Annotated in this window: 115 protein-coding genes, 1 tRNA gene and 5 pseudogenes (2 of these 121 cut by a window edge); 55 read left to right on the forward strand and 66 right to left on the reverse strand. The window is 62.8% G+C overall.

The annotated features are described in order from the left end of the window. Positions 1-275, reverse strand: the 5' portion of a protein-coding gene (gene trmD / locus ACG873_RS23600; RefSeq protein ID WP_394888130.1) for a tRNA (guanosine(37)-N1)-methyltransferase TrmD. The gene continues 433 nt to the left of window position 1, outside the view; only the first 275 of its 708 coding nucleotides appear in the window; it begins with the start codon at positions 273-275; the stop codon falls past the left edge of the window. Further along, positions 272-868 (reverse strand): ribosome maturation factor RimM, encoded by a 597-nt coding sequence (gene rimM / locus ACG873_RS23605; RefSeq protein WP_394888132.1) that lies wholly within the window; start codon positions 866-868, stop codon positions 272-274. Before rimM ends, trmD begins: the two co-directional genes overlap by 4 nt. Positions 869-971: 103 nt before the next feature. Here rimM and ACG873_RS23610 point away from each other — a divergent pair, with 103 nt between their 5' ends. Together ACG873_RS23610 and ACG873_RS23615 are read left to right on the forward strand one after the other, a co-directional pair. Next, on the forward strand, positions 972-1,910 hold the full coding sequence (locus ACG873_RS23610; RefSeq protein WP_394893668.1) for a tyrosine recombinase XerC: 939 nt from the start codon (positions 972-974) through the stop codon (positions 1,908-1,910). Between the two features lie 73 nt (positions 1,911-1,983). Beyond that, the gene (locus tag ACG873_RS23615; RefSeq protein WP_394888134.1) at positions 1,984-3,051 is read left to right on the forward strand and encodes a TraB/GumN family protein; all 1,068 of its coding nucleotides are present in this window, start codon (positions 1,984-1,986) and stop codon (positions 3,049-3,051) included. Positions 3,052-3,097: 46 nt separating this feature from the next. Here the strand turns inward: ACG873_RS23615 and ACG873_RS23620 are convergent, their stop codons facing one another. Next, positions 3,098-3,565, reverse strand: coding sequence for a MarR family winged helix-turn-helix transcriptional regulator (locus ACG873_RS23620; protein WP_394888137.1), 468 nt, complete (start codon positions 3,563-3,565; stop codon positions 3,098-3,100). 71 nt (positions 3,566-3,636) lie between these two features. Between ACG873_RS23620 and hmgA the strand changes: the two genes are divergently transcribed. From hmgA to ACG873_RS23635, 3 genes are all read left to right on the forward strand, one after another. Continuing rightward, positions 3,637-4,953 carry a homogentisate 1,2-dioxygenase gene (hmgA, locus tag ACG873_RS23625; RefSeq protein WP_394888139.1) on the forward strand — a complete coding sequence of 439 codons (1,317 nt, stop codon included), beginning with the start codon at positions 3,637-3,639 and terminating at the stop codon, positions 4,951-4,953. A 155-nt stretch (positions 4,954-5,108) separates the two neighbouring features. Then, positions 5,109-5,306, forward strand: a complete 198-nt coding sequence (locus tag ACG873_RS23630) for a hypothetical protein (RefSeq protein WP_394888141.1) — start codon at positions 5,109-5,111, stop codon at positions 5,304-5,306. A 134-nt stretch (positions 5,307-5,440) separates the two neighbouring features. Continuing rightward, positions 5,441-5,911 (forward strand): hypothetical protein, encoded by a 471-nt coding sequence (locus tag ACG873_RS23635; protein WP_394888142.1) that lies wholly within the window; start codon positions 5,441-5,443, stop codon positions 5,909-5,911. A 68-nt stretch (positions 5,912-5,979) separates the two neighbouring features. On the opposite strand, the gene ACG873_RS23640 is transcribed toward ACG873_RS23635, so the two are convergent. The 14 genes from ACG873_RS23640 to ACG873_RS23705 form a co-directional block, all read right to left on the reverse strand. After that, positions 5,980-6,264 carry a hypothetical protein gene (locus tag ACG873_RS23640; protein ID WP_394888144.1) on the reverse strand — a complete coding sequence of 95 codons (285 nt, stop codon included), beginning with the start codon at positions 6,262-6,264 and terminating at the stop codon, positions 5,980-5,982. Then, positions 6,261-7,667 (reverse strand): dihydrolipoyl dehydrogenase, encoded by a 1,407-nt coding sequence (gene lpdA / locus ACG873_RS23645; protein WP_394888145.1) that lies wholly within the window; start codon positions 7,665-7,667, stop codon positions 6,261-6,263. Before lpdA ends, ACG873_RS23640 begins: the two co-directional genes overlap by 4 nt. Positions 7,668-7,749: 82 nt before the next feature. Beyond that, the gene (locus ACG873_RS23650) at positions 7,750-8,211 is read right to left on the reverse strand and encodes a hypothetical protein (protein WP_394893670.1); all 462 of its coding nucleotides are present in this window, start codon (positions 8,209-8,211) and stop codon (positions 7,750-7,752) included. Between the two features lie 89 nt (positions 8,212-8,300). Beyond that, complete coding sequence (locus ACG873_RS23655) at positions 8,301-8,705, reverse strand: MAPEG family protein (protein WP_394888147.1); 405 nt, start codon at positions 8,703-8,705, stop codon at positions 8,301-8,303. A gap of 92 nt (positions 8,706-8,797) precedes the next feature. Then, the gene (gene odhB, locus ACG873_RS23660) at positions 8,798-10,105 is read right to left on the reverse strand and encodes a 2-oxoglutarate dehydrogenase complex dihydrolipoyllysine-residue succinyltransferase (RefSeq protein ID WP_394888148.1); all 1,308 of its coding nucleotides are present in this window, start codon (positions 10,103-10,105) and stop codon (positions 8,798-8,800) included. A 57-nt stretch (positions 10,106-10,162) separates the two neighbouring features. Further along, positions 10,163-13,150: a 2-oxoglutarate dehydrogenase E1 component gene (locus ACG873_RS23665; protein WP_394888150.1), complete on the reverse strand. Its 2,988-nt coding sequence runs from the start codon at positions 13,148-13,150 to the stop codon at positions 10,163-10,165. Between the two features lie 14 nt (positions 13,151-13,164). Further along, positions 13,165-13,500 (reverse strand): DHCW motif cupin fold protein, encoded by a 336-nt coding sequence (locus tag ACG873_RS23670; protein WP_394888151.1) that lies wholly within the window; start codon positions 13,498-13,500, stop codon positions 13,165-13,167. 13 nt (positions 13,501-13,513) lie between these two features. Then, positions 13,514-14,419, reverse strand: coding sequence for a succinate--CoA ligase subunit alpha (sucD, locus tag ACG873_RS23675; protein ID WP_394888153.1), 906 nt, complete (start codon positions 14,417-14,419; stop codon positions 13,514-13,516). A gap of 8 nt (positions 14,420-14,427) precedes the next feature. Further along, a complete protein-coding gene (locus ACG873_RS23680) occupies positions 14,428-14,799 on the reverse strand; it encodes a cupin domain-containing protein (protein WP_394888156.1) in 372 nt (123 codons plus the stop codon). 324 nt (positions 14,800-15,123) lie between these two features. Beyond that, on the reverse strand, positions 15,124-16,317 hold the full coding sequence (sucC, locus tag ACG873_RS23685) for an ADP-forming succinate--CoA ligase subunit beta (protein WP_394888158.1): 1,194 nt from the start codon (positions 16,315-16,317) through the stop codon (positions 15,124-15,126). 10 nt (positions 16,318-16,327) lie between these two features. After that, positions 16,328-17,296, reverse strand: coding sequence for a malate dehydrogenase (mdh, locus tag ACG873_RS23690; protein WP_394888160.1), 969 nt, complete (start codon positions 17,294-17,296; stop codon positions 16,328-16,330). 208 nt (positions 17,297-17,504) lie between these two features. Beyond that, a complete protein-coding gene (zapE, locus tag ACG873_RS23695) occupies positions 17,505-18,704 on the reverse strand; it encodes a cell division protein ZapE (RefSeq protein ID WP_394888162.1) in 1,200 nt (399 codons plus the stop codon). Positions 18,705-18,725: 21 nt separating this feature from the next. After that, the gene (locus ACG873_RS23700; protein ID WP_394888164.1) at positions 18,726-19,259 is read right to left on the reverse strand and encodes an AprI/Inh family metalloprotease inhibitor; all 534 of its coding nucleotides are present in this window, start codon (positions 19,257-19,259) and stop codon (positions 18,726-18,728) included. Positions 19,260-19,430: 171 nt separating this feature from the next. Then, positions 19,431-19,874: a hypothetical protein gene (locus ACG873_RS23705; protein WP_394888166.1), complete on the reverse strand. Its 444-nt coding sequence runs from the start codon at positions 19,872-19,874 to the stop codon at positions 19,431-19,433. A 126-nt stretch (positions 19,875-20,000) separates the two neighbouring features. Here ACG873_RS23705 and ACG873_RS23710 point away from each other — a divergent pair, with 126 nt between their 5' ends. The 7 genes from ACG873_RS23710 to ACG873_RS23740 all read left to right on the forward strand — a co-directional run bounded on the left by ACG873_RS23710 (position 20,001) and on the right by ACG873_RS23740 (position 25,782). After that, positions 20,001-20,162, forward strand: coding sequence for a DUF1328 domain-containing protein (locus tag ACG873_RS23710; RefSeq protein WP_394888168.1), 162 nt, complete (start codon positions 20,001-20,003; stop codon positions 20,160-20,162). A gap of 96 nt (positions 20,163-20,258) precedes the next feature. Then, complete coding sequence (gene dapF / locus ACG873_RS23715; RefSeq protein ID WP_394888170.1) at positions 20,259-21,140, forward strand: diaminopimelate epimerase; 882 nt, start codon at positions 20,259-20,261, stop codon at positions 21,138-21,140. Continuing rightward, a complete protein-coding gene (gene mtaB / locus ACG873_RS23720) occupies positions 21,140-22,423 on the forward strand; it encodes a tRNA (N(6)-L-threonylcarbamoyladenosine(37)-C(2))-methylthiotransferase MtaB (RefSeq protein ID WP_394888172.1) in 1,284 nt (427 codons plus the stop codon). The genes dapF and mtaB overlap by 1 nt, the downstream gene beginning before the upstream one ends. A 12-nt stretch (positions 22,424-22,435) precedes the next feature. Further along, on the forward strand, positions 22,436-24,091 hold the full coding sequence (ftsY, locus tag ACG873_RS23725) for a signal recognition particle-docking protein FtsY (RefSeq protein WP_394888174.1): 1,656 nt from the start codon (positions 22,436-22,438) through the stop codon (positions 24,089-24,091). Between the two features lie 57 nt (positions 24,092-24,148). After that, a complete protein-coding gene (locus ACG873_RS23730) occupies positions 24,149-24,796 on the forward strand; it encodes a septation protein A (RefSeq protein WP_394893671.1) in 648 nt (215 codons plus the stop codon). A 21-nt stretch (positions 24,797-24,817) separates the two neighbouring features. Further along, positions 24,818-25,432 carry a pyridoxamine 5'-phosphate oxidase family protein gene (locus ACG873_RS23735; protein WP_394888176.1) on the forward strand — a complete coding sequence of 205 codons (615 nt, stop codon included), beginning with the start codon at positions 24,818-24,820 and terminating at the stop codon, positions 25,430-25,432. A gap of 182 nt (positions 25,433-25,614) precedes the next feature. Continuing rightward, complete coding sequence (locus ACG873_RS23740) at positions 25,615-25,782, forward strand: hypothetical protein (RefSeq protein WP_394888177.1); 168 nt, start codon at positions 25,615-25,617, stop codon at positions 25,780-25,782. Between the two features lie 13 nt (positions 25,783-25,795). On the opposite strand, the gene ACG873_RS23745 is transcribed toward ACG873_RS23740, so the two are convergent. The 5 genes from ACG873_RS23745 to ccmA form a co-directional block, all read right to left on the reverse strand. After that, positions 25,796-26,890 carry a DUF2332 domain-containing protein gene (locus tag ACG873_RS23745; RefSeq protein ID WP_394888180.1) on the reverse strand — a complete coding sequence of 365 codons (1,095 nt, stop codon included), beginning with the start codon at positions 26,888-26,890 and terminating at the stop codon, positions 25,796-25,798. Next, complete coding sequence (locus ACG873_RS23750) at positions 26,891-27,472, reverse strand: DsbE family thiol:disulfide interchange protein (protein WP_394888182.1); 582 nt, start codon at positions 27,470-27,472, stop codon at positions 26,891-26,893. Continuing rightward, positions 27,469-27,639: a heme exporter protein CcmD gene (gene ccmD / locus ACG873_RS23755; protein WP_394888184.1), complete on the reverse strand. Its 171-nt coding sequence runs from the start codon at positions 27,637-27,639 to the stop codon at positions 27,469-27,471. The genes ACG873_RS23750 and ccmD overlap by 4 nt, the downstream gene beginning before the upstream one ends. 136 nt (positions 27,640-27,775) lie before the next feature. Continuing rightward, positions 27,776-28,441 (reverse strand): heme exporter protein CcmB, encoded by a 666-nt coding sequence (gene ccmB / locus ACG873_RS23760; protein ID WP_394888187.1) that lies wholly within the window; start codon positions 28,439-28,441, stop codon positions 27,776-27,778. 28 nt (positions 28,442-28,469) lie between these two features. Further along, positions 28,470-29,078 carry a heme ABC exporter ATP-binding protein CcmA gene (ccmA, locus tag ACG873_RS23765; protein ID WP_394888189.1) on the reverse strand — a complete coding sequence of 203 codons (609 nt, stop codon included), beginning with the start codon at positions 29,076-29,078 and terminating at the stop codon, positions 28,470-28,472. A gap of 270 nt (positions 29,079-29,348) precedes the next feature. Between ccmA and acnA the strand changes: the two are divergent. Beyond that, positions 29,349-32,052 (forward strand): annotated as a pseudogene (gene acnA / locus ACG873_RS23770) (aconitate hydratase AcnA). Between the two features lie 16 nt (positions 32,053-32,068). Here the strand turns inward: acnA and ACG873_RS23775 are convergent. After that, positions 32,069-32,764, reverse strand: a complete 696-nt coding sequence (locus ACG873_RS23775) for a ceramidase domain-containing protein (RefSeq protein ID WP_394888191.1) — start codon at positions 32,762-32,764, stop codon at positions 32,069-32,071. A gap of 138 nt (positions 32,765-32,902) precedes the next feature. On the opposite strand from ACG873_RS23775, the gene ACG873_RS23780 reads away from it, so the two are divergent. From ACG873_RS23780 to ACG873_RS23795, 4 genes are all read left to right on the forward strand, one after another. Further along, entirely contained in the window at positions 32,903-33,655 is a 753-nt protein-coding gene (locus ACG873_RS23780; RefSeq protein WP_394888193.1) for a DUF1223 domain-containing protein, read from the forward strand. Positions 33,656-34,066: 411 nt separating this feature from the next. Continuing rightward, positions 34,067-34,453, forward strand: a complete 387-nt coding sequence (locus tag ACG873_RS23785) for a DUF2794 domain-containing protein (protein WP_394888196.1) — start codon at positions 34,067-34,069, stop codon at positions 34,451-34,453. Between the two features lie 124 nt (positions 34,454-34,577). Continuing rightward, positions 34,578-35,234: a TetR/AcrR family transcriptional regulator gene (locus tag ACG873_RS23790; protein ID WP_394888198.1), complete on the forward strand. Its 657-nt coding sequence runs from the start codon at positions 34,578-34,580 to the stop codon at positions 35,232-35,234. A gap of 152 nt (positions 35,235-35,386) precedes the next feature. Beyond that, positions 35,387-35,659: a hypothetical protein gene (locus ACG873_RS23795; RefSeq protein WP_394888201.1), complete on the forward strand. Its 273-nt coding sequence runs from the start codon at positions 35,387-35,389 to the stop codon at positions 35,657-35,659. 88 nt (positions 35,660-35,747) lie between these two features. On the opposite strand, the gene rpsP is transcribed toward ACG873_RS23795, so the two are convergent. From rpsP to ffh, 3 genes are read right to left on the reverse strand one after another with little or no spacing between them, the layout of a single operon-like run. After that, positions 35,748-36,140 carry a 30S ribosomal protein S16 gene (rpsP, locus tag ACG873_RS23800; protein WP_394888203.1) on the reverse strand — a complete coding sequence of 131 codons (393 nt, stop codon included), beginning with the start codon at positions 36,138-36,140 and terminating at the stop codon, positions 35,748-35,750. A 41-nt stretch (positions 36,141-36,181) separates the two neighbouring features. Then, entirely contained in the window at positions 36,182-36,526 is a 345-nt protein-coding gene (locus ACG873_RS23805) for a chorismate mutase (protein ID WP_394888205.1), read from the reverse strand. Further along, positions 36,523-38,112, reverse strand: coding sequence for a signal recognition particle protein (ffh, locus tag ACG873_RS23810; protein ID WP_394888208.1), 1,590 nt, complete (start codon positions 38,110-38,112; stop codon positions 36,523-36,525). Before ffh ends, ACG873_RS23805 begins: the two co-directional genes overlap by 4 nt. A gap of 377 nt (positions 38,113-38,489) precedes the next feature. Here ffh and ACG873_RS23815 point away from each other — a divergent pair, with 377 nt between their 5' ends. Beyond that, positions 38,490-39,260, forward strand: a complete 771-nt coding sequence (locus tag ACG873_RS23815) for a hypothetical protein (protein WP_394888210.1) — start codon at positions 38,490-38,492, stop codon at positions 39,258-39,260. After that, a complete protein-coding gene (locus ACG873_RS23820) occupies positions 39,257-39,727 on the forward strand; it encodes a DUF4329 domain-containing protein (RefSeq protein ID WP_394888212.1) in 471 nt (156 codons plus the stop codon). The genes ACG873_RS23815 and ACG873_RS23820 overlap by 4 nt, the downstream gene beginning before the upstream one ends. A gap of 510 nt (positions 39,728-40,237) precedes the next feature. Here ACG873_RS23820 and ACG873_RS23825 read toward each other — a convergent pair. Continuing rightward, positions 40,238-40,909, reverse strand: a complete 672-nt coding sequence (locus tag ACG873_RS23825; RefSeq protein WP_394888214.1) for a DUF1236 domain-containing protein — start codon at positions 40,907-40,909, stop codon at positions 40,238-40,240. A gap of 219 nt (positions 40,910-41,128) precedes the next feature. Beyond that, positions 41,129-42,367: a flavin monoamine oxidase family protein gene (locus ACG873_RS23830; RefSeq protein WP_394888216.1), complete on the reverse strand. Its 1,239-nt coding sequence runs from the start codon at positions 42,365-42,367 to the stop codon at positions 41,129-41,131. Between the two features lie 157 nt (positions 42,368-42,524). On the opposite strand from ACG873_RS23830, the gene ACG873_RS23835 reads away from it, so the two are divergent. Next, entirely contained in the window at positions 42,525-43,343 is an 819-nt protein-coding gene (locus tag ACG873_RS23835) for a lytic murein transglycosylase (protein WP_394888219.1), read from the forward strand. 3 nt (positions 43,344-43,346) lie between these two features. Here the strand turns inward: ACG873_RS23835 and ACG873_RS23840 are convergent, their stop codons facing one another. Together ACG873_RS23840 and ACG873_RS23845 are read right to left on the reverse strand one after the other, a co-directional pair. Then, positions 43,347-43,637 carry a hypothetical protein gene (locus ACG873_RS23840; protein ID WP_394888221.1) on the reverse strand — a complete coding sequence of 97 codons (291 nt, stop codon included), beginning with the start codon at positions 43,635-43,637 and terminating at the stop codon, positions 43,347-43,349. 271 nt (positions 43,638-43,908) lie between these two features. After that, a complete protein-coding gene (locus tag ACG873_RS23845; protein ID WP_394888223.1) occupies positions 43,909-45,132 on the reverse strand; it encodes an argininosuccinate synthase in 1,224 nt (407 codons plus the stop codon). Between the two features lie 145 nt (positions 45,133-45,277). Between ACG873_RS23845 and ACG873_RS23850 the strand changes: the two genes are divergently transcribed. Next, on the forward strand, positions 45,278-46,225 hold the full coding sequence (locus ACG873_RS23850; protein WP_394888225.1) for a hypothetical protein: 948 nt from the start codon (positions 45,278-45,280) through the stop codon (positions 46,223-46,225). Positions 46,226-46,252: 27 nt separating this feature from the next. Here ACG873_RS23850 and ACG873_RS23855 read toward each other — a convergent pair whose 3' ends face one another. From ACG873_RS23855 to ACG873_RS23870, 4 genes are all read right to left on the reverse strand, one after another. Continuing rightward, on the reverse strand, positions 46,253-46,420 hold the full coding sequence (locus ACG873_RS23855; protein WP_394888226.1) for a hypothetical protein: 168 nt from the start codon (positions 46,418-46,420) through the stop codon (positions 46,253-46,255). 31 nt (positions 46,421-46,451) lie between these two features. After that, positions 46,452-47,870, reverse strand: a complete 1,419-nt coding sequence (locus ACG873_RS23860; protein ID WP_394888228.1) for a TRAP transporter large permease — start codon at positions 47,868-47,870, stop codon at positions 46,452-46,454. Then, complete coding sequence (locus ACG873_RS23865; RefSeq protein WP_394888229.1) at positions 47,867-48,511, reverse strand: TRAP transporter small permease subunit; 645 nt, start codon at positions 48,509-48,511, stop codon at positions 47,867-47,869. The genes ACG873_RS23860 and ACG873_RS23865 overlap by 4 nt, the downstream gene beginning before the upstream one ends. 82 nt (positions 48,512-48,593) lie before the next feature. Beyond that, entirely contained in the window at positions 48,594-49,712 is a 1,119-nt protein-coding gene (locus tag ACG873_RS23870; protein ID WP_394893673.1) for a TRAP transporter substrate-binding protein, read from the reverse strand. A 222-nt stretch (positions 49,713-49,934) separates the two neighbouring features. On the opposite strand from ACG873_RS23870, the gene ACG873_RS23875 reads away from it, so the two are divergent. After that, positions 49,935-50,576: a LysE family translocator gene (locus ACG873_RS23875; protein ID WP_394888231.1), complete on the forward strand. Its 642-nt coding sequence runs from the start codon at positions 49,935-49,937 to the stop codon at positions 50,574-50,576. A gap of 13 nt (positions 50,577-50,589) precedes the next feature. Here ACG873_RS23875 and rlmN read toward each other — a convergent pair whose 3' ends face one another. The 3 genes from rlmN to ACG873_RS23890 all read right to left on the reverse strand — a co-directional run bounded on the left by rlmN (position 50,590) and on the right by ACG873_RS23890 (position 53,123). Then, on the reverse strand, positions 50,590-51,822 hold the full coding sequence (gene rlmN, locus ACG873_RS23880) for a 23S rRNA (adenine(2503)-C(2))-methyltransferase RlmN (RefSeq protein ID WP_394888233.1): 1,233 nt from the start codon (positions 51,820-51,822) through the stop codon (positions 50,590-50,592). 141 nt (positions 51,823-51,963) lie between these two features. Further along, positions 51,964-52,467 (reverse strand): invasion associated locus B family protein, encoded by a 504-nt coding sequence (locus tag ACG873_RS23885; protein ID WP_394888234.1) that lies wholly within the window; start codon positions 52,465-52,467, stop codon positions 51,964-51,966. Between the two features lie 290 nt (positions 52,468-52,757). Next, complete coding sequence (locus ACG873_RS23890) at positions 52,758-53,123, reverse strand: YkvA family protein (RefSeq protein ID WP_394888236.1); 366 nt, start codon at positions 53,121-53,123, stop codon at positions 52,758-52,760. A 183-nt stretch (positions 53,124-53,306) separates the two neighbouring features. Between ACG873_RS23890 and ACG873_RS23895 the strand changes: the two genes are divergently transcribed. Next, the gene (locus tag ACG873_RS23895; protein ID WP_394888238.1) at positions 53,307-53,822 is read left to right on the forward strand and encodes a low molecular weight protein-tyrosine-phosphatase; all 516 of its coding nucleotides are present in this window, start codon (positions 53,307-53,309) and stop codon (positions 53,820-53,822) included. Here ACG873_RS23895 and thpR read toward each other — a convergent pair. Beyond that, positions 53,729-54,323, reverse strand: a pseudogene (thpR, locus tag ACG873_RS23900) (RNA 2',3'-cyclic phosphodiesterase). The gene ACG873_RS23895 and the pseudogene thpR sit on opposite strands and share 94 nt — an antisense overlap. A gap of 127 nt (positions 54,324-54,450) precedes the next feature. Then, a complete protein-coding gene (locus ACG873_RS23905) occupies positions 54,451-55,095 on the reverse strand; it encodes an arylesterase (RefSeq protein ID WP_394888239.1) in 645 nt (214 codons plus the stop codon). A 64-nt stretch (positions 55,096-55,159) separates the two neighbouring features. Between ACG873_RS23905 and ACG873_RS23910 the strand changes: the two genes are divergently transcribed. The 4 genes from ACG873_RS23910 (at position 55,160) to ACG873_RS23925 (ending at position 60,073) form a co-directional block, all read left to right on the forward strand. Next, the gene (locus tag ACG873_RS23910) at positions 55,160-55,855 is read left to right on the forward strand and encodes an ABC transporter ATP-binding protein (protein ID WP_394888241.1); all 696 of its coding nucleotides are present in this window, start codon (positions 55,160-55,162) and stop codon (positions 55,853-55,855) included. Continuing rightward, complete coding sequence (locus ACG873_RS23915) at positions 55,855-58,404, forward strand: ABC transporter permease (protein ID WP_394888243.1); 2,550 nt, start codon at positions 55,855-55,857, stop codon at positions 58,402-58,404. Before ACG873_RS23910 ends, ACG873_RS23915 begins: the two co-directional genes overlap by 1 nt. A gap of 214 nt (positions 58,405-58,618) precedes the next feature. After that, positions 58,619-59,398, forward strand: a complete 780-nt coding sequence (locus ACG873_RS23920; protein WP_394888244.1) for a Bax inhibitor-1/YccA family protein — start codon at positions 58,619-58,621, stop codon at positions 59,396-59,398. A 102-nt stretch (positions 59,399-59,500) separates the two neighbouring features. Next, a complete protein-coding gene (locus ACG873_RS23925; RefSeq protein WP_394893674.1) occupies positions 59,501-60,073 on the forward strand; it encodes a GNAT family N-acetyltransferase in 573 nt (190 codons plus the stop codon). Between the two features lie 159 nt (positions 60,074-60,232). Here the strand turns inward: ACG873_RS23925 and ACG873_RS23930 are convergent, their stop codons facing one another. The 3 genes and pseudogenes from ACG873_RS23930 to ACG873_RS23940 form a co-directional block, all read right to left on the reverse strand. Next, positions 60,233-63,586 carry an error-prone DNA polymerase gene (locus ACG873_RS23930; RefSeq protein WP_394893675.1) on the reverse strand — a complete coding sequence of 1,118 codons (3,354 nt, stop codon included), beginning with the start codon at positions 63,584-63,586 and terminating at the stop codon, positions 60,233-60,235. Further along, positions 63,583-65,054: pseudogene (locus ACG873_RS23935) on the reverse strand (Y-family DNA polymerase). The gene ACG873_RS23930 and the pseudogene ACG873_RS23935 overlap by 4 nt, the downstream one beginning before the upstream one ends. Next, on the reverse strand, positions 64,996-66,012 hold the full coding sequence (locus tag ACG873_RS23940; RefSeq protein ID WP_394888245.1) for an ImuA family protein: 1,017 nt from the start codon (positions 66,010-66,012) through the stop codon (positions 64,996-64,998). The pseudogene ACG873_RS23935 and the gene ACG873_RS23940 overlap by 59 nt, the downstream one beginning before the upstream one ends. A 238-nt stretch (positions 66,013-66,250) precedes the next feature. Here ACG873_RS23940 and ACG873_RS23945 point away from each other — a divergent pair, with 238 nt between their 5' ends. After that, on the forward strand, positions 66,251-66,691 hold the full coding sequence (locus ACG873_RS23945; RefSeq protein ID WP_394888247.1) for a metallopeptidase family protein: 441 nt from the start codon (positions 66,251-66,253) through the stop codon (positions 66,689-66,691). A 35-nt stretch (positions 66,692-66,726) separates the two neighbouring features. Continuing rightward, positions 66,727-67,068 carry a YunG family protein gene (locus ACG873_RS23950; protein WP_394888249.1) on the forward strand — a complete coding sequence of 114 codons (342 nt, stop codon included), beginning with the start codon at positions 66,727-66,729 and terminating at the stop codon, positions 67,066-67,068. A gap of 21 nt (positions 67,069-67,089) precedes the next feature. Here the strand turns inward: ACG873_RS23950 and ACG873_RS23955 are convergent, their stop codons facing one another. Both ACG873_RS23955 and ACG873_RS23960 read right to left on the reverse strand, forming a co-directional pair. Further along, on the reverse strand, positions 67,090-67,296 hold the full coding sequence (locus ACG873_RS23955; protein WP_394888250.1) for a DUF1737 domain-containing protein: 207 nt from the start codon (positions 67,294-67,296) through the stop codon (positions 67,090-67,092). Beyond that, the gene (locus ACG873_RS23960) at positions 67,293-68,183 is read right to left on the reverse strand and encodes an HpcH/HpaI aldolase/citrate lyase family protein (RefSeq protein ID WP_394888252.1); all 891 of its coding nucleotides are present in this window, start codon (positions 68,181-68,183) and stop codon (positions 67,293-67,295) included. Before ACG873_RS23960 ends, ACG873_RS23955 begins: the two co-directional genes overlap by 4 nt. A 97-nt stretch (positions 68,184-68,280) precedes the next feature. On the opposite strand from ACG873_RS23960, the gene ACG873_RS23965 reads away from it, so the two are divergent. Continuing rightward, complete coding sequence (locus ACG873_RS23965; protein ID WP_394888254.1) at positions 68,281-69,450, forward strand: NAD(P)/FAD-dependent oxidoreductase; 1,170 nt, start codon at positions 68,281-68,283, stop codon at positions 69,448-69,450. A gap of 16 nt (positions 69,451-69,466) precedes the next feature. On the opposite strand, the gene ACG873_RS23970 is transcribed toward ACG873_RS23965, so the two are convergent. Then, on the reverse strand, positions 69,467-69,730 hold the full coding sequence (locus ACG873_RS23970) for a zf-TFIIB domain-containing protein (protein WP_394888257.1): 264 nt from the start codon (positions 69,728-69,730) through the stop codon (positions 69,467-69,469). Positions 69,731-69,889: 159 nt separating this feature from the next. Between ACG873_RS23970 and leuD the strand changes: the two genes are divergently transcribed. Both leuD and ACG873_RS23980 read left to right on the forward strand, forming a co-directional pair. Next, positions 69,890-70,495, forward strand: a complete 606-nt coding sequence (gene leuD / locus ACG873_RS23975; RefSeq protein ID WP_394888259.1) for a 3-isopropylmalate dehydratase small subunit — start codon at positions 69,890-69,892, stop codon at positions 70,493-70,495. Beyond that, positions 70,492-70,878 carry a RidA family protein gene (locus ACG873_RS23980; protein WP_394888260.1) on the forward strand — a complete coding sequence of 129 codons (387 nt, stop codon included), beginning with the start codon at positions 70,492-70,494 and terminating at the stop codon, positions 70,876-70,878. Before leuD ends, ACG873_RS23980 begins: the two co-directional genes overlap by 4 nt. 2 nt (positions 70,879-70,880) lie before the next feature. Here the strand turns inward: ACG873_RS23980 and ACG873_RS23985 are convergent, their stop codons facing one another. Next, entirely contained in the window at positions 70,881-71,267 is a 387-nt protein-coding gene (locus ACG873_RS23985; RefSeq protein ID WP_394888262.1) for a PIN domain nuclease, read from the reverse strand. After that, positions 71,264-71,476: a type II toxin-antitoxin system VapB family antitoxin gene (locus ACG873_RS23990; protein ID WP_394888265.1), complete on the reverse strand. Its 213-nt coding sequence runs from the start codon at positions 71,474-71,476 to the stop codon at positions 71,264-71,266. Before ACG873_RS23990 ends, ACG873_RS23985 begins: the two co-directional genes overlap by 4 nt. Positions 71,477-71,627: 151 nt before the next feature. On the opposite strand from ACG873_RS23990, the gene leuB reads away from it, so the two are divergent. Then, positions 71,628-72,740: a 3-isopropylmalate dehydrogenase gene (leuB, locus tag ACG873_RS23995; protein WP_394888267.1), complete on the forward strand. Its 1,113-nt coding sequence runs from the start codon at positions 71,628-71,630 to the stop codon at positions 72,738-72,740. Positions 72,741-72,756: 16 nt separating this feature from the next. Here leuB and ACG873_RS24000 read toward each other — a convergent pair whose 3' ends face one another. Together ACG873_RS24000 and ACG873_RS24005 are read right to left on the reverse strand one after the other, a co-directional pair. Beyond that, entirely contained in the window at positions 72,757-73,233 is a 477-nt protein-coding gene (locus tag ACG873_RS24000; RefSeq protein ID WP_394888270.1) for a DUF2214 domain-containing protein, read from the reverse strand. A gap of 5 nt (positions 73,234-73,238) precedes the next feature. Then, positions 73,239-73,634 carry a DUF6152 family protein gene (locus tag ACG873_RS24005; protein WP_394888272.1) on the reverse strand — a complete coding sequence of 132 codons (396 nt, stop codon included), beginning with the start codon at positions 73,632-73,634 and terminating at the stop codon, positions 73,239-73,241. A gap of 370 nt (positions 73,635-74,004) precedes the next feature. Between ACG873_RS24005 and ACG873_RS24010 the strand changes: the two genes are divergently transcribed. After that, on the forward strand, positions 74,005-75,039 hold the full coding sequence (locus tag ACG873_RS24010; RefSeq protein ID WP_394888273.1) for an aspartate-semialdehyde dehydrogenase: 1,035 nt from the start codon (positions 74,005-74,007) through the stop codon (positions 75,037-75,039). Then, entirely contained in the window at positions 75,040-75,489 is a 450-nt protein-coding gene (locus ACG873_RS24015) for a GNAT family N-acetyltransferase (protein WP_394888275.1), read from the forward strand. Positions 75,490-75,600: 111 nt separating this feature from the next. Here ACG873_RS24015 and ACG873_RS24020 read toward each other — a convergent pair whose 3' ends face one another. From ACG873_RS24020 to ACG873_RS24035, 4 genes are all read right to left on the reverse strand, one after another. Next, positions 75,601-75,834 carry a Trm112 family protein gene (locus ACG873_RS24020; RefSeq protein WP_394893677.1) on the reverse strand — a complete coding sequence of 78 codons (234 nt, stop codon included), beginning with the start codon at positions 75,832-75,834 and terminating at the stop codon, positions 75,601-75,603. A 24-nt stretch (positions 75,835-75,858) separates the two neighbouring features. After that, a complete protein-coding gene (locus ACG873_RS24025) occupies positions 75,859-76,530 on the reverse strand; it encodes an LON peptidase substrate-binding domain-containing protein (protein WP_394888278.1) in 672 nt (223 codons plus the stop codon). A gap of 115 nt (positions 76,531-76,645) precedes the next feature. Further along, positions 76,646-77,647, reverse strand: a complete 1,002-nt coding sequence (gene trxA / locus ACG873_RS24030; RefSeq protein ID WP_394888279.1) for a thioredoxin — start codon at positions 77,645-77,647, stop codon at positions 76,646-76,648. Between the two features lie 79 nt (positions 77,648-77,726). Then, the gene (locus ACG873_RS24035; protein WP_394888280.1) at positions 77,727-78,224 is read right to left on the reverse strand and encodes a prolyl-tRNA synthetase associated domain-containing protein; all 498 of its coding nucleotides are present in this window, start codon (positions 78,222-78,224) and stop codon (positions 77,727-77,729) included. A gap of 195 nt (positions 78,225-78,419) precedes the next feature. On the opposite strand from ACG873_RS24035, the gene ACG873_RS24040 reads away from it, so the two are divergent. Then, positions 78,420-78,494: transfer RNA gene (locus tag ACG873_RS24040), tRNA-Gly, on the forward strand. Between the two features lie 509 nt (positions 78,495-79,003). Here ACG873_RS24040 and ACG873_RS24045 read toward each other — a convergent pair. Continuing rightward, the gene (locus ACG873_RS24045) at positions 79,004-79,255 is read right to left on the reverse strand and encodes a hypothetical protein (RefSeq protein ID WP_394888282.1); all 252 of its coding nucleotides are present in this window, start codon (positions 79,253-79,255) and stop codon (positions 79,004-79,006) included. Positions 79,256-79,275: 20 nt separating this feature from the next. Between ACG873_RS24045 and ACG873_RS24050 the strand changes: the two genes are divergently transcribed. The 6 genes from ACG873_RS24050 (at position 79,276) to ACG873_RS24075 (ending at position 84,518) form a co-directional block, all read left to right on the forward strand. Further along, positions 79,276-79,812 (forward strand): hypothetical protein, encoded by a 537-nt coding sequence (locus ACG873_RS24050; RefSeq protein ID WP_394888284.1) that lies wholly within the window; start codon positions 79,276-79,278, stop codon positions 79,810-79,812. A 171-nt stretch (positions 79,813-79,983) separates the two neighbouring features. Next, positions 79,984-80,817, forward strand: a complete 834-nt coding sequence (locus tag ACG873_RS24055) for a cytochrome c oxidase subunit II (RefSeq protein WP_394888286.1) — start codon at positions 79,984-79,986, stop codon at positions 80,815-80,817. 84 nt (positions 80,818-80,901) lie between these two features. Next, positions 80,902-82,677, forward strand: coding sequence for a cytochrome c oxidase subunit I (gene ctaD, locus ACG873_RS24060; RefSeq protein WP_394888288.1), 1,776 nt, complete (start codon positions 80,902-80,904; stop codon positions 82,675-82,677). Next, positions 82,674-83,378 carry a cytochrome c oxidase subunit 3 gene (locus ACG873_RS24065; RefSeq protein WP_394888291.1) on the forward strand — a complete coding sequence of 235 codons (705 nt, stop codon included), beginning with the start codon at positions 82,674-82,676 and terminating at the stop codon, positions 83,376-83,378. The genes ctaD and ACG873_RS24065 overlap by 4 nt, the downstream gene beginning before the upstream one ends. Before the next feature lie 12 nt (positions 83,379-83,390). Then, positions 83,391-84,113: a heme-copper oxidase subunit III family protein gene (locus tag ACG873_RS24070; RefSeq protein ID WP_394888293.1), complete on the forward strand. Its 723-nt coding sequence runs from the start codon at positions 83,391-83,393 to the stop codon at positions 84,111-84,113. Between the two features lie 9 nt (positions 84,114-84,122). After that, on the forward strand, positions 84,123-84,518 hold the full coding sequence (locus tag ACG873_RS24075; protein WP_394888294.1) for a cytochrome C oxidase subunit IV family protein: 396 nt from the start codon (positions 84,123-84,125) through the stop codon (positions 84,516-84,518). Between the two features lie 58 nt (positions 84,519-84,576). Here ACG873_RS24075 and ACG873_RS24080 read toward each other — a convergent pair whose 3' ends face one another. From ACG873_RS24080 to ACG873_RS24090, 3 genes are all read right to left on the reverse strand, one after another. Beyond that, positions 84,577-85,404, reverse strand: a complete 828-nt coding sequence (locus tag ACG873_RS24080; RefSeq protein WP_394888296.1) for a DUF2189 domain-containing protein — start codon at positions 85,402-85,404, stop codon at positions 84,577-84,579. 305 nt (positions 85,405-85,709) lie between these two features. Next, complete coding sequence (locus tag ACG873_RS24085; protein WP_394888298.1) at positions 85,710-86,639, reverse strand: heme o synthase; 930 nt, start codon at positions 86,637-86,639, stop codon at positions 85,710-85,712. Between the two features lie 138 nt (positions 86,640-86,777). Continuing rightward, positions 86,778-87,665: a DMT family transporter gene (locus ACG873_RS24090; protein ID WP_394888300.1), complete on the reverse strand. Its 888-nt coding sequence runs from the start codon at positions 87,663-87,665 to the stop codon at positions 86,778-86,780. 93 nt (positions 87,666-87,758) lie between these two features. Between ACG873_RS24090 and ACG873_RS24095 the strand changes: the two genes are divergently transcribed. From ACG873_RS24095 to holA, 8 genes and pseudogenes are all read left to right on the forward strand, one after another. After that, positions 87,759-88,685, forward strand: coding sequence for a LysR substrate-binding domain-containing protein (locus ACG873_RS24095; protein ID WP_394888302.1), 927 nt, complete (start codon positions 87,759-87,761; stop codon positions 88,683-88,685). 211 nt (positions 88,686-88,896) lie between these two features. Continuing rightward, positions 88,897-90,507: an ABC transporter substrate-binding protein gene (locus ACG873_RS24100; RefSeq protein ID WP_394888305.1), complete on the forward strand. Its 1,611-nt coding sequence runs from the start codon at positions 88,897-88,899 to the stop codon at positions 90,505-90,507. A 28-nt stretch (positions 90,508-90,535) separates the two neighbouring features. Beyond that, positions 90,536-91,522 (forward strand): ABC transporter permease, encoded by a 987-nt coding sequence (locus ACG873_RS24105; RefSeq protein WP_394888307.1) that lies wholly within the window; start codon positions 90,536-90,538, stop codon positions 91,520-91,522. Further along, a complete protein-coding gene (locus ACG873_RS24110; protein ID WP_394888310.1) occupies positions 91,519-92,349 on the forward strand; it encodes an ABC transporter permease in 831 nt (276 codons plus the stop codon). The genes ACG873_RS24105 and ACG873_RS24110 overlap by 4 nt, the downstream gene beginning before the upstream one ends. After that, a complete protein-coding gene (locus ACG873_RS24115; protein WP_394888312.1) occupies positions 92,346-93,116 on the forward strand; it encodes an ABC transporter ATP-binding protein in 771 nt (256 codons plus the stop codon). The genes ACG873_RS24110 and ACG873_RS24115 overlap by 4 nt, the downstream gene beginning before the upstream one ends. Next, positions 93,113-93,907 carry an ATP-binding cassette domain-containing protein gene (locus ACG873_RS24120; RefSeq protein WP_394888315.1) on the forward strand — a complete coding sequence of 265 codons (795 nt, stop codon included), beginning with the start codon at positions 93,113-93,115 and terminating at the stop codon, positions 93,905-93,907. The genes ACG873_RS24115 and ACG873_RS24120 overlap by 4 nt, the downstream gene beginning before the upstream one ends. Beyond that, on the forward strand, positions 93,904-94,422 hold the full coding sequence (locus tag ACG873_RS24125) for an L-2-amino-thiazoline-4-carboxylic acid hydrolase (protein ID WP_394888317.1): 519 nt from the start codon (positions 93,904-93,906) through the stop codon (positions 94,420-94,422). Before ACG873_RS24120 ends, ACG873_RS24125 begins: the two co-directional genes overlap by 4 nt. A 68-nt stretch (positions 94,423-94,490) precedes the next feature. Beyond that, positions 94,491-95,541: pseudogene (holA, locus tag ACG873_RS24130) on the forward strand (DNA polymerase III subunit delta). Between the two features lie 22 nt (positions 95,542-95,563). Here holA and ACG873_RS24135 read toward each other — a convergent pair. The 8 genes and pseudogenes from ACG873_RS24135 to hemE all read right to left on the reverse strand — a co-directional run bounded on the left by ACG873_RS24135 (position 95,564) and on the right by hemE (position 104,320). Continuing rightward, positions 95,564-96,439 (reverse strand): ParB/RepB/Spo0J family partition protein, encoded by an 876-nt coding sequence (locus ACG873_RS24135; protein WP_394888320.1) that lies wholly within the window; start codon positions 96,437-96,439, stop codon positions 95,564-95,566. Between the two features lie 33 nt (positions 96,440-96,472). Then, on the reverse strand, positions 96,473-97,270 hold the full coding sequence (locus ACG873_RS24140) for a ParA family protein (RefSeq protein WP_394888323.1): 798 nt from the start codon (positions 97,268-97,270) through the stop codon (positions 96,473-96,475). A gap of 48 nt (positions 97,271-97,318) precedes the next feature. After that, the gene (gene rsmG, locus ACG873_RS24145) at positions 97,319-97,939 is read right to left on the reverse strand and encodes a 16S rRNA (guanine(527)-N(7))-methyltransferase RsmG (RefSeq protein ID WP_394888325.1); all 621 of its coding nucleotides are present in this window, start codon (positions 97,937-97,939) and stop codon (positions 97,319-97,321) included. Next, on the reverse strand, positions 97,936-99,810 hold the full coding sequence (mnmG, locus tag ACG873_RS24150; protein ID WP_394888328.1) for a tRNA uridine-5-carboxymethylaminomethyl(34) synthesis enzyme MnmG: 1,875 nt from the start codon (positions 99,808-99,810) through the stop codon (positions 97,936-97,938). The genes rsmG and mnmG overlap by 4 nt, the downstream gene beginning before the upstream one ends. A 143-nt stretch (positions 99,811-99,953) precedes the next feature. Continuing rightward, a complete protein-coding gene (gene mnmE, locus ACG873_RS24155) occupies positions 99,954-101,285 on the reverse strand; it encodes a tRNA uridine-5-carboxymethylaminomethyl(34) synthesis GTPase MnmE (protein WP_394888331.1) in 1,332 nt (443 codons plus the stop codon). 42 nt (positions 101,286-101,327) lie between these two features. Then, positions 101,328-102,594 (reverse strand): annotated as a pseudogene (rho, locus tag ACG873_RS24160) (transcription termination factor Rho). 158 nt (positions 102,595-102,752) lie between these two features. Further along, positions 102,753-103,289, reverse strand: a complete 537-nt coding sequence (gene hemJ, locus ACG873_RS24165) for a protoporphyrinogen oxidase HemJ (RefSeq protein WP_394888334.1) — start codon at positions 103,287-103,289, stop codon at positions 102,753-102,755. Next, positions 103,286-104,320 (reverse strand): uroporphyrinogen decarboxylase, encoded by a 1,035-nt coding sequence (hemE, locus tag ACG873_RS24170; RefSeq protein ID WP_394888336.1) that lies wholly within the window; start codon positions 104,318-104,320, stop codon positions 103,286-103,288. Before hemE ends, hemJ begins: the two co-directional genes overlap by 4 nt. 396 nt (positions 104,321-104,716) lie before the next feature. On the opposite strand from hemE, the gene ACG873_RS24175 reads away from it, so the two are divergent. The 5 genes from ACG873_RS24175 to dnaQ all read left to right on the forward strand — a co-directional run bounded on the left by ACG873_RS24175 (position 104,717) and on the right by dnaQ (position 108,523). Next, positions 104,717-105,538 (forward strand): pyruvate, water dikinase regulatory protein, encoded by an 822-nt coding sequence (locus ACG873_RS24175; protein ID WP_394888337.1) that lies wholly within the window; start codon positions 104,717-104,719, stop codon positions 105,536-105,538. 165 nt (positions 105,539-105,703) lie between these two features. Continuing rightward, entirely contained in the window at positions 105,704-106,303 is a 600-nt protein-coding gene (locus tag ACG873_RS24180) for a Maf-like protein (protein ID WP_394888339.1), read from the forward strand. Further along, the gene (locus ACG873_RS24185) at positions 106,296-107,138 is read left to right on the forward strand and encodes a shikimate dehydrogenase (protein WP_394888341.1); all 843 of its coding nucleotides are present in this window, start codon (positions 106,296-106,298) and stop codon (positions 107,136-107,138) included. The genes ACG873_RS24180 and ACG873_RS24185 overlap by 8 nt, the downstream gene beginning before the upstream one ends. Next, positions 107,135-107,731 carry a dephospho-CoA kinase gene (coaE, locus tag ACG873_RS24190; protein ID WP_394888343.1) on the forward strand — a complete coding sequence of 199 codons (597 nt, stop codon included), beginning with the start codon at positions 107,135-107,137 and terminating at the stop codon, positions 107,729-107,731. Before ACG873_RS24185 ends, coaE begins: the two co-directional genes overlap by 4 nt. A 63-nt stretch (positions 107,732-107,794) precedes the next feature. After that, the gene (gene dnaQ / locus ACG873_RS24195; RefSeq protein ID WP_394888345.1) at positions 107,795-108,523 is read left to right on the forward strand and encodes a DNA polymerase III subunit epsilon; all 729 of its coding nucleotides are present in this window, start codon (positions 107,795-107,797) and stop codon (positions 108,521-108,523) included. A gap of 64 nt (positions 108,524-108,587) precedes the next feature. Here the strand turns inward: dnaQ and secB are convergent, their stop codons facing one another. Next, positions 108,588-108,665, reverse strand: partial view of a protein-export chaperone SecB gene (gene secB / locus ACG873_RS24200; RefSeq protein WP_394888347.1) — the 3' portion only. 432 nt of this gene lie beyond the right edge of the window; 78 of the gene's 510 nt are visible here — the last part of the coding sequence; the start codon falls outside the window, past its right edge — the gene reads right to left on this strand; its stop codon occupies positions 108,588-108,590.

Here is a 108,665-nt window from a genome sequence, read left to right on the forward strand (position 1 = left end):
CCGCGCGGGCTCATCAAGAGTTTCGGCCGGGGATCACCTTCTGGCGCTGCGTGGTCGATGGCTCGCGCCAGCACGTCGGCGCGCATCACCATGCCCGCGCCTCCGCCCGCTGGCGTGTCGTCCACCGTCCGGTGCTTGTCGGTGGCAAAGTCACGTATCTGCACAGCCTCGAGCGCCCAGGTTCCGGCCTCCATCGCCCTGCCGGCAAGCGACAGGCCGAGCGCGCCCGGAAACATTTCGGGGTAGAGTGTCAGCACCGTCGCGCGGAATGTCACCGGTTGCCTCCCGCATCTTTCGGTCCGCGCGGGCGCCTGTCCGGATCGAAGCCGTCGCCGGCCTCCTCGTCGTCCTCGGTGTCGACCAGTCCGGCGGCAATGGTGTCGATGCCGATATAACCGCCTTCCAACTCGACCAGCGGCACGGCAGCGTGCGTGAACGGGATCAGCACACCCTTCCTGTCGCCAACCGCAAGCTCCAGAATGTCGCCGCCGCCGAAATTCTGCACCGCCGTGACTTTGCCGATTTCGGTTCCCGTTTCGTCCTTGACGGTCAGGCCCACCAGATCGGCATGGTAGAACTCGCCCTCGTCATCCTCGTTGGGCAGGGCGGAGCGGTCCACGAAAAGCTCCGTGCCGGTAAGCGCTTCGGCCGCATTCCGGTCTCTGACTTGCTTGAAGCGCACCACGACGACGGTGTTTGCAGGCCTGATATCGGTGATGTCGAAGGATCGTCCATCCTTGGTGAACAGCGGACCGTAGTCGCCCAGCGACAGCGGATCGGCGGTGAAGGTCTTGACGCGCAATTCGCCCTTGATGCCATGCGGAGCGCCGATGACGGCCACCTGGACCGGGTTCTTGAGCTTGGACATTTTCATTCCCTACTCGCCGCTTCAGTGCATTTCAATCGCGCCATTCTTCACCGCTTGCTAACCTTGGCGCTTCAGCATGCGGCGAATCGCCGGAAAGCTCGCCATGCAGGAATTTCTCATCTCGGCCAAACCCGACCTCCAGGCGGTCCGGGAAGCCTGGCTGAAGATGTTGGCCCGTGAGCGCCGGCTTTCGGCGCTGACGGTCGAGGCTTACGAACGGGACACGCGACAGTTTTTCCAGTTTTTGACCGGACATTGCGGCGGCGCGCCCGGCATTTCCGACATACGCGAACTCCGCCCTGCCGACCTGCGCGCCTTCATGGCTTTCCGGCGATCCGGCGGAGCCGGAGCACGCACTCTCGGCCGCGGTCTCGCGGCCATCCGCTCCTTCCTGCGCCATCTCGAAAGGCGCGGCCTGGTCAACGCCGCCGGCGCCGCCGCTCTTCGCGCGCCGAGACAACCGAAGTCGCTGCCCAAGCCACTGACGGCTTCGGATGCAAGGCGTGTCGTCTCGAGCGGCGAGCAACTCGCGGAAGAACCCTGGATTGCTGCCCGCAACGCGGCGGTGCTGACTTTGCTCTACGGGTCCGGCCTTCGCATCTCCGAGGCGCTTGGCCTTCATGGCAGCGATCTTTCAGGCGATGGCGACACGGTGCTTCGCATCACCGGCAAGGGCGGCAAGACCAGACTGGTTCCCGTGCTGCCAATAGCCATGCAGGCCGTCGCCGAATATCGCAGACTGTGCCCCTACGATCTCGATCGGAAAGCGCTGCTGTTTCGCGGTGCGCGCGGAGGGCCGCTCAATCCGGCCATTATCCAGCGCGAGATGCAGAAATTGCGCGGCGCGCTCAACCTGCCCGACACGGCTACGCCTCATGCCCTGCGTCATTCTTTCGCCACGCATCTGCTCGGCCGTGGCGGCGATCTCCGCACCATCCAGGAGTTGCTCGGGCACGCCAGCCTGTCGACCACGCAGGTATATACGGGCGTCGACACGGCGCGCCTGCTCGAGATCTACGAAGCCGCTCACCCTCGGGCCTGACCACGCCATTGATTCAACAATTTTCGCGCGCCGGTTAACTGTTTCGCCTCTTTTGGAGGCTAACGATGCGCCTATGAAAAGCGTGATTGCCCTCGCCGATCGAACGGCCCTGCCGGCCTTGAAGCTGCTTGCAGCGGTCAACGTGCTGTTCCTGATTTCCTTCGCTTTCATGCTCACGCTCGCAACCGGCAAGGCGCGCGGCGAAATTCCGGACTGCACGGGCGTCGACATGCTGGCCGCCATCGAACGGGACGATCCGGCGCTGCTGGCGAGGATAAGGACTGAAGCCGCCGCCACGCTGAATGGCGACGGGCTTCTGTGGAAACTTGAAAGGGCGGGACAGGCGCCGTCCTTCCTGTTCGGCACGATGCACATGACGGATCCGCGGGTCACCAGCCTGACGCCGGCGGCCGAGCAGGCCTTCGAATCCTCGCGAACGGTTGTCATCGAAACGACGGAAATCCTGGACCCGGCCAAGATGCTTGCCGGCATGATGAAAAACCCTGAACTGACGATGTTCACCGACGGTACGACGCTGATGTCGCTGATGTCGCCCGAGGATGCCAATGCGGTCGAGAAGGCGCTTGACGAGCGCGGCATTCCCCCGGCTACCGTTGCCAAGATGAAGCCCTGGATGCTGACTGCCATGCTTGCGCTGCCCGCCTGCGAACTGGCGCGCAAAGCGGCCGGCGCTTCGGTTCTCGACGTCAAGCTCGCGGAAGACGCGAAAGCGGCCGGCAAGAAGCTCGAAGGCCTCGAAACTGTGGCCGACCAGCTTGGGGCCATGGCCTCGCTGCCGATCGATTTCCACATACGCGGGCTGGTCGACACGCTGAAGCTTGGCGACCGTGCCGACGACATGGTCGAAACGATGGTCGTCCTCTACCAGAGCGGCCAGACGGGCATGTTCTGGCCTCTGTTCCGCGCCGTGCTGCCACCGGGCAACGAGGGCGAGGTGGGCTATGCAGCTTTCGAGGAAACCATGGTCACGGCCCGCAACAGGAACATGGTGGCGAAGGCCGCATCGATACTCGACGAAGGCGACGCCTTCATTGCGGTAGGCGCACTGCATCTTCCCGGCCCCAACGGACTGGTCGAATTGCTGCGCAAGGACGGCTATACCGTTTCCGCGGTTCGCTAATTATGCGGCGCCGACGGCGCATTGACGCCGCCGATACGTCTGCGCGTTAATCCAAGTTCCGGGGCGGGTTCGGCTGAAGCGCGGCCGCATTCTCCAGCAGCGCAAGCGCCCGGAGGATCGCCTCCCTTTCGCCTGCGTCCAGTGATCCGAGAAACCGCGCCTCGAAGCCACGAGCGAGCGGCACCAGATCCTGATAGATTCTCGCTCCAGCGGATGTGAGTCTCAGCCACTCGATGCGCCTGTCGTTCGGATCCGGCTTGCGCGTCAGCCATTTCCGTCTGTCCAGCTCCTGCACGGCCCGGCTCACCTTCGTCTTGTGCATTGCCGAATGCCGCCCGATCTCGGTGGCCGTCATCTCTCCAAACTGCCCGAGTGTTGCGAGCGTTCGCCATTCCGGACGGGTCAAGCCATGGCGATCTCTGTAGATCTTCGAGAACTCGCGGCTCACGGCATCGGCCAGGCGGTTCAGCCGGTAGGGCAGGAAATCTTCGAGCGGAAGAACGTCGTCGGTCACGGAGCTGCCGTTGATAGTTACAAAATCAACCATTACAAAAGCGACGAATAGTGTCAACGTTGGAGGACGCCATGACCCTGTCCTACATGCCCGGCTTCGGCAACGACTTCGAGACGGAGAGCCTGCCCGGCGCGCTGCCACAAGGTCGCAACTCGCCGCAGCAGCCGGCTTACGGCCTCTACGCCGAACAGTTTTCCGGTTCGCCCTTCACCGCCCCGCGCGGCGCCAACGAGCGCTCATGGCTCTATCGGATACGGCCGAGCGTCAGGCATCACGGCCGCTTCAAGGCGACGACCGCTTATCCCGAGTGGAAGTCAGCACCCAATATCGGGGACAACGAACTGGCGATCGGACAGCTTCGGTGGAATCCGACACCAATGCCGAACGTCGAGACCGATTTCATCTCGGGAATCCGGACGATGACGACCGCCGGCGACATTTATACCCAGGTCGGCATGGCCGCCCATGTGTACGCAGCCAATGTCTCGATGGTCGACGACCATTTTTTCAACGCCGACGGCGAATTGCTCGTGGTGCCGCAGGAAGGAGGCGTGCGCTTCGTCACGGAAATGGGCGTCATCGAGGTGCAGCCGGGCGAAATCGCCGTTCTGCCGCGCGGCCTCACTTTCAAGGTGGAGCTGATCGACGGCCCGGTGCGCGGCTATATATGCGAAAACTACGGCGCCAAGTTCACGCTGCCCGATCGCGGGCCAATCGGTGCCAATTGCCTCGCCAATCCTCGGGATTTCAAGACACCGGTCGCCTGGTTCGAGGAAAAGGAAAAGCCTTGCCGGCTGGTTGTGAAATGGTGCGGCTCGTTCCATGTCACCGAGATCGACCATTCGCCCTTGGACGTCGTCGCCTGGCACGGCAATTACGCGCCCTACAAATATGATCTGTCGACCTACTCACCGGTCGGCGCGATTCTGTTCGATCATCCCGATCCTTCGATCTTCACGGTGCTGACGGCGCCGTCGGGCGAGGAAGGCACGGCCAATATCGATTTCGTCATCTTCCCGCCGCGCTGGCTGGTGGCAGAGGACACCTTCCGTCCTCCTTGGTACCACCGCAACATCATGAGCGAGTTCATGGGCCTCATCCGCGGCCAGTACGACGCAAAGGAAGAGGGCTTCGTGCCGGGCGGCATAAGCCTTCACAACATGATGTTGGCGCACGGGCCTGATGCTTCCGGCTTCGAGAAGGCGTCGAAGGTGGATCTCAAGCCGGTGAAGCTCGAAAACACCATGGCCTTCATGTTCGAGACCAGGTTCCCGCAGATGCTGACCCGCTACGCGGCCGAAACAGACACGTTGCAGCACGATTACGTCGACTGCTGGGCAGGATTGAGGAAGCGCTTCGACGGTACGGTGCGGGGGGACTGGACCTGATTTCTGCCTTCGTGCCGCCCGACGTCCTTCTGGTTGGCCGGCATGAAAGAAATGCCGCACTTGTTGGGTTCGCACGCATTCACACAAAGCGTGATTTTGCGCGTTGCCGGGTCTCTGTTAATCTTGTTCCCATCCAATCTCCTGGAAGGATGACGATGATGAGAAAAGCGCTTTTGCTGGCTGCTGCACTTGGCCTCTCAACCTCCACCACTTTTGCCTGCGAATTCCAAAGGTCCGCCAAGGTAGACGCCACCGTTGTCGCGAGCGTCACGCCGGCCGCACCGCAGTCAACGCCGGCGACTAAGCCGGTGGTCGTGAAGGAAGAGCCTTCCCAGGAGGAAGAAGCCGAGTAGTCGGCGCCGCCAAACCCTCGGACCTGCGGACGGCGATGCATGGATCGGTGTCCGCACCTGCTCCATTTCAAGAAATGAAACCGAATCCGCTATTGTGCGTTGTCCCGTCAGCTTAACCTGACGGAGTACCGACAATGGCCAACCCATCACGTATACCGGATCCCCGCCTGAATGATCCGGAGAACCCGTCCACGCCAGTCGGAGCCGATCCGCTAAGCTCTGACCCGCGGCTGAATCCCGCCAACTCGCAAGATCCACGAGTTGTCGACAACCGCAACGTCGTGCAGTCCCGAGGCGCCGGCAGCGGCGTTCTGATTGCCGCCGTTGTGCTTGTACTCGCCATCATCGCTTATTTCGTGTTCGCGCCCGGCACCGACACGGCCGTGACCCCGACAGGCGACACGACGACCACCGAACCGGCAACGCCGGCGCCTGACGCGACGGCTCCTGCAACGCCTGCCCCGGATGCAACCGCTCCTGCGCCCGACGCAACGGCTCCGGCCGCCCCTGCCGATCCGGCAACGCCAGCGCCCGATGCGACCGCTCCGGCTGAACCGGCGCCGGCTCCTGCCGAGCCTGCTCCGACCCCTGCCCCCGCGCAGTAAGCCGCGGCGATAATTGCAACAGAAGTTCCAGCGGCCCGGGCCACGGGCCGCTGGTTGGTTTGGCCAAATTACTGTTCTTGCTTACCGCGCGTCAGCTCCTGCAGAACCCTGCAGGCGAATCCCAACGAAAACAGCCCCCACAGCATGCTAGCGGCGATATCGAGCACAGTGACCGCATGTGCGAAGCGCAGTGTCTGGTCGAACGTGAGATTAAGACCGAGGCCGACATCCGTGATCCATTGCATGCCAATCTGCGCGTAAAAACGGGCAATGGCGTCAACGACCAAAGCGACGACGCCTATTCTCAGAAAATTGGTTTGCAGCCACCCCCTCATAGCAGCCGTCTCGCTCACATGTGGATCGGTTTGAAGAAGGTGGCGAGCGCTGCCTCCTTGACCGCTTCCGACATGGTCGGATGGGCGTGGCAAGTACGGGCTAGGTCTTCCGACGAGCCGCCGAACTCCATCAGCACCGCGGCTTCGTGGATCATCTCGCCGGCGCCGAAGCCGACGATGTGAACGCCGAGCACCCGGTCCGATGCCTTGTCGGCAAGGACTTTCACGAAACCGTCGGTGTGCAGGCTGGCGCGTGCGCGGCCATTCGCGCTGAACGGGAATTTTCCCGCCTTGTATTCGACGCCCGCCTTCTTCAGCTCTTCCTCGGTCTTGCCGACCGCGGCAATTTCGGGGCTGGTATAGACCACGCCCGGGATCACGTCGTAATTCACATGTCCGGCCTGCCCGGCGATGATCTCGGCCACCGCCACGCCCTCTTCCTCCGCCTTGTGGGCGAGCATCGGACCGGCGATGACGTCGCCGATAGCAAAAATGCCGGCGACATTGGTTCTCAAATGTCCGTCGGTCTTCACCCGGCCGCGTTCGTCGAGTTCGACTCCCGCTTCGGCCAGCCCGAGCCCATCCGTATAGGGCCGGCGTCCCGTCGAGATCAGCACGACATCCGCCTCGATCGTTTCGGCATCGCCGCCCTTGACCGGTTCGAAAGTGACCGAAGCGCCCTTCTTGGTCTTCGCTACGGCTGTGACTTTCGAGCTTAGCTTTATGTCAAAACCCTGCTTGGCCAGCATGCGCTGGAACTGTTTTGCGACTTCGCCATCCATGCCGCCGAGGATCGTGTCGAGGAACTCGACCACGGTCACTTTGGCGCCGAGCCGCGCCCAGACCGAGCCGAGTTCGAGCCCGATGACGCCGCCGCCCACCACCACCAGATGGCCGGGCACCTTTGCGAACTCCAGGGCGCCGGTCGACGAAACGATCACCTTCTCATCGAAATCGACCTCGACGCCCGGAATGCCGGCAACGTCGGACCCGGTGGCGATGACGATGTTCTTCGTCTCGATCTCTTCGATCTTGCCGTCCTCGCCGGCGACCGCGACCTTGCCTGCGCCGAGCACCTTACCCGTCCCCCGGAACACGTCGATCTTGTTCTTCTTCATCAGGAAATCGAGGCCCTTGACGTTCTGCTCGACCGTCTGGTCCTTGTAGGCCAGCATGTTCTTCAAATTGAGCTTCGGCGTGCCGACTTCAACGCCCAGCGCCGCGAAGGAATGCCCCGCCTCCATGAACATTTCCGACGCATGCAGCAGGGCCTTGGAGGGGATGCAGCCGACATTGACGCAGGTGCCGCCATGGGTGGGGCGCTTTTCGACCACCGCGGTCTTGAGGCCGAGTTGCGCCGCCTTGATCGCGCAGACATAGCCGCCCGGGCCGGTTCCAATCACCACTACATCGTAAGCCATTTTCCATCCTTATGCATTTGAGCGGCCTCGCCCGCTCACTGAAATTATGATCCGGCGTGGCGGTTTGCCACCGCGGAGCCGCTCACTCCTGGCAACCCTTCAATGCAAAAACATCCCACGGCAGCTTCGAAAGCCCATCCGCGCCAAAAGCCGCCGATCCTTGCAGCGAATGGCCGAGATCCGGGAAGATCAACCTGGCCGGCGCGTCGGCGCCCTCCGCCGGGAGAAGTTCGATGTTGCCCTTGTCGTCGGACGTGTAGATAACACCCTGCCAGACCGTGCAAACCGCAAGCTCAGCCCCGGTCACGTCGCCTTTCGAGCACTTGTACATCAGCATGCCGTTGGGCCGCGGCACGTCTTCCGTCCACATCACGATGCCGTCGAGCACCAAATTATCTTCGAGAAGCATGCGGAATGTGTTGGTTACGACCGCCGGGTTGTGCGTGGGCGTGAAGTTGATCTCGGCCACGCCGTCGCGTTCGCCATAGACGGCGAGTTCCATCGGGCAGGCCGCCAGCGCCGGCGCGGACGACGGCGCCAACATGCCGAGCACGGCAATGGTTCGCGCTGTCAAAACCGGCGCTCTGCCTCCGGCACCGGAGGCAGATGGCTTCTTGGACTGACGGAGCAGCCTCAAGACACCAGCCTGATCAGCATCAGCAGAAGACCCAAGATCGACGCGAACCAGGCGATCGTCCGGGCCACCGGAATGCCCGCTGCGTAAAGCACCAGGTAAAACACGCGGGCGATCAGCCACAGCCAGGCTCCGGTTGCACCAATGCCGCCCGCTTTTCCCGTGACCACCAGCGCCAGTGCCAGGGCGATGAAGGCCGGATAGGTTTCGAGCAGGTTCTTCAACGCCCGACCGAGCCGACCGGCCACCACACTACGCGAAACACGGTTCTCGTCGCGCGGACTGAACAGGTATTTCGGCCCAAGGTCCATCGTCGCGATCCCCTGAACGACGATCTGCAGCAACAGCAACACGACGCTCCACGCAAGAACGGCAATCTCGGTCGATGCAGCAGCGGCTTCCATGGAAAATCTCCCCCGGTCGCATGTTTCCGGAAGCGGAATTGCTTCCGAAGGGCGCTATCGCAAACCGCGGCTACAGGATCGGCGAGCCGCGTCTAGAGGTCCAGTACCAGTCGTTCCGGATCCTCGAGGCTCTCCTTGACCCGCACCAGGAACGTCACCGCTTCCTTGCCGTCGACGACGCGGTGATCGTAGCTGAGCGCAAGGTACATCATCGGCCGGATGACGATCTGGCCGCCGACCACGACCGGCCGCTCCTGGATCTTGTGCATGCCGAGAATGCCCGATTGCGGGGCGTTTAGGATCGGCGTCGACATCAGCGAGCCATAGACACCGCCGTTCGAGATGGTGAAGGTGCCGCCCTGCATGTCTGCCACCGACAGCTTCCCGTCCCGCGCGGCGAGACCCAGCCGGCCGATCTCCTTCTCGATCTCGGCGATGCTCATCTGGTCGGCGTCCCGCACCACCGGCACGACGAGGCCCTTTTCGGTGCCGACAGCCACGCCGATATGGGCGTAGTTCTTGTAGACGATGTCCGTGCCGTCGATCTCGGCATTGACCGCGGGGATTTCCTTGAGCGCATGCGTAACAGCCTTGGTGAAGAAACCCATGAAGCCGAGCTTCACGCCATGCTTCTTCTCAAACAAATCCTTGTATTTGGTCCGCATGTCCATCACCGCCTGCATGTCGACCTCGTTGAAGGTCGTCAGCATGGCGGCGGTGTTCTGCGCGTCCTTCAGCCGGCGCGCGATGGTCTGGCGCAGACGAGTCATCTTCACGCGCTCTTCGCGCGCTTCGTCGCCGGCAGAAGATGGCGCGCGGGCGACGGCCGGCGCGGCGGGTGCGGGTGCGGCCTGCGGGGCTGAAATCCCCTTGGCCAAGGCTTCGAGCACGTCGCCCTTCAGAACCTGGCCGCGCTTGCCGGTGCCCTCGATCTGATCGACGGCGACATTGCTTTCGGCAAGCAGCTTGGCGGCCGCCGGCGCCGGCGGCATCTTGCGGTCGGCAATCGGCGTATCGCCGGCGACCACGCTAGCCTTTTCGACCGCTTCCTGCGCCGAGTCGGCGCCCGCCTTGCCCGCTGCTTGCGCGACTGCCTCGGGCCTGGCCGTGTCTTTCGCAGGCTCCGCTTTCGCCGGTTCCTTGGCAGCAGGCTTTGCGCCCGCGCCTGCCGAGATCGTGCCGAGCAACGCGCCGACGCCAACCGTCTCGCCATCCTTGGCCGCGATTTCGGCCAGCGTGCCGGCTGCAGGCGCCGGCACCTCGATCGTCACCTTGTCGGTTTCGAGCTCGACCAGCGGCTCGTCGGCCGCGATCGCATCGCCTGCCTTCTTGAACCATTTGCCGATGGTCGCCTCGGTGACGGATTCGCCGAGCGTGGGAACGCGGATTTCGGTAGCCATTTTATGCCTGTCCGTTTCTGAATGTCTTGGTTGCCTTGGTCGTCCGAAACCACTTCGCTACTCGCCGAGCGCATCCTCGAGGAATGCCTGCAACTGCGCCAGATGCTTCGACATCAGGCCGGTCGCGGGTGACGCCGCTGCCGGCCGTCCCGTATAGCGCACGCGCTGATGCTTGGCGTCGATATGCGCAAGCACCCACTCCAGATAGGGATCGATGAACGACCACGCACCCATGTTCTTGGGCTCTTCCTGGCACCAGGTCATTTCCGCGTTGCGGAAGCGCGACAGTTCGGTGATCAGCGCCTTGGCCGGGAACGGGTAGAGCTGCTCGACGCGCAGCAGGTAGATGTCGTTGATGCCGCGCTTCTCGCGCTCCTCGTAAAGATCGTAATAAACCTTGCCGGAGCAGAGCACGACGCGGCGTATCTTCGAATCCTTGACCAGCTTGATCGGCTGGTTGGGCAGGAGTTGGGCATCATCCCACAGCAGACGGTGGAAGGCGCTTTCGCCCGACATCTCGGCCAGCGTCGACACTGCGCGCTTGTGGCGCAGCAGCGATTTCGGCGTCATCAGGATGAGCGGCTTGCGGAAGTCGCGCTTCAACTGCCGGCGCAGAATGTGGAAGTAGTTTGCCGGGGTGGTGCAGTAGGCGACCTGCATGTTGTCTTCGGCGCAGAGCTGCAGGAACCGTTCCAGGCGCGCCGACGAATGCTCCGGCCCCTGGCCTTCGTATCCATGCGGAAGCAGGCAGACGAGTCCCGACATGCGCAGCCACTTGCGCTCGCCGGACGAAATGAACTGGTCGAACACCACCTGCGCGCCATTGGCGAAGTCGCCGAACTGCGCCTCCCAGAGCGTCAGCGCCTTGGGGTCGGCCAGCGAATAACCGTATTCGAAGCCGAGCACCGCCTCTTCCGAAAGCATCGAATTGACGACTTCGTATTTTGCCTGCGCAGCACTCAGATTGTTCAACGGGATGTAGCGGTTCTCGTCCCTCTGGTCGTAGAGCACCGAATGGCGCTGGGAGAAGGTGCCGCGTTCGGAATCCTGGCCGGAGAGCCGGACCGGATTGCCGTCGAGCAATATGGAGCCGAACGCCAGCGCCTCGGCGGTCGACCAGTCGATGCCTTCTCCGGAATCGATCATCTTGCGACGCGTCTCGAGGAAGCGGCTGATCGTCCTGTGCGCCTCGAAGTCCTCTGGCACCTCGGTCAGCTTTTTGCCGATTTCCTTGAGCGTTTTCAGCGGCATGGCGGTCTTGCCGCGCCGTTGCTCGTCCTGATTGTCGGCGGTGCGGAGACCCGTCCAGGCACCGTCCAGCCAATCGGCTTTGTTGGGCTTGTAGGCCTGCCCGACTTCCCACTCGCTTTCGAGATGGGCGCGCCAGTCTGCCTTCATCTTTTCGAACTCGTCCTCGGTCAGGTGCCCTTCGGCAATGAGCTTTTCGGCGTAGATCTGCACCGTCGTCTTGTGCGAACGGATGCTGCGATACATGATCGGCTGCGTGAACGCAGGCTCGTCGCCTTCATTGTGGCCGAAGCGCCGATAGCAGAACATGTCGATGACGACCGGCTTGTGGAATTTCATCCGGAATTCGATCGCTATCTTGGCGGCGTAGACGACCGCTTCCGGGTCGTCGCCATTGACGTGCAGGATCGGCGCTTCGATCATCTTGGCCACGTCCGACGGATACGGCGACGAGCGCGAGAAGCGCGGATTTGTGGTGAAGCCGATCTGGTTGTTGATGATGAAATGCAGCGTGCCCGCCACGCGATGGCCGCGCAGCCCGGATAGCCCTAGGATTTCGGCGATCACGCCCTGGCCGGCAAAGGCGGCGTCGCCATGCAGCAGCAGAGGCAGCACCTTGGCGCGGTCTTCCAGCGGGATGATCTCATCTCGGCCGCGACCGTAAAGCAGGTCTTGCTTGGCGCGCGCCTTGCCCATCACCACCGGATCGACGATCTCGAGATGCGACGGGTTGGCGGTCAGCGACAGATGCACCTTGTTGCCGTCGAACTCGCGATCCGACGATGCGCCGAGATGGTATTTCACGTCGCCGGAGCCTTCGACGTCGTCCGGCGTGTAGGAGCCGCCCTTGAATTCGTGGAATATCGCCCGGTGCGGCTTGGCCATCACCTGGGACAGCACGTTGAGGCGGCCGCGATGCGCCATGCCGAGCACGATGTCCTGCATGCCGAGCGCGCCGCCGCGCTTGACGATCTGCTCCAGCGCCGGAATCAGCGATTCGCCGCCGTCGAGGCCAAAACGCTTGGTGCCCTTGTATTTGACGTCGATGAACTGCTCGAAACCTTCCGCCTCGATCAGCTTCTGCAGGATCGCCTTCTTGCCAGCCGGGGTGAAGGCGATGCCCTTGTCCGGACCCTCGATGCGCTCCTGCACCCACGCCTTTTCTTCCGGGTCGGACATGTGCATGAACTCGACGCCGAGCGTCGAGCAGTAGGTCCGCTTCAATATGTCGAGCATCTCGCGGATGGTCGCGTATTCGAGCCCCAGGACGCGATCAATGAAGATCTTCCGGTCGTAATCCGCTTCCGTGAAGCCGTAGGCTTCCGGCGACAGTTCATTGTAGTCCTCCATCGGCTTGGCGATGCCGAGCGGATCGAGATTGGCGTGCAGGTGGCCGCGCATGCGGTAGGCGCGGATCATCATGATGGCGCGCACGGAATCGCGCGTCGCCTGCAGCACGTCGGCGTCGGAAAGCACTGTCCCGCCGGCAGCCGCCCTGTCCTTTACCTTCTTTTCCAGATGTTTCTCGACCAGGCCCCAATCGCCGTCCAGCGCCGACACCAGCTCGCCATTGGCCTGAAGCGGCCAGCTCGGCCGCGCCCACGACGCGCCCTTGGCGTTCTTTTTCACATCGCCGGCGTCATCCTTCAGCGCGCCGAAGAAGTCGCGCCACTGCGGGTCGACAGACTGCGGATCGTCCTCATAGGCGGCGTGCAGTTGCTCGATGTAATCGGCATTGCCCCCATAAAGAAACGAAGTGAGGGAAAATTGGTCGTTGGCCTGATCTTGTCGTGCCATCGCACTAGCCTTTCTTAGTCGACGACGAACAGTCGTGCGCCGATGGAAGTTTGCGAGCGGTGTGCTTCAGCCTCGTCGGCGACCTGATAGCTCATGCCGGGCCTGAGGATGAACTCGCGGCCATCCTCCAGTGTGGTTGCAAGCTCGCCTTCGAGGCAGAGAAGTACGTGTCCCTTGCGGCACCAGTGGTCTGACACGTAGCCCGGTGAATACTCGACCATGCGCACCCGGTCGTCGTCCGGCCCGAAGTGCTGCGTCCGCCAGGTCGCTTCGCCGCTCTCGCCCTTGTGCACCGTCGGTTCGATCACCGACCAATCCGTCGTGCCGAAGGGAATGGTTTCCATTCGCATGGTTTATGGCCCCTTACCCCTTGATCGCTTCGACCAGTGTGGTGCCGAGCCGGGCCGGTGATGGCGACACGCGGATGCCTGCCGCCTCCATCGCCGCGATCTTGTCCTCCGCGCCGCCCTTGCCGCCGGAAATCACCGCGCCGGCATGGCCCATGGTGCGTCCCGCCGGCGCCGTGCGTCCGGCGATGAACCCAGCCATCGGCTTCCTGCGGCCGCGCTTGGCCTCGTCGATGATGAACTGCGCCGCATCCTCTTCGGCCGAACCGCCGATCTCGCCGATCATGATGATCGACTTGGTCTCGTTATCGGCCAGGAACATCTCGAGCATATCGATGAACTCGGTGCCTTTCACCGGATCGCCGCCGATACCGACGGCGGTCGACTGGCCGAGCCCGGCATTTGTCGTCTGGAACACCGCCTCATAGGTAAGGGTGCCGGAGCGCGACACAACGCCGACCGAACCCTTGCGGAAGATGTTGCCCGGCATGATGCCGATCTTGCACTCGTCGGGCGTCACGATGCCCGGGCAGTTCGGGCCGATCAGCCGTGAACTCGACCGGTCGAGGCGCGCCTTGACCTTGATCATGTCCATCACCGGAATGCCTTCCGTGATGCAGACGATCAGCGGGATCTCGGCCTCGATCGCCTCGATAATAGCTTCGGCCGCTCCCGCCGGCGGCACGTAAATTACCGACGCGTTGGCGCCCGTCTTTTCCTTGCCCTCGGCGACCGACGCGAAGATCGGCAACTGCGCACCGCTTTCGACCGAGCCCCAGGTCTCTCCGCCCTTCTTCGGATGGATGCCCCCGACCATTTTCGTGCCGTGATAGGCAAGCGCCTGCTCGGTGTGGAAAGTTCCGGTCTTGCCGGTCAGGCCCTGCACCAGGACTTTTGTGTTCTTGTCGATGAGAATGGACATGGAGTTCCCTAGAGTCTCTTGAGGTCGGCGACCGTGAGGTCACTCTTGGCATTGCCGGTGTTGAGGGTAGTTGCCGGCTCGAACATCAGAACGATGGGTTCTTCGGTCAGCGAGCGCGGCCGGTGCTCGACGCCGCGCGGCACGACGATGAAGTCACCTTCGCCCAGTTCAACCGGGCCGTCGCGAAAGTCGATGGCGATTTTGCCGCGCAGGACGAGGAAAGCCTCGTCTTCCTGCTCATGCGCATGCCAGTCGAACACGTCGCCGAACTTCGCGACCTTGGCTTGGGAGTCGTTGATGTCGCCGGCGATATGCGGGTCCCACGCATTGGCGATGGTCCGATCCGCCACGTCGACGAGATTTATCTTGCGCGGAGGCATCGATCGGGCTCCCTCGGAGGGTCAGCGTTGAACATGGGACGCGTCGGCTCTTCGCCAAACAAGCCATGCGGTTACCGCGATGGCAAAAAACCAAAGCACGCCAAAAAGGAATATCGAGACCTGCCCCCCTATGCACTCGCTCTCACCTACCGCGCAAGTCGAGTTCAGCCCTCTATAAAACCACAACGCAACCGCTGCTGAACCAAGCAACATCAAGGTTCCAAAAACGGGGCCTTTCAGCATCGCTATCCAGAGCGAAATCAGCATGGCTAACGCCGGCCTAGCCAGGACAACAACGATTGTTGAGAGGCCGAGTTTCACAGCCTAGCCCCTCACCGCCGCCACGATCTTCTTGGCCGCGTCATCCAGATCGTCGGCGGAGATCACGTTCAGCCCGCTCTCATTGATGATCTTCTTGCCCAATTCGACATTGGTGCCTTCAAGCCTCACCACCAGCGGCACCTTCAGCCCGACTTCCTTGACCGCCGCGATCACGCCCTCCGCGATAACGTCGCAACGCATGATGCCGCCGAAGATGTTGACCAGGATGCCTTCGACAGCGGGATCGGCGGTGATGATCTTGAAGGCCGCAGTGACTTTTTCCTTGGACGCGCCGCCGCCGACATCGAGGAAATTGGCGGGTTCGGCGCCGTAGAGCTTGATGATGTCCATGGTCGCCATTGCAAGGCCGGCGCCGTTGACCATGCAGCCGATATTACCGTCGAGCGCGACATAGGCGAGATCGTGCTTCGACGCCTCGATCTCCTTCTCGTCCTCTTCGGTCGTATCGCGCAGTTCCATGATCTCGGGATGACGGAAAAGTGCATTATTATCGAAGGACACCTTCGCATCGAGCACACGAAGCCTTTGATTTTTCATCACAATGAGCGGATTGACTTCCAAAAGGCTCATATCTTTGTTCACAAAGGCATTATAGAGCAGCGGGAACAGCGTTTCGCCATCCTTTGCCGCCTCGCCGTCGAGTTTCAGCGCGCCATTCAGCGCCTTCAGATCGTCGGCGGTGACGCCCTTTTCCGGATCGATCGCCACCGTGACGATCTTCTCCGGCGTGTCGTGCGCGACCGCCTCGATATCCATGCCGCCTTCGATTGAGACGACGAAAGCGACGCGGCCGACCGAGCGGTCTACCAGGATCGACAGGTAAAGCTCGCGGTCGATGTCGGCGCCGTCCTCGATGTAGAGGCGGTTGACCTGCTTGCCGGCCGGACCCGTCTGCTTGGTGACGAGCGTGTTGCCGAGCATCTCCTTGACGTTCGCAACAACCTCTTCGACCGACTTCGCCAGCCTGACGCCGCCCTTGGCGTCGGGCGAAAGCTCCTTGAACTTGCCCTTGCCCCGCCCGCCGGCATGGATCTGGCTCTTCACCACATAAAGCGGCCCGGGCAGCTTCCTAGCTGCCGCCTCGGCTTCGCTGACGTTCATGATCGCGACGCCCTCGGAGACCGGCGCGCCAAAGCCCTTCAGAAGCTGCTTGCCCTGATATTCATGGATGTTCATCGCAAAGGCCTCACTTCTTGCCGAGGTTGGGGGCGATGCCGACACAGGCCTCGCAGAGTGCCGCGACCGAGGCCACCGACTTGTCGAACATCTTCTGCTCGGCGCTGTTCAGGTCGATCTCGATGATGCGCTCGACGCCGCCCGCGCCGATAACCGTCGGCACGCCGACATACATGTCCTTCACGCCGTACTGGCCGGAAAGATAGGCCGCGCAAGGCAGCACGCGCTTCTTGTCGCGGAGATAGGCTTCGGCCATCTGGATGCCGGAAGCAGCCGGCGCATAGTAGGCGGAACCTGTTTTCAGCAGGCCGACGATCTCGGCGCCGCCGTCGCGGGTGCGCTGCACGACCTTTTCGAGCTTCTCCTTGGAGGTCCAGCCCATCTTGACCAGATCCGGCAGCGGGATGCCGGCCACGGTCGAGTAGCGGGTCAGCGGCACCATCGTGTCGCCATGGCCGCCCAGCACGAAGGCCGTGACATCCTCGACCGAGACCTTGAACTCCTCGGCCAGGAAATAGCGGAAGCGCGCCGAATCCAGCACGCCGGCCATGCCGACGACATGGCTCTTGGGCAGGCCGGAGAATTTCTGCAGCGCCCAGACCATGGCGTCGAGCGGGTTGGTGATGCAGATCACGAAGGCTTTCGGGGCATATTTCTTGATGCCCGCGCCGACTTGCTCCATCACCTTGAGGTTGATCCCGAGAAGATCGTCGCGGCTCATGCCCGGCTTGCGCGGCACGCCGGCCGTGACGATGCATACATCGGCGCCCTCGATGCCGGAATAATCGTTCACGCCCGTGACCCGCGCATCGAAACCCTCGACCGGAGAGGACTGGGCGATGTCGAGGCCCTTGCCCTGCGGAATGCCTTCGGCGATGTCGAACATCACGACGTCGCCGAGTTCCTTCAACCCGATCAGATGGGCGAGGGTGCCGCCGATCATGCCGGAACCGATGAGCGCTATCTTGTTGCGTGCCATTTGTGGAGATTTTCCCTGTGTCTGTGACAGGCGCGCGGCGGCGCCGAAGGAGAACGTTAGGCCAGATCGAGGAGGGCATGCGGCCAGGAATTTCGACGCTGGGCATAGCCTCATGCCCAGCGTTTTTCAACCGATTATTTCTGCGCCATAGATTTCAATCGGTTAGACCAAAGTGGATTTACGTAAACGTCAAAGTCTTTGCCGAACCTTACGCCGAAATCGCCGCGGCATCCGGCTTCGCCGACGGCTTTTGCCGCGCCGCCCAGCCATCCAGCCAGTCTCGGCTCTGCATCTCTATCAGCCGCGAGGCGGTGCGGTCGAACTCGAATGCTTCCGTGCCGCGCCGGCCGACGTAAAGATCCCGCGGCGCGGCGGCAGCGCTGACGACCAGCCGCACGTGATGATCGTAGAGCGTGTCTATGAGAAGAATAAGACGTTTTGCTTCGTTGCGCCTGCCCTCGGCAAGCACCGGTACGTGATCGATGAAGATAGAGGTAAAGCGCCCGGATATCGCCAGATAGTCGCGTGCGCCGAGCGGGTTTTCGCAGAGATCGGCAAACGAGAAGCGCGCCGCATTGCCTGCCGCAAGCGGTACGGTCACCTGCCGGCCCTTGACCGTCAGCGCGGTTGGACCGGCCGGCTGGCCATGCGCCACGAGGTCCCATTCTTCGTCCATCAGGCGATCCGCCTCTGGCCCGAGCGGCGTGATGTAGACCGGCATGCGGTTCAGCTTTTCCAGCCGGTAGTCGGTCGGGGAATCGAGGGCAAGAACGTCGGCATGACGCTTCAGCATGCCGATGAAGGGTTCGAACAGCCCGCGGTTCAATCCGTCGCGGTAGAGATCGTCAGGCGCCGCGTTCGAGGTGGCGACAAGCACGACGCCTTGTGAAAACAGCGCCGAAAACAGCCGCGACAAGATCATGGCGTCGGCGATGTCGGTGACGGAAAACTCGTCGAAGCACAGCACCCACGCTTCTTCGGCAAGCTGCCGTGCGACGGGCGGGATAGGATCGTCTTCCTTGGCCTCGCCATTCTTGCGCGCAAGCCGATGCTTCTGGATGCGGTCGTGCGCATCGGCCATGAAATCGTTGAAATGGACGCGCCGCTTGCGCCGCGCCGGCAGGAGCTCGAAGAACATGTCCATGAGCATGGTCTTGCCGCGCCCGACACCGCCATGGATGTAAAGGCCTTTTACCGGCGCCTGGGTTTCCCGCTTCTTGGCGAACAGCCAGCCGAGCGCGCTGGATTTCTGGGCCAGTCGCTTGGAGCATATCTCGTCGGTCAGCCGGTCAAGCGCGGTGACCACTTTTTCCTGGGCCGGATCGCGCACGACTGCGCCTGTTTCGACGGCATGGGCATAGCGCTGCGCGACCGTGGCATGCGTCTGGATGCCGTCGCGCAGGTGCATGGCGTATGCCGCGAAAGTCGGTTAGCGGCTAAGCGAGATCGGCACGCCGCTTTCGGTCTGGCCGTCGAATTTTTCCGGCCCCGAGGAATAGAGGCGGGCAAGGGTGCCGCCGCCTTCGTCATAGAGCGTCAGCTGCTTGCCGGCGACATTCCACGACTTCACGCCGTCGATCGGAGCCGGGCAACGCAGGGGTCCGGCCCGAAATCCTTGGCCGAACTTGGTCTGAGGCGTCGCGACCTTGCAGCTCTGGCCGGATACCGAAGCGTTCCAGACGCCGGCGACGCTGCCGGCAGTAAGGTCGGGTGCATCGGCTGCTGCCGCGGGCGGCAGCGCTGCAACCTGTTCGCCGGCGCCGGGTGCGGCTGGGAATTGCGAGGTGGCGGTGCCTGGTGCGGCCGGTGGCGGCAGTGCTCCGCCGGTGACGGTGCCCGCCGGTGCCGCTTCCAGCGGAGCCGGCTGCTGCGTGTCGAGCGAGGACATGCGCGAACTCTGGCACCCGCTTGCCGCAAGAGCCATCAGCGATATGGCCACAAGGCCGGTTCTCGAAAATGCCATTCAAACCTCCGCCGGACGCTGTGCGTGCGCTGTCCGATCATTTCCTGTCCCACCACAAAGATGGAGATGGTGGCCAAATTTCAACCGCATATGGTTAAAATACGGTTTGCAGTAAAAAGTGTTGCGAAAATGTCCCAGTATGTTGCGTGGCGGCCACGCGCCGGCCAGCCTTCAGCCGCCGATCGCCTGACTCGGCACGAATACGTAGCCTTCCGGGCCGACGATATGGCACTCGCGCAATCCGTGCGGCTTGTCGATCGAGCCGGCAAGAACGATATGGCCCTCGTCGCGCGCCAGTGTCTCGATCCGGTCCGGGTCCGCGCCATAGATGCGTATTTCGATGCCTGCGCCGCGTGTCTCCGCACCGGCGATCACCCCGCTCATCGGATTGTCGGAGTAGGAATGATCGGCGTGCAGCATGAAGACCGAGCCGAGGATCTCGATCACGCCGAAATCCTCGTCGGAGTAGACGGTATTCGCGCCAAGAACATTGCGGCAAAAAGATTCCATCGGCGCGATCTCCGAAACCAGCAGATTGAGCCCGATGCCACGTGGCAGCGAGCGGCCGAAATCATCGGCTTTCATCCAGGGTGTCCCGGTGCGCTTCATCGTCATGTGTGTCCCCCAATCCCGCAGCGGCTCAATATCGCCGGCAAACGCCGACGATCTCCGGCCTGGCCGGGAACCCATCTCCCGCATCGGAGTTCGGCGGTACGGAATCAATCACAGATTTTTGCAATAATGATCAAATGGATTCTCATCCTCCTGGTGATCGCTGCTGTCGCCAGCCTGCTGGGCTTCGGTCGCCTGGCCGGTGCGGCGGCGACTGGCGCGCAGATACTTATCGGCATCGTGCTTATTCTCTTTCTGCTGGTCATCTTCGGCGTAATAGCGATCGTCTGAGCAATTGCGCCGCGCTGTCGGACGCATTGCCGAACACTGGTAATTTCCGGCCGCTTCCGCCATATAGGCGGCAACTGGACGCGAGATTTTTGATCGATGACACGCGAGGCGCCCTTTGCCAAAATGAACGGGCTCGGCAACGAAATCATCGTTGCCGACATGCGCGGGCGCGCGGACCGCGTCTCGCCGGCAGCGGCGATCGCGCTCAACGCCGACCCGGCGACTAAATTCGACCAGGTCATGGCGATCCACGACCCGCGGACGCCGGGCACCGCCAACTACATCGAGATCATCAATTCGGACGGCACCATGGCGCAGGCCTGCGGCAACGGCATGCGCTGCGTGGTGCAGGCACTGGCCGCCGAGAGCGGGCAGAAGCTTTTCACCTTCGAGACGATCGCCGGCATATTGAATGCGGAAGAACATGCCGACGGAACGATATCGGTCGACATGGGCGTGCCGCGTTTCGATTGGCGGGAGATCCCGCTGGCCGAGGAATTCGGCGATACGAGCAGGATCGAACTGCAGATCGGCCCTATCGACGCCCCGGTCCTGCACTCTCCCTCGGTCGTCTCGATGGGCAATCCGCACGCCGTCTTCTGGGTGGACAAGGACGTATGGTCCTACGATCTCGACCGCTTCGGACCGCTGCTCGAGAATCATCCGATCTTCCCCGAACGCGCCAACATTTCCATCGCGCGGGTCACGGCTTCAGATGCGCTGACGCTGCGCACCTGGGAACGCAGCGCCGGACTGACCAAGGCCTGCGGCTCGGCGGCCTGCGCCGCCGCAGTCAGCGCGGCACGCACCGGCCGCACCGGCAGAAACGTCACGGTCACCGTGCCCGGCGGGCCGCTCGCGATCGAATGGCGCGCCGACGACCACGTCGTCATGACCGGGCCGGCCGAGTGGGAATTTTCCGGCACGTTCGACCCGGCAACGGGGGCTTGGGCGCGCGACCGCCAGGACGTCGCCTGATGGCGGTGGAGGTCGTCACATTCGGCTGCCGGCTGAACACTTACGAATCCGAGGTGATGCGCCGGGAGGCGAACGCCGCCGGCCTTGGCGAACTGAAGAACGGCGCGGTGATCTTCAACACCTGCGCCGTCACCGCCGAGGCGGTGCGCCAGGCCAAACAGTCTATCCGCAAGGCGCGGCGCGAGAATCCGCAAGCCCGCATCATCGTCACGGGCTGCGCCGCCCAGACCGACCCGACGGCGTTCGCCGCCATGGGCGAAGTCGATCTGGTCCTCGGCAACGAAGAGAAGCTCAAGGCGCACAATTACCGCGCTTTGCCGGATTTCGGCGTCAACGACACCGAAAAGGCCCGCGTCAACAACATCATGTCGGTGACTGAGACCGCAGGCCACATGGTCGACGCGATCGAGGGCCGGGCTCGCGCCTTCGTGCAGGTGCAAAACGGCTGCGACCATCGCTGTACCTTCTGTATCATCCCCTATGGCCGCGGCAATTCGCGCTCTGTGCCGATGGGCGCAGTGGTCGAGCAGGTGAAGCGACTGGTCGGCAATGGTTATGCCGAGGTGGTGCTGACCGGCGTCGACATGACCAGTTTTGGCGCCGACCTGCCGGGTACGCCGAAGCTCGGCAGGCTGGTCAAGACGATCCTGCGTCAGGAGCCGGATCTCCGGCGTCTACGCCTGTCCTCGATCGATTCAATCGAGGCCGACGGCGATCTGCTCGAGGCCATTGCGACCGAGAACCGGCTGATGCCACATCTGCATTTGTCGCTGCAGTCGGGCGACGACATGATCCTGAAGCGCATGAAGCGCCGCCACCTTCGTGACGATTCGATCCGCTTCTGCGAGGATGTGCGGCGGCTGCGCCCGGACATCGTGTTCGGGGCCGATATCATCGCCGGCTTCCCGACCGAAACCGAGAAGATGTTCGAGAATTCCGAGAAGATCGTCGAGGAGTGCGGGCTGACGCATCTTCACGTTTTCCCGTTTTCGCCGCGCGAAGGAACGCCGGCCGCGCGCATGCCGCAGGTGGATGGCGGAGCGATCAAGCGACGGGCCGCACGCTTGCGCGCCGCGGGCGAAGCGGCCTACCGCCGGCATCTCGACAGGCTGGCGGGCTCGCGCCAGTCAATCCTGATCGAGCGCGGCGGGCTTGGCCGCACGGAAGGTTTCACGCTGGCTGCGATCGAAGGCGGCGCGCCGGGAGAGATCGTCGAAGCGATCGTCACCGGCCATGACGGTGCGCGCTTGATCGCCTCGCCGCTTGCCCGGCAAGCCGCATAGACGGACAGACGCATGGCATTTGGGTTCATCAAGAAAGTTTTTTCCTTCGGCAAGAAGGAGGTCGTGGAGGAGCGACCGGCTGAAGACGCGCCTTTGCCGCCGATCGACTGGAAATCGCTCGAGAGCCTAAAGGAAGGGGAAGAGAGTGTATCTTCGGCCCCTCCGGAAACGCCGGTCCCCCAGCCCACACCGGAAGAGCCCACTCCCCCACCTACGCCGGAAAAGCCCGCTCCTGCGCCGACACCGGAAGAGCCTACACCGCCGGTGAAGCCGGAGGAACCTGCTCCCCAGCCGACACCTGCCGAGCCGGAGCCGGCCCCGACGCCTGCTCCTCCGCCTGCACCCCAGCCCGTCCCTCCACCTGAACCTCAGCCCGTCCCTCCGCCTGCGCCTCAGCCGGTAGAGCCAGAGCCTGCGCCTGTGGAGATTCCGCCGCCGGCCGAACCGGTGCACGAGCCGTCCGTGCCGCCGGAAATACCAGTACAGCCGCCGGAAACCCCGGGCACGCCGCCGCCCGAGGTGCCTGCGCAGCCCACGCCTGTCGAAATTCCGGTCCCGTCGCAACCCACCGAACTGCCCCCGGCCGAAAGCCTGCCGCCGATCCGTCAGCCGTCGCCTGTCGAAACGGAGCCGGTGCTAACCGAGATCGCGCCGGAACTCGAAGCCGCACCCCAACCCGCCGCCGGCAAGGTCGTGGTGGCGAGGAAGGTCGAGCAGAAAGCCGCGCCCGCGGCGCCCCAGCCCGTGGCGAAGCTGAACTGGTTCCAGCGCCTGAAGACCGGATTGTCGCGCTCGTCGCGGGAACTCGGCGACAACATCTCCGGCGTGTTTACCAAGGGCCGACTGACCGAGGATATCGTCGATGACCTGGAGGAGGTGCTGATACGCGCCGACCTCGGCATGGAGACGGCGATCCGCATCACCGATGCGCTGTCTTCCGGACGTTATGGACGCCAGACGACCGAGGCCGATGTGCGCCAGGTCATGGCGCAGGAGGTCGAAAAAGTCCTGACGCCTGTCGCCATGCCGCTCGAACTTGATCTGTCGCACAAGCCGCATGTCATCCTGGTTGTCGGCGTCAATGGCACGGGGAAAACCACGACCATCGGCAAGCTGGCGGCCAAGCTTACCGCCGGTGGCCTGTCGGTGATGCTGGCGGCCGGCGACACGTTCCGCGCCGCGGCGATCGAGCAGCTGAAAATCTGGGGCGAGCGCACCAACTCGCCGGTCGTCGCCTCGAAGCTCGGCGCGGATGCGGCCGGTCTTGCCTGGGACGCCTATGAGAAGGCCAAGGCGGCCGGCTCCGACGTGCTGATCATCGACACCGCCGGACGGCTGCAGAACAGGACCGAGCTGATGGCCGAGCTCGAAAAGATCGTCCGCGTGCTCGGCAAGCACGATGCGGAAGCGCCGCACACCGTGCTGCAGACGGTCGATGCCACCACCGGCCAGAATGCGCTCAACCAGGTCGAGATCTTCCGCAACGTCGCCGGCGTCAACGGGCTGGTGATGACAAAGCTGGACGGCACGGCGCGCGGCGGCATACTTGTCGCCATCGCGGCAAAGCACAAACTGCCGGTCTATTTCATCGGCGTCGGCGAGCAGGTCGACGACCTCGAACCATTTTCCGCAGGCGATTTCGCCAAGGCGATCGCCGGAGTAGCGTAAGGCATGGCACGAAAAGTTGCAGACTTTTCCGGAAAGACCATGCTTAAGAAGGACGCCATGAACGAACCCATCCTCGAACGCGACCCGTCGGACCCGAAGAAGAAGGAGATAAATCCTCTCCTCAAGCTGGCGCTGGAGCTGGGCCCGCTGATGGTGTTCTTCTTCGCCAATGCGCGCGGCGCATGGCTGGTCGAGAGCTATCCCGTCCTGGGCAATTTCGGTGGACCGATCTTCCTGGCCACCGGCCTGTTCATGATCGCCACCGCGGTCGCGCTCGCCGTCTCGTGGCTGCTTACCCGGACGCTGCCGATCATGCCGCTGGTTTCGGGCGTGGTGGTGTTCGTGTTCGGCGCGCTGACGCTTTATCTTCAGGACGACATCTTCATCAAGATGAAGCCGACCATCGTCAATTCGCTGTTCGGGCTGACGCTGCTTGGCGGGCTCTGGTTCGGCAAGTCGCTGCTCGGCTATGTGTTCGACAGCGCCTTCAGCCTCGACGCCGAAGGCTGGCGCAAGCTCACCTTCCGCTGGGGGCTGTTTTTCCTGTTCCTGGCCCTTGTCAACGAGATCGTCTGGCGCTCGTTTTCGACTGACGCCTGGGTGGCGTTCAAGGTCTGGGGCATCATGCCGATTACGCTGGTCTTCACGTTCAGCCAGATGCCGCTGATTATGCGCCATTCACTGGACGAGCGGGTCAAGCGATAGTTTTTACGGGGAGGGGGAAGCATGCAGTTCATCGAGAACCGTGAGGAACTGCGCGCGCTCTACAAAAGTCCTGGCGACGGCGCCGTGCGCAAGGAACTGCCGCGGCTCGACGGTCATTGCCGGAGCTTCATCGCCAAAAGCCCATTCGTGCTGATCGGCTCGTCGGACGGCAACGGTAATGCCGACGTGACGCCGAAAGGCGATCGGCCGGGATTCGCCGCCATTCTTGACAACAACAACATCGCCATCCCCGACCGCCCCGGCAACAACCGCCTAGACACGCTGGAGAACATTGTCGTCAATCCGGCAGTCGGCCTGCTGTTTCTCATCCCGGGCATGAACGAGACGCTGCGCATCAACGGCCACGCCCGCATCACCGCAGACGCCGCCTTGCGCGAAAGCCTGGCCGTGGATGGCAAGCTCCCTGTCAGCGTCACGGTGGTTTCGGTGAAGGCGGCCTACATGCACTGCGCCAAGGCCTTCATGCGCTCCGACCTGTGGAAGCCGGAAAGCTGGCTAGACCGCGCGACACTGCCCACGCTCGGCGAAATACTGCGCGACCAGCTGGCGCTCGCTCAATCGGCCGAGGCCACTGATAAATGGCTGGACGAGGGCTACCAAAAGACGATGTGGTGATAGCCCCGCTTTCCTTTCGGAAGATCGACGACCAGCGCATAGCACAACACTAAGCCATGCAATAAACGCAATGCTGCAATGCAGCACACTATGTTGCATTGCACACTAACCGTGACAATCTATGGGCATCGGGAGGAACAACCAACGTCGCTGAATGCGACGCATTTAGTGGGGCCCTCACCATGATCTTTTCAAGCATCGTTGCTCGTACCAAAGACCGCATCGCCAAGCGCAGTCGTTACACCCGCCTCGTGGCGGAGATCGAAAGCCTGTCGTCCCGCGACCTCGCCGACATCAACGGCAATCGCGGCGAAATGCTTCGGCACGCTTACCTGGAAGTCTACGGCTGACACACCAGCGACTCTATCCGAGCCACTCTATCCAGCGGCCATGATAGTCGCATCTGGCGAGACGCCGAGTCTCGCCACCCGGCCACAGCGTCAGGCTCAGCGTCGCATGCTTGTCGGTGGTCGACAGCGGCTCCATCCTGAGCCAGGCGATCGGCGCATCCGCAGTGGCGGCCACCCCAGCGCTTTGCAGGTCGGCTGAGATCGAGGTCTTCGTAGCTTCGGGCAGGTATTGCCACATGATCGAATGGAACAGCACGTATGCCGCGCCGCTCTGCCGTGAGGCCAGACTTTGCCGCACGAAGGCTGCGGCATCGGCCTTCATCAGCTTGAACGGCTGCATGACTGCGAGGCTCAGCGCTGCGTCGAGCCGCTGGAGCCGCATCGCCTGGTCCGCCCAGATATAGGATTTCAGCCTCAGCCGATCCTCGGCGGTTGCAACATCGACCGGAGCGATGTCCGAACCGGCGCGCTCCACGATTTCAAGTTGGCCATGGACGGGAACAGGATTTCCCCGGACTTCCGGCGCGAGGCGCACCGGCGAAGCTGCATCGCCCCATTCCGCGTCACCGTACCGATAGTGAAACCTGTCAAACAAAAGATTGAGCCCTGCGCTTGATCCGATCTCGTGCAGCATGAGCGGCAGCGCTGTCTTACCTGCGATGGTCAAAAATCCCGGCAGCAGCATCGCCGATCGGGCGATCTCGTTCGTCTGCGGCGCGCTGTCGAGCGATGCGAGCAGTTCGAGATCGTGCCGGCCGATCGCTTCCTGCAGCACCTTGCGAAGCTCCGTCTCGGTCGCCGAGCGCGGCGGATAGACTGCGGCGAGCGAGGCGGCGTTGCCAGCCAGCACCAGCGCATGCAGCGCACCGCAAAAACGCAGCGCCAGCGCGTCTTCGCGGGTGTTGCCGGCCCAATGCAGGACTCGCCGCCCAGTTTGCGTCGTCTCGTCGAGGCTGTCCGCCACCGCCCGGCACAGCCGGGCCGTAAAGGGAGAGTCGAGCGCTTCGCAGGACGCAGCCTGATGGACGAAGTGCTGGCGGATAATGGAAGAATCGGGTGGAAGAATGCGCTCGCCGTTCATGCCGGCGAGGATAGTATGGCGGCGCATCTATTGCGAGACGGCGAGCGCCTTCTCGATTTCCGGCAGAAGCGTGCGTTGGGTCGCATCCACCGTAAGCGGCCCAACATTCTTGAACAGTATCTTGCCGTCGCGGCCGACAAGGAAGGTTTCCGGCACGCCATAAACGCCCCAGTCGATCGCCGTGCGGCCGGCCTCGTCAATGCCGATCGCCATGAACGGGTTGCCGAGATCGCCGAGGAAGCGCCGCGCGTTTTCCGGCCGGTCCTTGTAATTCAGCCCGGCAATTTCGAAGCGCTTGTCCTGGGCCAGCGCCATCAACACCGGATGCTCCTCACGACAGGGAGCGCACCAGGACGCCCATATGTTCACCAGCGTGACCTTGCCTTTGAAATCCGCCGAATTGAGCCCCGGCAGATCGAGGCCGGACAGTGGAGGCAGACTGGTCTCGGGCGCCTGCTCGCCGAGCAACGCAGACGGCACGGTGGAAATATCGCGGCCCGACAGAAGCTGCGCCAGGAAAACGCCGGCTAGCGCCAGGAAAACAGCCAGCGGCAGGAACACGAACGGCTTGCTGACCGGACGCTTTTCCGGTTGGATTTCAGTCGTCATCCGGAACTCCCGCTGCGGTCGGAGCGGCGTCTTGCGCCGCTCGCCTCGAGTTCGGCCAGTTCGCGCCGCCGGGCGCGATGGTCGAGAAGGATCCACACCACAAGCCCGGCGATCGCCAGCGCCGAAATGGTATAGGCGGCCGCGACATAGAGCGCATGCGCCGTCATGGCCGGGACTCCGTGGCCGGACAGGTTTCACACGTGGTCGCCGTTGTCGTCTTCATGGCTCCGTTACATAAACGCGCTGTCCTGCCTCCGCAATCACACGCCCGTGCGGCGGATTTGCGGTCGAGCGATCGTGATGTCAGTCGGCTCCCCAACGCAGCGCCAGCGCAGCCGCGACGGGCCCGAGCACAGCCAGAAAAAGGGTCAGAGCGCAGAGGATGAGAAAAGGCGGCAGGAACGGGTCGGGCTCGGCCACGGCGCCGTAGCTGGCCGAGACGCCGAAGATCAGCACGGGTATAGTCAGCGGCAGCACCAGCACCGAGATCAGCAGGCCGCCGCGCGGCAGCGCAACCGCCACGGCCGCACCCGCCGCGCCGATGAAGGTGATCGCCGGCGTGCCGACCAAAAGCGTCAGCGCGGCAGCGCCTATCCCCGTCGGCGGCATGTTCATGAAAAGGCCGAGCAGCGGCGCGGCGACGACCAGCGGCAGCACGCTTGCCGTCCAGTGCGCCAGGCATTTGACGAACACCGTCAGCGCCGGCATGTGCCGGTCCCCGGCCATGACGAGAAGGTCGAGCGAGCCGTCGTCGCGGTCGGACTGGAACAGACGGTCGAGGCCGAGCAGGCTAGCCAGCAGCGCGCCGATCCACAGAATCGCCGGGCCGATGCGCGCGAGCAGGTTGAGATCGGGGCCGACGCCGAAGGGGATGGTGGCGATCACGGCGAGGAAGAAGATGACGCCGGTCAACGCCCCGCCGCCGGCGCGGACGTGCAGCCTGATATCGCGCAGGTAGAGGGCTAGCATCGGGCGGTGCACCGCGTTGGGACAACCATCATACCGGCAGCCCCATCCTCAACTCCCGCGCCCCCTCCAGCCCGAGCGGCTGATGCGTTGCGGCAACGATGATCCCGCCATCGTCGAGATGCGTCTTCGTCAAGGCTGCGAACTGCCCCTCCGACGCCTTGTCCAATCCAGCGGTCGGCTCGTCGAGCAGCCAGACGGGGCGGTAGCTGACGAGCAGCCTGGCGATAGACGCCCGCCGCCGCTGGCCGGTCGACAGATAGCCGAAGGGCAGATGGCCGATGTCGCCGAGGCCTACGATCTCCAGCGCCTCGCTGCATTCCAGGTGCGGTTCCCCCAGAAATTCCTGCCAGAAGCCGAGGTTCTCGGACACGGTCAGCGCAGTCTTCATCGCGTTTTCATGGCCGAGATAGTGGCTCGCCGCCGCGACCGTCGGAAAGGGCTCGCCGCCGCCCTCGATCCCGACTGTTCCGAGCGAAGCCGGGAGCAAGCCGGCCAGGACGCGCAGCAGCGTCGATTTCCCGGCGCCGTTCGGACCCGTCACGACGAGGCTCCCGCCGCTTTCGAGCGCAAACCCGACGCCGGAGAAAACTTGCTCGCCGCCGCGCTCGCCGCTCAGATTGTCGGCGATCAACCGCATCTGCCCCCGTCTCCGATTTGTTCGCCGCCGACCGTGTGCGCCGCAGCAAATTTGGCTATAGTCGGTCTAGAACTATTCTAGGAAATTCTCTATACGCCGGACAACCATGCCAGCGGTCGGCCTGGGAACCGAATTTGCGCCGAACCAACGAACTCGCCGCCTTGAACGGCAGGACGCGGGGGACGGACAGCGGAAATGACCGTACCCGCACCTTTGCGCGTGATTTGCATGCCACAGGAGTCCGTTCCCGTTCGGCTGAACAGACCAAGGATGGGATCGCACGTGTCAAACTCTCTCGACAGCTTCAATTGCCGCAGAACGCTTCGCGCAGGCAGTTCGGAATACACGTACTACAGCCTGATCGAGGCCGAGAAGAACGGCCTGACCGGCATAGCGCAGCTGCCCTATTCGATGAAGGTGCTGCTCGAGAACCTGCTGCGCAACGAAGACGGCCGCTCCGTCACCAAGGCAAGCATCCAGGCTGTCGCCGGCTGGCTGACCGACAGGGGTTCGGCGGGCGTCGAGATCGCCTATCGCCCGGCCCGTGTTCTGATGCAGGACTTCACCGGCGTTCCGGCCGTGGTCGATCTGGCGGCCATGCGCGACGCCATGGCGTCGCTCGGCGGCAATCCGCAGAAGATCAATCCGCTGGTGCCGGTCGATCTGGTCATCGACCATTCGGTGATCGTCGACGAGTTCGGCACGCCGCTGGCATTCGCGCGCAATGTCGAGCTTGAATACGAGCGCAACCAGGAGCGCTACAAATTCCTGAAATGGGGCCAGCAGGCCTTCCGCAATTTCCGCGTCGTGCCGCCCGGCACAGGCATCTGCCATCAGGTCAACCTCGAATATCTCGGACAGGTCGTGTGGACCAACACCGAGGAAGGCGAAATCACCGCCTATCCGGACACCTGCGTCGGCACCGATCTCGCACACCACCATGATCAATGGCCTGGGTGTGCTCGGCTGGGGCGTCGGCGGCATCGAGGCCGAGGCCGCCATGCTCGGGCAACCGGTTTCCATGCTTTTGCCCGAAGTCATAGGCTTCCGCCTGACCGGGAAGCTCAAGGAAGGCGTCACCGCCACCGACCTGGTGCTCACCGTCACTCAGATGCTGCGCAAGAAAGGCGTCGTCGGCAAGTTCGTCGAATTCTTCGGCTCCGGCCTTTCCAACATGACGCTCGCCGACCGCGCCACCATCGGCAACATGGCGCCTGAATATGGCGCGACCTGCGGCTTCTTCCCGGTCGACGCCGAGACCATCCGCTACCTGAACATCTCCGGCCGCGCCGAAAGCCGAATCGAACTGGTCGAGGCATATTCCAAGGCGCAGGGGATGTGGCGCGAGAACGCCTCGGCCGACCCTATCTTCACCGATCTGCTCGAACTCGATCTCGGCGACGTGGTCCCGTCTATGGCCGGCCCGAAGCGTCCCGAGGGCAGGGTCGCGCTGGAAGACATTCCCGCGGGTTTCGCCAAGGCCATGGAAACCGAATACAAGAAGACCGTTGATGTGGCCAAGCGCTATCCTGTCGAGGCTGAGAGCTTCGATCTCGGCCATGGCGACGTCGTGATCGCCGCAATCACTTCATGCACGAACACCTCCAATCCGAGCGTTCTGATCGGCGCCGGCCTGCTCGCCCGCAATGCCAACCGGCTGGGCCTCAAGCAGAAGCCCTGGGTGAAGACCTCGCTGGCCCCCGGCAGCCAGGTGGTCGCCGAGTATCTGGAAAAATCCGGCCTGCAAAAGGAACTCGACCAGATCGGCTTCAACCTCGTGGGCTTCGGCTGCACCACCTGCATCGGCAATTCCGGCCCCCTGCCGGCTCCGATCTCCAAGACAATCAACGACAAGGGGTTGATCGCCTCGGCGGTGCTCTCCGGAAACCGCAATTTCGAGGGCCGCGTTTCTCCCGATGTCCAGGCGAACTATCTTGCCTCGCCGCCGCTGGTGGTCGCCTACGCGCTCGCCGGATCGGTGACGCTGGATCTGACCACCGAACCGCTCGGCGAGGACCGTGACGGCCGGCCGGTTTTCCTCAAGGACATCTGGCCGACCTCGCAGGAGATCGACGCGTTCATCGCCGAACACGTCACACGCGAACTTTTCGCGCGCAAATATGCCGACGTCTTCAAGGGTGACGAGAACTGGCAGAAGGTACAGGCCCCGGAGGGCCAGACGTATGCCTGGGAGGACGGCTCGACTTATGTGCAGAACCCGCCCTATTTCGTGGGTATGCACTCCCGTCCGGGCGCGGTCGGAGAAATCAAGGGCGCACGTGTCCTCGGCCTGTTCGGCGACAAGATCACCACCGACCACATTTCGCCGGCCGGATCGATCAAGGCGGCGTCGCCGGCCGGCAAATATCTGACCGAGCATGGCGTCGGCATTGCCGACTTCAATCAGTATGGAACGCGCCGCGGCAACCACGAGGTCATGATGCGCGGCACTTTCGCCAATATCCGCATTCGCAACCATATGCTGGGCGAGAACGGCCGCGAAGGCGGCTACACGATCCACTACCCTTCCAAGGAGGAGATGCCGATCTACGATGCGGCGATGCTGTACCGCACCGAGGGTGTGCCGCTCGTCATCTTCGCCGGCATCGAATACGGCAATGGCTCGTCGCGTGACTGGGCGGCAAAGGGTACCAACCTGCTCGGCGTCCGCGCCGTGATCGCGCAGTCATTCGAACGCATCCACCGTTCGAACCTGGTCGGAATGGGCGTCGTTCCCTTTGTCTTCGAGGAGGGCGACAGCTGGGCTTCGCTCGGCCTAAGGGGCGACGAGACGGTCACGATCGAAGGGCTCGAGACGATCCGCCCGCGCCAGAAGATGCTCGCGAAGGTGACGTTCGGCGACGGCACGGTAAAGAATATACCAATCCTCTGCCGCATCGATACGGTCGACGAACTCGACTATTTCCGCAATGGCGGGATTCTCCAGTACGTCCTGCGGGATCTTGCGGCCTGATACCGCCTGAGCGCATTCAGACCGCCGGGGACAATCTCTCCGGCGGTCTTATTTTGAGGGCCAGCGGGCGCGGCGCACCGTAACGAGCCGCAGCGGCGAGCAGGACCGCAAGCATCAGGCCGTTGAGCGAGTGCCACAGAAAGTGCGTGCCGAGCGGAAACGCATCGCAGACCTTGAGGTCGATTGCCCGGAACGTGACCGAAATCGCAAATATGCTGGCGGCAACGAGATTGTACCAGCCGGCTCGGCTGCCGCCTGCCAGTACCAGCGCACCGAAGAACAGCAGCGCCATGAAAGGCGGCAGATAGCCTGTCGAGCCGTTCGTGGCGATGCGCAGCCAGTCCGGAACCAGATAGGTGACAAGGCCGGCCGCCGCATAGAACGCAACGAAGACCGGCGCGGCCTTTTGCCAGCTCATCGCCAGGAAGCGGCGCAGATTCATCAAGGTGTAGGCAAGCGTGAAGCCGGCGATGGGCAGGACGTCGGCCCATTTGGTCAGTTCGTTGGCGTAAGTGTGGAACAGCGTGGAGCCGACGCCGATCGCCACGACCCACCATGCCAGAACCTCGGCGAAAGTGCCTGCGCCATGTCTCCGAACCTCGCGAACGCCCCAGACTCCAGCCGCGACGAACGCCAGATTGCTTAGCGCATTGATCGGCTCCGCCCAGAAGGCGGAGGTGGTCCGCTCGCAGTAGAGATCAATCTCGCTCATCAAAAAATCAAGCATGAGAACCCTGTTCGGACGAGCGATTTCACCGCAACGTGACTTCCCGTTGAAAGTGGCATCTGCCTATTGTTTCGGCAGCCATAAGAAATCCGGTTCCGCCGGCAATAACAAGTTGGAACGGTCATGACATTCCGATTCTTTTCCGCGCTCGCGGCGGCAATGCTGGCTGTGCCGATTTTTGCCGCCGCTGCGTCCGCGGAAGACGCCAAGCCACTCGGCGTCATCGAACTTTTCACAAGCCAAGGCTGCAGTTCCTGTCCGCCGGCGGACGCGCTTTTGGCCGAGATGGCGGCGCGCGACGATTTCGTGGCCCTTGCGTACCACGTGGACTATTGGGACTATCTCGGCTGGCGCGACACGCTAGGCAGCCCGGAGAACACGGCCCGCCAGCATGGATATGGCCGTTCGATGGGCATCCGGTCGGTCTACACTCCTCAGGCCGTCATCAACGGGCGCATCCATGTCAACGGTTCGAGCCGTTCGAAGATATCCGGCGCCGTCGAAGAGCTGAACAGATCGGGCCAGGGCCTCGGCGTTGGCCTCAGCGTCGCACGGACCGGCGAAAGCGTCGTGATCGAAGCCGAAGGCGCAAAGGGCGAGACGAAGAACGCTCACCTGGTGGTCGTCTACTTCGAGCCAACCCAGCCGGTCGTCATCGAGCGCGGCGAGAATGCCGGTCGCACCGTGACTTACTGGAACGCGGTGACCGACATACAGACTGCCGGAATGTGGCATGGCGAGGCGGCCCGTTTCGAATTGCCTGCCAGCGAAGTCGACAGGAAGGGCGGATGCGCGGTGCTGCTTCAGTCGGTCAGCAAGGAGGGTCTTCCCGGCCCTATCCTCGGCGCTGCCATGATTCGCAATCCAGGGAGCTAAGCCTAGGTTTTTTCATAATAAAAAACCGGCGCCTGCCAGAGCTGACACCGGTCAATGGATTTTGGGATCGTCGCGCTCGACCTTTCGCGAGAAAGGCCGAGGTTGGTTCGATCCGACGCAGACCCGTGGGCGGGGGGCTTGGGGTTACGAGCCGGTGCCGGACCGAACCGTCTCAGGCAACGAGGCTAAGTTCGTCGGACATTGGGGCGGTAGCTGGGATAAAAAAGGGCAGCAATGTGGCGATGAATCACCAATCAATTCAGTCTGTACACATTTGTGATTCCTTGCGTACGAATGCGACACTAGACATTCTCGATGACATTTTTCTGGGATTCGAAAAGCGCCGGGCTTGCATTTTTTGGGGGAAGCGCGACCTTTCCTTCGCAAAACCGTCACGAAAGGACCGTTTGCATGACTGATCGCGGTAATGGAGCGGAGGGTAGGGAAGACACCGCCATATTGATACCGCTCCATGAGGCAAGACGTGAACGGCTCGACCTCCCGATAAGCTTCGATCGCCGCGAACTCGACCAGTTGCTACGTCTCTACGGCCGGATGGTCGCCGCCAATGAATGGCGCGACTACGCCATCGATCACCTGAACGATCGCGCCGTCTTTTCCGTATTTCGCCGCGCCAGCGAAACGCCTCTTTTCCAGATTGTGAAAAACCCGAAGCTCGCCCGCAAGCAGGGCGCATTCAGCGTCGTGGCTGCCGGAGGCGTGATCCTCAAGCGCAGCCACGACCTTGCGCGCGTACTGGGCGTGTTCGACAGGGCGCTGAAATTGGTCCAGGCCTGATCCGCTCCGACAACTCGCCCGCATCCCGCCGTTTGAACGCGACAAAGTCCGCTGCGGGAACAGTCCGCGGCTTGATGGGTTGGCGTACGGCGTATAGGTACTTCCGATCCTGGGCACGGAAATCATGAGCAAGCCTGAGCCGATGAGCGCGCAAGATCGCAGGGAGCGCCAAAAGGCCGAACTGCGCGCCGAACTCCTGGCGGCGGCCCACGCCCTGGTCAGGGAAGAGGGCTATGAAGGCCTGACCATACGCAAGCTGGCCAAGCGCGTCGGATATGCGCCCATGTCGGTCTATTCCTACTTTGCCGACAAGCACGCCATCCTCCACGCCATCGCCGATGATGCGTTCGAAACCTTGGCGCAACGCTTGGAAAGGCAAGCCCCGGCAGAGCCGCTCGCCGCACTTCGCAAACTGATGACCGAATATGCGGCGTTCGGGCTGGAAAACCCCAATGAATACCGAACGGTGTTCATGACCGACGATCACACCCACGAACCCGACCAGACTGTCGCCCAGCCGGAGAAGCACAATCCCGCCCTGCAACTGCTGCTCAAGCGCGTTCAGGCATGCATCGACGCCGGAATATTCGAAGGTGACGTGCATGCCGTCGCCACGCTGTTGTGGACGTTCGGTCACGGCACCGTGTCGCTGCTGATCACCTTTCCCCACTATCCCTTCGGCGACCGCCAAAAATATTTGGAGGCTTCGATGGAGGTGGCCCTGGCGGGCCTGAAGGCGCATCCCGTGGGTCCCCTGACCCTGCAGGAAGAACGCTGCTGACGAAGCGGCCCCCTCACCAGCTTCTTCTCCTGCCCTGGACCGCGTATCACGAAATATTTTCGTACGCGTACGCCATTCCCCTTGAATCCAGATTCCGCTCTCCGTATTTGTACGTTGTGGCGTACATGTACGCACAAAAATGGAGAACGACAATGAGAACTACAGCCCTCGCTTTGGCCGCCATTCTGGCGCTGTCCGGCACGGCAGCTGCAAACGATTTCGCGGCGACCCTGCATTACCCGGAAGCGGCTTCCCGCACACAGGCTGAACGTAAGTCGCTCGACTATTCGGCTACGCATTCAATTATGCGCCGGGATATTTCGCGCAGCGCGGCCCCGCGATCCCACAAGGAAGAGGCGCCGACGGCCGAAAGCCAGCGCAGCGGCATCGAAATCAACCCGTGGATCGTTCCGAGCTTTCATTGAGGCTGCGGACTTCGCGATATCCGGGATCCGGAAAAATGAAAGCGGCGGGCAAATGCCCGCCGCTTTGTTCCTGGCACGCAGGTAAGATTTACTCGGCGGCGGCTTCTTCGGCCAGTGCCGGGGCAGCGGCAGCGGCGGCCGCCTCTTCCTGCGCCTTCTTGATGGCGTCGATGCGCTCCTGCGCCTTCTTGCCCGGAAGCGCCTTCTCGGGGTTCACCCGGGCCTCGCGCTTCGAAAGGCCAGCCTCGTCAAGGAAGCGCGCGACGCGGTCGGTCGGCAGCGCGCCGTGGCCGAGCCAATGCTTGATGCGGTCGGCGTCGAGCTTCACGCGCTCACCGCCTTCGCGCGGCAGCAGCGGGTTCCAGGCGCCGACGGTTTCGATGAACCGGCCGTCGCGCGGGCTGCGCACATCGGCGATGACGATGTGGTAGTAGGGGCGCTTCTTGGAGCCCGCTCGGGCCAGACGAATTTTCAGTGACATTTTCTTCTCCTGCAGTCCTGTTTGATAGTGGTTCGGTTTGTCTATTCGCCGCTCTTCGCGACTGAATTCGTGATGTCGCCGCCATTGCCCGATGACGCGAGCATTTCGTGATGGCGGATGACCTCGCGGATGATAAAATTCAGGAATTTCTCCGCGAAGTCGGGATCGAGGTGAGCGTCGTCGGCAAGCCGGCGCAGCCTTGCTATCTGGGCCTGTTCCCGCGCCGGATCGGCCGGCGGCAATCCGTGGGTCGCCTTCAGGACGCCGACCGCCTTGGTGCGCCGGAAGCGCTCGGCGAGCATGTGGATAAGCGCGGCGTCGATATTATCGATCGAGGCGCGCAACTCTCTGAGAAGAGCTTGCGGATCGTCGTTCATCGCACTCATTTCTTCTTTCCCAGACCCGGCAAACCGCCGCCGCCAAGGCCGGGCAGCTTCATGCCGCCCGGCAGACCGGGCAGACCGCCGCCTCCCATTCCTGAAAGATTGCCCGGCAAGCCCTTGCCGAGGCCCGCCGCCTGGGCTTGCTTCTGCAAGGCTTCAAGTTGCTTCGGATCCATCTTGGAGAGGTCAGGCATGCCGCCCATTCCACCCATGCCGCCCGCAAGCCCGCCGAGGCCCATCTTGGATGCAAGACCGCCCATCATGCCGCGCATAAGGCCGCCGCCCTTGCCCTTGCCGCCCATGGCTTTCATCATATCGGCCATCTGGCGGTGCATTTTCAGAAGCTTGTTGATCTCGGCAGCGTCAGTGCCCGAACCCGCGGCGATGCGCTTCTTCCGCGAATGCTTGAGCAGGTCGGGATTGGCCCGCTCCGCCTTGGTCATGGAGCGGATAATCGCGATCTGCCGGCCAAACATCCTGTCGTCGAGCCCGGCGGCGGCCATCTGGTCCTTCATCTTGCCCATGCCAGGCATCATGCCCATGATGCCGCCCATGCCGCCCATCTTCTGCATCTGGCCGAGCTGGTCGGCGAGATCGTTCAGGTCGAACTTGCCCGACTGCATCTTCTTCGCCATCGCCGCGGCCTTTTCCGCGTCAATGGTTTCGGCTGCCTTCTCGACCAGCGAGACAATGTCGCCCATGCCAAGAATGCGGTCGGCGATGCGCTTGGGATGAAATTCCTCCAGCGCATCCATCTTTTCACCGGTGCCGATCAGCTTGACCGGCTTGCCGGTAACTGCGCGCATCGAGAGCGCGGCGCCGCCGCGTCCGTCGCCGTCCATGCGGGTGAGGATCAGGCCGGTGATGCCGACGCGCTCGTCAAAGCTTTTGGCAAGGTTGACGGCGTCCTGGCCGGTGAGACTGTCGGCGACGAGCAGGATTTCGTGCGGCGAGGACACCCGCTTGATGTCGGCCATTTCGGCCATCAGCGGTTCGTCTATGTGCGTGCGGCCGGCCGTGTCGAGAATGACGACATCGTGGCCGCCTAGCTTGGCGGCCTGCACGGCCCGCTTGGCGATGTCGACCGGCGACTGGCCGGCGACGATCGGCAGCGTCGCCACCTTGGTCTGCTCGCCGAGCTGGCGCAATTGCTCCTGGGCGGCCGGACGGCGCGTGTCGAGCGACGCCATCAGCACCTTCTTGCCTTGGCGCTCGCTCAGACGCTTGGCAATCTTTGCGGACGTCGTGGTCTTGCCCGAGCCCTGCAGGCCGACCATCATCACGACCACGGGCGCCGGCGCATTGAGGTCGATCGTCTGGCCTTCGCTGCCAAGCATCTCGACCAGTTCGTCGTGAACGATCTTGACGACCATCTGGCCGGGCTTGATCGACTTGACGACGGCGGCACCCACCGCTTTGGCCCGGACCTTGTCGACGAAGGAGCGCACGACATCGAGCGCCACATCGGCTTCGATGAGCGCACGGCGGACCTCGCGCAGCGCCGCCGCTACGTCGGACTCCGACAGCGCGCCACGGCCGGTCAGGCCGTTCAGAATTGAACCCAGTCGCTCTTGCAGCGATTCGAACATCGTTCTTCCTTGTGTCTCTGATCGGTTTCCCGTCCAGAGGTAATGTCTCCGCACCTGAGAGCCAAGCTATAGCCAAAGCCAAAAAGCACCCGGGGGCGCATCGCGCTGCCGGGTGTTGGCCTCCGGGATCTATTTATACCTCTAAGGGTCCCGGTCGGCTGCTCGGAGTTCTTACTCGTCGCGGAATTGAGCGCGATAAACAGGAAAAGAGCCGCCGAGTCAAGGCGACCAGCCTGCCGTCGCCTTTACGTCAGCGGGCGTCTTCAGTTAGATTGTAACAGGAAACGCAAAGATAGCCCGATGCTCGCACGAACGGGGGTTGATCTTCGGCAGGCCGACGGCTTGCGTTGGCGAAGCTTGGCCTTGTTGGAAGCGCCATGCTGAACATCCGTCCCGAGCAGATGGCAATCTTCGAAAAAGACGGTGCTCGTCGTTTCGAAGACGAGATGCTGGCTCACAGCAAGGAATTTTCCCCGAGGCTCTGCGAGTTGATCGGCGACGATCAGTTGCGGGTAGCGCTCAAGAAATCCATCGGGCGGGCCAAGGAATACGGGTTTTCCAATCGCGGCCCGATCCGGCTCTATATCGAGCTGATGTTCCTCACCGGCAGCGATTTCGACACCGATCCGCAATATCCCGGCCTGGGCGAGGTATTGCGGGGGCGAGGCGCCGAGATGGTTCGCGCCGAGCGCATTTTCGAGCGTATCAACGACTACCGCGAAAACGTCTCCGGCGAGTATGGCGTCAACGCTCGCAAGGCGCTCGCCTATCTCGCGGATTTCGGGCGCCAGCCCGATCCGTTCACCGAGGATGGGCTGGTGTCGCAGCTGCTCGCCGGCATGCGTGCATCCTTTCCGCTCAAGGCTAACTATCTTGGCGAACCTGCGCTGCTGCAGCTGATCGCCGAGGGCCGCGCCGCCGCGCAACGCTATGGCCTGAAAGGCGCCCGCGCCGAGGCGATGATCGTCATCCTGATGTTCGCTTTCGGCCATGGCTGCGTTGCCGATCCGCTCTATCCCTGGATCTCGCAGGTGCTGACCGACGAGCGCATCACCAGTGCCGAGGCGCGCGGACAGCGCCTCGAGCGCAAGGCGCTGACCTGGCTCGATCACGTGCTGGCACGACCGCTGCCGGGAGGCGAGGCATGACCGACTCGAAGCCCGCAACCTCGCCAACGGCCGGAGGCGGGGCAAACCCGGCCAGCGGCTGCGTGGCCCCGTGTCCGGCGGCCAAGTCATACGCAACCGCGGAAGAAGCGGCGATTGCCGCCATGAAGGAGGCAAATCCGAAGTCGGTGGCTGAGGGACGTGAGTATGGAGGATGGGTGAGGAAGAACAGCGACGGCACTTTTTCGTATGATCCTCCCGTAAAAGGTTCCAAGGATGGCCTAACAAACATGCCTGCAAAGGGTGCATCGGATGTAGTCTGGTACCATACTCATGGAGCTGCCGATCCAGGTTATGATAACGAAAACTTCTCCGGTGCGACGGGCGACAAGGGCTACAGCAAGGCAAACAACGCCACCGGCTATGTTGCCACACCGAGTGGAGCCATCAAAAAATACGACCCGTCGACCGATACTGTCACCGTCTTAGGCGATACCGCCCCACCCTAAAATTCGGGAGTCTTCGACATGATGCATTGTAACATCAAGCTCTTACACCTTCGGCAGGGGCAGATATGAAAAACTTGCTCTTTATATCTCTCATACATCTGATACAAAATCCGGAGATATACCACCAAAAGCAAGTTAGAGTAGTCGCTTTTGCATCCATGGAGTTCGAGAGTAAGGCTATCTATGTTTCTAAGGAGGATCTTGATAACGCTGTGACGAAGAATGCTATTTGGTTAGAAGCCAGCATTACGGAAGAAACGCGGCGTCTGCATAGAAAGTATGTGATAGTTGAGGGAAGTTTTAATAGGGACAACCTTGGACACCTCCAGATGTATTCTGGAGCGATCGAAAACATTACGAGAATTGATCTATGGAAAGGTGACCGCAGGTCAGATTGACCCTTTCGGTGTCGTCTCGAGCCTTTGCTGCGGTCGTTCTGCATTTAGGCCTACGCCAAAAACCGCCGGGCAATGACGCCCGGCGGTTGCTATCGTTGCCTGTACGGTCCGGTCAGCGCATCACATAAACGATCCGGCGCGAACTCGGCTCGACCAATACCGGCTGGTTGTTCACATTGACGTAGCGGTATTCATAGTCGGGAATTTCGCGCAGTTCGACAGTTTCGGGCAGGCTCGCGCCGACCACGACTTCACCCTCCAGAAACACGGGATCGCCCCGGTTGGAGGTGACATAGGTGCGTACCTCGGGCGGAGGCTCCGCTGCAGCGCCCGTGGCGCCGCCGAGAGCCACGCCGGCAACGCCGCCGACAGCCGCACCGACAGGGCCGCCTATGATGGCGCCGGTAACCGCGCCCGTAGCGCCTCCGACGACTGCGCCTTCTGCGCCGCCGTCACCGGACGGGGCCGTGATCACCCTAACGGAATCGGCTGGGCGCTCCGTCAGAACCACCTGTTGGCCGCCGAAATTGCCTGTCAGGTAGTCGGAATAGACCCAGCCCTGACCACCGGCTTCGGCTACGGAGCACCATTTGCTGCCCGCGATGCAGCCATTCAACGTCGTCGCCTGCCCGGCGCCGAGCACCCCGATGACAGGATGGTTCGGACCTGGACCCGCGCGCACGTTGAGATCGGTGGTTGCGGTGACCGATGTCTGCGCAAGTGCGGAAGCCGACATTGCGAACAATGCGGCGGCCGCGGCGGAAATCAGAAGTTTCGGTTTCATGGCTAAAGACTCCGTCGATTCGATTGCATCGTCCCGTCTGGTACTAAACGGGACCGAACCGGTTCTGTTCCCGCCAAGGCAGGACTGCGGGCTGACGGATCATTACGCCTGTTTTACAGCCAAACCGGCGGGATCAGCGCCGATCGGTCAGCCGTCCGTGCACGAAACGGAGCTTGGCCGCCGCGCGTTCCGAGATGACGAACGGTCCGGTCGGCGGGATCATGTCGTGGCGAGCTTGACGGCAACCTGCCTTGCAACCGCATCGCCTGAGAGCCTTGCGCCGCCGCAAGTCTGGATCAGCGAGCCGGCCAGCGCCTCCCCCGCGAACCAGATGCGTTCGGCGACCGGCTCCATCAGTGTATTGCGCGCACCCGCCCGGCCCGGCCTTGCCGCGGCATAGGCACCCCGGACGAAGCGCTCGCCGCCCCAATTGGTCATTGTAGCGCGGCCGACATGCTTTCGCACGCCGCTGCCGAAAATCCCGCAGAGCCTGTCGGTGACGAAATCGACGCCGGCCGCCTCGCCAGCCGCGGACATTTCCCAGGCAAAGTCTCCGCCAACGAAGCCGACCATGAGATCGGTGTCGAACGGAAAGCACAGGAAATAGATGTCGTGACGAGCCCGCCTTTCGATCAGCAGGTCGTCGAAGGGCGACAATCCGAGCCGGGTTCCCCTGATCTCGACAGGCAGCTTGGTCAGCATCCCCATCGGCAGGTCGAAGAATGCCTCCATGACAGCGTCGGGCAGAACCGGCGAGAATTCGATCTCCTCGAACGCCAAGACCGCCGGCGAAACCGTGACGATGACGGCTCTGGCGCGGATCGTCCCGCGATCGGTGACGCAGGCGACGCCGGGCGCATCCCAAATGATTTTCCGCACCGGCGTCGACAACTCGACCGGAACATCGGCCCCGAACTGCGCGACCAGCGCGCCAAACCCTTCCTTGGTGAAGTAGTTCGGGTCGAGATCGGCCGCCGCGCGAAAGTCCTCGATCGATATCTCGTCGTAGTCCTGGCCAAAATCCATAGGCCCGGCAAATGTAGCCGCCGCTCGCGGCGCGCGGCCGGAGGCAAGCAGCAACGACACGGCGCCATCGGTCCCGCGCCACTTTTGCAGCGCCGCCGACATCTCGTAGTCGGCGCGCTGCATCTCCGCCTCTTCTTCTTCCAAGGCCTTGCGTTTGCCGTAGTAGAGGTGGTCGGCATTCATGTCGTGATGGTGAAGGGTCCAGCCGGCGGCTTCGGCTTCCGGAAAATAGGGATTGCGGTCCGCAGCATGAATCCAGGCGCAGCCGATGTCGAAGGGCACGCCGAAATGCTCCGTCGAGGTCCATGCCCTGCCGCCGATACGGTTCATCGCCTCCAGAACAGTGAAGCTAAGCCCCGCGCTCCGCAGGGTCTTGGCGGCGGCGAGACCGGCAGAACCAGCCCCGACAATTGCGACATCAACGTCTGTCATGACTTATTGAGCCCCTTGCCACATTATATACTTGATCGTAGGGAAGTTCTTCGGCGTTCGCCAGCGGTCCGGCGCCAGTATTGTCTTGGCGGCGGCGAGGTGCGATTGGCCGGCAGGCGCCCTTCGGGGACTGATTCGGGCAAACCAGGAGAACATCATGGCAATTTTTGCCAAAGGAAAAATTTTCGCCGCCGCATTCGCCATGCTCGGCGCGGCGGCAGGCGGCGCCGAGGCCGCCACCTGCGGTAACAAGGCAGCCGGCTTCGAGAACTGGAAGCAGGAATTCAAGCAGGAAGCCGCCGCCCGCGGCATCGGCGGCAATGCGCTGCAGGCGCTGGACAACGCCAGATATGCGACCAAGACCATAAATGCCGACCGCAACCAGAAAAGCTTCAAGCTGTCCCTCAGCCAATTCATGGCAAAGCGCGGCGGCAAGACGATCGCCTCGAAGGGCAAGAGCCTGAAGAAGCAGAATGCGGCGCTGTTCGCCAGGATCGAGCAGCGTTACGGCGTCCCGGCTGGGCCTCTGCTGGCAATCTGGGGTATGGAGACCGGCTTCGGAGGTTTCCTCGGCAACCAGAACACCGTCTCCGCGGTAGCAACGCTTGCCTATGATTGCCGCCGCACGGAATTCTTCACCAACCAACTCTATGCCACGTTGCAACTCGTCCAGAACGGCACGCTGAGCCCGTCGGCGATCGGTGCGGCGCATGGCGAGATCGGACAGACGCAGTTCCTGCCGGTCAATGTGCTGAAATACGGCGTCGACGGCGACGGCAATGGCCGAATCGATATGGTCAGATCGAAGGCCGACGCGCTCGCCTCGACCGCCAATTTCCTGCGCGGCCATGGCTGGCGAGCCGGCGGCGGCTATCAGCCTGGCCAAGCCAATTACGGGGCGATCCAGGGCTGGAACTCCGCCAGCGTCTACCAGCAGGCGATAGCCATCATCGGCGCAGAAATCGACGGCCAGTAAGCTTCAGATGCCGCGGCGCCGGGTTGGACCCGGCGTTCGGCTTATCGCGCTTCGATCCTGTAGGAACATCCCGCAAGCGTCTTGCCCGGATGGGGTATCGACTGTCGACACGTTGAGCGTGATCCGCGTCTCAAAGACCATCCCGAGATCCTCTTCCTTCGTCTCAAGGACGACTTTCTCGCCGAGGAATTTGCCGACTGTGGCGATCTCGGGCGTGATTCCGAGCTTTTTCGCCAGTTCGTCCGGGGCGACAGCGTCGAGCACTGCCATCGGGCCTGACGCTGTGAAGGCCACTGTAGCGGCCTCGTGCGCGAAAACGCGGATAGGCGCGGGCAGGCGGTATTCCTTCAGGAACGGATTGTCCGAGGCGATCTCCTGCCAGCCGAGCGTCTCCGCGGCCCCCGGTTCGCCGCCAACCAGAAGGCAAAGCTGTTATAGTTCCGCGCATCAACACGGCACTCGATCAGCGACGCCAGATCGATGGCGGAGGGGTCGAACTCGACGGCGGTGGCCGATGCAGCGCACGCCGAAAAGATCAGCGCGACGGTTCAGCGGCGCATGGACCTCAACCTTTTCGGTTGCGCGCGGCAAGCGTCCTGAGACGCAGCGCGTTGAGGCGGATGAACCCTTCGGCGTCCTTCTGGTCGTAAGCGCCGCGATCGTCCTCGAAGGTGACCAGCGCATCGGAATAGAGCGACTTTTGCGAGCGGCGGCCGGTGACGATGACATTGCCCTTGTAGAGCTTCAGCCGCACCTCGCCCTCAACATCCTGCTGGCTTTTGTCGATCAGCGCCTGCAGCATTTCGCGCTCGGGCGAAAACCAGAAGCCGTTGTAGATCAGCTCGGCGTAGCGCGGCATCAACTCGTCCTTGAGATGCCCCGCGCCCCGGTCGAGCGTGATCGATTCGATCGCGCGGTGCGCAGCGATCAATATGGTGCCGCCTGGCGTCTCGTAGACGCCCCGCGACTTCATGCCCACGAAGCGGTTCTCGACCAGGTCGAGCCGGCCAATGCCGTTGTCGTGGCCAAGATCGTTGAGCGCGGCCAGCAATGCTGCCGGCGAAAGCTTATTGCCGTTCAGCGCAACCGCGTCGCCCTTCTTGAATTCCACAGTGATCTCGGTGACCGCGTCAGGTGCATCCATCGGCGAGATGGTGCGCTGGTGGACGAATTCCGGCGGCTCGCTCCACGGGTCCTCCAGCACCTTGCCCTCGGAAGAGGAGTGGAGAAGATTGGCGTCGACCGAAAATGGCGCGTCGCCCTTCTTGTCCTTGGGCACTGGGATCTGGTGCTGCTCGGCAAAATTCAGGAGATCGGTGCGCGATTTGAATGACCAGTCGCGCCACGGAGCGATGACCTTGATGTCCGGGTTAAGCGCGTAGGCGGAAAGCTCGAAGCGAACCTGATCGTTGCCCTTGCCGGTGGCGCCGTGCGCGATCGCGTCAGCGCCGGTTTCCCTGGCGATCTCGACGAGATGCTTGGAGATCAGCGGCCGGGCGATGGAGGTGCCCAGCAGGTAGGTGCCTTCATAGACTGCGTTGGCGCGAAACATCGGAAAGACGAAATCGCGGACGAACTCCTCGCGCACATCCATGACCCGGATGTCCTTGATGCCGAGCATCTCGGCCTTCTTGCGGGCCGGCTCCAGTTCGCCGCCCTGACCGAGATCGGCGGTGAAGGTCACGACCTCCGCGCCCAATTCGGTCTGCAGCCATTTCAGGATGATGGAGGTGTCGAGACCGCCGGAATAGGCGAGCACGACCTTCTTCACGTCTTTCCACTTGGACATTTTTTTCCTCGATCTCGCATGGCGCCTATAGGCTGTCGGGCGCGATGTTTATCAGGAATGCCGGGCCGGGCAAGGCCTGGCAACTACGCAGGTCAAAGCGACATTCAATAAACTTTTAACAGATCTGGCGAAGACTTCGCGCCCGATGACTCAACTCGCCGAAATCATTGAAGGGGCTGCCGGACCGGCCGCAAAACGGATTGCCGGGCGTCGGTGGCTGGGCATTTGCACGGCCGCCTTCCTGCTGGCTGGAGCGCTCTCGGTCATGGCCAGCGACCGTTGGGAAGAAGCCGGAAGCGGCGCCGTCGCCATACTGCCGGTTCCATTGAAGGCAGCCGCCATCAATGGCGGTTCGTTTTCCTGTGCCGAACGCCGCTGGAGCTTTCGCCTGCGCGCCGAGACCACGCCGGCGGCTCCCCGCCGGGAGACAACCGTGGTAGTTGCGATAGATGGCGCCGATTTTCCCGCAAAGGCCAACCGGAGTCCCGGCGTTGTGACGGTCGCAGTTCCGTTCGAAATGCTTGACCTTCTGAAGGCGGGCAACAGGCTCTCCTTCGCATTCGACGGGGAGCCCGCCACGGTTTTTTCGCTGAGAGGGTCGCGCGCAGTACTCGACGCGGTCGCGCCACGTTGCAGCGCAGTCGACATGTCGGCCTATCAAAGCGTCGCTCTCTCGGAAACGGATCAGGCCATCGGAACCGCGGCAAAACTCATGGCCGAAGAAGCAGCATTGTTTCGCGAGGCGACCGGCAAACAGCCGGTCCTCGCGGCGGCCTCGGTCAAGGTCGTGGCGGACGCCGAGATGGTCTTTGCCTCGCTTTGCGGGTCCGACCGCTATTACGGCGAGTCGGGCTGCACGCTGAGCGGCTTTGCCCGGCAGGGCGTGAGCGGAGATTGGCGCGAGGTTTACAACAGCGAAGGCGTGGCGCTTTACCTCGACACGAAAACCTCGGCCGACGGCTGGCCCGATCTTGCCACGTTGGCCGAAGGTGGCAGCGCGGAGCCGAGTCATTGGATGTGGAACGGCCTTGCCTACGAGATCCGCGAGCCCGCTATCGCAAAAGATGCGGAGTTGCGGGGCGCAGTCCAGTAGTTGCCTGTGATATCTGTCGGAACGTGTTCAGCGTCTCCGCGGCTTTAGCTGGATCCACAGGTCGTAAGCCGCAAGAACAAGCCCGATGCAGACCGCCGCCGCAAGGTCGACGCGCGGCACGAACCACAGCACGACGCCGAAAAAGGCCAGCAGGGATAGGAAGGCGAGCAGTGCGAAGAGCCGTTTTCTGGTCATGCCGAAGTCTCCGGTGCCGTTTGCCCGCCTATCAGCCGTAAATTAGGTTCGGCAGCCAATAAACGATCTGCGGAAAGATGTAGATCAGCACCATGCACAGGATCACGATCAGCATGTAGGGCATCATGCCGCGGAAGATCTCCGAGAGCTGCACATGCGGCGGCGCGATGCCTTTCAAATAGTAGGCCGACATCGCCATTGGCGGCGACAGGAATGCGGTCTGCAGATTGATCGCCACAAGAATGCCGAAGAATAGCGGATCGATGCCGAAATGCGGCAGCAGCGGCAGGAAGATCGGGATGAAGATGACGATGATCTCGGTCCACTCCAGCGGCCAGCCGAGGAGGAAGATGATCAGCTGCGCGACGATCAGGAACATCAGCGGCGACATGTCGAGGCCGGTGACGAACTCGCTGATGAACTGCTGGCCGCCGAGATAGGCGAAGATCGACGCGAACGTCGCCGAGCCGACGAACAGCCAACACACCATCGCCGTCGTGCGGGCGGTGAGATAGACGCTCTCCTTCAACCGCTGCCAGGTCAGGGCGCGATACGCCACCGCAAGCAGCAGGCCTCCGAGCGCGCCGATCGCCGCTGCCTCGGACGGAGTCGCCAGCCCGAAGAGGATAGCGCCGAGAACCGCGAGGATAAGAAAGGCCAGCGGCACGAAGGACGTGAACATCATCCAGCTGATCTCAAGGAACGAATGGTCGCCGACCTGCTCCTTGGTAGGCTTCGGCGCGAGATGTGGCTGCAGAACGGCCTTGCCGACGACATAGACGAGATAGAGCCCCGCCAGGAACAGGCCGGGCAGAAGTGCGGCCGCATACATGCGCACGACCGAAACGCCAGACGTCGCCGCATAGACGATCAGCAGGATGGACGGCGGTATGAGGATGCCGAGCGTGCCGCCCGCGCAGATGACGCCGGACGCATATTTGACGTCGTATTTCGCCTTCAGCATCGCCGGAAAGGCCAGCAGACCCATCAGGGTGACGACAGCGCCGACAATGCCGGTTGCGGTAGCGAAAAGCGTGCAGGTGATGAGCGCCGCGACCGCCATCGAACCGGGAACGCGCCGCGTGGCGATGAACAGTGTGTTGAACAACCTGTCGACAATATTGGCGCGTTCGACGATGTAGCCCATGAACAGAAACAGCGGAATCGCGGTCAACACGTCGTTCGACATGACGGAATAGGTCTGGTTCACGAACAGGTCGAAGATGCGGTTGTTGAAGAAGCCGCCGACCCAGGATTCGGTCAGCGTCCAGCTGTCGGCGCCGGATTCGACCGCGCGCTCGTAGGTGCGCCACATACGGCCCGCGTCGAAATAGGCGTAGTAGCCGAAGGCGACGCCCAGCGCCATGAGCGTGAAGGCGACGGGAAAGCCGAGGAAGATCGCCAGGATGAGGATGAGGAGCATGCCGACGGCAACTTGGGGATCGGTCACTGGTCGTCGTCCCTCTTATTGTCCTTCGGCTCGTAGCCTGACGGAATGTCGACTGCCTCCCCGCCGTGCTTGAGCACGTCGAGCGTTTGCGCCTGCATCAGGACCTTTTCCAGCTCCTCCACATCCTCTTCTGCCCGGACCCATTCGCCCGTACGCAGGCATATGATGCAGCGGAACACCTGCGCGAGGCCCTGCAGGAAGAGCAGGATTCCGGCCGCGATGATGACCGATTTGAACTGGAAGATCGGGATTCCGGCGGGGCTGTTGGAACTCACCTCCAGATAGCCCCAGGAGCGCGCTGAATATTTCCAGCCGGCAAAGACCAGCGCCAGCACGCCGGGAAAGAAAAACAGGAAGTAGAGCACAAGCTCGACGGCCGCCTGCGTGCGCGGCTGCCACAGCCGGTAGATGAAGTCGCCGCGCACATGGCCGTCACGCGAGAGCGTGTAGGCGCCCGCCATCATGAACAGGGTGCCGTAGAGCATGTAGCTCAGGTCGAATGCCCAGGGCGTCGGCGCGTTGAAGGCGTAGCGCACGACGACCTCGTAGCCGATGCCGAATGCCATCACGATGATGCACCAGGCGAAGACCTTGCCGAACCATGCCGACAGGTCGTCGGCAAACCGAATATAGCCTTCCATGAAAATTCGCCTCAGCACACGTCGAAGATGATGACGGAGCGAAAGGATGCGCTCCGTCACGAGGCCTCAAAAATCGAGCGCCTCAGATTTTGTCCGGGAAATAGTGCTGATAGGCAAGTTTGTAATCCGGCGCGTTGAGCAGGCTGTAATAGACCACGCGCTCGCACCAGGCCTTCTGACTGTCGACCACCTTCTTGAAATAGGGATCTTCCATCAAGGGCGGCAGGATTTTGTCCCAGGCCTCGAGTTGCGCCTGCAGCACCGAGTCGGGCGTGCGCTTCACGTTGACGCCGGATTCGGTCTGCAGCTTCTGCAGGTCGGTCGAATATTGCTGCATCGCCAGCGCGTAATTGGCCAGGTGCGCCGATTCGACGCCGTATTTCAGGATCGCCTGAAGATCCGGATCGAGGCTCTCGAACGTGTCCCTGTTGAAGATGTATTCGAACGATTCGCTCGCCTGGTGGTAGGAGGCCAGCATGTAGTTCTTGGCGACGTCCTGTGCGCCGAAGCGCATGTCGGAAGTCGGGTTGTTGAACTCGAAGCCGTCGATGACGCCGCGTTCCATGGCAGGCACGATTTCGCCGCCGGGAAGCTGCGCGACCGACGCGCCCATCGACTGGAACAGGTCGGCCGCGAGACCGACGGTGCGGTATTTCAGGCCCTTGAGCTGGGCGGCGTCGGTAATCTCACTCTTGAACCAGCCGAGCGGCTGGGCCGGCATGCCGAAAGACAGGAAGCCGACAATGTTGAGGCCGAGAATGTCTTGCGTCAGTTCGCGGTAAAACTCGTTGCCGCCGCCATGGTAAAGCCAGGCGATCATCTGGTTGGCGTCGCCGCCGAAGACCGGGCCCGTGCCGAACAGCGAGGCGGCCTTGTTCTTGCCGTACCAGTAGACCGGCACGGTGTGGGCGGCGTCGATCGTTCCGTCATGGCAAGCGTCCTGGACCTGAAACGCGCCGACGACCGCGCCCGCGGGCAGAAGATCGATTTTCAGGCGGTTGTTCGACATCAGCTGCACGCGCTCGACATACTGCGCGGCCATTTCCTGGAAGATATCGGAAGCCGGCCAGGACGACTGCATCTTCAATACCATCGGCGCCTGGGCAAGTACGGCCGGCGCGGCGAGCGTCCCGGCAGCCGCCGCGCCTGCGACCGTGGAGTGTTTCAGGAACTTTCTGCGAGAAATCTTTCTGGTGGTCATCATATCCTCCCGAGATATTTTGATTTTCGCCGTTCAGCGCGAGCAGAATAGGCCATATGAAGTCCGATGCAAGCGGCTGGTGCGACTCCTCGCCGCAACCATCAGGTGTGAAACTTCTGCTTCGACTGACGCCGCCGGCCAAGGCGTTTGGGGCCGTCGAGCGCTTGCGGCGCGGGCATCCGCGCTGTAGCGTGCGCCGCTTTCCACACGAGGCGCGCCCACATGGCTTTCGTTCCCGATGCCGCAATCATCATCCAGTTCGCCATCGCGACCTTCATCATCGCGATCACGCCCGGACCCGACATGACCCTGTTCGTCGGGCGGGCGCTGTCGGAAGGACGCGCCGCGGGGTTTGCCTGCATGTTCGGCGCGATGACCGGCATCGTCATTCACACGGCGCTGGTGGCGCTCGGGCTCTCGGCGCTGATCGTCGCCTCGCCGCAGGCGTTCCTGGTGCTGAAGATCTTTGGCGCCGGTTATCTGGTGTGGCTGGCCTATCAGGCGATCCGCAACGGTTCGGCCTTCTCGCCTGAAAAGAAGGCCGGCTCAGGCCGCGGCCTGTTTCAGAACTGGGCGACCGGCCTCGGCATCAACCTCATGAACCCGAAGATCATCCTGTTCTTCATGACATTCCTGCCGCAATTCGTTTCGGCAAGCGATCCGAGCGCCTCGGGCAAGTTGTTCTTCCTCGGCTTGCTGTTCATCGTGCTTGCGCTCCCGATCACTGCGCCGATGGTGATCGCCGCCGACAAGTTCGCCGGGCTTCTGAAGAAGAATCCGACCGTGATGCGGGTGGTGGATTACCTGTTCGCGGGTGTGTTCTCGGCCTTTGCGCTCAAGATCCTGACGGCGCAGGCGAAGTAGCCCGCCGATCGGGTCATGCCTCGCCGTGTCCGGCGATCATCATGGCTTCGAGCGCCAGGCGATCGACCTTCTTCATGCGCTCGGATTCCGACTTGAGCTGGCCGCAGGCGGCGAGGATGTCGCGGCCGCGCGGCGTGCGGATCGGCGAGGCATAGCCGGCATTGTTTATGTAGTCGGCGAATTTTTCGATCGTTTCCCAATCCGAGCACTGGTAGTTCGTGCCGGGCCATGGATTGAAGGGGATCAGGTTGATCTTGGCCGGAATGCCGCGCAGCAGTTTTATCAGCGCCTTGGCGTCTTCGATCGAATCGTTGACGTCTTTCAGCATCACATATTCGAACGTTATTCTCTTCGCGTTCGACAGGCCGGGATAGGCACGGCAGGCGGCGATCAGTTCGTTCAGCGGATACTTCTTGTTGATCGGCACCAAGAGGTCGCGCAGATCGTCATTGGTGGCATGCAGCGAGATCGCCAGCATGACGCCGATCTCGTCGCCGGTGCGGAAGATTTCAGGCACAACGCCGGAGGTCGACAGCGTGATGCGGCGCTTCGATAGGGAAAGCCCGTCGCCGTCGGAGGCGATCAGCAACGCCTTCTTGACCTCCTCGAAATTGTAGAGCGGCTCGCCCATGCCCATCATGACGATGTTGGTGATCTTACGGCCCTCGGCCGGAACGATCGCGCCGTCCGGCGTGCCGCGCTCGGGAAAATCGCCGAGCCGGTCGCGCGCCGTCATCAGCTGGGTCAGGATTTCCTCGGCCGTCAGATTGCGCACCAGCTTCTGCGTGCCGGTGTGGCAGAATGAGCAGGTAAGCGTGCAGCCGACCTGGCTGGAAATGCACAGCGTGCCGCGGCCTTCTTCCGGAATGTAGACGGTTTCGATCTCGACCGGACGCCCCGCGCCGCGCGGCGGAAAGCGAAACAGCCATTTGCGCGTGCCGTCATTGGAGATCTGCTCCTCGACGATCTCCGGCCGGGCGATGGTGAAATCCCGCTCCAGCGCCGTGCGCAGATCCTTGGAGATGTTGAGCATCTCGGAAAAATCCGAAACGCCGCGCACATAGAGCCAGTGCCAGAGCTGCTGGACGCGCATTTTCGCCTGGCGCTCGGGCACGCCGGCCGAAACCAGCGCCTCGCCGAGTTCGGCGCGCGACAGGCCTATCAGCGACCCTTTTGCCGACATCGCTGCGCGGGCGCGCAGCATGTCGCGCGTGGGATTGGCGGTGAGATCAAGCGAAAGGGTCATGGCGACGCCATATGGTGGGCCGAAGCCGGTTTGTCTAACTTTGCTGCGCACATATCACGGCGAGGCGGCTGCGTCACGCCGGAGCGGGAACGCGAAAGGGCCGGACGACGGTCCGGCCCTTCTGAACCAACCAGCGTTCGGTTACTTGCAGCTGGCGATCGAACTCAGCGCCGCCGAAATGCCTTTCAGCGAGAATGCGTAGTTGGTCGGGTTGCCGCGTCCGGACTTGGCCGCGACCTTCATATCGGAACCGGCCTTCATCGCCGCGATCAGCAGTGGCTCTTCCGCCGCGTTCTCCACCCAGGCAGACTTGCCGCGGGTGAACATGGAAAAGGACTTGTCGCCGACGGTGACCGAGACCTTGGAATTTTCCTGGAAGTCATAAGAGGCGATGAACTGCGGCTCGAAGGAAACATCCTGGCCCGGCCGCTGGCTGACGAAGAAGAATATGTCGCCGTGGTCAAGCGTGGCCGGCTGCTTTTCGGTCGGCACGGTCAGCACATAGCAGACCTTGCCGTTGTTCGCCTGATAACTGTAGGTGCCCCAGGCATTGTGCTGGCCGATCTTTGTGGCCGACTGGGCCAGCGCCGGCAGGGCGCTCGCAACCAGGATCAGGCTCGAAATCGTCGCAATCAATCCGCGCATCGTATTTACCGTTTCCCTGTCTTTCGCATGAATGCGAGGGCAGGCCGGATCCAGGCCCTGCCATTGGTTCATTTTGATTTAATCTGGGTTACCAAATGGTGAACCGCGTTCCAAAAAAGGATCCGTTTCGGCCATTTTGGCACTACCGCCATCCTCACGCCATGGCCGTTTGCACGGCCTGGCGCTTTGTCCCATGTGCTGTTCAAGACGGGAAAAGCGGCAAGAGTTTGACTTTTCATTTCAAGACGCAACAGCGCGTCAGCGCTTGTGGCGCGGCAAAGTGCGCCGCGTCAATCCAGTTCGGCAAGCGCCTTCCTGGCGGCAAGGCGGTGAGCCGGAGTGATGTGCGCCTTCACGGCGGCGATCGCGGCGGTGAGCACCGCGATGTCGTCGGTGAAGCCGAGGCCGAGTATGAAATCGGGAATGGTGTCGGCGGGCAGTATGAAGTAGGCGAGCGCCGCAAGTAGTGTACCCTTGGCGCGCAACGGCGTGCGGCGATCCAGCGCGCAGTAATAGGAGGCGACCACCTCGTCCATGAACGGCACCTGTCGCGCCGCCCGCTTGGCGGTCTGCCAGAACCTTGCCCGCACATCGTTCTCGGGATTGTCCTTGCCTCCGCCGAACATGCGGAAGCCGAAATTATTTGCCGTAGCCATGCCCGTGCCTCCTAGACATGCGAAATGTGGGAAACGGCTAACCTGTTCGCAAGATGCCGTTGTCCATGATGTGCGGCGCCGGGCCCGGCGATGCGGCAAGCACACTCTTGTTACGCTTTAGTTTCTCTCTGGCGCTTTCCAGCCGCCATGCTATCGAGTTCATCCTTATCCGGTGACGGTCAAATGATCGCAAAGGCCCACACAAGCATACTTTTCGTCTGCCTCGGCAACATCTGCCGCTCGCCGCTGGCCGAAGGTGTGTTCCGCGCCGTCGTGGCGGCGCGTGGCGCCGAAAACGCCTATCTCATCGATTCCGCCGGCACGGGAGGCTGGCACCACGGCTCCGCGCCCGATCCGCGCTCCATCGCGATCGCCGCCAGCCACGGCATCGATATTTCGGCGCAGCAGGCGCGCAAGATTGTGCCCGAAGACTTCCATCGCTTCGATCTTATCCTCGGGATGGACCGGTCGAATGTCGAAGACCTTGAGGCGCTGGCTCCGGCGGACGCGAAAGCCCGAGTCCTGCTGTTTCTCGATTTCGCCGAAGGCGCTTCCGGCGAGGTGCCAGACCCCTATTACGGCGGAGTGGACGGGTTCTCCGCGGTTTACCGCATGGTTCGCCAGGCTTCCGAAAGACTGGCCGACAGGCTGGAGCGCGGATCGGCGCCGGTGAGCGGCCATACCTCTTCGACCACATAGGGCCCGCCGCCGACCGAATCGCGCGACGACATCAGAACGAAGCGCCCCACCTTGAACGGCATTGTCGAGAAATTGCCGCGAGCCGAAAGATATTGCGCCACATCGAGCGGATTGGGATTTCTCAGCCGGGCCAGCGTGACATGCGGCATGAATTTGCGTGGATCGGCGGCGATACCGATACGCTGGCAGATGCGCTCGATTTCAGCCTGCAGCGCGTTGAGATCGGGCGATGCGGTGACGCCGGCCCAGATAGCGTGCGGTTTTTTCGAGCCGAACGCCCCGACGCCGGACAGGGCCAGCGAGAAGGCCGGCCGCCGCACCCGATCGAGCGCGTTGGCGATTTCGTCGGCGACATGGCCTTCGACATCGCCGATGAAGCGGAGCGTGATGTGGTAATTTTCGACGTCCACCCAGCGCGCTCCGGGCAGGCCGCCGCGGAGCAGGGAGAGGGACAGTGCGGCATCGCGGGGAATTTCGAGGGCGGTGAAAAAGTCGCGGCATGGCCAGGCTCCCTTCATCGAATCGAAATCTCGAGACCAGCGAATCACCGATCCGGACAGGCCGCAAGCGGTTTATTGGTCACATTCGCTCAACATTTTTTTCCGACGCGATGTTCCCCTCCGCCGTCTCAGGAATTGTCCGGATCTGCGGCGATCAGCTTTTCCACTGCCGGCAGGAAGCGCTCGACCATGCGATCGATGCCGGCTGCATTCGGGTGCATCCCGTCTTCCAGGAGAAAGCTCCTGTCGGCGGCGACGCCGTCGAGAAAGAACTGATAGAGCGGCACGCCATGCTTTTCCGCCAGGCGCGAATAGATGCCGTCGAAGGCGTCGGCATAGTCCGGTCCGAGATTCGGCGCGGCGCGCATGCCGGCCAGGAGAACGGTGATATTCCGCGCCTTCAGCTGCGCAATCATCTCGTCGAGGTTCTTTTCGGTGATCTTGGGTGAGACACCGCGCAGCATGTCGTTTGCACCAAGCTCCAGAATGACCAGGTCGGTCCCATCCGGCACCGACCAATCGAGCCGTGCGAGGCCGCCGCCGGTCGTGTCGCCCGAGACTCCGGCATTGCCGATCACGACATCGTGACCTCTGGCGCGTAGTGCCTTTTCAAGCTTTTCGGGGAAGCTTTCGCCCGGATTGAGTCCGTAGCCCGCCATAAGGCTGTCGCCAAAGCCGACGATTTGATGCGGCTCGGCCATGACCGGAGATAAAAATGAGAACCAGACGAGAATGGCAACGAGCAAAGCCAGAGCCGGACGTTTGAATGCCATGACCAACAACCCATATGACGAAAGCGCTTCCGGCTTCGTCCCCTCCATATAGGACAGATTTTCCGTGACAGAACCCGTCATCCATCTGAAGGACGTGTCGCTGACACTCGGCGAAGGCGCATCCTCCGTTCACGTGCTGAAAGGCGTCAGCCTCGACGTCTCTCCCGGCGAGGCCACCGGCATTGTCGGGCCCTCCGGCTCCGGCAAGTCGACGCTACTCATGGTGCTGGCCGGGCTGGAGCGGGTCGACGCCGGAATAGTTCGCATCGCAGGCGAAGTCCTGAACGGCAGGAGCGAAGACCAGATCGCGGCTTTTCGCGGCCGCAACATCGGCATCGTCTTCCAGTCCTTTCACCTGATTCCCAACATGACGGCGCTGGAAAACGTCGCCGTGCCGCTGGAGCTTGCCGGCCGCAGGGATGCGTTCGCCATAGCCGCGCGCGAACTGGAATCCGTCGGCCTCGCAGATCGCGTCACCCACTATCCGGGCGAATTGTCGGGCGGCGAACAGCAGCGCGTGGCGATTGCCCGGGCACTGGCGCCCGAACCGCGCATCCTGATCGCCGACGAGCCGACCGGGAACCTCGACCAAGCGACGGGCAGGCAGGTGGCTGACCTGCTGTTCACCAAGGCGCGCGAGCGCGGCATGACGCTGGTCCTGGTGACGCACGACCCGGCGCTGGCATCGCGTTGCGCGCGGCAGGTCTCGATGCGCTCCGGACGGATCGAAGCTTCTCCGCTGGTTGCGGTGTCGGCCTGATGCCGTTTTCTCAAACGCTGAAACTCGCCATTCGTTTCTCGCTGCGGGAAATGCGCGGCGGGCTTTCCGGCTTCATGATCTTCCTCACCTGTATCGCGCTTGGCGTGGCGGCGATCGGCGGCGTCAATTCGGTTGCCCGCGCCATCACCGCGGGCGTCGCCAATGAGGGCCAGACGCTCCTTGGCGGTGACATCCGGTTCGAATTGAACCAGCGCGAGATGACGGAGGCGGAGCGTGCCTTCGTAACGCAGCTTGGGGCGCTCGCCGAAAGCGCCAATATGCGTTCCATGGCGCGGCTCGAGGACGGCTCCGACCAGTCGCTTGCCGAGGTCAAGGCGGTCGATGGAGCCTACCCGCTCTACGGCGCCCTGCTGACCGAGCCGGCGCTGCCACTGGTAGAGCTGTTCGACGTAAGGGCAGGTGCTTTCGGCGCTGCGGCGCCCGATCTGTTTTTCGAGCGGATGGGTGTCGGGCTTGGTGACCGGATCAATCTCGGCGGCGCCACATTCGAACTGCGCGCCAGGATCGTGACCGAGCCCGACGCGGTGTCGGATGGGTTCGGTTTCGCACCCCGGCTGATGGTGTCGCTAGAAGGCTTGCGCGCTTCGGGCCTGATCCAGCCGGGCAGCCTGGTCGAGCACGCCTACAAGATCCGGCTTCCCGCCAACTCCACCGAGGCCGATCTCGCCGCAATCCGCGAACAGGCGACGGAGCGTTTTCCGGAGGCCGGATGGAGCGTCAGGACGCGCAGCAATGCCGCGCCGGCGCTATCCTCCAACATAGAGCGGTTTTCACAGTTTCTGACGCTGGTCGGGCTGACGGCCCTTGTCGTAGGCGGAGTTGGCGTCGCCAACGCGGTCAGCGCCTATCTCGACGGCAAGCGAGGCGTCATCGCCACCTTCAAGAGCCTCGGCGCATCCGGCGGCTTCGTGTTCACTGTCTATCTCGTGCAGATACTGATCATCGCGGGCATCGGCATCGCCGCCGGCCTGATGCTAGGCTCGTTGATGCCATTGGCCGCCGGCGCTGCGTTGTCCTCTGTCATCCCGGTACCGGCCGAAGGTGGGCTTTATCCCGCGGGTCTGGGCATGGCGGCGTTGTTCGGGGTGCTGGTCACCCTGGCTTTCGCGCTGTTGCCGCTTGGACGCGCCCGCGACGTGCCGGCGACCGCACTGTTCCGGGAAATGGGCTTCGGAGGCCGCGGCCTGCCGAAACTGGCTTACGTCGCGGTCTCGGTCTGCCTGGCCGCCGCTCTCGCGCTCCTTGCGATCTGGTTTTCCGGCGACAGAAGGATCGCCGCAATCTTCGTCGGCGCGACGATTTTCGCCTTCATAGTTCTGCGCAGCGTCGGGTTGGGCGTTCAGTGGCTGGCGAAAAAATCGCCGCGCGTTCGTTCCACCGCGCTCAGGCTGGCGATCGGCAACATCCACCGGCCCGGCGCTCTGACGCCTTCGGTCGTGCTGTCGCTCGGGCTCGGATTGACGCTCCTTGTGACGCTGGCGCTGATCGACGGCAATCTCAGGCGGCAGATCGCGGGCAGCCTGCCGGAACGTGCGCCGAACTTCTTCTTCGTCGACATCCAGGCCAGCGAGGTCGACGCATTCGCAGCACTCGTCCAGGGCGCTGCGCCGACCGGAAAGCTGATGCGCGTGCCGATGCTGCGCGGACGCATCATGGCACTGAACGGCGTCGACGTGCAGACGATGAAAGTGCCCCCAGAAGGCGCCTGGGTGCTGCGCGGCGATCGCGGCCTGACCTACTCGGCGACCATTCCTGAAAACGCCACGCTATCGCAAGGCGCATGGTGGCCAGAAGATTACGACGGCGAGCCTCTCGTATCCTTCTCGGCGGAAGAAGCCCGCGAGATCGGCCTCGCAATCGGCGATACCGTGACGGTCAATGTCCTTGGCCGCAACGTCACCGCCAGGATCGCCAATTTCCGGGAGGTGCAGTGGGAATCGATGGGCATCAATTTCGTCATGGTGTTCTCGCCCAATACATTTGCTGGAGCGCCGCATTCCTGGCTGGCGACGCTTTCGGTGGAAGGCGCCACGGCGGCCGACGAGTCGCGCATCCTGAACGAGGTGACGCGCGCCTACCCCGCCGTGACCACGGTCAGGGTCAAGGACGCGCTGGACGTGGTCAATCGGATCGTCGCGCAACTTGGGACCGCGATACGCGCAGCCGCCAGCGTGGCCCTGATCGCCTCGGTCTTGGTCCTGGCGGGTGCGTTGGCGGCCGGCAACCGCGCCCGCATCCACGACGCGGTGGTTCTGAAGACGCTGGGCGCGACTCGGCGCACGCTGATCGCAGCCTTCTCCTTCGAATACCTCCTGATCGGGCTGGCAACCGCGCTTTTCGCTCTTTTCGCCGGCGGCATTGCTGCCTGGTTCATCGTGGCGCGGATCATGACGCTTCCCTCGAGCTTCCTGCCGGAAGTGGCGGTATCGACGATCCTGTTTGCGCTGGTGCTGACGGTCGGCATCGGCCTGATCGGGACTTGGCGGGTTCTAGGGCACAAGGCGGCCCCGGTTCTGCGCAATCTTTAGAACGAGCCGTCCACGCTCGCTGTGCGTCTGCGTAGCCGAATTTGGCGCTTTGCGTTAAAGCTTCCGGCGTTCACGCAGGGTTGCGGTGTGTTACGGGGCTTGTCCTTGCCCGAAAGAAGCATCATATTCCGCCTAGGCATGCTGGAGTCCCCGCCAGCGGCGCCTGGGTCGGCGACGACCTGACACCGGACGGGGCAAAGCAATAGAGGAAATCATGGCTGACCTTCGCAATTATCAGGCACGCGCCGGGGTAGCGGGCTCCCGCGCCGGTGCCGCTATCGACGAGGGCCTGCGCGCCTATATGCTCAAGGTTTACAACCTTATGGCGCTTGGCCTCGCAATCACCGGCTTGGCCGCGCTCGGCACCGTCATGGTGGCGACGACCAATGATCCTGCAAGCGCGGTGGCCACGCTCGCCAACGGCAAGATGCTGACCAATGCCGGCGCTCTTCTCTACGGTTCGCCGCTGCGCTGGGTGGTCATGCTGGCTCCGCTCGGCATGGTCTTCTACCTGAGCGCCCGCGTTCACACGATGAGCATCTCGGCCGCCCAGACCTCCTTCTGGATTTTCGCCGGCCTGATGGGCCTGTCGCTATCGTCGATCTTCCTGGTCTACACCTCGGCAAGCATCGTGCAGACCTTCTTCATCACGGCGACCGCGTTCGGCGGGCTGTCGCTCTGGGGCTACACGACCAAGCGCGATCTGTCCGGCATGGGCACGTTCCTTGTCATGGGCGTGTTCGGCCTGATCATCGCCATGGTGGTCAACATCTTCCTGCAGTCCTCGGCCCTGCAGTTCGCCATTTCGGCGATCGGCGTGCTGGTCTTCTCGGGCCTGACCGCCTACGACACGCAGAAGATCAAGGAGATGTATTTCGAGGGCGACGACGTGCTGGTCTCCGGCCGCAAAGCCATCATGGGCGCGCTGACGCTCTATCTCGACTTCATCAACCTGTTCAGTTTCCTGCTGTCCTTCCTAGGCAACCGCGAATAGTTCGTCCTGGACTAGCAAACCAACCAAGGGCGGCCCAACGGCCGCCCTTTTCTTTTGCGCCCGCTCCTGCTTGAATTGAAGCAGAGAACGTGGGCTGCACAAATTATGAGCATTTTTATCAGAGGCGCGGTGGAGACGGACCTCGACAGGATCACCGCAATCTACGCCGATGCGGTGGAGCACGGCACGGCAAGCTACGAACTCGAACCCCCGACGAGGAGCGAGATGGGCGCGCGCTTTGCGGCGCTGACTTCATCCGGCTATCCCTATATCGTTGCGGAAGCCGATGGCGGCATTGTCGGCTACGCCTATGCCAGCGCCTTCAGACCGCGGCCCGCCTACCGCTTCATCGTCGAGGATTCGATCTATGTGGCGCCGGAGGCCAAAGGCCGGGGCGTCGGTAGGGCGTTGCTGGAGCAGCTGATCGCCGACACGAGAGCGCTCGGCTTTCGCCAGATTGTTGCGGTGATCGGCGACGGCAGGCCCGACAGCCCGTCGGTGAAGTTGCATGAGAGGATGGGATTTCGCCACTCCGGCAGGCTTGAGGGGTCCGGCTACAAGCATGGCCGCTGGCTGGACACGGTGTTCATGCAGTTGCCGATGAACGGCGGCTCGGACACCAAGCCTGATCCGGATTCGCTGGCGGAGCGCCGGTTCCGGGCGCCGTCGCGCTGAATTTATGAACGGGATCTGGTCCGGCAATTCGTCGGTTCCGCCCGACCGGGCTGGCCGACGGCTTCGCCCATGATCTGCTCCAGTGGTCCCTGCCCTGCGCGGCCGCGGCTCTCTTGACCCTTTGTCCGCGCCGATAACCGGTCAGGACTCCGGTCCCAGCTATTGAAAATTGCGCCCTTTGGGCATGACGCTGCTCGCCTTCCGTGACAGCTCCTCGTGATCGTTTGCGGCTGACGGCGTCTTTTTTCCCCATTGCGTGAGAAAATTGCGCCCTGGCGGATCCCGGCCATTTCGCCCGCCCGGACCGGCCGCGGCGGCCAGTTGAGCTTCCTCCGAGAGCTCGGCCAGCCAGTGGGAGAGATCCTCGATCTTCTCCGCCACGATATGGACGACGCCCGATTCCGATTGCAGCCGGCCGTTGACGCGAATGAAGCGTGAACCCATGACGACCGCTCGGAAGCGGTCGAAAATCCTCGGCCAGACGATGATATTGGCGACCGCCTCTTCGTCCTCGAGCGTCAGGAAAATCGCATTTCCCGTGCCCGGACGCTGCCGCACCAGCACAAGGCCGGCCACCGAAACACGTTTGCCGTCCGTCACGTCCTTGAGGCGGGTATTCGGCGTTATGCCTGCTTTGTCGAGCGAGCCGCGGAAGAAGGAAATCGGATGCGCCTTGAGCGAAAGACCAAGCGACCGGTAGTCGTGAATGACATGTTCGCCGAGCGGCATCGAGGGCAATTTCGTCCCTGGTTCGTTATCGCGCAGATGAATCTCGGGGCGCTCGAATAGCGGCAGTTTCTCGGCAGCGCTTTTTCCATCGAGCGCGCGCACGGCCCATAACGCGGCGCGGCGGTCGAGGCCGATCGAGCGGAAGGCATCGGCCTCGGCGAGCCGCTCGATTTCCGCCACATCGAGGCCTGACCGCAGCCAGACATCGCGCACGGAATCGTAGCCGAGCCCACGCCGCGCCACGAATTGCTCCATGCGCTCTTCGGAAAGCCCTTTGACCTGCCGGAAGCCAAGCCGGACTGCATGACGGGTTTTGATCACGCCTCGCATTTCAGCGTGACGCGCGGCGATCCGCGAGGGATTGAAGGGGGTCTCCTCCAGCGCGCAATCCCAGCCCGAATAGTTGATGTCGACCGGCCTGATCTCGACGCCATGCTCCTCGGCATCGCGCACGAGTTGCGCCGGCCTGTAAAAACCCATGGGCTGGGAATTCAGGATCGCTGCGCAGAAGACATCGGGATAGTAGGCCTTGAACCAGCAAGAGGCGTAGACCAGCAGCGCGAAGGACGCGGCATGACTCTCGGGAAAGCCGTACTCGCCAAAACCCTCGATCTGCTTGAAGCAGCGCTCGGCGAACTCCTGCGGATAACCCCGGGACACCATGCCCTTGATCATTCTTTCGCGATAGTTGCCGATAGTTCCGGTGCGCTTGAATGTCGCCATGGCGCGCCGTAGCTGATCGGCTTCGCCGGGCTCGAACCCGCCGGCGACGATCGCGATCTTCATCGCCTGTTCCTGGAACAGGGGTACCCCGAGCGTCTTATGCAATATCTGCCTAAGTTCCTGAGTGTGGTATTCGACCTTCTCCTTACCCTGCCGCCGCCGTAGATAAGGATGCACCATGTCGCCCTGGATCGGGCCGGGTCGCACGATCGCCACCTCGATGACGAGATCGTAGAATTCGCGCGGCTGGAGCCGCGGCAGCATCGACATCTGCGCGCGGGATTCAATCTGGAAGACGCCGATTGTATCGGCGCGGCAGATCATGTCGTAGACATTTTTGTCCTCGGCCGGGATGGTGGCCAGTTCCACCGGTCGCCCGTACGCGTCGTGGACACCGTAATGGCTTTCGAGAATATCGAAGGCGCGGCGCAGGCATGAAAGCATGCCAAGAGCCAGAATGTCGACTTTCAGAATGCCGACGGCATCGAGGTCGTCCTTGTCCCATTCGACCATCTTGCGTTCGTCCATGGCGGTTTTCATGATCGGGACGATTTCGTCGAGGCGGTCCCTGGTGATGACGAAGCCTCCGACATGCTGCGACAGGTGGCGCGGAAAACCCAGAATGTCGTTCGCGCGGGCGATCACATGCCGGGTCCGCGGGTCGGACTTGTCGAGGCCGGCCGCCTTGGCCTCCTTCTCGCTGAGTTGCGAGGAGGACCAGCCCCATATCGAACCCGAAAGGGCAGACATGACGTCGTCGGACAGACCGAGCGATTTCGAGACTTCTCTGAGTGCGGAACGGCCGCGATAGGTCACTACTGCTGCGGCCAATGCGGTGCGCTTCTGGCTGTATTTTTTGTAGATGTACTCGATGACCTTGTCGCGCTTCTCGTGCTCGAAATCGACATCGATATCGGGCGGCTCGTTGCGCTCGACCGAAATGAACCGCTCGAAAAGATGATCGATGATGTCGGGTCCCACATCGGTAATACGAAGACAGAAGCAGATGACGGAATTGGCGGCGGAGCCCCGGCCCTGGCAGAGGATATTCTGCGAGCGGGCGAATTTCATGATGTCGTGGACCGTGAGGAAATAACGCGCGTAATTCAATTTCGCGACGATGGCGAGCTCGTGCCGCAGCAGTTTTTCGATCCTTTCGGGCACGCCGTCCGGGTAGCGATCCCGGGCGCCTTCCCGGCTCAGCCGTTCGAGTTCCTCCTGTGGAGGAAGTCCGGATTCCGTCGGCTCGTCGGGATAGTTATGTTTCAACTCCGCCAGCGAAAACCTCAGCGTTTTCGCAAAGCGCACCGTCTCGGCCAGCGCTTGCGGGTAACGGCGGAAAAGACGCGCCATCTCTGCCGGCGGCTTCAGATAGCGTTCGGCATTGGCCTTCAATTCCAGACCGGCTTCGGCGACCGGAACATTCAGCCGGATGGCGGTGAGCACGTCCTGAAGCGGACGGCGCTCCGGTACGTGATAGAGGGCATCATTGACCGCCATCAGAGGCATGCGTGCCGCCGCCGCCATGCACGCCGCCTGTTCCAGCCGGAACCGGTCGTTCCCTGCATAGGCCGGCGAAACGGCGAGCCATACGGATCTTCCGAAGCGATCCTTCATGGATTTCAGAAAATCCAGCGCCTCTTCCGGCGAGGCTTCAAGATCCGCCATGATTCCAAGGGACAGGAGATCGCCCCATTCGAGAAGATCGCTACGATAGAGAACTGACGCCCCTTTCTCGCTTTCGTCCCGGATATTGGCCTGCGTAAGCATGCGGCAGAGATGACCCCAGCCCTTGCGGTCCTGTGGATAGGCCAGAATGTCCGGCGTTCCATCAGCAAAAACCAGGCGGCAGCCGGGGTGGTAGGAAAGCTTCGATTCCTCGGCCATCTTCCAGGCCCGCACGACGCCCGCCACGGTGTTTCGGTCCGCGAGACCGAGTGCGGAATAGCCGAGCAATTTTGCGGTGACCGCAAGTTCCTCCGGTTTCGACGCCCCGCGCAGAAACGAAAAATTCGACTGGACGGCGAACTCGACATAAGCGATTTTGACAGGCGCATTCATGCGAACACCCCATGCATGAACCAGCGCGGCATTTCGGCCGAAGCGCCGTAAAGGCCTCGCCGGTAAAGCCAATAGCGGCGTCCTTCCAGATCCTCTACTTTGAAATAATCGCGGGTCGGCGCGTCCTCCTCGTCTCGCCACCATTCGGCCGCGATGCGCTCCGGGCCTTCGGAGCGGGCGACCCGGTGACGCACGCGCCGCCAGCGGAAATAGGCCGGCGGTCCTTCCGGCACTTCGACGGCGCTGACTTCTATGGGCTCGGGAGGCGAAAACAGCCGGATCGGCCGCTCGGATTCCGGAGAGGCCTTCGGAGCCGGCAGTCCCGTCTGCCATCTGCCTGGACGGCGTGCTCTTTCCGGCAAAGCCTCGGCGAAAGGGGCGGCAATGATCGCGCGCTCGGGAATGTTGCTTTCCACCAGTACAGGTTTCAGCACCGCCTCCCCGCCAAGGCGGGCGCGGATGCGGTCGACGAAAAGAGCAAGATCGTCGTCGTTGCCGAGATTGCCGCCAGAGAGGTCGCCCTGCCTGATCTCGAAATGGCCGGCGGCGAGCACGGAGAGGCGCACAAGCTCGAAGCCGTAGCCGGCGTCGATATCGTTCTCCAGCGCCGTGAGCTTCTCGTGGAACAGCCGCCGTATCAGCGCTGCCTCGCGCAGCGGCCGTGACGTGCCCACCGCGATGCGCCGGACCGCGCCGTCGACCCGGAACAGCGCGAGCTGCAGGGCCCTGGCGCCCTCGCCGCGCCGCTCGAGCTCCCTGCCCAGGCTCGCCGCGAGCGTAGCCGCCAGGTGCTCGATGTCCTCGGTCAGGATGACAGGCTCGACCAGATGCCGCTCGACCGAAAGCGGCGGGGCCGGCAGCCTGGGCGAAAGCGCTTCCTCGATGCGTCCCAGCGCCTGGTCGAGCCGCAGAAGGAGCCCCTTGCCGAAGCGGCGGACGAGCGGCGCGCGGGGAGCGGCCATAACCGTGCCGACCACGCGCAGGCCAACGCTTTCCATGCTGACGATGGTCGCAGGCTGAATGCGCAAGGCCGCAAGCGGCAGCGGCGCCATGATTTCCTCTTCTTCTCCCGGCTCGACGACGCCTCCGTCGATAAAACGCGCCGCCGCCCAGGCCGCGCCCGCTGTCGAGGCTAAACCGGCGCGGACATCGAAACCCTGCTGGAAAAGCCGCGCCAGAAGATCGTCGAGCAGCGTCTTTTCGCCGCCGAAGAGGTGGGCGCAACCGGTGATGTCGAGAAACAGGCCTTCCGTCCCGTCGAGCGCCACCAGCGGCGTATAGCGGTCGCACCAGTCGGCCAGACCTCGAGCAGCCGAAAATCAGCCGCCGGATCGGCCTCGACGATTTCGACCGAAGGGTACATTGCGCGGGCATCGGCGATGCCCATGCCACGCTTCAGCCGGAGCCGCTCAGCCTGTTCGCTCAGCGCCGCGATGCGCTGCGAATTGTCTTCCCGGTGACTGACGATGAGCGGCGGCTGGCTCGCCGCCGACTGGCTCGAGCGCCAGAACCGGCCCAGACGCTGGCGAAAGATCCGGTCCGAGGGAAGGTGCGGGAACCACAGAGCGAGAATTCTCTGGCTGTCTTTCCTGAAAGGCGCGTTCATCGGGGTTCCATTCCAGTATGAATTGCAAGGAGGGGACGGCCGTGCGGCTCTTGCTGATCGTGACGGTGAAGGCGGGATGCCCGAGCGTATCCTCGAGCGGGCCGGCAAGGGTGGAGCGCGGCGCGGCGGGGGCCGACGAGACGACCAGCCGCACAGGCGCCGCGGTCGGCCAGGGCTCCGCCGACTGCCGAAGCAGGAAGACCGGCCTGCCCGCCTCCAGCGCCCGCCGGTGCAACCGCCGCGTGGCGGTCAAATCGAGCCGGTCCGGATTGCCGTGAATTTCCAGGAAGACCGCAGCAAGCTGCTTCAGTCGGGCCGCCTCCTCGGCAACCCACAATGCGTCGGTGAGTTTCGGCACCTGCGAAAGCAGAAGTTCGCCCGGCGAAAGACCGCAGAAATCGGCCACCCCCAGCGCATAGGGAAATCCCGCCTCGGTGAAGGCATCCCTGACGCCGATCCACAATATTGGCGGCCGGCTGTCCTCCCCTTCGGCGCCATGTGTTTTCAGGATCAATCCGGCCATGGCCAGCGCGAACCCGGCGGCGGCGCCGGCACCATGCATGACACTGCCGTGGATTTCGGTCAGCGCCGCCCTGGGCAGGCCGCCGCCAAGGGCCCCGTCGAACCGCGCAGCGCCCGTCGGCAGGACGTCGGCGACCGCCTGCCGGACCATCACCCCGCCCCGCCGCAGCACGCCCTGCGGCAAGGCGCATTCCCTTGGCGCGGTCCCGGCCAGAAACTCCGGCAGCGTGCCTTCGATCTTCGCGATTTTCCGGCGCAGGGCAAAAACGGTTTCCTGCGCCAAGGCGGATGTCGCCATGACGGTCTGCCTTCCCGGGGCCTTGTTCCTGTTATGTTCCTATAGATTCCAGAGCGTGGCTGGAGAGTCAAGCGTATTGCGGGGAGAATTTATTCCCAATTATGTAACGTAACAAATACGTGGCGGCAGCAGGCAAACGCCGACGGCTGGCGCGCCAGCCAGTCTAATTTCCCTGTTGCCCCGCAAAGGCCTCGAAAGCCGCCGGCCAAACGGCTATATGCCGTCAAAAGGAAAAAGAATGGCCCGCATATACAAGACCCGCGCCTGGCACGATCAGCTTTCGCCCTCGATCGAGGAAATGGAGTTTTTGGCGCTCGAGGCTTACGCCCACCTGCCGGCGGATTTTCGCAAGCTGACCGGCGAAGTCATCATCCAGATCGCGGAATTCCCGACCGACGAAATCATGGACGATCTGTCGCTGGAAACGCCTTTCGACCTGCTCGGCCTGTTCGAGGGCCGCGGCATCGCCGAGCGCTGGAACCCGCAGACCGGCGAGGGTCCCAACCGCGTGACGCTCTACCGCCGCGCCATTCTCGACTACTGGGCCGAGAACGAGGAGACGCTGGGCGACATCGTCACCCATGTGCTGATCCACGAGATCGGCCATCACTTTGGGCTCAGCGACGACGACATGGAGCGGATCGAGGAAGCGGCCGAACAAGCGGCCGACCAAACCTGAGTTTTTCTTCTTCTTTCCCGAGGCGAGCCGACCACATGAGCACTTTCACGACGCCCGACGAGCTTTTCGAAAAACTGAAGACAGCCTGGAGCAAAGAGAGTTCAGGCAGTTGGAGCGCCGAAAACCCGGCAAAAGGCCAATGCAGCGTCACATCGCTCGTGGTGCAGGACCTTTTCGGCGGCAGCATCCTCAAGACGAAGACGCGCGGCGGTACGCATTTCTACAACTTGATCGACGGTGTCCGCTGGGATCTGACGGTCAGTCAGTTCGACTATCCCATTCCCTTCGAGGATCAGCCTTCCAGCCGCGACGAGGCCATGACCGATACGTCGCAAGGCCAATACGATGCCCTCAAATTCCGGCTGAACACCGCATAGTCTGGAACCGGCTGAGCCGGCTCAGAAATCACTGAGTTTTATTCCCGGCTCGTATTCGACGCCCTCGATATCCTTCACCACCGCCTGCCCGCAGCGCATGGTCTTGGTTTCGGCGTCGAAGGCATAAGTCGGCGAGCCGAACAGATGCCAGCCCTTGCTCACCGCAGCGGTCACCTTGTGGCAGAAGCTCGCATCGTCGGGTCCGGTGAGATAGCGGTAGAGTTTCATTGGTTTGCTCCTTTGATCGCCGCTGCTTTCGCCAGCAGTTTTTCCGCCTGGATGAGATGAAGCCTTTCGACCATGCGGCCGTCCAGCGCCAGCACGTTTTTTCCGGAATTTTCCGGCAGCTCGAACGCCGCCACGATTTCAGCCGCCTCCGCCAGCGCCTCCGGCGACGGCGCAAACACCGCGTTGGCCTGCTCTATCTGAGAGGGATGGATCAGCGTCTTGCCGTTGAAACCCATGGCGGCGGCCTCGCCGCATTCGCGTGAAAACGCCTCGGTGTCGCGGAAATCATTGGCGACGCCGTCCAGGATGTCGAGGCCGCCGGCGCGCGCCGCCAGCACCATCTGCATCAGCCAGGGCGTGAGGTAGCGCCGGTCGGCCGTGGCGAGCATGCCGGTTTCCTTGACCAGATCGTTGGTTCCGGCGACGAGGCAGGAAAGCCGCGCGGCCGGATCACGGCCGAGTTCGGCGATCGCCGCGATGTTGACGAGCGCGCGCGGCGTCTCGATCATCGCCCAAAGGCGCACGGTCTCGGCCGTATCTTTGTCGTCGAGAACGTCGCCGGCCTCCAATACGTCGCGCGGCGTGTCGACCTTGGGAAGCAGTATGCCGTCGGGCGCGCAGGCGATGGCCGCCAGGAGATCGTCGGCGCCCCATTCGCCGCCAAGCGGATTGACGCGGATGATGATTTCGCCTGGCCCGGCGGGGCGGTTGGCGAATATCGCCGCGAGGCTCTCGCGAGCCGGGATCTTGTCCGCGGGCGCCACCGAATCCTCAAGGTCGAGGATCACCGCATCGCAGGCGAGCGACGGGATTTTCGCCACGGCCCGCGCGTTGGAGGCGGGGACATAAAGCACCGAACGGCGCGGTGAAAAATTCGGTTGCGGCATTTGGACTTCATGCCCGCCAATCTTGGCCCTTGCAAGTCCTTGCCCGGCAGTGCTTCAAGCGGCTTCTCCATTACGGTTTGGACATCGGGGACAGCGCATGGCGCGATATGATGTGGTGATCATCGGCGGGGCGATCGTCGGAAGCTCGATCGCCTACTATCTGCGCGAGGAAGGATTTTCCGGCTCGATCGCGCTGGTGGAGCGCGACCCGCAATTCACCCATTCAGCGACGACACTGTCCTGCGCCTCGATAAGGCAGCAGTTTTCCATTCCCGAAAACATAAGGCTTTCGCAGTTCACGCTGGCGCTGTTCCGGCGGCTGGAGCAGGAATTCGGCGAGGGCGCCGATATCGGTTTTCGCGAGGGCGGTTATTTGATCCTTGCTGGCGAAAACGGGCTGCCGATCCTCGAGCAGAACCACCGGGTGCAGATGGCCCAAGGGGCCGACATCGTGCTGGAAGACGCGGCGGCCTTGGAGCGGCGGTTTTCGTGGCTCTCGACGGAGGGAATCACAGCGGGCGCGTTCGGGCGAACCGGCGAGGGCTGGTTCGACGCGCATGCCATGCTGATGCTGTTCCGCAAGGCGCTGCGCGGGAAGAACATCGATTTCATCTCCCAGGCGGTCACCGGCATCGAGCGTGACCGCAACTGCGTGACGGCAGTCATGCTCGACAACGGCGACAGGCTGGAGGCAGGCACCGTCGTCAATGCGGCGGGGCCGTCAGCCGGCAAGGTGGCTGCGATGGCCGGGCTGGCGCTGCCGGTCGAGCCGCGCAAGCGCAGCGTCTTCGTGTTCGAGGCGATGGAAAAATTCGCCGACATGCCGCTGCTGGTCGATCCGAGCGGTATCTATGTCAGGCCGGAAGGCTCGGTCTACATCACCGGCGGCGCCGAGCCTGAAGAAACTGATGGCCCGGCCGATCCAGCTGATTTCGATCCCGACTGGCCGCTGTTCGAGGAGGCGATCTGGCCGGTGCTGGCGACGCGCATCCCCGCCTTCGAGGCGATCAAGCCGACCCGCGCCTGGGCCGGCCACTACGACTACAACACGCTAGACCAGAACGCCGTCATCGGGCCGCATCCGGAGGTGGGGAATTTTGTCTTTGCCAACGGATTTTCCGGCCACGGCCTGCAGCAGGCGCCGGCGGTCGGCAAGGCGATCGCCGAACTGCTGGTCCATGGCGGGCACAGGACGATCGACTGCTCGGCGTTCGGCTATGCGAGAATCGCCGAAAACAGACCTTTCCGCGAACTCAACGTGATCTGAGGGCGGGCTCTCTGGCTCAGAAGTCGAAAATCTCGCCGAGCAGCGACTTTTTCTTCTTGTAGGGCCGATGCTCCTGCTGGCTGGAGGAGCGATGTTCCGGCCGACCATAGCGGTCGTCGTCGCGAGGCTTTTGATAGCTCTCCTCCGGGGCGGATCGCTCGATGATCTTGTCGAGTTCGCCGCGATCAAGCCAGACGCCGCGGCATTTCGGGCAGTAGTCGATCTCGATGCCCTGACGCTCGGCCATCACCAGTTCGGTATTATCCAGAGGACACTGCATCGTTGCTCCTTGGTCTGATTTTCCTGAAGCGCAGATAGGGAGACAGGGCGGCACTTCAAGCGATGCAGGTCTGGCCGGGCGCATCGCTCTTTGATTCGGCGCGGGATTTGTGTAGAGCGATGGCGAGGAATTTCCGGAACGATATTCAGGCCGAAAACCATGGAAAAATTCAACAAGCTCACCGGCGTTGCGGCACCCTTGCCGATCGTCAATGTCGACACCGACATGATCATTCCCAAGGACTATCTGAAGACGATCAAGCGCACCGGGCTCGGCACCGGCCTGTTCGCTGAGATGCGCTACAATGACGACGGTTCGGAGAACCCGGATTTCGTGCTCAACAAGCCGGCCTACCGCAAGGCGCAGATCCTGGTCGCCGGCGACAATTTCGGCTGCGGCTCGAGCCGCGAGCATGCGCCCTGGGCGCTGCTCGACTTCGGCATCCGCTGCGTCATCTCGACCAGCTTCGCCGACATTTTTTACAACAACTGCTTCAAGAACGGCATTTTGCCGATCACGGTCAGCCCGGAAGACCTGGAAAAGCTGATGGACGACGCCTCGCGCGGCTCCAACGCCACGCTCTCCATCGACCTCGAAGCCAAGGAAATCCGCGGACCGGACGGCGGCGTGGTGAAGTTCGACCTCGACGAGTTCAAGCGGCATTGCTTGCTCAACGGCCTTGACGATATCGGGCTTACGCTGGAAAAGGCAGCGTCGATCGACAGCTTCGAGAAGAAGAACGCCGAGAGCCGCCCTTGGGCATGACGCGAAAGCTCATCTCCACCGGTTCCCCCTTCGAAAAAACCGCCGGCTATTCGCGCGCCGTGGTGCAGGGCGACTGGTGTTTCGTTTCCGGAACGACCGGCTACGACTATGCGACCATGACGATGCCGGAAAGCATCGAGGCGCAGACCCGCAATTGCCTGGCGACGATTTCCAAGGCCCTGGACGAAGGCGGCTTCTCATTGGCCGACGTCGTCCGCGCGCACTATTACATCACCGACGCGGCGTTCGTGGATCTGGTGTTTCCCATACTCGGCGAGGCGTTCGGCGAGATCAGGCCTGCCGCGACGATGATCGTCTGCAGCCTGAACAAGCCCGAAATGAAGATTGAGATCGAAGTGACTGCGCTGCGGCGAAGCGCCTGACATCAAGCGAGACGCAGGCCGAGATGTTCGGCCATCGGCGTGAAATCTCGATCTTGATGAAGAAGTGTGTGACCATGCAGAATACAATATGTCGCGATTATCAGATCGATCGTTTTGCGCACGGTAACGCCATGCCCACGCAAGACCCGGAAGTTGCGCGCTGTCTCAATTGCCACGTTGCGATTCAGCATTTCGACTGTCGGGAATTGGTCCAATTGGCTTTTTAGGAGATTGGCGTGGCGCTCATTTCGGGCGCCTTGCAAAACCTCTAAAAGAATCAGGTCTCCTAACAGGACTCTCTGTTGGACGACAGCGGCTCTGAAGGCCCGAACGGAATCGGAATCCTGACCGCGCAACTCTGCGATCAATACCGAGCTATCGACGATCATGAGGCCTCGTCGAAAAACCGGCCTTCACGCATTTCGTCGAGATCGCCAATCCACCCAGTGCCTCGGATCGCGTCGAGCGCCTTGAGTTGCTTGTTTGCGCGAACCATGCGCCGCAAAGCTTCTTCAACCGTAGCTTTCTTGCTCGACTTGCCGGCGATCTTCATGGCTTCGGCCAGCAGCTTATCGTCAATGTCGATATTGGTGCGCATGGCAGCCTCGATGTGTATTTCTTGAACAAAAGATACACATTCAAGTGCAAGCCATCAAGTGTGCGATGACCCAGCTCGGCATTCTCCTTGCGTCCGAACAGCTCTGCCGCTAGCAAAGCCGCGATCCATTGCATTCAGGAGACGTCAATCCATGGCATCGCGCAAACTCCTCCTTCTCCCCGGCGACGGCATCGGCCCCGAAGCGATGGCGGAGGTGCGAAAGCTCATCGCGGCAATGAACGAGGCTTTCGGCTCGGGCTTCGAGACCGAGGAAGGGCTGGTCGGCGGCTCGGCGTATGACGCGCATGGAGCGGCAATTTCCGATGCGGACATGGCCAAGGCGATGGCGGCCGACGCGGTGCTGTTCGGTGCGGTCGGCGGGCCGAAGTGGGATGCAGCGCCTTATGAAGTCCGCCCGGAAGCCGGTCTTTTGCGCCTGCGCAAGGACATGCAGCTTTTCGCAAATCTTCGCCCTGCCATCTGCTATCCGGCGCTCGCGGCATCCTCTTCGCTGAAGCCGGAGGTCGTTGAAGGCCTCGACATACTGATCGTGCGGGAACTCACCGGCGGCGTCTATTTCGGCGAACCAAAGGAAATCATCGACCTCGGGAACGGCCAGAAGCGCGGCATTGACACGCAGGTCTATGACACGTTCGAGATCGAGCGCATCGCAGGCGTCGCTTTCGAGCTGGCGCGGACGCGGCAGAACCGCGTCACTTCGATGGAAAAACGCAACGTCATGAAATCGGGCGTGCTGTGGAACGAGGTGGTGACGCAGACGCACAAGGCGAAATATTCCGACGTAAAACTCGACCACATGCTGGCCGACGCCGGCGGCATGCAGCTTGTCCGCTGGCCAAAGCAGTTCGACGTGATCGTCACCGACAATCTGTTCGGCGACATGCTGTCGGACGTGGCCGCGATGCTGACCGGCTCGCTCGGCATGTTGCCGTCGGCATCGCTTGGGAGCCCGGACGCGATTACGGGCAAGCGCAAGGCGCTCTACGAGCCGGTGCATGGCTCGGCGCCGGACATTGCCGGACAGGGCATCGCCAACCCGATCGCGATGATCGCGTCGTTCGCGATGTGCCTGCGCTACTCGTTCAACATGGTGGCGGAAGCCGACCGGCTGGAAGCGGCGATCTCCGCCGTGCTCAATGACGGTCTGCGCACGAAAGACATTCTTTCGCCCGGAATGACCGAGGTCGGCACGGTTCAGATGGGCGACGCCATCACCGCGAAGTTTCTGGCGCTTTCGGCATGAATTCCCGCTGACTGCTTCACAGGAAAGCGATCCAGCGCCCGGCAAGCAGCGCTGCGATCCAGGTCGTCAGCGACAGAAGCGCCCCGGCCCTGAGTCCGGGGCTTGCAATGCCATCCGTCGATACCTTTCGCCATCCGGCGCTGAAGCGGATGGTGATCGCGTTGATCGTGCCCAGCGCCACCAGCGAAAGCTTGGTCAGAAAGGCCGCGTTTGCAGCGTATTCCAGCGGCTGGACCGAAAACAGCAGGAAACCGGTGGCAACCGCGAGCACCAGGCCGCCTGCTGAAATCGCCGTCATCACCCTGAGGAACGAACCTGCCGGAAGGCTGGGGAACAGTCCGAGTATCCGGAGATCGGCGGGCAGGATCGTGCCGATCAGCAGCGTCAGCGCGAAGATGTGCGTCGCGTTAAGCAGCGGATATGCATAGATCGAGCGGCGGATGAGCGCCGCCACCTCCCAGCTGTGCAGCGCATGCAGCCACTCCACCAGCATGCCGGTCAGGCGCCCGGCACGCGGTTGGGATAGACGTCGAATGTGTTGCCGTTGACGACGACGCGCGCCGCTTTCATACGCCGTTCCGCATGATCGCGCGAACGGAAGCCGACGCAGGTCACCGTATCGCCGGTTTTGGCGGCGCTCTCGTCGAAGCCGGCGCGGGTGGTCGGCGCGAGCGGCGCAAGATCGACATTCCACAGCCCATCCTCGGCACGGACTTTCAGCGTCACATGCGGATTGCCGATATAGATGTCCTCGATCGTGCCGGTGAGTTCGAACGGGTCATCCTCGGTCCACGCCCAGCCATGGTGGGCGAGCGCCGGCGTGATTGCCGTCAAACACAGCAAGGCGGCGAGAAGCGTCCGTCGGCAAACATTCGTGTCGGCACGGTCCATCATGGCCAGCTCCTTTCCGGTCATGCATCAAGGGTATGGCCGCTCGTCCGATGGTCAAGTCACAAGCTGCTGATCGCTCCTCACATTGACTCTTTGCCCGAACCGGATAAAAGGCAGCCGCGAACAGGATTTTCACGATGCGCGGCCTCTTGATGGCGCTCTTTGCATTCGACTTCCCGGGCCACGATTCCGATCGTGCCGGACGCGGACGCGCATCCTTCCGTTCCACCAAAACCACGGCCAAAGCGACCACCAAAACGGTCTGATTTCCCTTGGCCTGCTCACCCTCTCCCGGGTCCGGCCCGGGGGATGGAACCCGCTCCGGCCGGCGGGTTTTCTCCAGAAACGAGCGGAGAGGGACAGGAGAACTAACATGGGCTTCAAGGTTGCGATCGTCGGCGCCACGGGCAATGTGGGCCGGGAAATGCTCAATATTCTAGAGGAGCGCGGCTTTCCCATCGACGAGGTCGTGGCGCTTGCCTCGCGCCGCTCGCTGGGTACCGAAGTGTCGTTCGGCGACCGCACGCTGAAGGTCAAGGTGCTCGACACCTACGACTTTTCCGATACCGACCTGTGCATCATGTCTGCCGGCGGCAACGTCTCGAAGGAGTGGTCGCCGAAGATCGGCAAGCAGGGCTGCGTCGTCATCGATAATTCGTCGGCCTTCCGTTACGACCAGGACGTGCCGCTGATCGTGCCGGAGGTCAATCCGGATGCCATCTCGCTGTTCACGCGCAAGAACATCATCGCCAACCCGAATTGTTCGACGGCACAGCTTGTCGTGGCACTGAAGCCGCTGCACGACCATGCCAGGATCAAGCGCGTTGTCGTGGCGACCTACCAGTCGGTTTCCGGCGCCGGCAAGGAAGGCATGGACGAACTGTTCACACAGACCCGCGCAGTGTTCGTGGCCGATCCGGTCGAGGCGAAAAAGTTCACCAAGCGCATCGCCTTCAACGTCATCCCGCATATCGACGTGTTCATGGATGACGGCTTCACCAAGGAAGAGTGGAAGATGGTCGCCGAGACCAAGAAGATGCTCGACCCGAAGATCAAGCTGACAGCGACCTGCGTGCGCGTGCCGGTGTTCATCGGCCATTCGGAAGCGGTCAACATCGAGTTCGAGAATCCTATCACCGCCGACGAGGCGCGGGAAATCCTGCGCGACGCGCCGGGCTGCCTGGTCGTCGACAAGCGGGAAGACGGCGGCTACGCGACGCCGATCGACACGGCCGGCGAGGACGCTACCTATATTTCGCGCATCCGCGAGGATTCGACGATCGACAACGGCCTGTCCATGTGGATCGTCTCCGACAATTTGCGCAAGGGCGCCGCACTCAATGCGGTGCAGATCGCCGAACTGCTGGTCGAGCGCGGGTTGATCACGCCGAAGAAGAAGGCGGCCTGATTGTCATCCGCCGATGTGGCGCTGCGTCCGGCCACCGGGTCGGACGCTCGCGACATCGCAAGGATCATGCGGGCAGCGCTCGGATCGTTCGCGTGGATGCCGACGGTGCATACGCCGGACGAAGATCTGGCGTTCATCAGCGGGACCGTGCTGCCGCGGCAGCGTGTGACGGTCGCCGAAGCCGGCGAGGGCATCGTCGGCTTCATTGCTATCCAGGGCGAATGGGTGGAGCAGCTCTACATCGATCCCGCCTGGACCGGCCGCGGCATCGGCAGCCGGCTTCTCGGACTGGCGACCGCAGGCATGACGGAGGTGAAGCTGCACTGTTTTCAGGCCAATTCCGGCGCGCGGCGTTTCTATGAACGGCACGGATTCACGGCCGCAAAGTTCAGCGACGGCTCAGGAAATGAAGAGAAGCTCCCCGATATCCGGTATCTGAGGCGAAGCTGACGCTGCACTTCGCACTTGTGCCGCAGAGACAGTTCCTTTTCCGCCCGTGCGAGGCGCTTTCTGCCTTCTCCCCTTGTGGGAAAAGGTGGCCGACCCTGAGCTTCGCGCCCTTCATTCCCGGCTGCGCGACCGCGCCGGGCGGGCAGGTTCGGCGTCCGGATCGACGGTGCGCGCCTCCGAAGGAAGCATCACCGGTATGCCGTCGCGCACAGGATAGGCGAGTTTGGCCAGCCGCGAATAGAGCTCGGATTTCTCTTCATCCCAGACCAGCGGGCCCTTTGTCAGCGGACAGGCAAGCAATTCGAGCAGCTTGACGTCGATTTTGAGGTTCTGCTCTTTCCGCATCGCCACACACCTCTCCCGGTATCACTACTGCAGGCTGGAGCCGAACTCGTTATCTTCGCGCGCCAGCGCCATTTCGGTGATCGCGATCAGCGTATCGGCGCGCGTCTTCAAGTCCGGTGCCTCGAGTAGCGCCTGCTTTTCGGCCGCGCCGTAAGGCGCCATCATAGACAGCGCGTTGACCAGCATGGCGTTTTCGGCGCGGCTGACGCTGTCCCAATCGGCTTCCAGATCGTTGGCCTGCAGATAGGAGCGGAAAGCCTTGAGGAGCGCCGGCCGGTTGACGTCCCCGGCGGCTGGGTCCTCCTTCAAATCGGCCAGGAAGGGCATGATGCGGCACTGCCTGAACGGCGTCTTCACGGTCACCTCCTCGGCGATCCGGTAGCGGCAGACGCCCTGTAGCGAGATCAGATAGCGGCCGTCGCCGGTTTCGGCGAGCGATGTGACCCGGCCGAGGCATCCGACCTCGCAGATCTCCGGCTCGCCATCACCGCGCATCGACCCATCGAGGGCCGGCTGCACCATGCCGATCAGCCGCGTTCCCGACATAACCTCGTCGACCATCTGCAGATAGCGCGGCTCGAAGATATTGAGCGGCATGCGCCCGCCCGGCAGCAGCAGTGCGCCAGACAGCGGAAACACCGCGACTACGGTGGGCAGATCGGATGGGAGCCGGTAATGGGCGTTTCCCGCCTGCATCTCATTCTCCGTTCCGGCGATAGCCCTGAATCTGGAGCATTTGCCGGAATCCGCAAGTCAATTCAGTCCTCCGAACGGAACAGCCGGCGTGTTTCCATTCAAAGCAGGCAAGCCGCTAAGAAAATAGCAGCGACGACAGCTTGCGCCGCGCGCCGAGCGTCACCTCGTCGGTTGGGCCCCAAGCCTCGAAGAACTGCAGAAGCTGGGCGCGCGCGCCGTCATCCTTCCATGTCCGGTCAGCCTTGACGATCGCCAGCAGATTGTCGGCCGCCTCTTCCCGCTGCCCGAGCGCATTCTGGATCATGGCAAGGTCGAAGCGGGCCTGATGGTCCTTCGGATCGGCGGCAAGGCGGCGTTCCAGTTCTCCCGGATCGCCGAGCGCGGCGGCCTGCTCGGCAAGTGCGAGCTTGGCGCGGACGGCGGCGATTGCGGGAACATCCTTCTTGTCTTCCGGGACGCGCGCCAGAACTTCCTGCGCAGCCGCGCTGTCTCCGGCCTGGAACAGAATGTCGGCAAGGCCGGCGATCGCGTCGGCATTGTCGGGAGCCTGCGCCAGAACGGCGTCGTAGATCTGCGCAGCGTCTTGCAGGTCGCCGGCATCGCGCGCCTCGGCGGCCGCAGTCAGCGCGTCGGCGATCTGCGCCTGGCCGTCGCCCTTGCCGGCGACCTTGTCGACGAAATTGCGGATCTGGCTTTCGGGGATGGCCCCCATGAAGCCGTCGACCGGCTGGCCGTCCTTGAAGGCGATGACCGCCGGGATCGACTGGATGCCAAGCTGGCCGGCAATGGCCGGGTGCTCGTCGATGTTCATCTTGACCAACTTGACGCGGCCGGCGGCGGCCTGCACCACCTTTTCGAGGGCTGGCGCGAGCTGCTTGCACGGGCCGCACCAGGGCGCCCAGAAATCGACCAGCACCGGCTGGCGGCGCGATTCCTGGATAACGTCGGCGGCGAAGCTCTTGGTGGTGACGTCCTTGACTGTGAAGGGTTCGACCGCGAGCGGCGCTGCTGCCGGGCCGGGCGCGGGCTCGCGCGCCGGCGGCTGGCCGTTGCCGTACTGCACGCTGGTGGAATACTGACTTCCCATGCCGCCGAACGGATTGTCCTTGGTGTTCATTGCTACCCTTTCGGTCGCTGCCGGTCCGCCATCGCGGCGTGGTCGCCATTGCCGGCGGCCCTGCGCCACCATGTGGCATTCATGCTGATACTTTCAAGATATGAGGCTCGTGTCCGGTCGCCCGAACGAAGGCGAGGAGGTCGCCGCCGGCGATGGACGTGGTCGCTTCATTGGTCAGCGGATGCGCATTGACGATCTCCTCCCGCATCAGCGCCTCGTCGATAACGAATTTTACCCGGCCGGCCGTATCGTTGATCAGGCCGAAGGCGGTGACCGCGCCGGACGTGACGCCCAAAAGTTCCATCAGCGGCTCAGGCTTGCCGAACGAAACCCGGCTTGCTGCCCCGATGACATGGTGGATCTGCTTCAAATCCACTTCCGCCTCTTCGCCGACCGTGACGAGGAAAAAATTGTCCTTCTTGTCCTTGAGGAACAGGTTCTTGGTGTGTCCGCCAGGAATCTCGCCGCGGAGCGCCTGCGAATCGGCAACCGTGAACAGCGGCGGATGGGATTTTGTCCGGACCGAAATGCCGAGACCGTCGAGATAGGCGAAAAGGTCTTCGGGCGATTTCGGCATGGCTGCAATTTTCCGGAGCGAACGCTGGTCGGCACCGGTTTATGACCAAAGCCGGCCGCAAGACAAGACCGGAAGCGGCGGGCGCAGCCGAAGCCGAGGACGAGCAAAAGCGCCGCACGAACACCCGCCATTTCCCTGTTGCAATCGGCTCGCTCTTCGGCCATATAGGCGCGGCTTGCGGCCGACGCCGTGCGAGCGGGTGTAGCTCAGGGGTAGAGCACAACCTTGCCAAGGTTGGGGTCGAGCGTTCGAATCGCTTCACCCGCTCCAGTTTCTTCCAGGAAATCAAGCAAATGAAAAGCCGCGGAATTCCGCGGCTTTTTCGTTTTGGAACCAATGTAAATCGCGACCGGCCAAGAGGCGTTCCGCTTTCGGGTAACCTCAAGCGTACAGCGGCGCATCCGAGGCGGCGTCGATCGCGATTGTCACCTAATGATCCGTCCGGGAAGACCGTTTGGTGGCTTGACTGAGGTGGATCAGGCTTGCGATGCCGGCATCCTTGAGCATCGTAGCCGATGAGCTTAGAGCCCTGATCGGCGTTGAAGATGTGAGACTTGCCGTAGCGGGTGATCGTCTCTCCTGCACGTCGTGGTGCATTATGCTCGCTTCTTGCTGGTTGCGCGTACTTTCGCCGACCTGGCGAGGTCCATCACAGTTAGATGTCGACTGTCATAAAAAGTTCATAAAAGTTTCACAAAAGGCCGTGCCGGTGCGGAGCTTTTTCGGTACTCAATAGTTCTCGCCGGATGGCTCACCGTCGAACAGATTTTGCCCTCGCTCTAAGTGCGGCCCTTCTCGCGGTAGCGTTTTCCCTTTTTGTGCTGGTCATTTGGTTCGACGTCGAGATGGTATTGCCGAGAGGGTGATATGGCTGCTTTCGTCGAAAAGACGTCGTTGCCGGAAGCGCGATCTTTCGAGACATGGAAAACCGGGCTTGCGATCGTCGCGGGATTTTCTTTGTTGCTTCTTTGCGCCAGCATCGGCCAGGACCTGACGTTATACGTTGGGCCGCATCCGGACTTGTCGGCCAAGGTTTGGCTTCTCGATGTGGATGTGGAACGAAGCGCCTTCACCTGGATCTCGGTCCTGTCGCTCTTTACTGCGGCAGGCCTTCTTTTTCATCGCCGCGGACGACGCATCTTCGCGTCGTCATCCCTTCAAATGGCATTGGTATTTCCTGGCGCTGCTTTTTCTGCTGCTTTCTTTCGACGAATTCTGTGGCATCCACGAAAAAGTCTCTTCCGCACTGGGTTCCCGAATGGACAATTCGGGGCTTTTGTATTTTGCCTGGGCCGCCCCAGCCGGTGTCCTCAGCCTGGCTGGATTGGTTGCCTACATGCCCTTTATTCGCGCGCTTCCGCCCAGGATTGGCATGTTGTTTCTTCTATCGGCGGCGCTTTTTCTGAGCGGCGCCGTCATCCTCGAAATGTTCGGGGGCAGCGTTGCGGAAGCGGAAGGCGTCGAGTCGGTCCGCTACCGGATACTCACCAACATGGAAGAGGGGCTGGAACTCGCCGGCATACTAGCCTTCATCTATGGGCTTCTGCGGTATCGCGAAGGCCATTTTCCATCCCGCCAAAACTTATGACCACATTGCTGGGCCGGCGCACGCCAAGTCCTGGTATTCGGCGAATTCCGCAGCTTTTTCGCGTCTGCCCGCGACAAAACCGCGCAATGGAATTTTCGCGGCAAATCACGCTATGATGCTGTCGCATTCCGCGGGATCGGAGGTTTCCCCGGATTGCGGAGGAATCGGGGCATGGCGATTGCGCTTGTACTCGTTCTGGTCGTGGTGGGCTCGGTCCTGTTCCACGCCTTGAGCCCTTGGTGGTGGACGCCCATCGCCTCGAACTGGGGCTATATCGACTCGACGCTGATCATCACATTCTGGATCACCGGCGCCGTGTTCGCCGCCGTCGTGCTGTTCATGGCCTATTGCGTCTGGCGCTTCCGCCACAAGGAAGGCAATGTCGCCCACTACGAGCCGGAGAACAAACGGCTGGAATGGTGGCTGACCATCCTGACCGGGCTCGGCGTCACGGCAATGCTGGTTCCCGGCCTGTTCGTGTGGAGCCAATTCGTCACGGTGCCCGCCGACGCCACCGAAGTTGAGGTGATAGCCCAGCAATGGCAGTGGAGCTACCGGCTGCCGGGGGCGGACGGCAAGCTCGGCACCTCCGGCAGTCATCTGGTCAGTCCCGAAAATCCGCTGGGCGTCAATCCGGACGATCCCAACGGCCAGGACGACGTGGTCGTCGAGGCCGCGGACCTGCATTTGCCCATGGACAAGCCGGTAAAGATGCTGCTGCGCTCGATCGATGTGCTGCACGATTTCTACGTGCCCGAGTTCCGCGCCAAGATGGACATGATTCCCGGTTCGGTCACCTATTTCTGGTTCACCCCGACGCGGACGGGAACCTTCGAGGTGCTGTGCGCGGAACTCTGCGGCACCGGTCACGGTTTCATGCGTGGCATCGTCATGATCGATACCGCGGAAGATTACGCCACGTGGCTCGGCGAGCAGTCGACATTCGCGCAGCTTTCGACCCCCGAGCAGGTCGGCGCGACCGAACAGACGGTGGTGCGGCCTTGAACGGGGAGGCAGCAGCGTAGGAGATTTTGACGGCGGTCCTGGTCCGCAGGACTTGCCGCCGAAGAGTGCAAGGGAGGCGAACCGATGGTCGATGTCACACCTGGCGCCGTGGATGTCATCCCGCCGGCCGAAGTGCCGGAGGTCGAACTTTACCATCCGCATAGCTGGTGGACCAAATACGTCTTCTCGCAGGACGCGAAGGTCATAGCCATCCAGTATTCGGGCACCGCGATTGCCATCGGCATGGTGGCGCTGGTGCTGTCGTGGCTGATGCGGCTGCAGCTCGGCTTCCCCGGCACCTTCGACTTCATCACGCCCGAAGCCTATTACCAGTTCATCACCATGCACGGCATGATCATGGTGATCTACCTGCTCACCGCGCTCTTCCTCGGCGGCTTCGGCAACTATCTCATCCCGCTGATGGTCGGCGCGCGGGACATGGTGTTCCCCTATGTGAACATGCTCTCCTACTGGATCTACCTGCTGGCGGTGCTGGTGCTGGTCGCGAGCTTCTTCGCCCCCGGCGGCCCGACCGGCGCCGGCTGGACGCTCTATCCGCCGCAGGCGATCCTCGGCGGCACGCCCGGCGGCCAGCAGGCCGGCATCATCCTGATGCTGGTCTCGCTGATCCTGTTCATCATCGGCTTCACCATGGGCGGCCTGAACTATGTCGTCACCGTGCTGCAGGGCCGCGCCCGCGGCATGACGCTGATGCGCATGCCCTTGACCGTGTGGGGCATCTTCACCGCCACCGTGATGGCGCTGCTCGCCTTCCCGGCACTGTTCGTCGCCAGCGTGATGATGCTGTTCGACCGCGTCCTCGGCACCAGCTTCTTCATGCCGGCGCTGGTCGAGATGGGCGAGCAGCTGAGCTATGGCGGCGGCAGCCCGATCCTGTTCCAGCACCTGTTCTGGTTCTTCGGCCACCCGGAGGTCTATATCGTAGCGCTGCCCGCCTTCGGCATCGTCTCCGACCTGATCTCGACCCATGCGCGGAAAAACATCTTCGGCTACCGCATGATGGTGTGGGCGATCGTCGGCATCGGCGCGCTCTCCTTCATCGTCTGGGCGCACCACATGTATGTCTCGGGCATGCATCCTTATTTCGGCTTCTTCTTTGCAACAACAACACTGATCATCGCGGTTCCCACCGCCATCAAGGTCTACAACTGGGTGCTGACGCTGTGGCGCGGCGACATCCACCTGACCATCCCGATGCTATTTGCGCTGGCTTTCATCGTCACCTTCGTCAATGGCGGGCTGACGGGGCTGTTCCTCGGCAATGTTGTTGTTGACGTACCGCTCTCGGATACGATGTTCGTCGTCGCGCATTTCCACATGGTCATGGGCGTCGCGCCGATCCTCGTTATCTTCGGCGCGATCTATCACTGGTACCCGAAAATCACCGGGCGGATGCTGAACGAGGCGCTGGGCCAGTTCCACTTCTGGGTCACCTTCGTCGGTGCCTATGCGATCTTCTTCCCGATGCACTATGTCGGGCTGGTCGGCGTGCCCCGCCGCTATCCCGAGATCGGCGAGCCGGCCTTCATCACCGCGCCGATAGAGAATCTCAACGCCTTCATCTCCGTGGCGGCACTGGTCGTCGGCTTCGCCCAACTGGTATTCCTCTTCAACCTGATCTGGAGCATCTGGAACGGCCGCGAGGCGGGCGGCAATCCGTGGCGCGCCACCACGCTGGAATGGCAGACGTCCGAAACGCCGCCTCCGCACGGCAATTTCGGCAAGGAGCTGCCGATCGTCTATCGCTGGGCCTATGATTACAGCGTGCCGGGAGCGAAAGAAGATTTCATCGCCCAGAACGATCCCGGCACCGGCAGGCCCGCCACGGGGCTGGCATGAGCGTCGTACTGGTATTCCTGCTTGTGATCGCCGGCATCGCCGGTTGGTGGCTCTTGAACCAGGGCGTGATGTCGAAGCCCTGGCTGGAGCACGGGCCGGCCGGCGCTTTGCCCGAAATCGACGTGACAGGCATGCCGACCGCCAAAATCGGCCTCGGCGTGTTCCTGGCAGTCGTGGGGTGCTTGTTCGCGCTGTTTGCGAGTGCTTATTTCATGCGCATGGAGCTGTCGGACTGGCAGCCGCTGCCGATACCGCGCCTGCTGTGGCTCAACACCGGCGTGCTGGTTCTTTCCAGCGTCGCGCTGCAATGCGCGGTGGTGGCCGCCCGCCGCGGCCAGATCGATATGGTGCGGCTCGGCCTCGTCACCAGCGGTTTCACGACGCTCGCCTTCCTCGCCGGGCAACTGGCGGCGTGGCGCGAGCTTTCAGCAAGCGGCTACCTGCTCGTCTCCAACCCGGCCAACAGTTTTTTCTACATGATCACCGGCATGCACGGCCTGCACATTGTCGGCGGCCTGGTGGCGCTCGCCCGGACGACGGCGGGCGCCTGGGGAAAATACTCCCCCGACCGGCTGCGGCTCAGCGTGGAACTGTGCGCCATGTACTGGCATTTCCTGCTCTTCGTCTGGCTCGCGGTCTTCGTGCTTCTGGCCGGCTGGGCCGCCGACTTCATCGACATTTGCCGACAACTGCTGACCTGAAGGACAAAGCGGATGGCAGAGACGACGCTGACGAACACAACCGGGATCGGCCCGCGGCCGGACGGCTTGCGAGGCATCGCTTCGGACTGGTCGTCCGACCAGCGGGCGTTCAAGAACGTCTCCTGGGGGAAGGCCATGATGTGGATCTTCCTCCTCTCCGACACGTTCATCTTCGGTTGCTTCCTGCTCTCCTACATGACCGCGCGCATGTCGACCGTGACGCCATGGCCCAATGCGAGCGAGGTTTTCAGCCTGCATATCGGCGATGTCAGCGTTCCGCTGCTCCTGATCGCCATCATGACTTTCGTCCTGATCTCGTCGTCCGGCACCATGGCGATGGCGGTCATGCAGGGCTACCGGCGCAACCGCAAGATGTCGGCGATCCTGATGCTGGTCACCGCCGCGCTTGGCGCGACCTTCGTCGGCATGCAGGCCTTCGAATGGACCAAGCTGATCAGCGAGGGCGTGCGGCCATGGGGCAATCCGTGGGGGGCGGAGCAGTTCGGCGCGACCTTCTTCATGATCACCGGCTTCCACGGCACCCATGTCACGATCGGCGTGATCTTCCTGATCATCGTTGCCCGAAAAGTCTGGCGCGGCGATTACGATGTCGGCGAACGGGGGTTCTTCACGAGCCGGCGAGGCAATTACGAGAGCGTCGAGATCATGGGCCTTTACTGGCACTTCGTCGATCTCGTCTGGGTCTTCATCTTCGCATTTTTCTATCTTTGGTGAGAGGCGGACATGGCTGAAGCAACGGTACACGGCTCGGAACATAGCGCGCATGCTCACGGGCACGACGCGTTGGCGACGACGGCGCATGCGGAGGTGCATCAGGAGCACCCGATCAGGCTCTATCTCATAGTCTGGGGGTGGCTGTTCATTCTCAGCGCCTGCTCCTATTTCGTCGACTATGCCGGTTTCGAGGGCTATCTCAGATGGACCCTGATCCTGATCTTCATGGTGCTGAAGGCGGGGCTGATCGTCGCCGTGTTCATGCATATGGCATTCGAACGGCCAGCGCTCAGCTGGGCAATCCTGCTGCCGCCGGTGGCGGTGCTGGTTTTCGTAGCGCTGATGGTGTTCGAGGCCGACTATACGGCCCTGACGCGCCTGAACTTCTTCGGCACGGGCGGATAGGGTCGAAGGGCGGGGATGACCGGCGCAGAATGCGCCGGTCGTAACAAAGAAAAGCTTGTCAGCGCTGGACGCGCCGCCTCTTGGCCGGCGGGGTTTCGACCACCTTCCGGTAGAGATGCCAGGTCGAGTGGCCGAGCACCGGGATGACGATGGCGAGGCCGACAAAGAGCGGCAGCGACCCCAGGAAGAGCGCGACCGCGACGATCAGTCCCCACAATAATATCGGAACTGGATTCGTAATCATGGCCTGCGCGGACGTCTGGAGCGCGGCAGCCGCGCCGACGTCCCGGTCGAGCAGGAGCGGAAAGGTGATGACTGTGCTCAGAACGACCACCGCGAACAGGAAGCCGGCCAGGTTGCCCAGGATGATCAGGGTCCAGCCTCGTTCGGTGGTGAGCACGTCGGCGACAAACGCCGTAATGGATGCCGGCACGTCTGCGCCGTACAGCCAGTTGAACAGCGCCTGCGCTGTAAGCAGCCAGGCTACGAACAGCCCCACCAGCAAGACACCGACCGCGATGATGGCGGGGATAGCCGGGGAGTTACGCACCTCGAGCGCATGCGTCCAGGACGTGTCGAGGTTGAGTTCCCGCCGCCGGCTTATTTCATAGAGACCGATCGCGGCCAATGGTCCAAGCAGGGCGAATCCCGTCGCGAGCGGATATATCAACTGCAGCGCGTTGCCGCCCGAGGACCACGTGATCAGGATCACACCGACGACGGGGTAGATCAGGCATAGAAATACGTAATGCGACGGCTTATCCCAGAAATCGTCCAGCCCCCGGCGCAGTGCATCGAATATATCCGCAATCGTGATGCGACGAACCGTGGGTTGAACCACGGCCTTCTTTTGGTTGGGGCCTGCAAGCACGTGAAAATTCGCCATGACCATTTTTCCTCCTGGACCAGGTCCGGTGTGGTCGCGATTCACGGTGCTGCCGTCCAGCGTGACTGGCCACGCGAAACCGCGACCTGCACCGCGCTCAACATAACTTGCCTGGGACGATTTGTCGCCCCCCGCCGACGCACTTCGAGCCGCTCTTCTGGCGTTGCCGGCCGTTCTTCGCTACTCTTGCCGAAACGGCTTTGGGGATCAGGCGATGGACGCAAAGACGGTGTTCATTGTCGGCCTGGGCACGGCCATCCTGCTTCTGCTCGGCTTCTGCGCAACGCCGTTGTGAACGCCTCGCCTCAACCGCCGGCAAGCGCCCGCTGAGCGATGCTGTCGGCCAAGAGCACGGCGAAAATCGCAAAAAGGTAGATGATCGAATAAGCAAACAGCGTCTTGGCGTTTCTCATTTTCGCGTCGGCGCTGGCCAGGGCCTTCCAGGCATACCAGACGAAGCCCGCGCCGAGCGCGGCCGACACCAGCCCATAGACACCGCTCGCGAAACCGAACAGCCAGGGCGCCACGCCGACGGGCGCGAGCAGCAGCGAATAGGCGAGGATCTGTTTTCGGGTCGACGCCTCGCCTGCGACATTCGGCATCATAGGGATCCCGGCCGCACCGTAGTCGCCGGCCTTGAAGAGAGCGAGCGCCCAAAAATGCGGCGGCGTCCACAAGAAGATGATCAGGAACAGGATGAAGCTTTCCATGCCGACCGATCCCGCGGCGGCGGCCCAGCCGATCACCGGCGGGAGCGCGCCGGCGGCCCCGCCAATGACTATGTTCTGCGGCGTCGAGCGCTTCAGCCACATCGTGTAGACGACGATATAGAAGAATATGGTGAAGGCCAGAAGCGAGGCCGCGAGCCAGCCGGCCAGCATGCCGAGCGCCATGACCGAGAGCATGGCGAGAAGCAGTCCGAAGCCGAGGGCCTCGCCGGGCATCACGCGCCCGGAAGGGATGGGCCGCCCCGATGTGCGCGACATCACCGCGTCGATGTCGGCGTCGTACCACATGTTCAGCGCTCCGGCCGCGCCTGCGCCAAGCGCGATGGCCAGGATCGCGGTGACCGCCACGGCCGGATTGATGACGCCGGGCGCGGCCACAAGACCGACAAATGCGGTGAAGACGGCAAGCGCCATGACGCGGGGTTTCAGAAGAGCGAAGAAATCGCCGGCCGTCGCCCCGCCGATGGGGACGCCAGCTTCGTTGAAACGGCTCTCCCTGTCCGACATTTCAGACGACCACCGATTGCGACCGTCAGCCTAGCAGTCCCTGTTCCATTTGCAATTGCGGGACGGCGGAGATCGGCGTTCTCCCCCGGCAAACCTTTCCCGCCAAGGCCCGCGCATCGCACTGGTCCCTCGCGGCGGTCAGCGGCGCAGATTGACCACCGCCACGCCGCCGAGCGCCAGCGCGCCGCCCAGGATTCCGAGGCTGGTCGGGACTTCGCCGAGCCAGAGAAAGCCGATCAGCGTCGCCACCGGCGGCACGCAATAGAGGAAGTTGGAGGCGCGCGAGGCAGGCAGGCGCGACAGCGCCACTGCCCAGCTGGCGTAGGCGACGAGACCCGGCACGATGCCGAGATAGATCGCGGCCATCAGGCCTTCCGTGCTCGCCGCCGAGGCCTGCGACAGCGCGCTGGACAAGGCCGGCGACAGGCACAGTGCACCAAACACCATGTTCCACGCCGACACGGTCAGCGGCTTGTGGCGGGCGAAAAGCGGTTTTTGCACGATCGTGTTGGTGGCGGTGCAGACCGCGGCGCCAAGGATCAGCAGCGCGCCGCGGTCGAAGCTCAGGCCCTGGCCTTCCCCGAGCGCGATGATGCCGATGCCGGTGAAGGAGAGGAAGGTTCCGGCCCAAGCCAGAGCCGAGAACCGCTCGCCAAGCACGATCATCGCGAAACCGGCGGTCATGATCGGGCTCACATTGATGATGAAGCTCGCGGCGCCAGCCGAAACGGTGAGCTCGCCGTAGTTGAGAAGCGCGGTATAGATCGCCACGAAGACTAGGCCGCCGGTCGCGAAGCGCCATACCTCCTTGAGCGCCGGAAGCGGCGGACGGGCGATAAGCATGAAGATCGCGGCCGGCACGGCGGCGATTGCGAAGCGCAGCGCGCCGAGTTCCAGCGGGCCGAAGGCGGCGAGGCCTGCGCGTATGGCCGGAAATGCCGACGCCCAGGCGACGACGGTCACCGCAACCGCGGCTATCGCGATCGGATCGGCCGGGCGGGCGAGGGTGACGGTGGTGGCGGTCATGGTCTGTCTCTTTCAGCGGTATGGGCTTTCGGCGAAAGGAAGCGCCAGGCACAGCCTGTTGACAAACGAATAAATCGAGGCTCAGCTGTGAGTATGGATCACAGCTCGCAACCGATACTGCCGCTTGAGACACTGCGCGCCTTCGAGGCGGCCGCGCGCATGGGCAGCTTTTCCTCGGCAGCCGAGTGGCTGAACCTCACGCATGGCGCGGTCAGCCGCCAGATCGCCAAGCTGGAGGCGTGGCTTGGCCTGAAGCTGTTCGAGCGCGGCGCGCGCGGCGTTTCGCTGACGCTGGAAGGCCAGCGCCTCTATCTGCGCACAAACGAGGCCTTCGCGCTGATAGCAGACACGACCGACCGCTGGAGCGGACCACGCGGCGCCGCAGTGGTGCGGCTGACCTCGATCCCGTCGATTGGCGCGCTGTGGCTGATGCCTCGCCTTTCGGCGCTGGAAAACGGCCCAACGAAACTGCAGATCGTGCTCGACATCGACATCCACCAATCGGATCTCGACGAGGAAGGCATCGATATTTCGATACGCTGCGGGCGCGGGCGCATACCCGGCCGGGTGTCGGTCGAGCTGTTCGAGGAATGGTGTTTTCCGATCGCTTCGCCGGCGCTGGCGAGCACGATCGGCTCCGGCCGGCCCGAGCGCCTGCTCGATTACCCGCTGATCCACGATTCGGATGCGTCCGGCTGGCGCGCCTGGTTCGGTGAACAGGGCATCGACTACCGGCCGCGGCCGCAGGACCGGCGCTTCGAGGATTACAACCTCGTGCTCGCCGCGGCGGCGCACGGCCTCGGCGTCGCGCTGGCCAGGCCGCCGCTGACGGCGAGCCAGATCGAAGCCGGCCGCATCATGGCGGTGGACGACAAGCGGGTGCGCAATCCGGTGTCCTACTGGATGGACCGGCCTGTCGGCCGGCCACGGCCCGCGGCAGCCGATTTGGCCCGGCGCATCGGCGACGCCGCAGGCCTCGACCCGCAGGCCGTCGAGGAGTTTCTTCAGGCGGAGAGGTAAGCAGCTACTTACATTCGCCAAGGTCCAAGTTCGAGGCGGCCCGACTGAAATCGGTTGCATTGTGGACGACAATTCCGCTTTGCCGCCGCGCAACAATATTTCCTTCTCTGGCCCAGTTGCCGGGACCGTAGATATGCTGAATTGTGAAGCGTCCTAGGGCAGAACGGCCAGTGCATGGCCGCATTGTGCGACGCTGCAATGGAGTGGTGCCATGTCCGATTTTGCGATTTCCAGGCGCGGCGTTCTCGCCGGGTCGACGTTTCTGCTCGCCTCCACGGCGCTGCCTGCAGCACTCTGGGCGCAAACTCCCAGCAAGGGCGGGCGGCTGACCGTCGCTGCCGATTCCGAGCCCCGCAACCTGAACCCGGCGATCGTCGCCTCCAACGGCGTCTTCTTCGTCGCCAGCAAGATCGTCGAGCCGCTGGCCGAAGCCTCCTTCACCGGCAAGGACGGGCTAGAGCCGCGCCTTGCGACCGGTTGGGAGGGCTCGGCCGACGGACTGACCGTCACCTTCAAGCTGCGCGAGGGGGTCACCTGGCATGACGGCAAGCCGTTCACCTCCGCCGATGTCGCCTTCTCGGCGCTGCAGGTCTGGAAGCCGCTGCAGAATCTCGGCCGCGTAGTGTTCAAGGATTTGGAGGCGGTCGACACTCCCGACGACCATACGGCGATATTCCGCTTCGCCAGGCCGACGCCGTTCCAGCTCATCCGCAACGCCCTGCCGGCGCTGACCAGCGTCGTTCCCAAGCATATCTATGAAGTGGGAGAGATCGCCGCCAATCCGGCCAACACCGCGCCGGTCGGCACCGGGCCGTTCAAATTCGCCGAACACAGGCCGGGCGAATATTACCGTCTGGAGAAGAACGACGCCTATTGGGGCGAGGACCAGCCGAAGCTCGACGAGATCATCTACCGCGTCCTGCCCGACAGGGCGGCGGCTGCCGGCGCGCTGGAGGCGGAGGAGATCCATCTGGCGGCATTTTCTGCGGTACCGCTCGCAGATCTCGAGCGCATCTCGAAAATGCCGGGCATAGGGGTGATCTCGAAAGGCTACGAGGCTCTGACATACCAACTCGTCATCGAGATCAACCACCGCCGCAAGGAACTGGCGGACCTCAAGGTACGGCAGGCGATTGCGCATGCGATCGACAGGGATTTCGTCGTCAAGACGATATTCCTCGGTTATGCGGTTGCCTCGGTCGGCCCGGTGCCGCGCAATGACGTACAGTTCTTTTCAAGCGACGTACCGACCTACGCCTTCGACCTCGACAAGGCCAATGCTCTTCTCGACGAAGCCGGCTACAAGCGCGGCGACGGCGGCACCCGTTTTGCGCTGAAGCTCTTGCCGGCGCCCTATTTCAACGAGACGAAACAGTTCGGCGACTATCTGCGGCAGGCGCTGGCCGAGATCGGCATCGACGCCGAACTGGTCAACAACGACGCCGCCGCGCATCAGAAGGCCGTCTATACCGACCATGCCTTTGATCTCGCGATCGCCCCGCCTGTCTTCCGCGGCGACCCGGCGATCTCGACGACCATCCTGGTGCAGAGCGGCATTCCGGACGGCGTGCCCTTCTCCAACCAGGGCGGCTACGCCAATCCCGAACTGGACGCGCTGATCGCCAAGGCGGCCGAAACGCTCGACCCCGACCAGCGCATCGCGCTCTACGTCGATTTCCAGAGGATGGTCGTGGAAGACCTGCCGCTGATCAATGTCGCCGAATGGGGCTTCATCACCGTGGCGCGCTCCTCGGTGAAGGAGGTTTCGAACAATCCGCGCTGGGCGGTCTCAAACTGGGCCGACACCTGGATCGAAGGATAATGCTGGCGGGAGAGACGCAGCCGACGTCATGAACCGCGCCCTTCGTCTCATACGCCGCCGGCTGATCGGCAGCATTGCCGTGCTGCTGATCGTGATCACAGGCACGTTCCTGCTGCTTGAAGCCGCGCCCGGCGATGCAGTCGACGCCTATGTCGTTTCGGTTGGCGGCGATGCCAGCATGATCGAGGAGCTGCGGCGGCGCTGGGGGCTCGACCAATCCGCGGCAACCCGCTTTGCCATCTACATCTCATCGCTGGCGCGGCTCGACCTCGGGCATTCCGTAGCGTTCTCGCGGCCGAACCTCGATGTCATCCTGGAACGATTGCCCAATACGCTGCTCCTGATGGGCAGCGCCATCGCGCTTTCCTTCTGCCTCGGGACGTTTCTCGGCATCGTCGCCGGCTCGCAGCCCGGCAGCTTTCGCGACCGATTCCTGTCGATCGGCTCGCTCGCTCTTTATGCGGTGCCGGGCTTCTGGCTGGGCCTCGTGCTCATCGTCATCTTTTCCGTGCAGCTGCGCTGGCTGCCGCTCGGCGGCATCGAGACGATCGCTTCCGGCAAGACCGGAGCGGCGCGCGCACTGGACATGGCCCGTCACCTCGTCCTGCCGGTGGCGAGCCTCGGCTTCATCTACCTGGCGCTGTACCTGCGCATGATGCGCGCCGGCATGGCGGAGGTGTGGCGCATGGATTTCGTGCTTGCCGCGCGGGCAAGGGGCATTGCGCGGCGGCGCATCGTGCTGCGCCATGTGGCGCGCAACGCGCTGCTGCCGCTGGTGACCATGCTCGGCCTGCAATCGGCGGCAATGCTTGGCGGCAGCGTCGTTATTGAAAGCGTTTTCTCCGTCCCCGGGCTTGGTAGGCTGGCGCAGGAAGCGGTCGCTGCGCGCGATACGCCACTGCTGCTAGGCATTATCCTTGTAAGCGCCGTGCTGGTCATCGCAGTCAACCTGGCAGTCGATCTTCTCTACGCCGCGCTCGATCCGCGCGTCGGCTCAAGCGGGGAAGCGGCATGATCGCGCTCCGCCGCTTCTTGCGTACGCCAGAGGCGGCTACCGGCGCGCTCATTCTGGCGGCGCTTCTGGCGATGGCGCTCTCGGCGCCGTGGCTTTTCCCGCGCGACCCGCAGTCGATCGCCGGGCCGGCGCTGCTGCGGCCTTTCCAGGACTGGGCGCTGCCGCTGGGCACCGACAGGCTCGGCCGCGATGTGCTGGCAGGGCTGTTTCACGGCGCGCGCACCTCGCTGGCGGTCGGTCTGGCTGCCGCCGCAGGCGCGATCCTGATCGGCGCGGTGGTCGGTACGCTGGCAGGCTTCGCCGGTGGCGTCGCCGACGAGATCCTGATGCGCATCACCGATGCCTTCCAGACAGTGCCCGGCTTCCTGCTGGCGCTTGCCTTTGTCAGCATCGCCGGTCCGTCACTCGCTACCGTTATTGTCGCCATCACGCTCGGCGCCTGGACCGGACCGGCGCGCATCGCCCGGGCGGAGGTGCTTTCAATCCGCGAGCGCGACTATGTCGCCGGCGCGAGGGTGATCGGCATGCACCCGCTGGAGATCGCCTTCCGGGAAATCCTGCCCAATGCGCTGCCGCCGGTGCTGGCGCTGTCGTCGGTGATTGTCGCCGCAGCGATCCTGACCGAGGCGGCGCTCTCGTTTCTAGGCCTCGGCGACCCCAACCGCGTCACCTGGGGCGGCATGATCGCCGAAGGCCGCGCCGTGCTGCGCTCCGCTCCCTATCTATCGATCATTCCGGGCGTGGCCCTCGTGCTAACCGTGCTCGGCGTTTACTTAGCCGGCGAAGGTCTGGTCGAAACCAGCGCAACCAGACGGATAAATGCGTGACGACCCGGCTTTCAATCGGCAATCTCGGCGTGCGCTACAGACGCGGGGGGCAGGAGGTCCAGGCGCTGAAGCAGGTCGACCTCGATGTAAAGGCTAGCGAATGCCTGGCGGTGATCGGCGAAAGCGGTTCAGGCAAGAGCACGCTGGCGCTCGCAATCGCTGGCCTGCTGCCTGCCGGCACGAAGCTCGACGGAAGCATAGCCTGGCCGGGTCTTGGCCACGCGCCGCACAACGGACGCGACATCGGCTTCGTCTTCCAGGATCCGTCGGCGAGCCTCAATCCGGTGCTGACTGTCGGCGAGCAGGTCGCGGAGGTGGCGCGGACGCATCTGGCGCTGACCTGGCGTGAGGCCTTTGGCTACGCCACCGACCTGCTCAACCGCGTCCGCCTGCCCGATCCGGATGCGGCTGCGCGTGCCTACCCCCATCAGCTCTCCGGCGGGCAGAAGCAGCGCGTTGCGATCGCAGCGGCAATCGCCGCGCGGCCCAGCCTGCTGATCGCCGACGAGGCGACCAGCGCGCTCGACACGATCGTCCAGGCAGAGATCGTCGCGCTGATCCGGCGACTGGTTGCCGAGGATGCGATGTCGCTTCTGTTCATCAGCCACGACATCGCGCTTGCCGCGCAGCTCGCCGATCAGATCGCGGTGTTCCGCCACGGGCGGCTTCTTGAGATCGGAGACACGGGCGAGCTGCTGCGCTCGCCTGCGCATCCCTATACGCGCTCGCTGATCGAGGCGAGCCTTGTGTCGGTGGAAGGCGAATGACCGGCCCGCTGCTTGTCGTATCTGGCCTTTCCAAACACTATCGGCGCGCGGGCCGGACGATCACGGCGCTCGATGGCGTCTCGTTCGAGGTCGACCGCGCCGAGACTTTTGCGCTGGTCGGCCCATCCGGCAGCGGCAAGTCGACGGTGGCCAGATTGCTGCTGCGGCTTGCTGATGCCGATGCCGGCGACATTCGCTTCGAAGGGCGGGATCTGTTGGCGCTGCGCGGCACAAAGCTGCGGGCTGTGCGGCCGCGGCTGCAAATGGTTTTTCAGGATCCGCTCTCCGCCTTCAATCCGCGCGCAACCGTCGGCCGGGTGCTAGACGACCCGTTACGCATTCATGGGCTGGTCGGACGCAACGAGCGGCCGGGCTCCATCGCAGCGCTGCTGGAGCGGGTCGGCCTTTCGCCCGCGCTCGCCCTCCGCGCCATCCACGAAATCTCCGGCGGCCAGCGCCAGCGCGTCGCAATCGCCCGCGCCGTCGCCACAAAACCATCCCTGATCGTGCTCGACGAAGCGCTTTCGTCGCTTGATGTTTCCGTGCGCGCCGACATTCTGGACCTGCTGGTCTCGCTGCAGCGTGACGAGGGCATCGCCTATCTGTTGATCTCGCATGATCTCGGGGTGGTAGGCCGGATCGCGCACCGTGTGGCGATCATGGAGGCCGGCGCGATTGCCGAAACGGGCGATGCGCGCCAGATTATCGCCGCGCCGACTTCGCTGATCGGCAAGGCGCTGGTGGCCGCCATGCCGAGCCTCGCCTGGCTGGCTTCGAAGGAAACGGGATGACCGACGAACTTTCGCAAAGGGCGGAAAGACTGAGCCGCGAACTGGATGCGGCGTTCCGCAACCGGGCCGACCTCTACCGGCTGTTCTATGCCGAACTGGAAGCGGAGTTCGGCGCGGCAAAGGCCGAAGCGGTTATGGTGCGGGCAGTCGAGCGGCGCGGCCGCGAGGTTGCGGAAGCGGCCTTCGCCGGTTTCGGCCCGAACGACGCGCGCGCCATCGGCGAGGCCTTTCTGTCCGTCAGCCCGGATGATGGCCGCATGTACCCGACAGACGTGCTGCGCAGCGAAACCAGCATAGAATTCAAGGTGAAGCGCTGTCCGCTCAAGGATGCCTGGGTGGAAGCCGGCGTCGGCGACGAAAAGCTCGCCACGCTCTGCCGCATTGCCGGCGCCTTCGACCGTGGTTTGTTCGAGGCGACCGGCGTGCAATTCGCCAACGTCACCTGGACGCCGGGCCACGGTGACGGATGCTGCCACATCCGTCTGGCCGACAGGGAAGCAGCAGCTGGAGCCTGAGCGCCATGGCACCGAGTTGACATCAATTGGCGCTTCGCCGCAGCGAAATGCCATGCTAACCGGAAGCGATGGCACAGAAGAAAGCCCATGAAGTCGACGCGTGGCTGGCCCGGCCGACCGGAGCCACAATCGTCCTGTTCTATGGTCCGGACCGCGGGTTGGTGGCCGAGCGGGCGCGGGCTTTTGCGGAAAAAGACCGGACTGCCGCTCGACGATCCGTTCTCGGTGGTGCGTCTCGATGGGGCCGAGATCGAACGCGAACAGGGCCGCCTGCTCGACGAAGCGCGCACCGTTCCGATGTTTTCTGAACGGCGGCTGCTCTGGGTGCGCAACGCCGCCGGCCAGAAATCCTTGGCCGAGGACGTCAAGGCGCTGTGCGCCGAACCGCCGCGAGACGCCATCGTTCTGATCGAGGCCGGCGAGCTGAAGAAGGGCGCGGCCCTCAGGACCGTCGTCGAAGCCAGCCCCGGCGCCATGGCGCTGCCCTGCTACGCCGACGAGGCGCGCGGCATCGACGCGATCATAGACGAGGAGATGCAGAAGGCGGGGATGTCGCTGGCGCTTGAGGCGCGGCAGGCGCTACGCCGCAATCTTGGCGGCGACCGCCTCGCTTCGCGTGGTGAAATTCAGAAGCTCGTCGTCTACGCGCAGGGGCAACGGGAGATCGGCCTCGACGATGTGAAGGCGTCGATCGGCGACGTCTCGGGACTTTCCTTTGACGATGCCGTTGACGCCGTGCTCGAAGGCCGGATCGACGCATTCGACGCGGTCTTCACCCGCCAGGTTCTTTCCGGAGGTCAGCCTTTCCTGGTGCTGGCCGCCGCCATGCGCCAGTTTCAGGCGTTGCATCTGATGCGCGGCGCGATGGAATCCGGCGGGCGCAACGCGGCTGCAGTTGTCGCGGGCGCGCGACCGCCAGTCTTTTTCTCGCGGCGAAAAATCGTCGAGACGGCGCTGGAGCGCTGGCACACTGAGGCCTTGGCGCGGGCCTTGGCAAGGCTTCAGGACGCGGTGCTGCAAACCCGCAGGCGTCCGGACCTTTCCGCTGCGATAGCACGTCAGGCGCTGCTTGGCATTGCCGTCGAAAGCGCCCGGCTTGCGCAGCGGAACCGCAACTGATTAGCCGGCTAATATTAGCGCGTCAGTGCTTCAGCCGCCGGCACAAATCGTCAAGCTGTTCCAGCGTCTTGTAGCCGATCCGCACCTCACCGCCCCGGTCGCGGTGGGCTATCGCGACCTTCAGGCCGGTCACATCGGATAGCAGCTTTTCCAACGCCAGCGTGTCGGCATCCTTGTCGCGCGGAGCAGCGGAGGGCGACGGCTCGCGATGGCTCTCGGCCGGCAGCTGCGCCAAGGCCTCGGCTTGGCGTACCGAAAGACCATCCTCGACGATGCGCTTGGCGAGGCCCGCCGGATCAGCGGCCGAAACCAGCGCGCGGGCATGACCTGCCGACAAATCGCCATTGATGAGCATATCGCGGATGACATCCGGCAGCTTGAGCAGGCGCAGCGTGTTCGCAACATGGCTGCGGCTCTTGCCTATGACCTGGCCGAGATCGGCCTGCGTGTAGCTATGCTCATCGATCAACTGCTGATAGCCAAGCGCCTCCTCGACCGGGTTCAGATCGGTGCGCTGGACGTTTTCGATAATCGCAAGTTCGAGTGCGGTGCGGTCGTTCACATCGCGCACAATGACCGGGATCTGGGTAAGGCCGGCGCGCTGGGCTGCCCGCCAACGCCGCTCACCGGCGATGATCTCGTAGCGCCCGGCTTCGCCTGACGGACGAACGACCACGGGCTGCACCACGCCGTGTTCGCGGATCGACTGAGCAAGGTCGGCAAGGTCGGCATCGCCGAAATTCCGGCGCGGGTTGCGCGGGTTGGGCGCAATGAACTCGATCGGTACCTGGCCGTCGGCTGGCGCCGCGCGCGTTTCCGCCTCCGCCGGCTTGTCCATTTCGCCGATCAGCGCGGCAAGCCCGCGTCCCAGTCTTCTTCTTGAAGGGTCGTCACTCATGGTCAGTCCAGACTGTTTCGTTCGCGACTCGGTTCATGCTGCGCGTAGTTTGCGTTCCTGGCGGATCACCTCGGATGCCAGTTGCAGGTAAGCCTGGCTGCCCGAGCATTTCAAATCATAGAGGATCGCCGGCTTGCCGTGCGAGGGCGCTTCCGAAACGCGAACATTGCGCGGAATGATCGTCTCGTAGACCTTTTCGCCCATATGGGCGCGCACATCCTCGACCACCTGGTTGGCGAGGTTGTTGCGGCCATCATACATGGTCAGCACGATGCCCTGGATCGAGAGGTCCGGATTGATTGAACGGCGCACCTGTTCGACGGTTTCGAGCAACTGGCTGAGACCTTCGAGCGCGAAGAACTCGCACTGCAGTGGCACCAGAACCGAATCGGCCGCGGCCATCGAGTTGAGCGTAAGGAGATTGAGCGAGGGCGGGCAGTCGATCAGCACATAGCTGTAGGTGTCGGAACGCGCCGACGAAGCCCGCACCGCATTGCGCAGCCTGAGCACGCGATCCGGCGCGCCCGCTATCTCCATTTCGACACCGAGGAGATCGAGGGTTGACGGAACGATCGAGAGACCGGGAACCGCCGTCGGCATGGCTGCGTCCTCGAGTGCCAGGGCGCCGGTCAGCACGTCGTAGGACGAAGAAATCCGGTCGCGGCGGTCTATCCCGAGCCCGGTGCTGGCATTGCCTTGCGGATCGAGATCGACGATCAGCACGCGCTCGCCGATTGCAGCCAGCGCCGTCGCCAGATTGATCGCGGTGGTGGTCTTGCCGACGCCGCCTTTCTGGTTGGCGACTGTGATGATGCGTGGGCCGGTTTTCATGATCCGATTCAATGCGTTATTGGTTCAGGCGCGTCACGATTTTGGGAGTTAGGTCGCGAATCTCGGAATCACGCTTTGCGGGTCGATCATGCTTCGATGTTCTAACAGGTCGAAACGCCACTGGTGAGTGCTTTCTTCGATCTCTGCTCGGTAATCCCGACCTTTGTGAAACAAACCGGTTGCGCCCGCCGACAGCCAGGGCTCCGCGAGGCCCAGCAGTGAAGGCAGCGGCGCCAGCGCACGGGCTGTCACCACATCAGGCGTACCGACCGACGCGGGCACGTCATTGATGCGCAGCGCATGGACGCGCGCCGGAAGACCGAACTGGCCGATAACCGATTGCAGGAAGGCCGCCTTTTTTCTATTGCTTTCAACAAGATCGACATGTGTGGCTGGGCGTTCAGCAAGCAATATCGCCATGACCAATCCCGGAAAACCACCGCCTGATCCGAGGTCGAGCCACCGCGGCGCCTCAGGCGCGAGGCGAAGCAGTTGGGCGCTATCCAGAATGTGCCTGGACCAGACATCGCTCAGCGTCGATGGCGCGGAAAGGTTTATGCGGCGTGCCCACTTCTGGAAAAGCGTCTCGAATGCAACCAGCCGCTCGAATGTTTCACGTGAAACGGGGCCGGCGATTCGGCAAAGCTCCTCGAAAGATGCGACCGTCACGCGACGTCCCTGCCCGGTGCGCGCTCGGCATTGCGGATATGCGAGACGATGATCGCCAGCGCAGCGGGCGTCATCCCCTCCATCCGCTCGGCAGCGGCAACGGAACGCGGCCTGCGCTCGCGCATCTTCTGCTTGAGTTCGTTGGACAGGCCGGGAACCTTCGAGAAATCAATATCGTCAGGAATCAACCGCTGCTCCTCCCGGCGCATATGCGCGACGTCCGCCATCTGGCGGTCGAGATAGACAGCATAACGCGCCTCGGTTTCGAGGCTTTCAGCCGCCTTCCGATCGATTGAGCGAAGTTCTGGCCAGATGTCGGCGAGCCGTGCCACGTCCATCTCGGGATAGGCCAGCAGATCGTAGGCCGAACGGCGTATCCCATCCATATTGACCTCGACGCCGTGGCGCCTGGCCTCGCTTGGTGTGAGCGTCTTGGCCTTTGCCATCTCGCGCGCCGCGTTCAAGCGCCCGCTGACCTCCGCAAACCGCTCCTGCCGGGCGGCAGAAGCTAGTCCAAGCCGGATGGCCATCGGTGTCAGCCGTTCGTCGGCATTGTCGGCGCGCAAGGAGAGCCTGAACTCCGCTCGCGAGGTGAACATGCGGTAGGGCTCGCTGACGCCGCGGCTCGTCAAATCGTCCACCATCACGCCAATATAGGCTTCGGTTCGGCCGATCACGATCTGGTCGTCGCCCGAGGCCTTCCGAGCGGCATTCAACCCCGCCAGCAAACCTTGAGCCGCAGCTTCTTCATAGCCGGTGGTGCCATTGATCTGACCGGCAAGGAAAAGGCCCGCCACACGCCTGGTTTCCAGCGTCGGGGCAAGTTCACGCGGATCGATATGGTCATACTCGATAGCATAGCCCGGCTGCAGCATCACTGCCCGTTCGAGCCCCGGAATGGTCTTTAGAATCTCCAGCTGCACCTCTTCGGGCAGGGATGTCGAGATTCCATTCGGGTAGATCGTGTGGTCGTCCAGGCCTTCCGGTTCCAGAAAGATTTGATGGCCTTCACGGTCGCCGAACTTGACGATCTTGTCCTCGATCGACGGGCAGTAGCGCGGCCCCACCCCCTCGATCGAACCCGAATACATGGCCGAACGGCCAAGATTCGCGCGGATCACTTCGTGCGTAGCCGGCGTGGTCCGGGTAATCCCGCATTCGATCTGCGGGTTTGTGATGCGGTCCGTCAACAGCGAGAAGGGCACGGGCTCGGCATCCGCCGCCTGTTTGTCGAGCAGATCCCAGGCGATCGTCCGGCCATCGAGCCGCGGCGGCGTTCCCGTCTTCAGCCGGCCTAGCGTGAAACCGGCGCGCATCATGCTTTGCGAAAGCTCGAGCGCCGCCTTTTCATTCATCCGACCGGCTGGGAACTTGCGGTCGCCTATATGGATAAGCCCGCGAAGGAAGGTGCCAGTGGTCAGGACAAGCGTGCCGCACCGAAGGGTGCCGCCGTCGCCCAACCCGAGCCCGACAATGCGGTTGTCCCTGATTTCGAGGCTGGTCACCTCGGCCTCGATCACGGTCAGCGACTCGTGCTCCTGGATAGCCAATTGCATGGCCTGGCGATAGAGCTTGCGATCGGCTTGTGTGCGGGGACCGCGCACGGCAGGTCCCTTCTTCCGGTTCAGCAGGCGAAACTGGATGCCGGCCGCATCCGCAATCCGCCCCATCAAGCCATCGAACGCATCGATCTCGCGAACGAGGTGGCCCTTGCCTAGGCCGCCGATCGCTGGGTTGCAGGACATTGCGCCGACCGTGTCGAAACGAAGCGTCACTAGCGCGGTTTTGGCGCCGGCGCGCGCGGCCGCGCTGGCGGCCTCGCAACCGGCGTGACCTCCCCCGACCACAACGACGTCGTAGCTATCGAGCATGTTAAAGGCTCCGATGGAACGCGGAGACATGTGCGCAAAGGTCGGCAGTGTCAAGGTGCGCAATAATGTTTCACGTGAAACCAGCGGTTAGTGCAGCGCCGGTGTTTCACGTGAGTCACGCCGATAGGCATGTTTCACGTGAGTCATTTCCCGATACAGAATTGGGAAAAGATGACGTCCAGGAGGTCTTCAACGTCGACTGCGCCCGAAATCCTTCCGATCCGCTCCGAGGCAAGGCGCAGATCCTCAGCGCGCAGCTCGTAACCGGCCTGTTCCGCGGCGCGTGCAGACTCAAGAAGCTTCAACGCCTCGGAAAGCAGCGCCACATGACGCTCACGCCAGGGGATCAGATCGACGCTCTCACCCAGCGCGACTTCGGCTCTGTTCGAAATCCCCTGCAGCAACCGGTCCACACCGTGGCCCGACATGACGGAGATGCAGATGTCATAACCGCTACAGGCGAAGTCGAATGCAGGGGGAAGCAAATCACACTTGGCACCAACGCGGAGTATTTCCAGCGCTTCGGGCAATTCCGCCACCGGGCGGCTTGAATTCGCCACGTCCTCGAGCAGCAGCACGAGGTTGGCAGCGCGCGCTCTTGCAATCGCCTTTTCGATACCGATCGTTTCGACGGCGCCGCCGCCCTCGCGCAAACCGGCCGTGTCGGTAACCCGCACCTTTCGTCCGTCAAGATCAAGAACGACTTCTATGAGATCGCGCGTCGTTCCCGGTTCATCCGTCACAATAGCTGCATCCCGCTTCGCCAGGGCATTCAAGAGACTCGACTTTCCGGCGTTGGGCGCACCGAGAATGACCACGTCGAAGCCATCGCGGATGATTTCTGCTCGGCGGAAGCCAGCAATATGGCGTCGTATCTCGACGCTCATCCGGTCGATGTCGGCCCAAATCTGATCTGCGACCGAACCCGGAACGTCCGACTCGTCGGAAAAATCCATCTCAGCTTCGATCATGGCGCGTGCATGAATGAGGCGCCGGCGCCAGCCGGCGTAAAGCTCTTTGTGTCCGCCATGCGAATTAAGGACCGCAAAGCGACGCTGTGCTTCGGTCTCGGCGCTGACCAGGTCGGCAAGTGCTTCAGCCTTCAGGAGATCAACCTTGCCGTTAAGAAATGCTCGTCGGGTGAACTCACCAGCTTCGGCCGGGCGAACGCCTTCTATCGCACACAACGCATCCAGGAGCGCCGCGACAACTGCCTTGCCGCCGTGAGCGTGCAGTTCAGCGGAGTCCTCGCCGGTGAAACTGGCAGGCGCTTGAAAAAACAGCGTTATTCCGAAATCGATATGAGCGCCTGCCTTATCGGCGAAAACCCCATAGCGAGCAAAGCGCGGTTCCGGAACCGCGCCCGTAATCGTTTCGAGTGCGGATCGAGTCTTGGCTCCGCTTATGCGCACCACGGCGATGCCGGCCGGTAGCCGGCCGCTCGAAAGCGCGACTATCGTGTCCCGTTCAGCCATGGTAAATTTGCGCGGAAAATCGTTCCGGGCACGAATCGACGGTTACGTGTTCATCAGATCGAAGAAATCGGAATTCGTCTTCGTCTGCTTCAGCTTGTCGATCAGGAACTCGATCGCATCGGTGGTGCCCATCGGCGCCAAGATGCGGCGCAGCACAAAAATCTTCTGCAGATCCTGCTTGGGAACCAGCAGATCTTCCTTGCGGGTACCCGACTTGAGGATATCCATCGCCGGGAAGATGCGCTTGTCCGCCACCTTGCGGTCGAGAACGATTTCCGAGTTGCCGGTGCCCTTGAACTCTTCAAAGATCACCTCGTCCATGCGGCTGCCGGTATCGATCAGCGCCGTCGCGATGATAGTAAGCGATCCGCCTTCCTCGATGTTACGGGCCGCGCCGAAGAAGCGCTTCGGCCGCTGCAACGCGTTGGCGTCGACGCCGCCGGTCAGGACCTTGCCGGATGACGGCACCACCGTGTTGTAGGCGCGACCGAGACGTGTGATCAGAATCGAGCAGGATGACCACGTCGCGGCCATGCTCGACCAGGCGTTTCGCCTTCTCGATGACCATTTCAGCGACCTGGACGTGGCGGACAGCCGGCTCGTCGAACGTCGAGGAGACGACCTCGCCCTTTACCGAGCGCTGCATGTCGGTCACTTCCTCCGGCCGCTCGTCGATCAGAAGCACGATCAGGTAGCATTCCGGGTGATTGGTCGTCACTGAATGGGCGATATTCTGCAGGAGCACCGTCTTGCCGGTGCGCGGCTGCGCCACGATCAGGCCGCGCTGGCCCTTGCCGATCGGCGCCACCAGATCGATGACACGCGACGAGATATCCTTGCCGGTCGGATTGTCGACCTCCATCTTCAGCCGCTCATTCGGATAGAGCGGGGTCAGATTGTCGAAATGGATCTTGTGGCGGATCTTTTCGGGATCGTCGAAATTGATAGTGTTGACCTTGAGCAGGGCAAAATAGCGCTCGCCTTCCTTCGGGCTGCGGATCGGCCCCTCGACGGTATCGCCGGTTTTCAGCGAAAAGCGCCGGATCTGCGAAGGTGAGATGTAGATATCGTCCGGACCCGGCAGATAATTGGCGTTGGCCGAGCGGAGGAAGCCGAAGCCATCCTGCAGCACCTCGACGACGCCGTCGCCGATGATTTCGACATCCTGCGCCGCGAGCTTCTTGAGAATCGCAAACATCAGCTCCTGCTTGCGCATGACGCTGGCGTTTTCGACCTCGAGCGATTCGGCGAAGGCGATCAGATCGATCGGCTTCTTGTTCTTGAACTCCTGGAGTTTCATTTCCTGCATGACGGACTCTGAATGTGAAATGGGAAAAAGCTATCGGCGAATGCGATGGGCGCCGGATGCGGCCAACTCGAGCTTCGGGCGGCGCTTGGCGGAAGGGAAGAAAAGTGTTCTATCGCCAAGCAAATAAAAGAGCAAGGCGACTTTTCCGTGACGTCCGCTCAGAACGGCTTCACGACGACCAGTATGACGATAAGGATCATCAGCACGGTCGGTATCTCGTTGAACAGACGCCAGTGACGCGCCGATCTGTCGTTACGGTCCTCACCGAATTTGCGAACCGCACCAGAGAGATAGCCATGCACGCCGGACAATACAACCACCAGCGCGATCTTCGCGTGCAGCCATCCTGCTGAAAAGCCAAAGCCCTTCCAGGCCAGCCAGAGACCCAACACCCAGGTGATCACCATGGCCGGGTTGATGATGACGCGCAGCAGGCGCTGCTCCATCACCTTGAAGGTTTCCGACTGGACGGAGCCTCGCTCGGCACCGGTATGGTAGATGAAAAGGCGCGGCAGATAGAGCATGCCCGCCATCCACGAGATCACGGCGATGACATGGATCGCCTTTACCCAGAGGTAGAGATCATCGGGATCGAGCGCGAAGAGCAGCGCCGTCAACACGATGAGGATTGCTATCGCTGCGGCCGCTCGTTTTGCCGCATTGCGTCCAGATTGCCGCGTTTCCGGAGTGTTCATCGGCCCGATCCGTCCCTGATTTGCCTGATCATCGCCTCGACATGCGCAATCGGCGTTTCAGGCGTGATGCCGTGGCCGAGATTGAACACCAGCGGGCCAGAGCCCAGCGCGCGCAAAATAGCGTCCACGCCCTCACGCAGCGCCGCCCCGCCCGCCACCAGCCTGAGCGGGTCGAGGTTGCCCTGGACGGGTCCTTGAGCCTGCAGGGCATGCGCTTGTGTCAGGGGAACGGTCCAGTCGAGGCCAAGCGCGGTAACGCCGGTCTGCCGGCGATAATCGGAATAGAGGCTGCCGGCGCCCTTTGGAAAGCCGATAATCGGCACGTCGGGATAGGCGGCCCGCACCTTCTTGACGATTTCGGCCACCGGTTGCACGCAGAAGGCGTCGAAGCAGGCTTCGTCGAGCACGCCGGACCATGAATCGAATACCTGCACCACGTCGGCGCCCGCCTCGATCTGCCGGATGAGATAGGCGGCCGAGTAATCCGCGACTGTCGTCAGCAGCTTTTTCATTGCCTGCGGTTCGCGATAGGCAAAAAGCCTGGCGGGAGCCTGGTCCGGCGTGCCGTGACCGGCGATCATGTAGGTGGCGATCGTCCATGGCGCGCCGCAAAAGCCGATCAGCGTCGTGCTTTCCGGCAGTTCGGCGCGCAGCCGCCTCACCGTCTCGTAGACCGGCGCCAGGCGTTCGTGGAAAGCGCGGCCGTCAAGCCGTTCGACCTTATTTGCCTGGATCGGCGTCATTACCGGCCCGCGGCCCTCGTCGAAGCGCAGGTCGCGGCCGAGCGCATGCGGCACGACGAGGATATCGGAAAACAGGATCGATGCGTCGAAACCAAAGCGCCTGATCGGCTGAAGCGTCACCTCGACCGCGAAATCGGGATTGTAGCAGAGATCGAGAAAGCTCCCGGCTTTCTTCCTCAATTCTCTGTACTCCGGCAGATAGCGGCCAGCCTGCCGCATCATCCATATCGGAGGCGGAAACACGGTCTCGCCCCTCAGGACGTCCAGCATGACGCGGCTGTTGGCCATCAGGGCACGTTCCTCGCTTCTTTCCTTAAATATAATTTCTATGAAAAGAGTCTTCTGATTCTAAGAGTCTGTTGGAATCGGTAATTGTTGCCTATCCCGGAGAGCCGGCCTGGCGCCAGCCAGCATTTTGTCGCGCAAGTTCGGCTGTGGGCTGGAAAAGTCTGGGGATCATCTGGAATCATTATGAAACATCAACGACTTGCGGGATCGTCGAATTACAAGCGCCGGCAACGGCCGAGGAGGCACGAAGTTTATCCCCATAGTCATCCATACCGCGCCGGCGATTCCGACAGCGCATCGAATTGTGGACAAGGCCGGTTCTGATACAGTCGCCGGCGCCGCAATGGCCAAACCGGCCAGCTTTTGCACATTTGACCACAGACCCGGGCCGATCCTGTGAACAAACCCCAGAGCTTCTTCCATCTGCACCTGATTTCCGACGCCACCGGCGAGACGCTGCTCGCCGCCGGCCGCGCGGCCTCGGCTCAATACAAGGATGCGCGGGCGATCGAGCACATCTATCCGCTCATCCGCACCGAAAAGCAGCTGGCGAAGGTGTTCGAGGACATAGAGGAAGAGCCGGGCATCGTGCTCTACACGGTGGTGGACCAACACCTCGCGGGCAAGATCGATGCGAAGGCCGCCCAGATGGGGCTGCCGTGCGTCTCGGTGCTGGAGCCGGTGCTGACCGTGTTCCAGTCCTATCTCGGCACGCCGGCCGGCCGCCGGGTAGGGGCGCAGCATGTGCTCGACGCGGAATATTTCCGCCGCATCGACGCGCTGAACTTCACCATGGAGCACGACGACGGGCAGCTGCAGCACGATATCGAGGAAGCCGATATCGTGCTGATCGGCATATCGCGCACCTCCAAGACGCCGACCAGCATCTATCTGGCCAATCGCGGCATCAAGACCGCCAACATCCCGATCGTCCTCGGCGTGCCGCTGCCCGAAAGCCTAGCGAACGCGAAGAAGCCGCTGATCGTCGGATTGGTGGCGACGGCGGAGCGGATTTCGCAGGTGCGCCAGAACCGGGTGCTCGGCTCTACCGCCGGCTATGACGCCAACGGCTATGTCGACCGCGCGACGATTGCCGAGGAACTGGCCTATGCGCGGCAGATCTGTACGAGGCACAATTGGCCGATGATCGATGTAAGCCGCCGTTCGATCGAGGAAACCGCGGCGGCTATCGTTGCCCTGCGCGGCCGAACACGGTAGACCGGTCGCTCATTCTACTCCGCCGGACGCCTGACGCGACTTTCTGCGCTTCCGGTGCTCACGGACCTAAATGTCCGCTCCGCTCCGGTTCTCGAAAGCCACGCCATTCATCTCGGCGGAGCGAATGATCGTTCCAGTCTACAACTCGCCTGAATGCGATCAAAAATGGCAGAAGTTCTGATACTTGCCTCGGGCAGCCCGTTTCGAAAATCGCTCCTCGCCAATGCCGGGATCGAATTCAGCGCGGTGCCGCCGACCGTCGACGAGCGCGCGCTGGAAGCACCGCTGGAGGGAAGCGGCGCGACGCCGGAGGAGGTGGCTCAGATCCTGGCCGAGGCCAAGGCGGCCAATGTCAGCGAGAGCCATCCGGGTGCGCTGGTGCTCGGCTGCGACCAGACGCTGTCGCTCGGCGACCGTGTGTTTCACAAGCCGCGTGACATGGAAGAGGCCCGCCGGCATCTGCTCGCTCTGTCCGGCAGGACTCATCATTTGAACAGCGCCGCCGTGCTGGTGCGCGGTGACCAGACGCTGTGGCGGCACGTCGGAATTGCGAGCCTGACCATGCGGGAACTCGACCCAGGCTTCATTGGACGCCATCTCGCGCGGGTCGGCGACAAGGCGCTGTCGAGCGTCGGCGCCTATCAAGTCGAAGGCGAGGGTATCCAACTGTTCGAGAAGATCGAGGGCGATTACTTCACCATAGTCGGCCTGCCTCTGCTGCCCGTGCTTGCCGCGCTGCGCGAATTCGGGGCGATCGATGGCTGAGTTGATAAAGGCCTTTGTCTGCGGACATCCAATCGCGCATTCGCGCTCGCCGGCCATTCACGGCCATTGGCTCGCCCGCTATGGAATCGCCGGCAGCTATACGGCGATCGATGTCGCACCCGATGATTTTGCTGATTTCGTCCGCCGGATGGGCGAAAATGGCTATGCCGGCGGCAACGTCACCATCCCGCACAAGGAGGCCGCCTGCCGGCTGGTTGAGCGGCGCGACCAGGCGGCGGAAAAAATCGGCGCGGTGAATACGCTGTGGTTTGAGGACGGCGTGCTTTGCGGCGGCAATACCGATGCGGCGGGCTTCGCGGCCAATCTTGACGATCTGGCGCCCGGCTGGGCTGAAAACCACGGAACCGCAGTGGTTCTCGGAGCCGGCGGCGCCGCCCGAGCCGTACTCTTTGCGCTCAGGCAGCGCGGCTATCGCGACATCAGAGTCGTCAACCGGACGGTGGCGCGCGCCGCCGAACTGGCCGACCATTTCGGCCGCGGCGTGACGGCGCATGCGCCGGAGGCCGCGCCCGACCTGCTCGGCGATGTCGACCTGCTGGTCAACACGACCGCGCTCGGCATGCATGGCAATACGGAGATCGCAGTTGATCCTGCGCGGCTGCCCGACAATGCGATCGTGACCGACATCGTCTATGTTCCGCTGGAGACGCCGCTGCTTGCGGCTGCCCGCCGACGCGGGCTGAAGACCGTCGATGGGCTCGGCATGCTGCTCCACCAGGCCGTGCCCGGCTTCGAACGCTGGTTCGGCAGGCGGCCGGTGGTCGACGCCGAACTGCGCAGGCTGATCGTCGGCGATCTCGAGACCGCATCATGATCGTGCTCGGCCTGACGGGATCGATCGGCATGGGCAAATCGACGACCGCGAAAATGTTCAGGGACGCCGGCGTGCCGGTGCACGATTCCGACGAGACGGTGCACCGCCTCTATGCCGGCAAAGCCGCGCCGCTCATTGAGGAGGCGTTTCCCGGAACGGTTCGCGACGGCGCTGTCGATCGGGCGCAACTCGCCGCCCAGGTTCTCGGCAGGCCTGAAGCGATGCGAAAGCTCGAGGCGATCATCCATCCGCTGGTCCGCGCCGACGCCGACGCCTTTGTCGCGAGCCACCGCGAAGCGAAAACGCCGCTGGTGGTGCTCGATATCCCGCTGCTGTTCGAAACCGGCGGCCGCGGTCGCGTCGACAAGGTCGTCGTCGTCACCGCGCCGGCCGAGGTCCAGCACGAACGTGTTCTCGCGCGGCCCGGCATGACCGAGGACAAGCTCGCAGCCATCCTGGCCAGCCAAGTTCCGGACGCTGAAAAGCGACGGCAGGCGGATTTCGTGATCGATACCGGCCGGGGCATGGACGCGGCGCGCGCCGCCGTCGCCCGCATCGTCGCTGTTCTGACGGGGGACAATCCCGCGGGGTAGCAGCGCCGGCCTTGCTCCCGCCGCCGGACGCGGCCAAGCTTGGCCGTGGAGTGATTCGATTCGATGCGTGAAATCATCTTTGATACCGAAACCACCGGGCTCGATCCCCGGGAGGACCGGATTATCGAAATAGGCGGCGTCGAACTCGTCAACCGGTTTCCGACCGGGCGCAGTTTCCATGTCTTCATCAACCCGCAGGGCCGCGACGTGCACCCGGAAGCGCAGGCTGTCCACGGCATCGGCAATGCCGACCTGGCCGACAAGCCGCCATTCCCGGAAGTCGCGGCAAAGTTCCTCGAATTCATCGACGGAGCGAAGCTGGTCGCGCACAATGCCGGCTTCGACATGGGCTTCGTCAATGCCGAACTGGCGCGGCTAGGGACGCCGGCCATTGGGCCGGAGCGCGTCGTCGATACGCTCGCGCTTGCGCGGCGCAAGCATCCCATGGGCCCGAACTCGCTCGACGCACTCTGCCGGCGCTACGGCATCGACAACAGCCGACGCACCAAGCACGGGGCGCTGCTCGATTCGGAGCTGCTCGCCGAAGTCTATATTGAGCTGATCGGCGGCAAGCAGGCTGCGCTCATCCTGGATGCCGTTAGCGTCACGCCGGCCGGCGATGCGGCAATGATTCACGTGGAACTTTCGGTCCGGGCGCGGCCTGAGCCGCTCCCGGAGCGGATTTCCGACGCCGAACGCGCCGATCATGCCCGGCTCGTCGCCGAACTGGGCGAGAAATCGATCTGGGCTCAACTCGGCCAGGCCGAGCAGAAAATCCGGCTCCCGGCTTAACCCAGGCATAAAAAAACCCGGCACGAGGCCGGGTTTTTGCCGTTCTATCTAGATCAGACCTGGATCAGCTGACCTTGACCTTGGCCGCTGTCTGGTCCTCGGCCATTTTCTGCTGGAACATCTGCGCGAAGTCGATCGGATC

This window comes from Allomesorhizobium aridi, from assembly GCF_043769475.1.
Classification (GTDB): domain Bacteria; phylum Pseudomonadota; class Alphaproteobacteria; order Rhizobiales; family Rhizobiaceae; genus Allomesorhizobium.

What these genes read in the sequence shown, in the direction of transcription:
- rimM (WP_394888132.1), bottom strand. Translation starts at nt 868, where the DNA reads ATGTCCAAGCTCAAGAACCCGGTCCAGGTGGCCGTCATCGGCGCTCCG.
- ACG873_RS23610 (WP_394893668.1), top strand. Translation starts at nt 972, where the DNA reads ATGCAGGAATTTCTCATCTCGGCCAAACCCGACCTCCAGGCGGTCCGG.
- ACG873_RS23615 (WP_394888134.1), top strand. Translation starts at nt 1,984, where the DNA reads ATGAAAAGCGTGATTGCCCTCGCCGATCGAACGGCCCTGCCGGCCTTG.
- hmgA (WP_394888139.1), top strand. Translation starts at nt 3,637, where the DNA reads ATGACCCTGTCCTACATGCCCGGCTTCGGCAACGACTTCGAGACGGAG.
- ACG873_RS23630 (WP_394888141.1), top strand. Translation starts at nt 5,109, where the DNA reads ATGATGAGAAAAGCGCTTTTGCTGGCTGCTGCACTTGGCCTCTCAACC.
- ACG873_RS23635 (WP_394888142.1), top strand. Translation starts at nt 5,441, where the DNA reads ATGGCCAACCCATCACGTATACCGGATCCCCGCCTGAATGATCCGGAG.
- lpdA (WP_394888145.1), bottom strand. Translation starts at nt 7,667, where the DNA reads ATGGCTTACGATGTAGTGGTGATTGGAACCGGCCCGGGCGGCTATGTC.
- ACG873_RS23650 (WP_394893670.1), bottom strand. Translation starts at nt 8,211, where the DNA reads ATGTTGGCGCCGTCGTCCGCGCCGGCGCTGGCGGCCTGCCCGATGGAA.
- ACG873_RS23655 (WP_394888147.1), bottom strand. Translation starts at nt 8,705, where the DNA reads ATGGAAGCCGCTGCTGCATCGACCGAGATTGCCGTTCTTGCGTGGAGC.
- odhB (WP_394888148.1), bottom strand. Translation starts at nt 10,105, where the DNA reads ATGGCTACCGAAATCCGCGTTCCCACGCTCGGCGAATCCGTCACCGAG.
- ACG873_RS23665 (WP_394888150.1), bottom strand. Translation starts at nt 13,150, where the DNA reads ATGGCACGACAAGATCAGGCCAACGACCAATTTTCCCTCACTTCGTTT.
- ACG873_RS23670 (WP_394888151.1), bottom strand. Translation starts at nt 13,500, where the DNA reads ATGCGAATGGAAACCATTCCCTTCGGCACGACGGATTGGTCGGTGATC.
- sucD (WP_394888153.1), bottom strand. Translation starts at nt 14,419, where the DNA reads ATGTCCATTCTCATCGACAAGAACACAAAAGTCCTGGTGCAGGGCCTG.
- ACG873_RS23680 (WP_394888156.1), bottom strand. Translation starts at nt 14,799, where the DNA reads ATGCCTCCGCGCAAGATAAATCTCGTCGACGTGGCGGATCGGACCATC.
- sucC (WP_394888158.1), bottom strand. Translation starts at nt 16,317, where the DNA reads ATGAACATCCATGAATATCAGGGCAAGCAGCTTCTGAAGGGCTTTGGC.
- mdh (WP_394888160.1), bottom strand. Translation starts at nt 17,296, where the DNA reads ATGGCACGCAACAAGATAGCGCTCATCGGTTCCGGCATGATCGGCGGC.
- zapE (WP_394888162.1), bottom strand. Translation starts at nt 18,704, where the DNA reads ATGCACCTGCGCGACGGCATCCAGACGCATGCCACGGTCGCGCAGCGC.
- ACG873_RS23700 (WP_394888164.1), bottom strand. Translation starts at nt 19,259, where the DNA reads ATGGCATTTTCGAGAACCGGCCTTGTGGCCATATCGCTGATGGCTCTT.
- ACG873_RS23705 (WP_394888166.1), bottom strand. Translation starts at nt 19,874, where the DNA reads ATGACGATGAAGCGCACCGGGACACCCTGGATGAAAGCCGATGATTTC.
- ACG873_RS23710 (WP_394888168.1), top strand. Translation starts at nt 20,001, where the DNA reads ATGATCAAATGGATTCTCATCCTCCTGGTGATCGCTGCTGTCGCCAGC.
- dapF (WP_394888170.1), top strand. Translation starts at nt 20,259, where the DNA reads ATGACACGCGAGGCGCCCTTTGCCAAAATGAACGGGCTCGGCAACGAA.
- mtaB (WP_394888172.1), top strand. Translation starts at nt 21,140, where the DNA reads ATGGCGGTGGAGGTCGTCACATTCGGCTGCCGGCTGAACACTTACGAA.
- ftsY (WP_394888174.1), top strand. Translation starts at nt 22,436, where the DNA reads ATGGCATTTGGGTTCATCAAGAAAGTTTTTTCCTTCGGCAAGAAGGAG.
- ACG873_RS23730 (WP_394893671.1), top strand. Translation starts at nt 24,149, where the DNA reads ATGAACGAACCCATCCTCGAACGCGACCCGTCGGACCCGAAGAAGAAG.
- ACG873_RS23735 (WP_394888176.1), top strand. Translation starts at nt 24,818, where the DNA reads ATGCAGTTCATCGAGAACCGTGAGGAACTGCGCGCGCTCTACAAAAGT.
- ACG873_RS23740 (WP_394888177.1), top strand. Translation starts at nt 25,615, where the DNA reads ATGATCTTTTCAAGCATCGTTGCTCGTACCAAAGACCGCATCGCCAAG.
- ACG873_RS23745 (WP_394888180.1), bottom strand. Translation starts at nt 26,890, where the DNA reads ATGCGCCGCCATACTATCCTCGCCGGCATGAACGGCGAGCGCATTCTT.
- ACG873_RS23750 (WP_394888182.1), bottom strand. Translation starts at nt 27,472, where the DNA reads ATGACGACTGAAATCCAACCGGAAAAGCGTCCGGTCAGCAAGCCGTTC.
- ccmD (WP_394888184.1), bottom strand. Translation starts at nt 27,639, where the DNA reads ATGACGGCGCATGCGCTCTATGTCGCGGCCGCCTATACCATTTCGGCG.
- ccmB (WP_394888187.1), bottom strand. Translation starts at nt 28,441, where the DNA reads ATGCTAGCCCTCTACCTGCGCGATATCAGGCTGCACGTCCGCGCCGGC.
- ccmA (WP_394888189.1), bottom strand. Translation starts at nt 29,078, where the DNA reads ATGCGGTTGATCGCCGACAATCTGAGCGGCGAGCGCGGCGGCGAGCAA.
- ACG873_RS23775 (WP_394888191.1), bottom strand. Translation starts at nt 32,764, where the DNA reads ATGAGCGAGATTGATCTCTACTGCGAGCGGACCACCTCCGCCTTCTGG.
- ACG873_RS23780 (WP_394888193.1), top strand. Translation starts at nt 32,903, where the DNA reads ATGACATTCCGATTCTTTTCCGCGCTCGCGGCGGCAATGCTGGCTGTG.
- ACG873_RS23785 (WP_394888196.1), top strand. Translation starts at nt 34,067, where the DNA reads ATGACTGATCGCGGTAATGGAGCGGAGGGTAGGGAAGACACCGCCATA.
- ACG873_RS23790 (WP_394888198.1), top strand. Translation starts at nt 34,578, where the DNA reads ATGAGCAAGCCTGAGCCGATGAGCGCGCAAGATCGCAGGGAGCGCCAA.
- ACG873_RS23795 (WP_394888201.1), top strand. Translation starts at nt 35,387, where the DNA reads ATGAGAACTACAGCCCTCGCTTTGGCCGCCATTCTGGCGCTGTCCGGC.
- rpsP (WP_394888203.1), bottom strand. Translation starts at nt 36,140, where the DNA reads ATGTCACTGAAAATTCGTCTGGCCCGAGCGGGCTCCAAGAAGCGCCCC.
- ACG873_RS23805 (WP_394888205.1), bottom strand. Translation starts at nt 36,526, where the DNA reads ATGAGTGCGATGAACGACGATCCGCAAGCTCTTCTCAGAGAGTTGCGC.
- ffh (WP_394888208.1), bottom strand. Translation starts at nt 38,112, where the DNA reads ATGTTCGAATCGCTGCAAGAGCGACTGGGTTCAATTCTGAACGGCCTG.
- ACG873_RS23815 (WP_394888210.1), top strand. Translation starts at nt 38,490, where the DNA reads ATGCTGAACATCCGTCCCGAGCAGATGGCAATCTTCGAAAAAGACGGT.
- ACG873_RS23820 (WP_394888212.1), top strand. Translation starts at nt 39,257, where the DNA reads ATGACCGACTCGAAGCCCGCAACCTCGCCAACGGCCGGAGGCGGGGCA.
- ACG873_RS23825 (WP_394888214.1), bottom strand. Translation starts at nt 40,909, where the DNA reads ATGAAACCGAAACTTCTGATTTCCGCCGCGGCCGCCGCATTGTTCGCA.
- ACG873_RS23830 (WP_394888216.1), bottom strand. Translation starts at nt 42,367, where the DNA reads ATGACAGACGTTGATGTCGCAATTGTCGGGGCTGGTTCTGCCGGTCTC.
- ACG873_RS23835 (WP_394888219.1), top strand. Translation starts at nt 42,525, where the DNA reads ATGGCAATTTTTGCCAAAGGAAAAATTTTCGCCGCCGCATTCGCCATG.
- ACG873_RS23845 (WP_394888223.1), bottom strand. Translation starts at nt 45,132, where the DNA reads ATGTCCAAGTGGAAAGACGTGAAGAAGGTCGTGCTCGCCTATTCCGGC.
- ACG873_RS23850 (WP_394888225.1), top strand. Translation starts at nt 45,278, where the DNA reads ATGACTCAACTCGCCGAAATCATTGAAGGGGCTGCCGGACCGGCCGCA.
- ACG873_RS23855 (WP_394888226.1), bottom strand. Translation starts at nt 46,420, where the DNA reads ATGACCAGAAAACGGCTCTTCGCACTGCTCGCCTTCCTATCCCTGCTG.
- ACG873_RS23865 (WP_394888229.1), bottom strand. Translation starts at nt 48,511, where the DNA reads ATGGAAGGCTATATTCGGTTTGCCGACGACCTGTCGGCATGGTTCGGC.
- ACG873_RS23870 (WP_394893673.1), bottom strand. Translation starts at nt 49,712, where the DNA reads ATGACCACCAGAAAGATTTCTCGCAGAAAGTTCCTGAAACACTCCACG.
- ACG873_RS23875 (WP_394888231.1), top strand. Translation starts at nt 49,935, where the DNA reads ATGGCTTTCGTTCCCGATGCCGCAATCATCATCCAGTTCGCCATCGCG.
- rlmN (WP_394888233.1), bottom strand. Translation starts at nt 51,822, where the DNA reads ATGACCCTTTCGCTTGATCTCACCGCCAATCCCACGCGCGACATGCTG.
- ACG873_RS23885 (WP_394888234.1), bottom strand. Translation starts at nt 52,467, where the DNA reads ATGCGCGGATTGATTGCGACGATTTCGAGCCTGATCCTGGTTGCGAGC.
- ACG873_RS23890 (WP_394888236.1), bottom strand. Translation starts at nt 53,123, where the DNA reads ATGGCTACGGCAAATAATTTCGGCTTCCGCATGTTCGGCGGAGGCAAG.
- ACG873_RS23895 (WP_394888238.1), top strand. Translation starts at nt 53,307, where the DNA reads ATGATCGCAAAGGCCCACACAAGCATACTTTTCGTCTGCCTCGGCAAC.
- ACG873_RS23905 (WP_394888239.1), bottom strand. Translation starts at nt 55,095, where the DNA reads ATGGCATTCAAACGTCCGGCTCTGGCTTTGCTCGTTGCCATTCTCGTC.
- ACG873_RS23915 (WP_394888243.1), top strand. Translation starts at nt 55,855, where the DNA reads ATGCCGTTTTCTCAAACGCTGAAACTCGCCATTCGTTTCTCGCTGCGG.
- ACG873_RS23920 (WP_394888244.1), top strand. Translation starts at nt 58,619, where the DNA reads ATGGCTGACCTTCGCAATTATCAGGCACGCGCCGGGGTAGCGGGCTCC.
- ACG873_RS23930 (WP_394893675.1), bottom strand. Translation starts at nt 63,586, where the DNA reads ATGAATGCGCCTGTCAAAATCGCTTATGTCGAGTTCGCCGTCCAGTCG.
- ACG873_RS23940 (WP_394888245.1), bottom strand. Translation starts at nt 66,012, where the DNA reads ATGGCGACATCCGCCTTGGCGCAGGAAACCGTTTTTGCCCTGCGCCGG.
- ACG873_RS23945 (WP_394888247.1), top strand. Translation starts at nt 66,251, where the DNA reads ATGGCCCGCATATACAAGACCCGCGCCTGGCACGATCAGCTTTCGCCC.
- ACG873_RS23950 (WP_394888249.1), top strand. Translation starts at nt 66,727, where the DNA reads ATGAGCACTTTCACGACGCCCGACGAGCTTTTCGAAAAACTGAAGACA.
- ACG873_RS23955 (WP_394888250.1), bottom strand. Translation starts at nt 67,296, where the DNA reads ATGAAACTCTACCGCTATCTCACCGGACCCGACGATGCGAGCTTCTGC.
- ACG873_RS23960 (WP_394888252.1), bottom strand. Translation starts at nt 68,183, where the DNA reads ATGCCGCAACCGAATTTTTCACCGCGCCGTTCGGTGCTTTATGTCCCC.
- ACG873_RS23965 (WP_394888254.1), top strand. Translation starts at nt 68,281, where the DNA reads ATGGCGCGATATGATGTGGTGATCATCGGCGGGGCGATCGTCGGAAGC.
- ACG873_RS23970 (WP_394888257.1), bottom strand. Translation starts at nt 69,730, where the DNA reads ATGCAGTGTCCTCTGGATAATACCGAACTGGTGATGGCCGAGCGTCAG.
- leuD (WP_394888259.1), top strand. Translation starts at nt 69,890, where the DNA reads ATGGAAAAATTCAACAAGCTCACCGGCGTTGCGGCACCCTTGCCGATC.
- ACG873_RS23980 (WP_394888260.1), top strand. Translation starts at nt 70,492, where the DNA reads ATGACGCGAAAGCTCATCTCCACCGGTTCCCCCTTCGAAAAAACCGCC.
- ACG873_RS23985 (WP_394888262.1), bottom strand. Translation starts at nt 71,267, where the DNA reads ATGATCGTCGATAGCTCGGTATTGATCGCAGAGTTGCGCGGTCAGGAT.
- ACG873_RS23990 (WP_394888265.1), bottom strand. Translation starts at nt 71,476, where the DNA reads ATGCGCACCAATATCGACATTGACGATAAGCTGCTGGCCGAAGCCATG.
- leuB (WP_394888267.1), top strand. Translation starts at nt 71,628, where the DNA reads ATGGCATCGCGCAAACTCCTCCTTCTCCCCGGCGACGGCATCGGCCCC.
- ACG873_RS24000 (WP_394888270.1), bottom strand. Translation starts at nt 73,233, where the DNA reads ATGCTGGTGGAGTGGCTGCATGCGCTGCACAGCTGGGAGGTGGCGGCG.
- ACG873_RS24005 (WP_394888272.1), bottom strand. Translation starts at nt 73,634, where the DNA reads ATGATGGACCGTGCCGACACGAATGTTTGCCGACGGACGCTTCTCGCC.
- ACG873_RS24010 (WP_394888273.1), top strand. Translation starts at nt 74,005, where the DNA reads ATGGGCTTCAAGGTTGCGATCGTCGGCGCCACGGGCAATGTGGGCCGG.
- ACG873_RS24020 (WP_394893677.1), bottom strand. Translation starts at nt 75,834, where the DNA reads ATGCGGAAAGAGCAGAACCTCAAAATCGACGTCAAGCTGCTCGAATTG.
- ACG873_RS24025 (WP_394888278.1), bottom strand. Translation starts at nt 76,530, where the DNA reads ATGCAGGCGGGAAACGCCCATTACCGGCTCCCATCCGATCTGCCCACC.
- trxA (WP_394888279.1), bottom strand. Translation starts at nt 77,647, where the DNA reads ATGAACACCAAGGACAATCCGTTCGGCGGCATGGGAAGTCAGTATTCC.
- ACG873_RS24035 (WP_394888280.1), bottom strand. Translation starts at nt 78,224, where the DNA reads ATGCCGAAATCGCCCGAAGACCTTTTCGCCTATCTCGACGGTCTCGGC.
- ACG873_RS24050 (WP_394888284.1), top strand. Translation starts at nt 79,276, where the DNA reads ATGTGGAACGAAGCGCCTTCACCTGGATCTCGGTCCTGTCGCTCTTTA.
- ACG873_RS24055 (WP_394888286.1), top strand. Translation starts at nt 79,984, where the DNA reads ATGGCGATTGCGCTTGTACTCGTTCTGGTCGTGGTGGGCTCGGTCCTG.
- ctaD (WP_394888288.1), top strand. Translation starts at nt 80,902, where the DNA reads ATGGTCGATGTCACACCTGGCGCCGTGGATGTCATCCCGCCGGCCGAA.
- ACG873_RS24065 (WP_394888291.1), top strand. Translation starts at nt 82,674, where the DNA reads ATGAGCGTCGTACTGGTATTCCTGCTTGTGATCGCCGGCATCGCCGGT.
- ACG873_RS24070 (WP_394888293.1), top strand. Translation starts at nt 83,391, where the DNA reads ATGGCAGAGACGACGCTGACGAACACAACCGGGATCGGCCCGCGGCCG.
- ACG873_RS24075 (WP_394888294.1), top strand. Translation starts at nt 84,123, where the DNA reads ATGGCTGAAGCAACGGTACACGGCTCGGAACATAGCGCGCATGCTCAC.
- ACG873_RS24080 (WP_394888296.1), bottom strand. Translation starts at nt 85,404, where the DNA reads ATGGCGAATTTTCACGTGCTTGCAGGCCCCAACCAAAAGAAGGCCGTG.
- ACG873_RS24085 (WP_394888298.1), bottom strand. Translation starts at nt 86,639, where the DNA reads ATGTCGGACAGGGAGAGCCGTTTCAACGAAGCTGGCGTCCCCATCGGC.
- ACG873_RS24090 (WP_394888300.1), bottom strand. Translation starts at nt 87,665, where the DNA reads ATGACCGCCACCACCGTCACCCTCGCCCGCCCGGCCGATCCGATCGCG.
- ACG873_RS24095 (WP_394888302.1), top strand. Translation starts at nt 87,759, where the DNA reads ATGGATCACAGCTCGCAACCGATACTGCCGCTTGAGACACTGCGCGCC.
- ACG873_RS24100 (WP_394888305.1), top strand. Translation starts at nt 88,897, where the DNA reads ATGTCCGATTTTGCGATTTCCAGGCGCGGCGTTCTCGCCGGGTCGACG.
- ACG873_RS24105 (WP_394888307.1), top strand. Translation starts at nt 90,536, where the DNA reads ATGAACCGCGCCCTTCGTCTCATACGCCGCCGGCTGATCGGCAGCATT.
- ACG873_RS24110 (WP_394888310.1), top strand. Translation starts at nt 91,519, where the DNA reads ATGATCGCGCTCCGCCGCTTCTTGCGTACGCCAGAGGCGGCTACCGGC.
- ACG873_RS24120 (WP_394888315.1), top strand. Translation starts at nt 93,113, where the DNA reads ATGACCGGCCCGCTGCTTGTCGTATCTGGCCTTTCCAAACACTATCGG.
- ACG873_RS24125 (WP_394888317.1), top strand. Translation starts at nt 93,904, where the DNA reads ATGACCGACGAACTTTCGCAAAGGGCGGAAAGACTGAGCCGCGAACTG.
- ACG873_RS24135 (WP_394888320.1), bottom strand. Translation starts at nt 96,439, where the DNA reads ATGAGTGACGACCCTTCAAGAAGAAGACTGGGACGCGGGCTTGCCGCG.
- ACG873_RS24140 (WP_394888323.1), bottom strand. Translation starts at nt 97,270, where the DNA reads ATGAAAACCGGCCCACGCATCATCACAGTCGCCAACCAGAAAGGCGGC.
- mnmG (WP_394888328.1), bottom strand. Translation starts at nt 99,810, where the DNA reads ATGCTCGATAGCTACGACGTCGTTGTGGTCGGGGGAGGTCACGCCGGT.
- mnmE (WP_394888331.1), bottom strand. Translation starts at nt 101,285, where the DNA reads ATGGCTGAACGGGACACGATAGTCGCGCTTTCGAGCGGCCGGCTACCG.
- hemJ (WP_394888334.1), bottom strand. Translation starts at nt 103,289, where the DNA reads ATGAACACTCCGGAAACGCGGCAATCTGGACGCAATGCGGCAAAACGA.
- hemE (WP_394888336.1), bottom strand. Translation starts at nt 104,320, where the DNA reads ATGGCCAACAGCCGCGTCATGCTGGACGTCCTGAGGGGCGAGACCGTG.
- ACG873_RS24180 (WP_394888339.1), top strand. Translation starts at nt 105,704, where the DNA reads ATGGCAGAAGTTCTGATACTTGCCTCGGGCAGCCCGTTTCGAAAATCG.
- ACG873_RS24185 (WP_394888341.1), top strand. Translation starts at nt 106,296, where the DNA reads ATGGCTGAGTTGATAAAGGCCTTTGTCTGCGGACATCCAATCGCGCAT.
- coaE (WP_394888343.1), top strand. Translation starts at nt 107,135, where the DNA reads ATGATCGTGCTCGGCCTGACGGGATCGATCGGCATGGGCAAATCGACG.
- dnaQ (WP_394888345.1), top strand. Translation starts at nt 107,795, where the DNA reads ATGCGTGAAATCATCTTTGATACCGAAACCACCGGGCTCGATCCCCGG.